Consider the following 84,213-nt stretch of genomic DNA (forward strand, 5'->3'; position numbering starts at 1 on the left):
CGCGCGATCTTCCGGCTCCCCGCACCGGGGGCCCGCCCGCGGGGTGCGCGCACCCCGGTCGTGAAGGAGGCGGCGGCATGAGTACCGCGATCACCGAGCAGGCCCGGCCGCAGCAGCGCGGGGACGTCGTCCTCAAGCCCATCAGCTGGCGCTGGCCCGTGCTGTACGGCGTCCTGACGATCGCCGCCCTGCTGCTCTTCACCCTCCTGCCCGGCCTCGAGGGCGAGACCATCTACCAGCTCTCGCGCGGCAGCGACTTCTTCCAGATCCCGAACTTCGCGGTGCCCGCGGCACTGACGAACTGGCTGCTGGTGGCCGTGATGGCCGTGCTGACGGTCCTCGCGCTCTGGCTGACCAGGAACCGGCGCGACGTGCCCAGGTGGATCCCCGTCGTCTTCGGGATCGCCTTCGTCCTGACGTTCCTCACCTACGTGGGCGCCGGCCGCTCGACCGTCATCCCGGTGACCACGCTTCTCTCCGGCGCCCTGGCGCTGTCCGTCCCGCTCGTCTTCGGCGCCCTGTGCGGCGTGGTCTGCGAGCGCTCCGGCATCGTCAACATCGCCATCGAGGGCCAGCTGCTCGGCGGGGCCTTCCTGGCCGCCGTGGTCGGCTCGCTGACCTCCAGCGCCTACCTCGGCATGATCGCCGCGCCGATCGCCGGTGCCCTCGTCGGCGTGCTGCTGGTCTTCTTCGCGGTGCGGTACTGGGTGGACCAGATCATCGTCGGCGTCGTGCTCAACGTGCTGGTGGTCGGCGTGACCAGCTTCCTGTTCTCCACGGTGCTCACCGAGGACAAGGCCACCTGGAACGCCAACCAGCGCCTGCCCGAGCTGCCGATCCCGCTGCTGTCCGAGATCCCCGTGATCGGGCCCGTGCTGTTCCGGCAGACGCTGCTCGTCTACATCATGTACGCGGCCGTGATCCTGCTGCAGATCTTCGTCTTCCGCAGCCGCTGGGGCCTGCGCATGCGCGCCGTCGGCGAGCACCCGAAGGCCGCGGACACCGTGGGCATCAAGGTCAACCGCACCCGCGTGGTCAACACCATCTTCGGCGGCGCCATCGCCGGCCTGGGCGGCGCGTTCTTCACGGTGGGCTCCGGGCTGGCGTTCGGCAAGGAGATGTCCGCCGGCCAGGGCTACATCGCCCTCGCGGCGATGATCCTGGGCAAGTGGAACCCCACCGGCGCGGTGGCGGCGGCGCTGCTGTTCGGCTTTTCCAAGAACCTCGGGAACGTGCTGTCGACCATCGGCTCGACCGTGCCGTCCGAGTTCCTGCTGATGCTGCCCTACGCCGTGACGATCTTCGCCGTCGCGGGCCTCGTCGGCCGGGTGCGGGCACCTGCCGCGGAGAACATCCCCTACATCAAGTGAGCGGAGAACCGTCCATGGGCACCGACGACGCCACCTGGGCCCTGCTGCGCGACCTCGCCACCGAGGCCATGACGCGGGCGTACGCGCCGTACTCGGGCTACCCGGTGGGTGCGGCCGCGCTCGTGGAGGACGGGCGCACCGTGTCCGGGTGCAACGTGGAGAACGCGGCGCTCGGCGTCACCCTGTGCGCGGAGTGCGGGCTCGTCTCCGAGCTCGTGCGCTCGGGAGGCGGTCGTCTCGTCGCGTTCACGTGCGTCGACGGCGACGGCCGCATCCTCGTCCCGTGCGGGCGGTGCCGCCAGCTCCTCTGGGAGCACGGCGGTCCCGAGCTCGAGATGCTGATGCCGGCCGGGGTGCGCACGCTGGCCCAGGTCCTGCCGGACGCGTTCGGCCCCGACTACCTCGAGAACCGGTCCCGAACACCTGGAGAACAGGCATGAGCGAGCCTTTCGACGCCGTCGACGTCATCCGCGCCAAGCGCGACCGCGAGGAGCTGAGCGGCGAGCAGATCGACTGGGTCATCGACGCGTACACGCGGGGCGTCGTCGCCGAGGAGCAGATGAGCGCCCTCGCCATGGCGATCTTCCTCAACGGCATGGGGCGGGCCGAGATCGCCCGGTGGACCGACGCGATGATCCGGTCCGGGGAGCGGATGGACTTCTCGGCGCTCTCGCGGCCGACGTCGGACAAGCACTCCACCGGCGGCGTGGGCGACAAGATCACCCTGCCGCTGGCTCCGCTCGTCGCGGTCTTCGGGGTCGCGGTGCCCCAGCTGTCGGGGCGCGGTCTGGGCCACACCGGCGGCACCCTCGACAAGCTCGAGGCCATCCCGGGCTGGCGGGCCGCGCTGTCGAACGAGGAGGTGCTCGCCCAGCTCGAGGACGTCGGTGCAGTCATCTGCGCCGCCGGCTCCGGGCTCGCACCGGCCGACAAGAAGCTCTACGCGCTGCGCGACACGACCTCGACGGTGGAGTCCATCCCGCTCATCGCCTCCTCGATCATGAGCAAGAAGATCGCCGAGGGCACCGGCTCGCTGGTCCTCGACGTGAAGGTCGGCTCGGGCGCGTTCATGAAGGACCTCGACCGGGCCCGGCAGCTCGCGGAGACGATGGTGGCGCTCGGCACCGACGCCGGCGTGCGCACGGTCGCGCTGCTCACCGACATGTCGACCCCGCTGGGCCTGACCGTCGGCAACGCCCTGGAGGTGCGGGAGTCGGTGGAGGTCCTCGCCGGCGGCGGGCCCTCCGACGTCGTCGAGCTGACGGTCGCCCTGGCGCGGGAGATGCTCGCGGGAGCCGGCCGGGACGACGTCGATCCCGAGGCAGCGCTGAAGGACGGGCGGGCCATGGACGTCTGGCGCAGGATGATCGCCGCCCAGGACGGCGACCCCGACGCCCCGCTGCCCGTGGCCGAGCACACCGAGGACGTCGTGGCCCAGACCGACGGGGTGCTGACGAGCCTCGACGCGTACGACGTCGGAGTCGCCTCCTGGCGGCTCGGCGCCGGGCGGGCCCGCAAGGAGGACCCGGTCCAGGCCGTCGCCGGGATCGAGATCCACGCGAAGCCGGGGGAGCGGGTCCGGGCGGGGCAGAAGCTGCTCACCCTCCACACCGCGACCCCCGAGCGTTTCGCGCGGGCCAAGGAGGCGCTCGCCGGGGCCGTCACCGTCGAGCCCGACGGTGGCGTCCGGGACCGCTCCATCGTGCTCGGCCGGGTGACCGCCTGACGGCAGGGAACCGGCGGCCGGAGCGCCGGCTGCCGGCAGGTCCGGCACGCGTCGTCCACCCTGCCAGGTCGCTCGCCGTCGGTACGTCCGGCGCCCCGCCGGGTCGCTCGCCGTCGGCACGTCCGGCACCCTGTCGTCCATGACCCACCCCGGCTGGCGGCACGTGCACCTCGGAACGGTCCTGGGCCGTCTGGTCCGTCCTGCGGCTGACTCTCCGCCAGCTGACTCTCCGCCAGCTGACTCTCCGCCAGCTGACTCTCCGCCAGCTGACTCTCCGCCAGCTGCTCGTACGTCAACAGCTCGCCCGCCAACCGCGCGTCCGTCTCCCGTCCGTCCGCGCGCGACCCGCGACCCGCGGCCCGTGCGGCCCCAGCTCGTCACGCTCGGCGGCGCACCTGCCAGGCAGAGCGACCCGACCACCTGCGGCTCGACCGCCCTGCTCATGCTCGCCGCCACCGGCGACCCGCTGCTCGCCACCTGGCTCGAGGACGGCAGCATCCCCGCCGCGCTGCCGCCGCACCGGCTCCCGCCTGAGATCCCGCCCGGCCCTCAGGCACCCGACGCCGCCGGCCGGATCGCCGCGGCGCAACGGCACATCAAGGCGCGCACCGGCGCGCACGCCCTCGGTCCGCTGCGCTGGCCAGGGGCGCTCGGCACCCCGCCCTGGACCGCCGCCCGCGAGGCGCGGTTCCCCGGTGTGCGCTATCGGGCCGTCCCCGTCGACGACGCCTCCCCGGTCGGCGCCGCGATGCTCTCCCAGGCTCACGCGGCCACCCTGGACGGCATCCCCGTCCCGCTCTACACCGGCGGAGACCTCGGCGACGGCCTCGCGGCCGCCGTCCCGCGCCACGTGGTGCTCGCGGTCCCTCCGCCGCAGGGGGCGCCCCACCGCGGCCACGACCGCGACGGCCACCCCGTCCTGCACGTGTACGACCCCTCCGACGGTCGGGTGCACCAGGTGCGCGTCGCCGAGCTGCTCGGCCGGACCACGCCGCACCCTGCTCTGGGTGGCTGGACGCACGTGTGCTGGGTGCTGCTGCCCCGCCCGGCACCGGCCTCCGATTCCCTTGCGCCGCCCAGCCCCGCGGGGCAGGCTGGGCAGACGAATCCGTGACCGTTCGAGGAGGAGCAATGAGCGAGCAGCCCGACAGCACCGCCATCGAGCTGGACCCGGAGACGCTGGCGGAGGACCACCTCGTCACCGAGGACCCGGCCGACCTGCCTGAGGAGTACGAGCCCGATCCCGACCTCGTCTCGGCCACCCGCGAGGCGGACCACGCCGACGTCGCCGAGCAGCTCACCGAGGTGCCCGGCATGGACGAGGAGGGCGACGAGGGCGAGGCCGAGGAGGAGTTCTAGCTAGCAGGTGTCCCCCCGCCCTCCCACGGGCGGCGGGGCACCGAGCGTCCGGCGTCCCGCCCGCGCTCGTCCCGCCCGTACGGAGACTCCCGCCCGTACGCGGCTCAAGCAGGTGGAGGAACGATGACGTTGCAGACGGCCGCCCTGGCGCCGGCCGCCCGGGCCGTGCAGGTGCTCGGCACCGACCTGACCGAGAAGAGCCTGCGCCTGCATCTCGAGGGGCTGCCGGGCGTGGACGCGGTGGGTCTCGACCAGCGCGCCGCCGGGCTGGGGACGCGGTCGATCAAGACGACGTCGAAGGCGTGGGCCCTCGACAAGATCATCTCCCTGATCGACCTGACCACCCTCGAGGGTGCCGACACTCCCGGCAAGGTGCGCTCCCTCGTCGCCAAGGCGGTGAGCCCGGACCCCTCCGACCCGACCACTCCCCATCCCGCCGCGGTGTGCGTCTACGGGGACATGGTGCCGGCCGCCGTCGAGGCCCTCGGCCCCCTCAAGGGACTGGACGCCGGCGGGATCAACGTGGCCGCCGTCGCCACCGCCTTCCCCAGCGGGCGCGCCTCGCGCGAGGTCAAGCTGACCGACACCGCCGACGCCGTGGCCGCGGGCGCCGACGAGATCGACATGGTCATCGACCGCGGGGCGTTCCTCTCCGGGCGCTACGGGAAGGTCTTCGACGAGATCGTCGCAGTCAAGGAGGCCTGCAGGCGGCCGGACGGCACGTTCGCGCACCTGAAGGTCATCCTCGAGACCGGGGAGCTGGCGACGTACGACAACGTCCGCCGCGCCTCCTGGCTCGCGATCCTCGCGGGCGGCGACTTCATCAAGACCTCCACCGGCAAGGTTTCGCCCGCGGCGACGCTGCCGGTCACGCTCCTGATGCTGCAGGTGGTCCGCGACTGGCACCGCCTCACCGGGGAGAAGATCGGCGTCAAGCCCGCCGGCGGGATCCGCACCTCCAAGGACGCCATCAAGTACGTGGTCACCGTCGCCGAGACGGTGGGGGAGCAGTGGCTCGACCCGCACCTGTTCCGCTTCGGCGCGTCGAGCCTGCTCAACGACGTCCTGCTCCAGCGCCAGCGCGTCTCCACCGGCCACTACTCCGGCCCCGACTACGTCACGATCGACTGAGGTCCCATGAGCTTCCTCGACTACGCACCCGCGCCGGAGTCCACGGCGATCCTCAACCTGCGCGAGACCTACGGGCTCTTCATCGACGGCGAGTTCGTCGACGCGGAGGGATCCTCGTTCGCGACGATCTCGCCCGCGACGGAGCAGCACATCGCCACGGTCTCCGCGGCCAACGCCGCCGACGTGGACCGCGCCGTCGCCGCCGCCCGCCGCGCCTACGACCAGACCTGGTCCCGGATGAGCGGCACCGACCGGGGCAAGTACCTGTTCCGCATCGCCCGCCTCGTCCAGGAGCGCTCGCGGGAGCTCGCCGTCGCCGAGAGTCTGGACAACGGCAAGCCGATCAAGGAGAGCCGCGACGTCGACGTCCCGCTCGTGGCGGCGTGGTTCTTCTACTACGCGGGGTGGGCCGACAAGCTCGACCACGCCGGGCTCGGGCCCGCGCCGCGGTCCCTGGGGGTCGCCGCACAGGTGATCCCGTGGAACTTCCCGCTGCTGATGCTCGCGTGGAAGATCGCGCCGGCGCTCGCGGCCGGGAACACGGTGGTGCTCAAGCCGGCGGAGACCACGCCGCTGACGGCGCTGCTGTTCGCCGAGATCCTCCAGCAGGCGGATCTGCCGCCCGGGGTCGTCAACATCGTCACCGGCGCCGGCGACACCGGGGAGGCGCTCGTCAACCACCCGGACGTGAACAAGGTCGCGTTCACCGGCTCGACCGCCGTGGGGCGAGGGATCGCACGGTCCGTGGCCGGGACGGGCAAGAAGGTCACGCTCGAGCTGGGTGGCAAGGCGGCCAACATCATCTTCGACGACGCACCCCTCGACCAGGCGATCGAGGGGATCGTCAACGGCATCTTCTTCAACCAGGGCCACGTCTGCTGCGCCGGGTCGCGCCTGCTGGTCCAGGAGAACATTCACGACGACGTCGTCGAGCGGCTCAAGGACCGCCTGTCCACCCTGCGTCTGGGTGACCCGCTCGACAAGAACACCGACATCGGCGCGGTCAACTCCGCCGAGCAGCTCGACCGCATCCGCACCCTCTCGCGCATCGGCGAGGAGGAGGGGGCCGAGCGGTGGACGGCGCCGTGCACGATCCCCGAGACCGGATTCTGGTACGCGCCGACGATCTTCACGAACGTCTCCACCTCGCACCGCATCGCCCGGGACGAGATCTTCGGGCCGGTGCTGTCGGTGCTGACGTTCCGTACGCCCGCGGAGGCGGTGAAGAAGGCGAACAACACCCCGTACGGTCTCTCGGCCGGGGTCTGGAGCGAGAAGGGCAGCCGGATCCTCGCCGTCGCCGACCAGCTCCGCGCCGGCGTGGTGTGGGCGAACACCTTCAACCGGTTCGACCCAGCGTCCCCGTTCGGCGGCTACAAGGAGTCCGGCTACGGCCGTGAGGGTGGGCGGCACGGTCTCGCGGCCTACCTTGAGCCGTCGGCGGGCACGGTCGGGCTGACGTCGAGCGGAGCGACCACGAAGGAGTCGGTGCGATGACCCGCCTGGCGGTGCCGAAGACGTACAAGCTGTTCGTCGGCGGGAAGTTCCCCCGCTCCGAGAGCGGGCGGACCTACGAGGTGACGACGGCGGACGGACGGTTCCTCGCCAACGCGTCCCGGGCGAGCCGCAAGGACGCCCGCGACGCCGTGCGGGCGGCGCGGTCCGCCCAGCCGGGATGGGCCGGGGCGACGGCGTACAACCGGGGGCAGGTGCTGTACCGGATCGCCGAGCTGCTCGAGGGCCGCAGGGCTCAGTTCGTCGAGGAGGTCCGCGAGACCGAGGGGGTCGCCGCGGCGGCCGCGGCGGCCCAGGTGGACGCAGCCATCGACGTGTGGGTCTGGTACGCCGGCTGGGCCGACAAGTACGCCCAGGTGGCGGGGAACGCCAACGCCGTGGCGGGACCGTACTTCAACCTCTCGGCACCCGAGCCGACCGGCGTGGTGGCGATCGTGGCCCCGCAGGACTCGGCCCTGCTGGGGCTCGTGTCCGTGCTGGCGCCGGCGCTGGTGCCGGGCAACACGGTGGTGGTCGTGGCGTCCGAGGCCGCGCCGCTCTCGGCCATCAGCCTCTCGGAGGTGCTCGCCACCTCCGACGTGCCCGGTGGTGTGGTCAACGTCCTCACCGGCTCGCCGGCGGAGATCACGCCGTGGCTCGCCGCGCACGCCGACGTCAACGCACTCGACCTCGCCGGTGCCGGGGCGCTGGACTGGGTCGACCTGGAGATCGCCGCGGCCGACACGCTCAAGCGTGTGCTGGCGCCCGTCGAGGGCGTGCCCGCGCCCTCGCTCGGCAGGATCACCGCGCTGACCGAGACGAAGACCGTGTGGCACCCCAAGGGCATGCTCTGACAGTCACGGGGGTTGATGCCGCTGCCGCCTGACACGGCGAGAAGCCGGCGCACAGGCGTGCGTCGGCTCCTCGCCGTGGTGGGCGGGTTCGCCGGTGTGAGGGTTCGCCGCCGCGACGGTGCGGCGTCAACGAGGGCGCGCGAGGGGTGGGGCAGCCCGGCCGGGGGCCCGACGGAGAATCCCTGAGGGGCGATCAGAACGGAGGGTCGCTGCCGACGCCGGTGATCGTGGCCCACGGGTCGACGGCTTGCGGGGTGCCGGCGAGCGGGTCGGGGGTGTGGCGGTAGCGGTGACGCGTGCGGGCAGGGATCCAGAGCACGGTGCCGTCCTGCTCGCGAATGACGTCCCAGCGCTTGGTGGTCTTGAGGTTGTGGTGCCGGCGGCACAGCGGATGCAGGTTGCAGGCGCTGGTCTGCTTGACGAGGTGGGCGATGGCGGGGTTGTACGCAATGCGGTGATCGAGGTCGCAGACGATCGAGGGGCGGGTGCACCCGGGGAAGGTGCAGGTGACATCCCGAGCCCGGATGGTTCGGCTCAACTCGGCCCCGGGCCGGTAGGCGCGGGTGGAGAGGTCCTTGAAGTGGCCGTCCCGGTCGGTGAACAAGGCCCGCCAGGTGGCGTCCTGCGCGATCTCGCGAGCGAGCTCGGCCGGGATGGGCCCGTACCCGGCCAGGTAGCCGGCCTGCTCGTCCAGCCCAAGCAGCGTGCCGGCCCCGACGGTGATCTGGGCCCCGGCACGGGCGGGGGTCCCGGTGGGCAGGGGGTGGCCGGCGAGGTCGACGCCGCGGTCCAGGACGGCGGTGAAGAGGTCGACGAAGGCGTCGGCGCGGACCTGGTCCCGGGTGCGCGGGTCCTGGCCGGGGTCGGAGTCGGCGACGGCGGCCTCGGCCAGGGAGTCGAGGGCGACCTTGACCGTACGGGCGGCGTCCGCACGCAGGAAGGCGGTGATCCAGGCCATCCCGTCAGCGGCCGGGGTCAGGGTGACCTGCCGGGCCGCGTGCTCCTTCTTGCGCCGCTCACGGCCCGCGTCCGGGTTGACCGACAGGGCCGCGGCCCGTATCCGCTGGCGAAGCTTAGGGCCGGAGACGCGGTCGGCGTCCTTGAGCAGGCCGGTGACCACGCGGCGGTGCTCACGCACGCTGAGGCCCGGCTCGGTCGTGGCGAGGATGTTGGCCTTGCGGGTATCGATGCGTCCGGTGGACAGGGCGTCGGCGACCTCCGGGTAGCTGTCCAGGCTGGCGGCGAGGTTGACCTTGGCCGACCCCACCGCGGAGGTGGAGCCCAGGCGGGCGCCGATCTCCGCCGCGGCCTGCTCTGCAGCCTTCGACGAGGTGCCCTGCCTGTCGGTCAGCTCCAGCACGAGCCGGGCCTGCCGGGCGATGGCCCACGACGCGATCCGCTCGTACCCGGCGATCGCCTCCACCAGGGTCGCCGCTCCGAGTTCCCCGGCCACCAGTGGGGCCAGCAGGGCGGCGAGCTCGGCCCCGCCGGGCAGGGTCTCGAGGACCGTGGCCCCGACCGCGTCGGCCTCCCGGTCAACCAGTCCCCGCTCAAGCGCCTCCCTCAGTGCAGGGTCGTCCGCGGCAGGCGGCGCAGTGCTCGGCGCAGGGGCCGCACCGGTCGGAACCGCCGCCCACCACGGCACCGCCCCGCCATGAGCGGCGGAGCTGGCCGTGCCAGCTCGTGCGTGCGGGTCGGCGGGTGCGCCGGGGTCGCTGGCGGCGTCAGTGGGGGCGGGTGCTCCCGGGTCGGCCAAGGCGTCCGCGCCAGCGGGTGCGTCCGTGGGGGCGGGTGCTCCCGGGTCGGCCAAGGCGTCCGCGCCAGCGGGTGCGTCCGTGGCGGCGGGTGTTCCTGGGTCGGCCAACGCATCCGCGCCAGCACCCGCGCCACGTACGGGTCGGCCGGTCTCGCGCGCCGCGGTCAGTACGTCCGGACGTCGGGACGACAGGTACAGCTCGAACCGGGAGGAACCGTTCTCGACCACGACCGGGACAACCTCCGCGGCCGCCGCCCAGTCGGCCAGCACATGGGCGTAGAGCCGCTCGATCTCGGACACGAGGCCGGGCGAGGCGCTGGAAACCGCCTCGCCGCCCGCCGCACCGACCTCGTCCTCGAACATGTGTCCAACACTAGGGCGGACCGCTGACATCGGCCGGCAGCCGAGTCAGACCTGTGGAGAAAGAGGCACAGAAGGCAAGAAAAGTCGGGGGCGCGCGACGAAGCCGGCACGGTGCGCGGAGCGTGTGCTGCCAGTCCTGGCGTCACGCACCCACCGCAGCGAAGCCGTGCCGGCCAGTGCCTACATCGCGACGACGCCCGCCACGTCCGATCGCAGGAGTTCCATGCGCACGGCGGCGGTGTGCCGGGCGGTGCTCACGTCGGTGGTCGACGGTACGACGACCTCGAGGTAGCACTTGAGCTTCGGCTCGGTCCCGGAGGGCCGGATGATCACGCGGTCGCCCGCGGCGGTGAGGTAGAGCAGACCGTCCGTCGGCGGCAGGTCCGCGGAGCCGGCCGCCAGGTCCGTCGTCGTCACCACGGGCGACCCGGCCAGCGTGGCGGGCCCGTCGGCGCGGAGCCGCGCCATGGTGCCCGCGATGAGCGACAGGTCGGAGACACGGACCGAGATCTGGCTTGTCTCGTGGACACCGTGACGCCGCGCGAGGTGGTCGAGGGCGTCCAGGAACGACTCGCCGCGGTCACGGAGCTGGGCGGCGAGGTAGGCGATCCGGACGGCGGCCGAGATGCCGTCCTTGTCGCGCACGGCTGCCGGGTCGACGCAGTACCCGATCGCCTCCTCGTAGCCGAAGGCGAGCCCCTCGGTCCGTGCGATCCACTTGAAGCCGGTCAGCGTGGTGCGGTGCTCCAGCCCGTGGGAGTCGGCGATCCGCTCGAGCAGACGCGAGGAGACGACGGAGCTGGCGAGCACGCCGCGCCCGGCGAACGCGGCGGCGACGGCGGTCTGCTCGCCGAGCAGGGCCCCGATCTCGTCGCCGGTGAGCTGACGCCATCCACCGACCTGGTTGCGGTCGGGCACCGCCATGGTGCACCGGTCCGCGTCCGGGTCGTTCGCGATCACGAGGTCGGCGTCGACGGCGCGCGCCCGGTCGAGGGCGAGGTCCAGGGCGCCGGGCTCCTCGGGGTTCGGGAAGGCGACCGTGGGGAAGTCCGGGTCCGGCTGCGCCTGCTCGGACACCACGTGGACGTCGCTGAAGCCCGCCCGGCGCAGCGCCTCGACCGCCGTCGCCCCGCCCACGCCGTGCATCGGCGTGTACACGATGCGCACCTCACGGGTGTGCCGCGGGGGGAGGAGCGAGGCCACCCGCTGCAGGTACGCCTCGTGGACGTCGTCGCCGAGCACCTCCCACCCGTCGGCGAGCGGCACGTCGGTCGCCGCGGGCGCGGCGGCGATGCGCTCGGCGATCCGCGCGTCGTAGGGCGGCACGATCTGGGCACCCTGGCCGGCGCCGGTCACGGCCCGGCCTCCCAGGTAGACCTTGTACCCGTTGTCCTGCGGCGGGTTGTGGGACGCGGTCACCATCACGCCGGCGTCGGTACCCAGGTGCCGGACGGCGAAGGCGAGCACCGGCGTCGGCAGGGGTGCGGGAAGAAGCAAGGCGCGGCCGCCCGCGGCGGTGACGACGGCGGCCGTGTCCTTGGCGAACCGGGCCGAGCCGTAGCGGGCGTCGTAGCCGATGACGACCGTGAAGTCCCGGCCCACCTCGCGCGCCAGGAAGTCACTGAGGCCCGCAGCGGCCCGGATGACGACCGCCCGGTTCATCCGGTGCGGCCCGCCGCCCAGCTCGCCGCGGAGCCCGGCGGTGCCGAACTCCAGCGGGCCGGAGAACCGCGAGTCGAGGTCGGCCTGCGCGGCGGCGGCCTCCTCGCCCGTGCCGGAGGCCTGCTCGAGCAGCTCGGCCAGCTCGGCGCGGGTGCGCTCGTCCGGATCGGCGGCGATCCAGGCGCGGACCTCGTCTGCGGTGACAGTCATGGTGTCGGTTCTCCTCAGGGCGTCGTGCTTCACAGGCTGCGGACGATGTCCGCGAGCAGGCGGGAGATCCGCGGGCCGGCGGCGCGGCCGGCCTCGAGGACCTCCTCGTGCGAGAGCGGCTCGGGCGAGATGCCGGCCGCAGGGTTCGTGACCAGGGAGATCCCGAGGATCTCCAGCCCCGCCTGGCGGGCCGCGATGGCCTCGAGGGCCGTCGACATGCCCACGAGGTGGCCGCCGATGCGGCTCGCCATCTGCACCTCGGCCGGGGTCTCGTAGTGGGGGCCGCGGAACTGCACGTACACCCCTTCGGCGAGGGAGGGGTCGACGTCGTGGGCGATCCTGCGCAGCCGCGAGGAGTACAGGTCGGTGAGGTCAACGAAGGTGGCACCCTCGAGCGGGGACGCCCCGGTCAGGTTGATGTGGTCGCTGATGAGCACCGGCGTCCCGGGCGCCCACTGCGGGTCCAGCCCGCCGCAGCCGTTCGTGAGGACGACGGTCGAGGCACCGGCAGCGGCCGCGACGCGCACGCCGTGGGCCACGCGGCGCACACCGAGCCCCTCGTAGAAGTGGGTGCGGGCGCCGAGCACGAGCGCGTACCGGTCCGTGCCCTCGATGCGCACCGAGCTCAGGGTCCCGCCGTGCCCCACGACGACCGGGGCGCTGAAGCCGGGCAGCTCGACCGCGGGGATCTCGGCGACCTTCTCCCCGAGCAGGTCGGCGGCCCCGCCCCACCCGGAGCCCAGCACGAGGGCGACGTCGTGCCGCTCGACGCCGGTCCTCTGTGCCAGCAGGTCGGCGGCCTCGCGGGCGACGGCGAAGGGATCGGTCGCGGGGGCGTCCAGGTCGGCACCGGCGGTGGCGTCGTACGCGGCGTGGTCCATGGTCCGACGTTATCGCGAGTCCCGTCCCGTTACCGGCGGCGACGGCGGAGCGGCGCTGCAGACAGTCCGGGCGCTCTCGACGGCGGGGCGGCCTTCTCGACGGCGGAGCGGCTCGCGCGGCGGCGGGGCGGTTCTCTCGACGGCGGAGCGGCGCGTTCGACGCGCCCCCGCGCCCCCGCGGTCGCCCGGCCGGCGTTCCCGGGCCCGAAAGGGGCGTCCGGCGAGCGGGACGGGCAGAATGCGTCGGGTGAGCACGCCTTCCGGACCCGTCCCGCCCCCCGCCGTCGAGCACACCGGTGCCGCCACCGCCGAGCCCGACCACCGCCGCGACCACGGCGCCGGCGCCTCACCGGTGCGTGAGGGGTCGCGCGTGGTAATCATCGGCGGCGGTCCCGGCGGCTACGAGGCCGCCCTCGTCGCCAGCCAGCTCGGCGCCCGCGTCCAGGTGGTCGAGCGGCAGGGCATGGGCGGCTCAGCAGTCCTCACCGACGTCGTCCCGTCCAAGACCCTCATCGCCACGGCCGAGTGGCTCACCGTCACCGAGCAGGCGGGGGAGCTCGGCATCGGCGCCGACGGAGGGCCCGACGGCGATCCCGGCGCCCTGCGCGCGGACATGGACATCGTCGACCAGCGCGTGATGCGCCTGGCGCAGAAGCAGTCCAAGGACATCCGGGCCCGCCTCGAGAAGGAGGGCATCGAGATCGTCGCCGGCACCGGCAGGGTGGGGCCGACGATCAGCGCGGAGGGCACGCGCCTGGTCCACGTCGAGCTGGCCGACGGCGGCGAGCGGGAGCTGGTGGCCGAGATCATCCTCGTGGCCACCGGCGCCACCCCGCGGGTGCTGCCGACCGCCCGGCCCGACGGCGAGCGGATCCTCACCTGGGCGCAGATGTACAACCTCACCCAGATCCCCGAGCACCTCGTGGTGGTCGGCTCCGGCGTCACCGGCGCCGAGTTCGCGGGCGCCTACAACGCGCTCGGCGCGCGGGTCACCCTCGTCTCCTCCCGGGACCGGGTGCTGCCGGGCGAGGACGAGAACGCGGCCGAGCTCATCGAGGGTGTGTTCCGCCGCCGTGGCATGACGGTGCTCTCCCGCTCGCGCGCCGCGGCGGTGCGCCGCACCGGTGACGGGGTCGAGGTCGAGCTCGCCGACGGCCGGGTCGTCGAGGCCTCGCACTGCCTGGTGGCGGTCGGCGGCGTGCCGGCGACGGCGAGCCTCGGGCTGGAGGAGGCGGGCGTGGAGCTCTCCGAGTCCGGGCACATCAAGGTCGACCGGGTCTCGCGCACCCGCGCCTTCCGCATCTACGCCGCCGGTGACTGCACCGGCGTGCTGCCGCTCGCCTCCGTGGCGGCCATGCAGGGCCGCATCGCCATGTGGCACGCCCTCGGTGACGCCGTCGCGCCGCTGGACCTGAGCACCGTCGCCGCGAACATCTTCACCGCGCCGGAGATCGCGACCATCGGCGTGACGCAGAAGCAGATCGAGTCGGGCGAGGTCGACGGCGCGATCACCCGCCTGCCCGTGGCCCGCAACCCGCGGGCCAAGATGCTCGGCATCAAGGAGGGCTTCATCAAGCTCTTCTCCGAGCGGTCGTCGGGCGTGGTGATCGGAGGCGTGATCGTGGCCCCGCGCGCGAGCGAGCTGATCTACCCGATCACCATCGCCGTCGCCCACCGGCTCACCGTGGACCAGCTCGCCAACGTCTTCACCATCTACCCCTCCCTCACCGGGTCCATCTCGGAGGCGGCCCGCACGCTGCACCTGGCGTGAGGGGGCCGGCCGGGACGTGGCCGTAGGGTCTTCCTCATGGCCGCCCCGACCTCTGCACCCGCCCTGCCGGACCTCGCCGGCGACGTCGTCGCCCTCACGGCGGCGGTCTGCGACATCCCGTCGGTCTCGGGGGACGAGCGGGCCCTCGCCGACGCCATCGAGGCGGCGCTGCGCGGCCACCCGCACCTGGAGGTCCTGCGCGACGGCGACGCCGTCGTCGCACGGACCCGCCTGGGGCGCGAACGGCGGGTCGTGGTCGCCGGCCACATCGACACCGTCCCGATCGCGTCCAACCTGCCGACGCGGCGCGTCCGCGCCGAGGACGGCGCCGAGGAGCTGTGGGGCCGCGGCACGGTCGACATGAAGGGCGGCGTGGCCGTCGCGCTCCACCTCGCGGCGGTGCTGCGCGAACCGCGGTGGGACGTGACGTGGGTGTTCTACGACCACGAGGAGGTGGCCTCCGCCCTCAACGGGCTCGGCCGGCTCGTGCGCAACCACCCGGACTGGCTCGCCGGCGACCTCGCCGTGCTCGGCGAGCCGACGGCCGGCGGCATCGAGGGCGGCTGCAACGGCACGCTGCGCGCCGAGATCCGCACCACCGGGCGCACCGCCCACTCGGCGCGCGGCTGGCGCGGGGTCAACGCGATCCACGCGGCCGGCGAGGTCCTGGACCGGCTCAACGCCTACGAGGCCAGCGACGTCGACGTCGACGGGCTCGTGTTCCGCGAGGGCCTCAACGCCGTGGGCATCACCGGCGGCATCGCCGCGAACATGATCCCCGACTCGTGCGTCGTCACGGTCAACTACCGCTTCGCGCCCTCGCTGGACCCGGCCGGGGCGGAGGCGCACGTGCGGCAGGTCTTCGAGGGCTTCGACGTCACCGTCACCGACCTTGCCGGCGGCGCCCGCCCCGGCCTGGACGACCCGCTCGTCCAGGGCTTCGTCGAGGCGGTCACCGCCGTGACGGGCGGCGCGCCCGGCCCGAAGTACGGCTGGACCGACGTCGCCCGGTTCGCCGAGCTCGGCATCCCGGCCGTCAACTTCGGCCCCGGAGACCCCATGCTCGCCCACGCCGACGACGAGCGGTGCGACGTCGAGCAGATCCGCACGTGCGCCAGGGCCCTGCAGGCCTGGCTGGCCTAGAGGAGAATCACCGTCATGACACGCGAGGTCCGCAACAACCACGCCCACGACAGCTCCCGGAGCTACCGCCGGGGCCCCGTCCTGCTGCGCAGGGACCTGATCCCCCAGGAGACGACCGACGCCCGGCTGCTGGCGCCCGAGCAGGACACCAGCTGGCTCCACCAGGACCCGTGGCGGGTGATGCGGATCCAGTCGGAGTTCGTCGAGGGCTTCGGGGCGCTCGCCGAGCTCGGGCCCGCGATCTCGGTCTTCGGCTCCGCGCGCGTGCGCCCCGGCGAGCCGGAGTACGAGCTGGCCGAGGAGATCGGCCGGCGCCTGGTCGAGGCGGGCTTCGCCGTCGTCACCGGCGGCGGTCCCGGCGTGATGGAGGCGGCGAACAAGGGGGCGTGCGAGGCCGACGGCGTCTCGGTGGGGCTGGGCATCGAGCTCCCGTTCGAGCAGGGCATGAACCAGTGGGTCGACCTGGGCGTGAACTTCCGCTACTTCTTCGCCCGCAAGACGATGTTCGTGAAGTACTCGCAGGGCTTCGTGGTGCTGCCCGGCGGTTTTGGCACCATGGACGAGCTCTTCGAGGCCCTCACCCTGGTCCAGACGCAGAAGGTCTCCTCGTTCCCGATCGTGCTGGTCGGTTCCTCCTACTGGGGCGGACTGGTCGACTGGCTGCGTGACTCGATGCTCGCCCGCGGCACGATCAGCGCCGCCGACCTCGAGCTCGTGCCCGTCGTGGACACCGCCGAGGAGGCGGTCGACGGGGTCCTGACCGGCATGGAGCAGCTCGCCAAGGAGGCAGAAGCGCAGGCCGCAGCCGCGGAAGAGGCTGGCGGAGCGGCCGAGTGATCTAAACTGGACGCAGTGATCACCCTGCCGGTTCGGCGGGGTCCGCCCTGCGCGGGGTGGTCGAGGATCCAGGGAGAAGAGGGGACACCACATGGCCGCGATGAAGCCGAGGACCGGAGACGGACCGCTCGAGGTGACCAAGGAGGGCCGTGGCATCGTCATGCGCGTCCCGCTCGAGGGAGGCGGCCGGCTCGTCGTCGAGCTCACCCCGGCCGAGGCGGGCGAGCTGAGCGAGGCGCTCGGCGCCGTCGCCGTCTGACGACCCGCACCGACGTACCGACATCCGGCCGGCCAGCCTCGCTGGCCGGCCGGAGGCGTTCCACCCCCTTCTCAGGAGCCTGATCGTGCCCTCGCTGCCGGAGTCTGCCGTCCCGGAGGTCTACCTGCCGGAGATCGTCCTGCCCGAGATCGTCGTCGTCGACGAACGGCCGACGCATCCGCGCGACGGCGGCCGGTGGGCGGACCCGCTGCCGGACGCGCTCGCGGTCCCCGTGGCGCCCGCCGCCGCGGGCGAGGAGGACCTCCAGCCCCGTGGCGGGGCCGCCGACGTCGCCGCGCTCTACGGCATCGACCTGCTCGCGGAGGCCGAGCGGGCCGACCTGAACGGGCGCCCGGGCACCACCGCCGTCGTCCGGCTCCCGCGCGTCCTCCCGGGCGTGGTCGACCTGCCCTGGAAGGGACTGCCGGACACGATCGTGCTGGTCGGCGTCGGGAACGGCTCCGCCGACGACGTGCGCCGCGCCGGCCTCGCCCTGGGCCGCGCCACGGCCGGCCTGGGCACGGTGGCCCTCAGCGTGGGGGAGGACCTGACGACGGCGACGCTGCGCGCCCTCGCCGAGGGCTTCCTCCTCTCGGCCTACCGCATGCCCCGCACCGGTCGCACGCCCGCCCCGGGCCGCCCCGCCGCCGAGCGCCTCGTCCTCCTCGGCCGCACCGGGATCCCGGGGGACGCCGCGTCGGCGCTCGCGAGGGCCCGGGCGAGCGCGGGCGCCACCTGGCTGACCCGCCTGCTGGCGGCGACGCCGTCGAGCACGAAGAACCCCGTCTGGCTGGCGGAGGTGATCAGCCGGCTCGTCCGCGACGCCCCCGCGGACGGCGGGACGCTCACCGCCGAGATCCACGACGAGACGTGGCTGCGCCGCCAGGGGATGGAGGCCCTGCTCGCCGTCGGCGGCGGGTCGCGCACACCCCCGCGGCTGGCGGTCGTGACCTGGGCCCCGCACCGTGCGGGCGGGCACGTGGCGCTCGTGGGCAAGGGCATCACGTTCGACACCGGCGGCATCTCCCTCAAGCCGCGCGAGGCCATGGTGCCGATGAAGACGGACATGGCCGGGGCGGCCGCCGTCCTGGCCGCGACGCTGGGGGCCGCCGACCTCGGGCTCCCGGTCAGGGTGACGGCGGTGCTCCCGCTCGCCGAGAACGCCATGGGCGGCGGTTCGTACCGGCCCGGGGACGTGGTGCGCACGTTCGACGGCACCACGGTCGAGGTCTCCAACACCGACGCCGAGGGCCGGATGGTCCTGGCGGACGCCCTCGGGTGGTCGGTCGCCACGCTCGGGGCCGACGCCGTCGTCGACGTCGCCACGCTCACCGGCGCCGCCGCGCGCGGGCTCGGCCGGGGCCACGCCGCGCTCTTCTCCACCGCCGACGACCTCGCCGCCGAGCTCCTCGCCGCCGGGGAGGCGGGCGGGGAGCGGGCCTGGCGGATGCCGCTGGTGGAGGACTACCGGGCGGCGCTGGACTCCGACGTCGCCGACGTCGCCCACGTCGCGACGGACCCTCACGTCGGCGGCGGGTCCGTCGTCGCCGCGCTGTTCCTGCAGCGCTTCGCCGGCGACGCGCGGTGGGCCCACCTCGACATCGCCGGCCCGGCCCGGGCCGGCAAGGGGGAGGGTGAGCTGCCGAAGGACGCGCCCACCGGGCACGGGGCCCGGCTGCTGCTGCGCTGGCTCGAGAGCCTGACGGCCTGACGGCCTGACAGCCGGCCCGACCGCGCCGAGGCCCGCCCGCCTCAGCGCCGGACGGCGACCAGCAGCCCGTCCCCGCTCGGCAGCAGCGCGCTGACCAGGCGGTCGTCGTCGCGCACCTGCTTGCCGAGCTCGCGGACCGCGACGGTGACCTCGTCGCGTCGCGCGGGGTCGGCCACGCGGTCGTGCCACAGGGCGGCGTTGACGGCGAGCACCCCGCCGGGACGCAGGAGACGAATGGCCTGCGCGACGTCGTCGGCCGCCTCCGAGGGGTCGCCGTCGACGACGGCCATGTCGTAGACCCCGTCCGCCAGGCGCGGCAGGACGTCCAGGGCCCGGCCGCCGATGAGCCGGGTGCGCGCGGGGCGCAGGCCGGCGCCCGCGAAGCTCTCCCGGGCGGCGCGCTGGTGCTCGGGCTCGACGTCGATGGTCGTGAGCACGCCGTCGGGGGCCATGCCGCCGAGGAGCCAGAGCCCCGAGACACCGGTGCCGGTCCCCACCTCGGCGACGGCGCGTGCCCGGCAGGCAGCGGCGAGGAACCGCAGGGCGGCGCCCGTGCCGGGGGTGACCGGCTGGACGCCGAGCTCCTCGGCGCGCATCCGTGCCTCGACGACGGCGTCGTCCTCGGTGACGAACTCTTCGGTGTAGGCCCAGGACAGGGCCTTGTCGGCGGTGATGATGGGCCTCCCGGGCTGGTCGGCGGCGGCTGCCGCAGCCGCCATGCTACCGGTGGGTCCCCAGCTCCCAGGTACTCCCCAGGTTCGCTCTCTACCATGGCGGGACCGATGACGGAACGAGGACGCCCGATGCTTCACGCCACCCGCACGACCGACGACGACGGCGGCGCCCTGGGTGGCGACGGCGGCGCGTCCGCCGGTGCAGACGACGCTCCGCAGGTCGGCACGGCCGACGGCGGTACGCAGGCGGGCCTGGCGGAGGAGCCGCCCGTCTGGTCCCCGCCGTCGTGGGAGCAGATCGTGGTGGAGCACTCGCCGCGCGTGTACCGCCTCGCCTACCGCCTGACCGGCAACAAGGCCGACGCCGAGGACCTCACGCAGGAGACCTTCGTGCGCGTGTTCCGCTCGCTCCACAAGTACGAGCCCGGGAACTTCGAGGGCTGGCTCCACCGCATCACCACCAACCTGTTCCTCGACCAGGCGCGGCGCCGCACCCGCGTGCGGATGGACCCGATCGGCGAGGCGACCGAGCGGCTGCCCGCGGCGCACGACTCCGGCGAGCCCGAGCGCGGGTTCGAGCACGCCCATCTGGACCTGGACGTCCAGGCCGCCCTGGACGCCCTGCCGCCGAAGTATCGTGCTGCCGTGGTGCTGTGCGACATCGAGGGCCTCTCCTACGAGGAGATCGCGGCGACCCTCGGCATCAAGATGGGCACCGTGCGCTCGCGGATCCACCGCGCACGGGCGATGCTGCGCGACCAGCTCGCCCACCGCCGCCCGGCCTCCGTCGTGAACCCGGCGCACGCCGCGCAGGCGGTGGGATGAGCCACCTCCGCGACGACGTCAGCGCGCTGGTCGACGGCCAGCTCTCCCCGGAGCGCGCCGAGGCCGCGATGGTCCATCTGGTCACCTGCGACTACTGCGCCGGCCTGGTGGCGGTGGAGCGGGCGTCGCGCCGCCACCTGGCGCAGGCCGGGGACGTGCGTCCGAGCGAGGACCTCACCGCTCGCCTGATCCAGCTGGCCCAGTCCCCGGTGCCCCCGGCGCCGCAGGGAGCGCGTGCGCTGGTGGGGCGCGCCTGGGAGCCCCTCACCTACGGTCGTGGGCGCCGGCGCGCGGTCGTCCGCGGCTCCGCCGTCCTGGTCGGGGCCGCCGGGATGCTGGGCGCCCTGGTCGTCATCGGGTCGCTCAACCAGCGCACGGGGGACCCGGCGGCGATGCTCGCCGAGGTCGCCGGCCCCGCCCATGAACCGGTCCAGCTCATGGTCACCGCGGACACGATGCGCCTGGCGGAGGCGCCGAGCGCGACGGAGGAGGCGCTGGCCTGGCTGCGGGAGAACGGCTGGGCGGCGCCCGGCGCGCTGCCGGCGGACGCGGACGTCCAGCACGTGGGGACCACCGGCGGGGCGGGGGAACAGGTTCTCACCGTCGAGATCGTCCGGGACGGCCACCACGCCACCGTGGTGGAGAAGCGCGGGGTGCTCGACCCGGCCGCGCTCGCGGACCTGCCCATGGTCGACGTCGGGGACCACAGCGTGCACGAGCTGCCCGGTCCGGGCACGACGGTCGTTCTCCAGTGCGACGGCACCACGGTGCTCGTCACCAGCAGTGACGCTCCCGGCCTCGTCCACGAGGTGGCTGGCGCCTTCCCGGCGACGGCGCCCGGCTCCGGGGTGGCAGACCGGATCGACCACGGCTGGCAGACTTTGGTCGACTGGACCGACCTGCTCGTGCAGACGCGGTGACGGCCGGCCCGCGAGGCCCGGAAGGAGCGCCCATGACCCCCGACGAGCAGTCGGCCACGCCCGTCGGGCCCGGGCGCGACGAGGGACCGGCCGACGCGCCGGAGCCCGGCCCGGGTCAGGCACCGTCCGCCGGCCCCGCCCGGGCGCGCTACGACTACGCCCCGACGCCGGCCCCCCAGCCCGAGGCCTACCACGCTCTCGGTCGCTCTCCCGGTCCGGCCTCGCCGGCGCCCCCGGCCGGCGTTCCCTGGCGCTCGCGGCGGTCCTTCCGCAGCGCCCGCCGCGGCGACAGGAACAGCGAGGGGCCGGGCCGCGCCGCCCCGACCGCCGTGACCCCGACCGCCGTGAACCCGGGTGCGGCTACCGGTACGTACGGCGTCGCGGGCGGTCAGCCCGCCCCGGGTGCCGGCCCCTCCGTGGGCGGCGACCCAGTCACCGGTGGGCCCCCGCCGTACTGGGCGCCCGTGCAGGCCGACGGCGGCGCCACGCGCGTGCTGCCGGCGCAGCCGGGGCCGCCCGCCGAGGCGACCGCCGGACCGTTCCCCGCCACCACCGGACCGTTCGCCGCCACCGCCACCGCCGGACCGTTCCCGGCCACCGCCACCGCGGTCGGCACGACGGACCCGGGCACGCGGATCGGCGACCTGTTCGGTCACGACCGCACCGAGGATCCGCCGCGCCGGCAGCGACAGGTGGCGCTCGGGATCGTCGTGCTGCTCGTGCTCCTCTCCCTCCTGGCAGGGATCCTCATCGGCGGGCTCGGCGCACGGTCGTTCTTCGCGGCCGGCGGGGGCGGTGCGCCGACGCTCCCGACGGCCTCCGCCGTCGACCGGGCGCCCGACTCGGTCGCGGGCATCGCCGAGGCGGTGCTGCCCTCGACCGTGTACATCCAGGCCCGCGGGAACGGGCAGGGCAGCTCCGGCACCGGCCTGGTGCTGCGCGAGGACGGCTACATCGTCACGAACAACCACGTGATCGAGACGGCGGCGGACGGCGGCCGCGTCGTCGTCGGTTTTCCGGACGGCAGCGAGGACGAGGCGGAGATCGTCGGCCGGACCGCGGACTACGACCTCGCCGTCCTGCGCGTGGACCGGGACGGCCTCGAGCCGCTCGTGCTCGCCGACTCGGACACCCTCGCGGTGGGCGACACCGTGGTCGCCGTCGGCGCGCCGCTGGGCCTGGAGGGCACCGTGACCTCGGGCATCGTCAGCGCCCTGAACCGGCCCGTCACCGCGGGCGCCGGCGGCACGACGACGTTCATCAACGCCATCCAGACGGACGCCGCCATCAACCCGGGCAACTCGGGCGGGCCGCTGGTGGACGCGAGCGGCCAGGTGGTCGGCATCAACACCGCCATCGCGCAGGCGTCTGGCGCCTCCTCGGCCACCGGGAGCATCGGCCTGGGGTTCGCCATCCCGGCGAACCAGGTGCGCCGCACCACCGAGCAGATCATCGCCACGGGCAGCGCCACCTACCCGGTCATCGGCGTCTCCCTCGACACCCGGTACACGGGTGAGGGCGTCCAGGTGCTCCAGGACGACGTCGACGACAACCCGGCCGTGGTGCCCGGCGGCCCGGGCGACCTGGCGGGCATCCGCCCCGGCGACGTGATCGTCAGCATCGACGGGCGACCGGTGACCGACCCCGACGAGCTCATCGTCGTCGTGCGGTCCAAGGCGCCGGGCGACACCGTGGTCCTCGGCGTGCGCCGCGGCGGGGGCGTCGAGGAGATCAGCGTTGTGCTCGGGGAGAGCTCCGGCTGAGCCGCCGGGCGCCCGGAGGCCGACGCGGCGAACGACGGCACGGCCGCCGCCCCCGGCGCCGTATCCTGAGCCCGTGTTCGGGATCAACGGGGGTGAGCTGGTCGTCCTGCTCGTGCTCGCCTTCCTCCTCATCGGGCCGGAGCGGCTGCCGGAGCTCGCCCAGCAGCTCGGCCGGCTCACGCGCGAGGTGAAGAAGATCGCGACGGGCGCCAAGGAGAAGGTGCGCGAGGAGCTCGGACCGGAGTTCGACGACCTCGCCGCCCTCGACCCGCGCCAGTACGACCCCCGCCGGATCGTGCGCGAGGCCCTGATGGAGGACGACGAGCCCGCCCGGCCCGCGCGCCCCCGGGCCGCGCGGCGGCCCTCCCCGGCGGCCACGGCCCGCACCGGCTCGACCGCGGCGGGTGCCGTCGCGGGCGCGAGCGCTGGTCTCGCCGCCGGTGCGGTGGCGGCTGGTGCGGCGGCGGGTGAGCGGGCGGGGACGGCTGCTGCGCCGTCAGCGCCCAAGGCTGCGCCGGCGACCGGGTCCACGGCAGCGCGCGTCGCCGTCACCCCGCCCGCACAGGTGCTCGCCGAGGCCCGGACCGCTGCGCCGACCGCGACGGCGCTCGCGGAGGAGCCGGTGCCGCCGGGCGCCGAGGAGGAGCCCTACGTCGTCCCGTTCGACGACGAGGCCACGTGACAAGGCCGGCTGACGCGGGGCCGGGCGCCGGGCCGGATCGGGCCCAGGCGGCCGGTCCGGCCCCTGCGTAGGTCCTACCGGGCGACCGGGCTGATGCCCAGCGAGCGGCCCGCCAGGCCGCGGGCCCGGTGGGACAGCGAACGGGACAGGGACAGCAGCGCCTCGGCTGCGGGGCTGCCGCTCTCGCGCAGCACCAGGGGCACGCCGGCGTCGCCGCCCTCGCGCAGCTCGAGCTCGATCGGCACCTGCGCGAGCAGGGGCACGTCGTAGCCCAGGGTCTTCCCCAGCTCGGTGGACACGCGCTCGCCGCCGCCGGAGCCGAAGAGCTCCACGCGCGTGCCGTCGGGCTGCTCCAGCCAGGACATGTTCTCGACGACGCCGACCACGTGCTGGTGCGTCTGCTCCGCGATCACTCCGGCGCGCTGCGCCACCTCGGCCGCGGCCACCTGCGGGGTGGTCACGACGAGGATCTCCGAGTTCGGGAGCATCTGCGCCACCGAGATGGCGATGTCGCCGGTCCCGGGCGGCAGGTCGAGCAGGAGGACGTCGAGGTCGCCCCAGAAGACGTCGGCGAGGAACTGCTGCAGGGCCCGGTGGAGCATGGGCCCGCGCCAGACCACCGGGCGGCCGTTCTGGGTGAACATGCCGATCGAGATGACCTTCACGTCGTGCGCCACCGGCGGCAGGATCATGTCGTCGACCTTGGTCGGCGGGTGGGCGACCCCGAGCATGCGGGGGATCGAGAAGCCGTAGATGTCGGCGTCGACCACGCCCACCTTGAGCCCGTCCGCGGCCATGGCGGCCGCGAGGTTCGCGGTGACCGACGACTTCCCGACGCCGCCCTTGCCGGAGGTGACCGCGTAGACGCGGGTGAGCGAGCCCGGCTTGGCGAAGGGGATCTCGGGCTCGGCGACGCCGCCGCGGAGCATGGTGCGCAGGTCCTTGCGCTGCTCGTCGGTCATGACACCCATGTCGACGCGGACGCCGGAGACGCCCTCGATGGCGCCGACGACGTTCGTCACGTCGCGCGTGATGGTGTCCTTGAGCGGGCATCCGGCCGTCGTCAGGTCGACGCCGACCACCACGAGGCCGCCCGGTTCGACGTCCACGGACCGGACCATGTTGAGCTCGGTGATGGGACGGCGGATCTCCGGGTCGATGACGTTGACCAGTTCGGCCCGGACAGCCTCGACGCTGGGTGCACTCATGCCCCCATCGTAGGTGGCGCCGCGACGTGCCCTGTCGCGGGGTACGTCACACCGGGGTCAGGCGCGCAGGCCTCCGCCGTCGCGGTCCTCGTCCCGGCGTGCCCCGCGGACGTCGTCGCGACGCGTCTCGCGGTCCTCGTCCCGACGTTCCTCGCGGTCGCCGTCGCCCTCCCGGAGCTCCCGCTCCATCTGGGCCAGCTCGGCCTCGAGCTCGCGGATGCGGGCGTCGCGCTCCTCGACGATGTCCTCCAGCAGCCCGCGCAGCTCCGAACGCACGAAGTCGCGGGTCGCCACCTCGCCCAGCGCTAGCCGCAGGGCCGCCATCTCGCGGGCCAGGTACTCGGTGTCGGCGAGGTTCCGCTCCGCCCGCTGGCGGTCCTGCTCGGCGCTGACCCGGTCGCGGTCCGTCTGCCGGTTCTGCGCCAGCAGGATCAGCGGCGAGGAGTACGAGGCCTGGAGCGAGAGCATGAGCGTCAGGGCGGTGAACCCCAGCGCGGCGGAGTCGAACTGCAGGTGCTTGGGGCCGAAGGTGTTCCACAGCAGCCAGACGGCGCAGAAGATCGTCAGGTACAGCAGGAAGCGCGGGGTGCCCATGAACCGCGCGATGCCCTCCGAGAAGCGCCCGAAGAACTCCGGGTCGATCTGGGGGCGCCAGCGGCGCCTGGCCTCCAGCGGGGTGTCGAGCCGCTCAGCCATGGGCGGTCCTCGTCATGGCCCGGTCGGTGACGTCGTCGTCCGCCTCGCGCCAGTCGTCCGGCAGGAGGTGGTCGAGCACGTCGTCGACGGAGACGGCGCCCAGCAGGCGGCGGTCCTCGTCCACGACGGGCAGCGCGGTGAGGTTGTACGTCGCGAGGAGGCGCGTGACCTTGCCGATGTCGTCGGTGGGCAGCAGGGCGTCGATGTCCTTGTCGAGCATGGCGCCGAGGAGCTCGTGCGGCGGCTCGCGCAGCGCGCGCTGGAGGTGGACGACGCCGATCAGCCGGCCCGTGGGCGTCTCGAGCGGGGGGCGGACGACGAAGAACATCGCGGCGAGCGCCGGCGTGACGTCCTGGCGCCGGGCGTGCGCGAGCGCCGTGGCGACCGTGGCCTCGGGCCCGAGGATGAGCGGCTCCGTGGTCATGAGGCCACCGGCGGTGTGCTCCTCGTAGGCGAGCAGCCGGCGGACGTCCTTGGCCTCCTCGGGCTCCATCCGCTCGAGCAGCTCCCGGGCGCGCTCGACCGGCAGCTCGGAGACCAGGTCGGCGGCGTCGTCGGGCTGCATGACGTCCAGGACGTCCGCGGCCCGGTCGAGGTCCAGACCGGAGACGATCGCGACCCGGTCCTCCTCGCCGAGCTCCTCGAGGACGTCGGCGAGACGCTCGTCGTTGAGCTCGGCGGCCACCTCGAGGCGGCGGCTGTCCGGCAGGTCGTGCAGCACGTCGGCGAGGTCGGCGGGCTTGAGGTCCTCCAGGGTGGCGAGCAGCGCCGTCGCTCCCTGCTGGACGGCGGTGCCCGCGAGGCCGGTGACGTCGTCGACGTCGACCACGAGCGCCTCGCCGCGCCGGCCGACGATCCCGCGCCCGGGATGGGTGCGTCGCACGAACAGCTTGGTGACGTACCAGTCGCGGTTGCGGTGCTGCTCCATCGCGACGTCCTCGACCGTGCCCGTCCCGGAGCCGTCCTTGAACGTCACCTGGCGGTCGAGGAGCTGACCGACGACGAGGGTCTCCGTGGCGCGCTGGGCGAAGCGGCGGATGTTGAGCAGCCCGGTGGTGATCACCGCGCCGGCGTCGATGCTGGTGACCCGGGTCAGCGGGACGAACACGCGGCGCTTGGAGCTGACCTCGACCACCAGGCCGACGGCCCGCGGGGCGCCTCTGAGGCGCATGACGACGACGACGTCGTGGACGCGGCCGACCTGGTCACCCAGCGGGTCGAAGACGGCCGTGCCCTTCAGCCGCGCGACGTACACACGGCTGGTGCTGCTCGGGCGCGCGGTCGGCTGGTTCACGTCGTCAGCCTAGGACAGGTCCGCCCCTGGCCACCGCGCCGGGCCGCGAGCGTGGTGACGACCGGGCTGGTCAGGCGCGCCGCTCTCCGGAGGAGCAGGTGCCGCACCGCCGGGGCGGCTTGGCGCCATCGGCCGCCAGAGAGGAAGATCGAGGCATGTCACTGACCGGCAAGCCCCCGGGCGGAACCGTGCCCACCATGCCCACCGGCGTGGAGGTCGCGTCCTACGCCACCTACCTCGAGGCCCAGAAGGCGGTCGACCACCTCTCCGACAAGGCCTTCCCGGTCCAGCTCGTCACGATCGTCGGGACGGACCTGCGGCTGGTCGAGCGCATCACCGGACGGCTGACGTACGCGCGCGTCGCCGGTGCCGGGGCGATGAGCGGGGCCTGGTTCGGGCTCATGATCTCGCTGCTGTACTGGATCTTCACGCCGTCCGGGGAGTTCCCGCTGCTCGCCGGCGTCCTCATCGGCGCCGCGTTCGGGATCCTCTTCGCGATCGTCTCCTACGCCTTCACCGGCGGGAAGCGCGACTTCACCTCGGCCAGCCAGGTGGTCGCGTCCCGTTACGCGGTGCTGTGCGAGCCGGGCCACGCCGGCCAGGCCGGCCAGCTGCTCGCCGAGGGCGGGTTCCACGGCCGGACGCGCCCCACACCGCCGGGCGCCCCGACCACGCCGGGCGGGCCGACGGGCGGGCCGACGGGCCCGTACGGCCAGCGGGCCGGGTCGGGCCAGCCGGGTCCCTACGGTCAGCAGGTGCCGCCGGGCGGGTCGGGCCAGCCGGGTCCCTACGGTCAGCAGGTGCCGCCGGCGCCGCCGGGGCGTCACGCGGACCGGCCGGCGTCGGCGTCGGCGTCGCCCGAGGACGCGCCGTCGCCCACCCCGGGGGACACTCCCGCCAGGCCGACCGAGTTCGGCTCCCGGCCCGACGAGCGTCCCCGCTACGGTCTCCGCCTGGAGGACCTCGACCGAGGCACGGACGGCGATGCGCCCGGTCAGGCGGGCCCCCAGGGATGACCCCCGCCATCCCGGTCGGCCTCTCGACGTCCTCGGTGTACCCGGGCGGGGTCGGGGAGACCTTCGCCCTCGCGAAGCAGCTCGGGTACGACGGCGTCGAGGTCATGGTCCTGCGCGACCCCGACAGCCAGGACGAGCGGCGGCTGCGCGAGCTCAGCGACGCGCACGAGCTGCCGGTGCTGAGCATCCACGCCCCCACCCTGCTGCTCACGCAGGGCGTGTGGGGGAACGACCCGTGGGACAAGGTGGACCGGGCGACGGAGCTCGCGCACGACGTCGGGGCGGGCGTCGTCGTCCTGCACCCCCCGTTCCGGTGGCAGCGGTCCTACGCCGAGCACTTCGTCGGTGCGGTGGCGGAGCGTGAGCGGCTCGACGGCATGCGTCTCGCCGTCGAGAACATGTTCCCGTGGCGCGCGCGCTCGAAGAAGCGTGAGCGCACCATGCAGGCCTACCTCCCCGGGTGGGACCCGCTCGAGCACGACTACCGTTCTGTCACCCTCGACCTCTCGCACACGGCCACCGCCGGCATGGACGCCGACGCCGCGCTGGCGATGGCCGACGAGCTGGGCGACCGCCTCGCCCACCTGCACCTGGCGGACGGCACGGCCAGCTTCATGGACGAGCACCTCGTGCCGGGCCAGGGCGAGCAGCCCTGCGCGGACGTGCTGCACATGCTCGGCGCCCGGGGGTTCGACGGCGCCGTCGTCGTGGAGGTCAACACCCGCAAGATGTCCGCCGTCGGCCGGCGGGCCGCGCTCGCGGACTCCCTCACCTTCGCCCGCGAGCACCTCGCAGCGGGGGAGGCCTCTCGGACCGGGGCACCTGCGGAGGACTGGCCGGAGGAGGGATGAGCAGGGCCCCGGTGCCGCGTGAGCGGTGCCGGGGCCCTCGCCCCTCACGGGCTGTCCCGGGTCGGCCTCAGCCGCGCAGGCGTGCCATCCAGGCCTCGATCTCCTCGGGCGTGCGGGGCAGCGCCGCGGAGAGGTTCTCGACCGAGCCGTCCTCGCGCACCAGGATGTCGTCCTCGATCCGCACCGCGATGCCGCGCAGCTCCGCGGGCACCTTGAGGTCGTCCTCGCGGAAGTACAGGCCCGGCTCGATCGTGAAGATCATGCCCGGCTCGAGGTCCGCGTCGAGGTACATCTCCCGGCGGGCCTGCGCGCAGTCGTGCACGTCGAGGCCGAGGTGGTGGCTCGTGCCGTGAACCATCCAGCGCCGGTGGTACTGCCCCTCCGGCGCGAGCGACTCCTCGGCGGTGCCGGGCAGCATCCCCCACCCGGCGAGCCGCGTGGCGAGGACCTCCATGGCGGCGGCGTGCAGGTCCCGGAACTTCGCCCCGGGCTGACCGGCGCGCGCGAAGGACGCGTCCGCGGCCTCCAGGACCGCCTCGTAGACCTTCCGCTGGGCGTCGGTGAAGACCCCGTCGACCGGGATGGTGCGCGTGACGTCGGCCGTGTACAGGGAGTCGACCTCCACACCCGCGTCGATGAGGACGAGCTCGCCGGGGCGCACGGCCCCGTCGTTGCCGATCCAGTGCAGCGTGTTCCCGTGGTTCCCGGCCGCGGCGATCGTGTCGTAGCCCAGGCCGTTGCCCTCCTCGCGCGCCCGGGCCCCGAAGACGCCCTCGATGACGCGCTCGCCCCGCGGGTGCTCGACGGCGCGGGGCAGGTTGCGCACGATGTCCTCGAAGCCCTTGGCCGTGGCGGCGACGGCGGCACGCACCTCGCCGATCTCGTAGGGGTCCTTGCGCAGGCGCAGCTCCGACAGCGCCTCGGCGAGGGCGGCGTCCGCCTCGGCGGCGCCCTGCGTCAGCCCGGACTGCTCGCGCACCGTGGCCACCCGCGCCTCGACCGCGGCGTCCGACTGCGGGACCACCCGCACCTGGACCTGCCCGGCGCCGACGTCCTTGGCGAGGGCGTCGCCGAAGGAGTCGATGTGCTCGGCACGCAGGCCGGTCTGCGCGGAGATCTCCTCCAGCGACGGGCGCACGCCGACCCACAGCTCGCCGTAGCGGGAGTCGGCGTAGAACTCCTCGGTGTCCCGGCCCGCGCGCGGGCGGAAGTACAGGACGGCCTCGTGGGTGGCGGCGTCGTCGGCCTCCTCGCCGGCGGCGCCCTGCTCGCCGGAGCCGAGCGGGTGCAGCACGAGCACGGCGTCCGGCTCCTGGTCGGTGCCCAGACCCGTGAGGTGCGCGAACGCCGAGTGCGGGCGGAAGCGGTAGTCGTTGTCGTTGTTGCGGGTGACGAGCTGCCCGGCGGGGATCACGAGCCGCTCGCCCGGGAACCGCCGGCCGAGCGCGGCACGACGGGCGGCGGCGTGGTCCGCGGCCGGCGAGCGCTCCGGCAGCGCGTCGGGGCGCGGGCCCCAGCCGTCGGCGATGAAAGCGCGGAACGCCTGGCTGGACGGACGTTGCGAGCGGTTGGAGCCGCGCTCGCTGAGCGGCTGCTCCTCGGGGATGGGGGTCTGCGTCTCGGTCATGCCACCCATCCTCGCACCGCAGCCGTCGGCGGAACTTCGTCCGGTCATTCCTGCCGGAGGTACGCCGACGCCGGCTGGCGTCCACGGCAGCCGGGAGCAGCGAGACCGCGGGCCACGACTCGTTGCCAGGCGGGGCCGCGGCAGCGGTCCGGAACCCCGTCGGCAAGCCCGTACCCTGACCTCTGTGTCAGCAGATGAGACGCGTATCGACCCGCACACCCACTCCGTGGAGTCCGACGGGACCGACAGTCCGGCGGACGTCCTGCGGGCGGCCGCCCGGGCGGGGCTCGACGTCGTCGGCCTGACCGACCACGACTCGGTCCGCGGGTGGGACGCGGCGGTCTCCGCCGTCGCCGGCACCGGGGTGGCGCTGCTGCGCGGCGCCGAGATCTCCACCCAGTCCCGCGGCATCTCCGTCCACCTGCTCAGCTACCTGCACGACCCCGCCGAACCGACGCTCGCGGGGGAGATGGAGCGCTCCCGCCGCTCGCGCCTGGACCGCGCGAGGACCATGGTCGCCCACATCGCCGAGGACTACCCGATCACCTGGGAGCTGGTGCAGGCGCAGGCCGCCGACGGCGCCACCATCGGCCGCCCGCACATCGCCGACGCCCTCGTGGCGGTGGGGGCCATGCCGGACCGGTCGACCTGCTTCGACACGGTGCTGTCCGTCCGGGGCCCCTACTACGTGCCCTACCACGCGCCCGACGCCGTCGAGGCCGTCGCGATGGTGCGCGCCGCGGGCGGTGTGCCCGTCATGGCTCACCCGCGAGCCGGCGTGCGCGGCCGCGTGGTCTCCGACGCCGTCATCGAGGCCATGGCCGACGCCGGCCTGTTCGCGCTCGAGATCGACCACCGCGACCACACCCCGGGCGCGGTCGCGGAGCTGGAGGCCCTCGCCGCCCGGCTCGGCCTCGAGCGGACCGGGTCGAGCGACTACCACGGCGACGGCAAGCCCAACGTGCTGGGCGAGCGCACCACCAGCCCCGCGGTGCTCGCGAAGATCGAGGAGGAGGGGCACCTGCCGGTGGTCCGGCCGTGAACGAGATCATCGACCTGACCCTGATGTCGACGACGTTCTTCACGCTGTTCGTCATCATGGACCCGCCCGGCACGGTGCCCGTCTTCCTCGCGCTGACCTCGACCATGACGGCGAGGCAGCGCCGCACCGCGGCGCGTCAGGCGACCGCCGTCGCGTTCGGCGTCATCCTCGTCTTCACGCTGTTCGGCCAGTACATCCTCAGCTTCCTGCACATCTCCGTGCCGGCGCTGCAGCTCTCCGGCGGCCTGCTGCTGCTGCTCGTGGCGATGGAGCTCCTCACCGGCAAGTCCGAGGAGCCGCGGCCCTCGGGCAGCGGGGTCAACGTCGCGCTCGTGCCGCTGGGCACGCCGCTGCTGGCCGGTCCCGGTGCGATCGTGGCCGCGATGCTCGCCGTGCAGGAGTCGGACCGTTCGCTCCCCGCGTGGACGGCGATCGCCGTCGCGCTCGTCGCCATCCACGTGGTGCTCTGGCTCTCCATGCGTTTCGCCGGCGTCATCCACCGCGTGCTCGGCGACGGCGGCACCACCCTGGTCACCCGGCTCGCCGGCCTGCTGCTCGCCGCGATCGCGGTGCAGCTGATGGCCGACGCCGTCTTCGCGTTCATCGAGCAGCGGTTCTGACCCGGCCGGGGCCGGGTGCCGGGCGGTGCCGGTATGGTGCGCGGCATCCAGCACCCGACGAAAGGGACCGACATGGGCGCGCTGTGGCACCCGTTCTCCGACATGGCCGCCGTCGAGCGCGACGGCGAGCTCGTCCTCGCCCGCGGGGAGGGCGCGTACGTCTTCGACGAGTCGGGGAGGCGATACCTCGACGCCACGGCGGGGCTCTGGTACGCGAACGTCGGCCACGGCCGGACGGAGCTCGCCGAGGCGGCCGCACGGCAGATGTCCACGCTCGCGGCCTACTCGAACTTCGGGGACAACGCGACCCGCCCGACGAACGACCTGGCCGAGCGGCTCGCCGGGATCGCGCCCGTGGCCGGCAGCCGGGTGTTCTTCACCTCCGGCGGTTCGGACTCGGTGGAGACCGCCGCCAAGCTCGCCCGGCGCTACTGGGTCGAGGTCGGCAGGCCGGAGAAGACAGTCATGGTGGGGCGGCAGAAGGCCTACCACGGCATGCACTACGCGGGCACGGCGCTCGCGGGCATCCCGGGCAACCGGGAGGGCTACGGCGAGCTCGGGCCGCGGACCGAGACGGTCGAGTGGGACTCCGCGGACGCGCTGCGGGCGGCCTTCGAGGAGGTCGGGCCGGACCGCGTCGCCGCGTTCTTCTGCGAGCCGGTCATCGGCGCCGGCGGCGTGTACGCCCCGCCGGAGGGCTACCTCACCGAGGTGCGCAAGGCTTGCACGGAGTACGACGTGCTGTTCGTCGCCGACGAGGTGGTCACCGGGTACGGGCGCATCGGCGGGTCGTGGTTCGCCTCCACCCGGTACGGGCTCGAGCCCGACATGGTCACCACCGCGAAGGGCCTCACCTCGGGATACCTGCCGATGGGGGCGGTCCTGGTCGCCCCGCGCGTCGCGGAGCCGTTCTTCCGCGAGCCCGGCACCTGGCTGCGCCACGGGTACACCTACTCGGGCCACGCCACGGCGGCCGCCGTCGCGCTGGCGAACCTCGACATCGTCGAGCGGGAGGGACTGCTCGACGAGGCCGCCCGGCTCGAGGCGACGCTGGCGGCGGAGCTGGCCGCGCTCGCGGACCACGAGCTGGTCGCCGAGGTGCGCGCGGGCACCGGCGCGGTCGCCGCGGTGCAGCTCGCGGACGCGACCCTGGCCCCGCGGGCCGTGCTTGCGCTGCGTGGGCTCGGCGTCGCCACGCGCGCCGTCGGGGCCGGGGCGCTGCAGGTCTCGCCCGCGTTCGTCATGACGGACGAGCAGGTCGCCGACCTCGCCGCGGCCTTCGGTGAGGCGCTCGACTCGCTGCAGTGACCTGAGCGCCCAACCGCGGCGGCGTGACTCCTCGAGCGCCCACCCGAGCACCGCGCCGGGGGAACGGCGACGGCCGGGCGGGGACCGTGTCCCTCGCCCGGCCGTGCCGGTCCCGCCGACCGGTCGTAGCCGGTCCTCGGATCAGTTCTGCGTACCCTCGGCGGGCTTCCCGCCGCGCGTGCGGCGCCGCGGGCGACGACGGGGACGCTCGGCCTCGCCGTCGTGCGCGCGTGCGCCCTCGGAGCGCGGCCGGCTCCCGTCGTGCGCGCGACCGCCGCGTCCGCCGTCGCGGCCGCTCGCGTGACCGGAGCCGCCGTGGCGCTTGCCGGTCTCGCCGAGGTCCTCGACCTCCTCGGCCTCGAGGCCGGCCCGGGTGCGGGCGCCGCGGGGCAGGCGCCCCGTGGTGCCCTCGGGGATGCTGAGGTCGGCGTAGAGGTGCGGGGAGGTGTGGTACGTCTCCACCGGCTCGGGCGCGCCGAGGTTCAGCTGCCGGTTGATGAGCGACCAGCGCGGCATGTCGTCCCAGTCGACGAACGTCACGGCGGTACCGGTGTTGCCCGCGCGGCCCGTGCGGCCGATGCGGTGCAGGTAGATCTTCTCGTCCTCGGGGCACTGGTAGTTGACCACGTGCGTGACGTCGTCGACGTCGATGCCGCGGGCCGCGACGTCGGTGGCGACGAGCACGTCGATCTTGCCGGAGCGGAACGCGCGGAGCGCCTGCTCGCGGGCGCCCTGGCCGAGGTCGCCGTGGATCGCGCCGGACGCGAAGCCTCGCTCGGCGAGGTCCTCGGCCACGCGGGCCGCCGTGCGCTTGGTGCGGGTAAAGACGATGGTCAGGCCGCGGCCCTCCGCCTGGAGGATGCGAGAGAGCATCTCGACCTTGTTCAGTGCGTGCGCGCGGTAGACCACCTGGCGGGTGTTCTTGACCGTGGCGCCCTGGTCGTCGGGGTCCTGGGCGCGGATGTGGGTCGGGCGCGTCATGTAGCGGCGGGCCATGGCGACGACGGCGCCGGGCATGGTGGCCGAGAAGAGCATGGTGCGGCGCGTGGCGGGCGTGCGGGAGAGCAGCGTCTCGACGTCGGGCAGGAAGCCCAGGTCGAGCATCTCGTCGGCCTCGTCCAGGACGACGCTGCGCACGTGGGACAGGTCGAGGATGTGCTGCTTGAGCAGGTCGATCATGCGGCCCGGGGTGCCGACCACGACCTCGACGCCCTTCTGCAGGGCGTCGATCTGCGGCTCGTAGGCGCGGCCGCCGTAGACCTGGACGATGCGCACGTTCCGGCGGCGCGCGGCCGTGGTGAGGTCCTCGGCGACCTGCTTGGCGAGCTCACGGGTCGGCACGATGACGAGCGCCTGCGGCTTGCCGGGGGCGTCGAGGGTCTCCCAGCCCTCCTCGCCGGGGCCGACGAGGTTCTGCAGGAGCGGGATGCCGAAGCCGAGGGTCTTGCCCGTGCCGGTCTTGGCCTGGCCGATGATGTCGTGCCCGCCGAGGGCCACCGGGAGGGTGAGCGCCTGGATCGGGAAGGGGTGGGTGATGCCGACGTCGCGGAGGGCCTCGACGATGGCCGTCTGGACGCCGAAGTCCGCGAAGGACTTCTCCTTCAGGTCGGCGACGGAGACGTCGTCGGTCACGTCGGCGGTGCCCTCGTCGACGACGACGGCGGTGGGCAGCTCGGCGTCGAGGACGCCCGAGGTGGTGTGCTGGTCGGTCATGGTTGTGCCTTGTCGGTCGTGGCACGCGGGTGCCGCACCGCACCGGCTTCTCTCGGCCGGGGCGCGGAGGCCCGTCGTACCGTGCTCGTGGTAGCCGATCGTGATCATGTCGCGCCGCGCGTAGCGGCTCAGATTTGGGCTTCTACGAGACGACCGGGCAACCGTGTACCTCTCCAGGGTAGCGGGTGGGCCGCTGGAGCGGCAGGGCGAGCGCCGTGGCAGCGCTCACGTGCGCCGCCGTGCGGGTCCGAGGCCCGGACCGGGACCGGGAGCGCCGGGCCGGTCACTAAGGTGGGGCCATGCCCGGCACCCATGACGACCTGGACGAGACGACCCGCGGCGGGTCCGGCGTCGTCGAGATGGTGGGGCTCCACGGGTTCGTCCAGCTCGCCGCGTTCACCCGGCTGGCCACCGACGCCGAGCACGCGCCGGACCTGCGGGTGCAGGTGACCCTCGCGCGCATGGCGGCGGGCGAGCTCGCGGCGCTCGACCACCTCGAGCGGGTGGCCCGGGAGCACGGCGCCGACCTGTACGAGGCGATGTCCGGGTACGTGGACGTGCTCAGGGACTTCGACCGGCGCACGCCGCCCGGGGACTGGTGGGAGAGGCTGGTACGGACGTACGTGGCGCACGGCGTCCTGGGCGACCTCCAGCGCGAGCTCTCGCGCGCCGTCGACACGGACGGGCGCCCGCTTCTCGGCGACGTCCTCGCGGACAACGGCTACGAGGACTTCGTCGTCGCCATGCTCGGGCCGCTGGTCGCCGCCGAGCCCCAGCTCTCCGCACGGCTGGCGCTGTGGGGCCGGCGCGTGGTCGGCGAGGCGCTGGGGATCGCGCAGCGGGTCCTCGCCGAGCACCCCGGACTGTGGGCCTTCGCGGCGCAGCGGGACGAGGACGGGGCCGGAACCGACGACGGCGGGCTGCTGCGCCGGCAGCTCTCCGCCGGGCACGCCCGGCGGCTCGACCGGCTGGGCCTGACGGCCTGACGGCGGCCGGCCCAGCCCGGCTCGGTCAGCCCAGGCCGAAGCCCACGCGACGCTGCTCGGTGGGGCCGAGCTCGACGTAGCCGAGCGCCCCGGCGGGCACGACGACGTGCCGGCCCTTGTCGTCCTCCAGGACCAGCGACGTGCTGCCCGCGAGGGCCTTGTCCACCGCGGCGAGGACCTCCTCCGGGCTCTGCGTCGACTCGAGGCTGATCTCTCGCGCGACGTTCCGCACGCCGATGGTGATCTCCACTGTTACCTCCTGTAGGGCGGTGACGGACCGTCGCGCCGCCTCGGGCGGACGCGGCGGGTCCGGTGTGCTCCGTCCATCGTAGGTCGTCCGCGTGGGTCAGGCCGCGCCCGGGCGGCCGGGTGCGCTGACGGCGAATTCTCGTCGACGGGACCCGGCGGACCCGGCCCCGGGTGGGCGGGCCTCGGGGGCCGAAGCGGGGCCCGGGTGAGAAGATGGGTGCGTGCGCGCCCGATCTCGTCTGCTCCCGTCCGCCCTCGTGGCGTTCGGTGCCCTCGTACTCCCGCTCGGGCTCGTGACGGCGCCGGCCGGTGCCATGACGCCCGCCGGGCCAGCCACCTCCTCCCACGACGGCACCCGAGACCGTGAGGAGACGCGCGAGGTGCTCGAGGACGAGGCCGGGACGCCGGCCGTAGTCGGCACCGTGGGGCTGCCGTGGCTGTCCCGTACCGTCGAGCAGCTCGGCCTGGCGCTCCGTGCCCGGGCCGGCCTCACCTCAACCGAGGAGATGCCGCAGCGTGCGTCCGGCGAGCTGGTGACCGTGCCGGGCACGCAGGACGCTCCCCGCGAGGCCGCGACCGTGCGGCCCGTGCGCGTCCAGGTCGAGCAGGGCCTGCCGGTCGACGGCGAGGCGTTCGCCGAGTTCGTCATGCGGGTCCTCAACGACGAGCGCGGCTGGGGGCACGACGGGTCCGTCGTCTTCGCCCGCACCGACGGGCCGTCCGACATCTCCGTCGTCCTCGCCTCGCCAGACCTGACCGACGAGCTGTGCCAGCCGCTGCGCACGGTGGGGGAGTACTCCTGCGGGCGCAACGCGCGCGCGGTGCTCAACGTCGAGCGCTGGTCCGACGGCGCCGCCCCCTTCCTCGACGGCGGAGGGAACATCACCGAGTACCGCCAGTACCTCGTGAACCATGAGGTCGGCCACCTGCTCGGCCACCCGCACACGGGCTGCGCGGTCCCGGGCGAGCCCGCCCCGATCATGCTGCAGCAGACCATGCGGCTCGAGGGCTGCCGGCCGAACGCCTGGCCCGCGGGCTGACCGCGACGAAGGGCGTCGAGGCGGCCTGACGGCTGTCCCCGCCGCCCGGCGTGAGCGTCGTCCCCGCGGGGCCGACGGCCGTCAGTGCCGTCCCGGCCGCCCGGCGTGAGCGTCGCCCCGGCGGGCGGGGGTGATCGCCGTCCCGCGAGCCGTTCCGGCCCGATGTCGGTGGGGTGTGATGGCATCGGGGCATGGACGACAGGACCTGGGGGACCGCGCTGGCGCTGAGGCTGCCTGCCCCGACCCCCGGGCCGCCCACCCTCGACGAGCAGCAGGCCGAGGCGGTGGCCTGGCCGCGCGGGGCCGGCCACCTTCTCGTGGTCGGTGCACCGGGCACGGGCAAGACCACGACGGCGATCGAGTCCTTCCTCGCCCGCGCCTCGGCCGCGGCGGACGGCGGCGGGGACGTGCTGCCCGGCGACCAGGGCGTCCTGCTGCTCGTGCCCACGCGCCGCGGCGCGGCCCGGGTGCGGGACGCCGTCGCCGCCCGCCTCGGGCGGACCACCACCCAGGTCCTCGTGCGCACGCCGGCGTCCTTCGCCTACTCGGTGCTGCGGATGCGAGCGACCCTCCTGGACGAGCCGCCGCCCACCCTGATCACCGGCCCGGAGCAGGACCAGATCCTCGCCGACCTCCTCGACGGCCACCGGGCCGGGCTCGGCGCGCCCGTGCGCTGGCCGGCCAGCGTCGGACCCGAGACCCTCGCGCTCGGCGCCTTCCGCGACGAGCTGCGGGACCTGTTCATGCGGGCCGCCGAGCTCGGCCTCGGGCCGGAGGAGCTCGCCGAGCGGGGCCGGCGCCACGACCGACCGGAGTGGGTGGCCGCCGCGGTCCTGCTGCAGGAGTACCAGGAGGTGACCGCCCTGGGGGAACTCACGCCCGACCGCGGTGCCCGGCTCGACGCCGCCCGCATCGTCGACGAGGCGACGGCCGCGCTGCGCGCCTGGGAGGCGGAGGTGCCGGCGCACCCCCGACCGCGCTGGTCCGCCGTGGTCGTGGACGACCACCAGGACTCCACGCTCGCCACCGCCCGGCTCTTGCGGGTCCTGGCCGACGACGGCTCCCAGCTGTTCCTGCACGGCGACCCGGACGCCGGGGTGCAGGGGTTCCGCGGCGGCACCCCGGCTCTGGTGGGCCGCGCCGAGACCCGCGAGCCGCTCGGTGGCTTCGACGCCCACCGCATCGAGCTGCGCACCGCGCACCGTCAGGACGGCGCCCTGCGGGCGGCCACCGTCGCGGTCACCTCGTCGATCTCCACCCTGGGAGCGGCCGGCCACCGCCGGGCGCGCGCCGGTGCCGAGCCCGAGGGGCCACGGCCGGGGGGTGCGCCGCCCCGGGGGGTCGAGCCCGCGGTGCTGCGCTCGCGGGCGCAGGAGGGGGCGTGGATCGCGCGCCAGCTGCGTGAGGAGCACCTCCACCACGGCACGCCGTGGTCCCAGATGGCCGTGGTCGTGCGCTCCGCGGGTCATCTGCGCGAGCTCCAGCGCTCCCTGCGCAGCTGGCGCGTGCCGGTCGGCGGGCAGGCGGCGCCCGGCGTGCTGCGCGAGGAGCCGGCTGTGCGCCCGCTGCTGGTGGCGCTGGCCGCGGTCCTCGCCGGCACGCCGAGCCCGGAGCAGGCCGTCGAGCTGCTCACCTCGCCCCTGGGTGGCACCGACGCCGTCGGCCTGCGCGTCCTGCGCCGCACGCTGCGCGGGCTGGAGCGGGCCGCGGGCGGCGCGCGCCCCGTGGACGAGCTGCTGGCCGCGCGGCTGGCCGACCCCGAGCTGGCCGCCGGCCTGCCCCGCACGGCGGGTCGGGGCGCGGCCCGCGTCGCTGCGGTGCTGGCGGCGGGCCGGGCCGCGCTCGAGCGGCCCGGCGCCACGGCGGAGACGGTGCTGTGGGCGCTCTGGGACACCGCCGGCCTGGCCGAGCCCTGGCGCGAACGGGCCCTCTCCGGCGGGCCGGGGTCAGAGCGGGCGGACGCCGACCTCGACGCCGTCATGGCCCTGTTCCGGGCCGCCGAGCAGTTCACCGACCGCACGGTCGGTGGCGGGCCCGCCGGCTTCCTCGAGCACCTGCGCGCCCAGGACCTGCCCGCCGACACCCTCGCCGCGCAGGGCGTGCGCGCCGAGGTCGTCCACGTCCTCACCCCGGCCGCCGCGGCGGGCGAGGAGTGGCAGGTGGTGGCGGTGGCCGGGCTGCAGGAGGACGCGTGGCCCGACCTGCGGCTGCGGGACTCCCTCCTCGGCTCGGGCGCCCTCTCCGACCTGGAGGCGGGCCGTTCCGCCGACGGTCGCCGTGCTTTCGGGCCGGCCCGGCGTGCCGTCCTCGACGACGAGCTGCGCATGCTCGCCGTGGCTGTCTCCCGCGCGAGCCGCCGCCTGCTCGTCACCGCCGTCCTCGACGAGGAGGAGCGTCCCTCGACGTTCCTCGACCTGCTCGCGCCCGACCTCGACCCCACCCAGGTCCGCAGCGTGCCGCCGGCGCTCGACCTGCGGGGCCTGGTCGCCGAGCTGCGCTGCGCCCTGGAGGAGCCGGTCACCTCCGAGGAGGACGCCCGGCGCCGTGACGCGGCCGCCACCCTGCTGGCGCACCTGGCCGAGGAGGAGGTGCCCGGCGCCGACCCGGTCAGCTGGAGCGGCCTCGCGCCCGTGAGCACGGACCAGCCCCTCCGGCCGCCCGAGTCACTCGTCCCCGTCAGCCCGTCCGGCGTCGAGCAGGCCACGACGTGCGGCCTGCGCTGGGCGCTGGAGCAGGCGGGCGGGCGCGGGGACGCGAGCACCGACCAGTCCGTCGGGTCGCTGATCCACGAGATCGCCGCCGAGCACCCGCACGGGACGCTGGAGGTGCTCACCGCCGCCCTCGACGAGCGGTGGGCCGAGCTCGGCATGGGCGAGGGATGGGTGGGCCGCCGCCGGCGGGCCCTTGCCGAGCAGATGATCGAACGGCTCGCCGGCTACCTCGCCTCGGTCCCGGGTGAGGTCGACGTCGAGCGTGACTTCGCCGTCGAGGTCGGGCGCGCCCGCCTCGCCGGACGGATGGACCGGGTCGAGCACCTCGACGACGGCCGTGTCCGGGTGGTCGACCTGAAGACCTCCGCCAGCCCGGTGAGCAAGGACAAGGCGGAGGAGCACCCGCAGCTCGGCACGTACCAGCTCGCCGTCGAGGCCGGCGCCTGGGACGGCCTCGGCGCCGACGGCGCCCGGCTGGTCTACCTCGGCACCGGCAGGACCGCGACCCTGCGCGAGCAGCGTGCCCTGGGGAACGCCGACGACCCGCGCTGGGCCGCCGACCTCGTCGAGCTCGCCGCCGAGACCATGGCCGGTGCGTCCTTCGACGCCATCGCCAACGACCAGTGCGACCACTGCCCGGTGCGCACCTCCTGCCCGCTGCAGGACGACGGAGGACGGGTGACCCAGTGACGATCCAGGACCACACCGTTCCGGCGCCCGCCCCGCCGGGCGCCGCCGTCGCCACCGCCGCACGTCCACGCTGGTCGGCCGCGGAGATCGCCGACCGGCTCGAGCTGCCCACGCCCACCGAGGAGCAGGCCGCCGTCATCGAGGCGCCGCTCGCCCCGTTGCTCGTCGTCGCCGGCGCAGGGTCGGGCAAGACCGAGACGATGTCCTCGCGCGTCGTCTATCTCGTCGCCAACGGCCTCGTCCGCGGCGAGGAGGTGCTCGGCCTGACCTTCACCCGGAAGGCCGCCGCCGAGCTCGCCCACCGGATCCGCGCGCGCCTGCGGGCCCTGCGGGCGGCGGGCCTGACGCCGCCCGGCGCGGAGGACGCCGCGGAGGGGCCGGGCCTGGACGTCGACCGGCCCCAGGTGGCCACGTACAACTCCTTCGCCGGGAACATCGCCCGCGACCACGCCCTGCGGGTGGGCGCCGACCCCGACGCGCGGCTGGTGACCGAGGCCGGCGCCTGGCAGCTCGCCGACGACCTCGTGCAGGGTTGGGAGCAGGACCTCGCCACGGACCGGTCGCCCGGCTCCGTCACCCAGGCCGTGCTCGGCCTGGCGGGCGCGCTCCGGGAGAACCTGCTGGAGCCGGACGAGGCCCGCGAGCTCCTGGTGGACCTGCGCGCCGACCTGCTCGACAAGGTTCCGGGCAGACGGAAGAAGCCGTTGGCGGAGGTGCTCAAGGTCGCCGCCTCGCTCGACGAGCGGGTCGCCCTGCTCGATCTCGTCGAGGCCTACGAGCGGCGCAAGCGCGAGCGCGGCCTCATCGGGTTCGCCGACCAGGTCGCCCTCGCCGCGCAGATCGCCGACGCGGTCCCCGAGGTGGGTGCCCAGCTGCGGGAGCAGCACCGCGTCGTGCTGCTCGACGAGTTCCAGGACACCTCCGTCGCCCAGCTCGAGCTGCTCGCCAACCTCTTCGGCGGCGGTCACCCCGTCACCGCCGTCGGCGACCCGAACCAGGCCATCTACGGCTGGCGGGGCGCCTCGGCCGCCTCCCTGGCGGAGTTCCCCGCCCGCTTCCCGCACGTGGAGCCCGGCGGCGCGCCCCGCCAGGCGGCCACCCTCGCGCTGAGCACCTCCTGGCGCAACGACCGCCAGATCCTCGCCGCCGCGAACACCGTCTCCCAGCCGTTGCGCGCCCCCGGCGCCAGCCTCGGCCCGTCGGTGCCGGTGCCCGAGCTGCGCGCCAAGCCCGGGGCCGAGGCCGGCGAGGTGCTCGGCCTGTACGCGGCGACCCAGGCCGAGGAGGAGGCGCGCGTCGCGGACTTCCTCGCCGAACGGTGGGAGCCTGCGGGACCGCGGACCGCGGCGGTGCTGTGCCGCAAGCGCAGCCAGTTCCCGGGGATCGTCCGGGCGTTGCAGGCCCGGGGTCTGCCCTACCGGGTCGTCGGCATGGGCGGGCTGCTGGCCACCCCGGAGGTCGTCGACGTCCGGGCCGCCCTGCAGGTGGCGAACGACGCCGCCCGCGGCGACGCGCTCATGCGCCTGCTGACCAACCTGCGCCTGGGAGTGGCGGACCTGCACGCGCTGCAGGACTGGGCCCGCCACCTCGCCCGCAGCGCCGCGGTCTCACTGACCGAGGTCGAGGAGCGACGCCTCGACCCGCGTGAGGAGTCCAGCCTGGTCGAGGCCGTGGAGCACCCGCCCCGTGCCGGCTGGACCGGCCCGCGCGGGCACACGATGAGCGAGGAGGGCGCCGCGCGGGTGCGCCGCCTGGGCGACGTGCTGCGGCAGATCCGCGCCCTGACGCACCTGTCCCTGCCCGAGCTCGTCGTCGCCACCGAGCAGCTCCTCGAGGTGGACATCGAGGTGGCGGCGCGCGCAGGCACCTCGGCGACCGGCGCGGCGCGAGCCGCCCTGGACGCCTTCGCCGACGTCGCCGCGTCCTTCGCCGCCGACGCCGATCGGCCCACCCCGGGCGCCTTCCTCGCCTGGCTCGACGCCGCGGAGGAGCGGGAGCGAGGGCTGGACGCGGTCGAGACCACCGAGACCGAGCCCGACTCCGCCGTCGTCCAGGTCCTCACCGTCCACGCCGCCAAGGGGCTCGAGTGGGACGTCGTGGCGGTTCCCGGGATGGTGGAGAAGCAGTTCCCCGGGTACGACGGCAACGTCCGGCCGGACGGCTCCGTCACCGCGGCGGCCTGGCTGACCAGCGTCGGGGAGCTGCCCTACCCGCTGCGCAAGGACGCGGACGCCCTCCCGCGCCTAGACGTCGCCGGCGCGGCCACCCACGACGACGTCGAGGAGGCCCGCCTCGCCTTCCGTGAGGCGGCGGGCTCGCACCGGGTGGCCGAGGAGCGCCGCCTCGCCTACGTGGCCCTCACCCGGGCCCGGCACACCCTGCTGCTGTCCGGTTCCTGGTTCCGTTCCGGGAAGACCGCCCTGCCGCCGTCGAGGTTCCTCGCCGAGCCGCGCCGCGCGGGCCAGGTGGCGGACCTCGCCGGCGACGCCTGGGCGGAGCAGCCGCCCCCCGACGCCGAGAACCCGGGCACGGACGCCGCACCCGTGCGCTGGCCGGTCGACCCGTTGGGCCCCCGCCGCCCTGCCCGGGAGGCCGCCGCCGCGGCCGTGCGCGAGGCCCGTGCCTCCGCGGTGCGCCCCGAGCTGCGTGCCCGGACGGGTGACGACACCGTGGACCGCTGGCTCGCGGACGCCGAGCTGCTGCTGCGCGAGCGCGCCGAGGCAACGGCCCGCGAACGGGAGATCACCCTCGCCGGGCACCTGTCCGCCTCGGCGGTCGTCAGCCTCGTCACCGACCCACGCCGCTTCGCGCGCGACCGCCGCCGCCCCGTGCCCGCCGAGCCGACGCTGGTCTCGCGGCGGGGAACCCGGTTCCACCAGTGGGTCGAGCACTTCTACGGGCAGGCGGCGCTCCTCGACGTCGAGGACGTGGGCGGCAGCGGGGAGGACGCCGGGGACGCCGTGCTCTCCGACGAGGAGCTCCAGCGCTTCCAGCGCACGTTCGCCGCCTCGGAGTGGGCACGTCGCGAGCCGGTCGCCGTCGAGGTGGACCTGGAGACGCCGGTCGCCGGCACGATCGTGCGGTGCCGGATCGACGCCGTGTTCGACGGTCCGGCCGGCGTCGAGGTCGTGGACTGGAAGACCGGCCGGCCGCCGCGCGGGGACGAGGAGCTCGCGGAGCGCGAGATGCAGCTCGCCCTGTACCGGCTGGCCTGGTCCCGGTCGACGAGCACGCCGCTCGAGCAGGTGGGGGCGGCGTTCTACTACGTGGGCCACGACCAGACCGTGCGCGCGGGAGCACTGACGGAGGAGGAGATCGTCGCTCGCATCACCGCCGCCATCGAGGCCGGCAGGGCGCACTGACGGCGGCGGTTCGCGGCGAACTCAGGGAGCGATGGGCCGGTTGTGGAGCCGCGGGCCGCCGTTCTCAGCGGTCGCGGTGCCGGTCGTCCTCGCGCAGGAAGTCGGGCAGGTCGGTCCCCAGGTGCAGCTCCTCGGTGACCGCCGCGCGGTCGGGGCCGCCTTCGGCGCCACCGTGCTGCCCGCCCGCCGCCACCTCGGTGTCGGGGAGCTGCCTTTCCTCGGCAGGTGCCTCGGCCTCGGTGGGCCGCACGCCGTCGGCGGGTGCCTCGGCCTCGGTGGGCCGCACGCCGTCGGCTGGTGCCTCGGACTCGGACGCCGCGGTCCGAGCCGCCTCGGACCGGGCCGCCTCGGTCTGTGCCGGCTGAGCCTCGGCGGCCTGGGACTCCTCCGCCTCCTCGTCCGCGTCGTGCGGGGCGTCGGCCTCGTCATCCGGTGCCCACGCCGCGTCGTACTCGCGCACCACCAGAGGCTCGTGCGCGCCGATGCCGGGCGCGTCGGCAACGTCCTCGGCGAGCGCACGGAGCATGGCCGTGGCGTCCTCCACCACCGGCTGCTCGTCGTGGCGCACGCCGTGGAGCAGCCACCGGGCCAGGGCGAGCTCCGAGACGAGCAGCGCGCGATCCATGAGCGTGGCGTCGGCGCCCTCGGTGCGGGCGAGCGAGTACGCCTCCTCGATCGCATCGAGAGAGTCCTCCGGGGCCGCGGCGAGCAGCCAGGCGAGATCCTCGGCGGGGTCGCCCACGTGCACCTCGGACAGGCTGAGCAGCGCCGAGATCCGCCCGTCCGTGACCAGGACGTGCTCGGGGGCGAGGTCGCCGTGGACCGGGGTGGGCCGGAACCGCCACAGCGCCACGTCCTCCAGCGCGTGCTCCCAGCGGTTGAGCAGCGACGAGGGAACACGGCCGGTCCGCGCGGCCTCGTCCACCTCGGCCAGGCACCGGCGACGGTAGGAGTCGGCGTCGTAGACCGGGAGTCCGGCGTCGGCGACGACGGCGGGGTCGAGCTCGTGGAACGCGGCGATCGCCCGGCCGAGCTCGGCGGACAGGCCCGGCCCGGGGGTCAGCCGGTCCAGGACCAGCGGGCGGCCGACGAGGGCACGGAAGGCCATGGCGCGCCCGCCCTCCGGGAGAGCGGCGAAGCCGACCGGCCGGGGCACGTCGAACGGCAGGCGGCCCTCGTCGACCTCCTTGACGAGGTTCGCCAGCAGCGCCACCTCACCCTCGAGGGCGGCGCCGGCGGCGGGGTGCAGCGGCGCCCGGATGACCCAGTGGCGACCGCCGGCGTCGAGGAGGCCGGTCGTCTGGTAGTCGCTGTTGGCCGTCTGCGGTGGGCGCGTCGCGACCACGTCCAGGCCGGGCACGGCCGTGGTGGCGAGGGCGGCGAGGGCGAGCGCTGAACGGACCACACGGCAAACCTATGCGGGCGAGGCGGGCGGTGCGAGGCGCACGCGCCGGTGACGGGCGATGTGCGTCAGCGCGCGAAAATACGGGAATCCCGGCCCGAAAATGCAGGCAGCCCACCCGGTGGCGAAACCGGGTGGGCCTAGCGGACAACCTGTGGAAGAGGTTGGCCGCCACGCAGAAGCCTACGCGGGGCACGCTCGCGTTGTCGTCCCGGACCCGACGGCGACAGCGGGGCGTGCGTCACACACGTCTGCCCGTGTCATACGCGTCGGCGGCGTCACTCACCTCGGCCCACGCCGGGTGGGCCAGAGCCCCGGCGTGCGCTCCGACGGCCCGGCAGGCCGGCCGCTCCCCGCCTGAGCGCGTCCTGCTCCCGCAGGAGCCGAGCCGCCACGAGCGACACCCACGACATCAGCACCACGGTGACGAGCGCCAGGCGGACCGCGGTGCCGCCGAAGGGCCACCACGCGAGGGCGGCGCCGGCCACCGCCGTGACCACGCTGTACCGCGCCCAGCCGCGCTCGCCGGACCGGGCGAAGCGGCGGGCCAGCGCCAGGCACGCGAGCAGCCCGGCGTTGATGGCCAGGACGGTGCCGACGTCGTGCAGGAGACCGTCCCGGGCGGCGGTCGAGGGGCCGGCCGGAGCAGCGCCCGCAGGGAAGCCGCCGTAGGACCTGACCCGGAACGACCCGGCCAGGACCAGCCCGAGGCCTGCGACGCCGAGCAGCGGGGCGGCCAGCGCGCCTCGCCCTCCGGGGTGCGGCATCCGCGAGACGCCGACGGCGAAGCCGGCCACGAGCAGCCCGCTCACGACGAAGTTGGTCGTCTGCACCCACCCCAGGTCGCCGTGGCTGAGCAGGCTGATGCCGTGCCGGCGCAGGTCGAAGCCCTCGCGAGTGACGGCCTGGACCGCCGTCGTCGCCACGAAGAGGGCGCCCGCGACGACGCCGCAGCTCAGCATCGTCCGTGTCACCGCGCCTCCTCCCGCGGGTGTGCGCGCTGGTGCCCGGCGTGCGCGTGCCGGTCACCGGCCGTGCAGCTCATGATGACAGAACGGCGGGGCGGAACCCGTCTGGAGAACCGCACCGTTCCGCGCCTGAGAGGGCACGTCGGCCGTTACCGTTCCGGACGTGGGTGGGATCGTCCGGCGGGTCGTGAGCGTGGTCTTCGCGGACCTCGTGGGCTTCACCGCGCTGTCCGAGCGGCTCGACCCCGAGGACGTCGCCCGCATCCAGGAGGAGTTCTTCTCGCGCGCCGCCGCGACGCTCGCCGAGCACGGCGGGATCGTCGAGAAGTACATCGGCGACGCGGTCATGGCGACCTTCGGGGTGGAGGTCGCCTCGGACGACGACGCCGTACGGGCCGTCCGTGCCGCGACCGGTCTGCAGCACGCCGCCCGGAGGACCGAGGCGCCCCTGGGACTGGTGCCCGGCACCCTCGACCTGCGGGTGGGCGTGAACACCGGCGAGGTCGTGGTCTCACGCGTCGCTGCCGGATGGCGGGTCACCGGCGACGTCGTCAACACCGCCGCCCGCCTCCAGGCGGCCGCAGCCCCCGGGGAGGTGCTCCTCGGCCCCGAGACCGCGTTCGGCGTCGCGCACGCCTTCGCGCTCGAGCCGGCGGGCGAGCTGACCCTGCGGGGCAAGGCGGAGCCGGTGCCGGTCTGGCGGCCGGGCGGCACGCGCGCCGTCGTCCGCCGGGGGCTGGCGGCGCTCGGGCTGCACGCCCCGATGCTCGGGCGCCAGCATCTTCTCGACGAGCTCTTCGCCGCGCTCTCGTCGGCCGGCGCGGGCGGCGACGGCGGATCTCGCGACGGCGGATCTCGCGACGGCGGGTCTCGCGACGGCGGAGGTCGCGACGGCGGACATCCCGCCGGCGGACATCCCGCCGGCGGCGGTCGCGACGGCGGGGGACGACGCGCGGTGCTCGTCGTGGCGCCGCCCGGGGTCGGCAAGTCGCGCGTGGCCGAGGAGCTCTGCCTGCGCGCCGCCTCGGCTGGCCACCCCGCGCTGGTCGCACGGCCGGACGGGCGGGCGAGCGGCTACGGGGCCGTCGCCCAGCTCATGAGCGAGGCGCTCGCCGTCGCCGGGGTCGGGGCGGCGGCCCCCGACGACGACGCGCTGCTGGCGTGGCTCGTGGGCGAGGGGTTCGTGGACGGGCACGCGCGGACGGTCGCCCGCCACGTGCGCGACCTCATGCGCGGAGCGCTCACGGCGGAGCCGGGGGACCTGTTCGCCTCGTGGGCGGCCGCGCTGGACGCGGTCCCCGGCCCGGCCCCGCTGTGGGTGGTCGAGGACGTCCACCTCGCCGGGCCCGACCTGCGCGCCTTCCTCGCCCACGTCCTGGCGAGCCCCGGGCGTGGCCTCATGCTGCTCACGGCGCGGCCCGACGCCTCGCTGACCGACTCCGGCCCGCTGTCCGAGGTCCCGCTGCTGCACCTGCCGCCCCTCGCGGCCTCCGACACCGAGTCGATGGTGCGGGAGCTCGTGGGGGCGGACGCGGTGCCCGAGGAGTACGTCGACGGGATCGTGCGCGTCTCCGGCGGGAACCCGCTCTTCGTGGAGGAGCTGCTCCGCTCGTGGATCCTCGGCGGGGTGCTGACGTCGCGCGACGGGGGCTGGGCCTTCGGCGGCACGCTGGCGCCCGCGCTGCCGACGACCGTCCACGCCATCTACCAGGCGCAGCTGGACCGCCTGCCGCCGACCTCGCGCGAGGTGGTGGAGCGCGGCTCCGTCCCCGGCACCACGTTCCCCTCGGCGGCGCTGCCCGCGCTCGGCGTGGACGAGCCGTCCCCGGCCCTGGACTCCCTCACCCGCACCGGTCTGCTCAGCGGCCCTCACGACGGGCTCGTCCACGACCGGTCGTACACGTACCGGCACGCGCTGCTGCGCGACACGGCCTACGCCTCCCTGGGCCGCGGCCGGCGCGCCGAGCTCCACGCCCGCTTCGCCGGCTGGATCCGCGGGCGGGGACCGGCGGAGCTCGTCGGCCTGCACCTGGCGCTCGCCCTCGAGGCGCTGCCCGGCACCGCCGCCGAGCTCGACGGCCGAGAGCCCCGTGAGGTCGCCGACGAGGCCGCCGGCTGGCTCGAGCGCGGCGCGGCGGAGCACCTCGTCCCCTCGCCCCAGCGGGCGGCCGAGCTGCTGGGGCGGGCGCTCGACGTCGCATCCGGGGCGGTCGCGCCGGTGCGGCTGCGGCGCACGCTCGCCCGGGCGGAGGCTCTGCGCCGGGCCGGCCGGCTGGAGGAGGCGCTGGTGGCGTTCCGCGACGGCGGCTCCCTTGCCCGGGAGGTGGCCGACCCCGCCGGGCTGCGCGAGGCGGCGCTGGGTTACGAGAACGCACTCTTCGCGAGCCGGCTGCCGCGGGAGGTGTGGGGCGCGGCCGGCCTCGAGCTGCTCGACGCCGCCCTGCTGGTCCATCCCGCCCCCGGGACCCGTCACGCGAGCACCGACGGCAGGGCGCAGGGGCCGCCCCCTGCTGAGAAGAAGGACGGGGCGATCGACCAGGTGCACGGACGCGTCCGGCTGCTCGCCGCCCGCGGCCGCGCGCTGGTCTACTCGGGCCTGCGGGCCGAGGGCGTCGAGTCCGGGACGGCCGCCGTGCGGCTCGCGGAGTCCACGGGGGACGCGGTCGCCGTCGCCGAGTCCTCCCTCGCGCTGCGCGCGGGGCTCGCTGGCCCCGAGCACCTCACCGAGCGCCTGGACGGCCTCACCCGCGCCGTCGCGGCGGCGGAGCTGACCGGCGACGACGAGCTCCAGCTCGAGGCCGCGCGACTGCAGCTGGTCGACGCGCTGGAGGCCGGGGACCTCGCCCTCGCCGACGCCGCGCAGGAACGGGCCGCCGCGCTGGCTCGGCGGATGGGCCGGCCGCTCTACCTCTGGTACCCGCCGATGTGGGAGGCGATGCGCGCGCTCCTCGCCGGCAGCTACGCCTCCGCCCCCGGCCTCGTCGAGGCCTTCGCCGAGCAGGCGCGCCGCTCGCACTACGCGGACGCCCCCATGGTCCGGACCATCCAGCTCCTCGAGCTCCATCTCATGACGGGCGGCGCGCCCGAGGTGACGCCAGAGGTCGCCGCGTACGCCGAGGCGCTCCCGGACCGGTGGGGCTTCGCCGCGGCCGTCCTGCATGCCCGGGCGGGTGACGCGGCAGCGGCGCGCCGGACGCTCGACCGCTACGCCACGGCGCACTTCGGCAACGTCGTGCAGGACCTCGGCCGCAGCACGTCGCTCGCCTACCTCGCCGAGGCGGCGGCCGCCGTCGGGACGCCGTCGGAGTGCGCGCGCCTGGCCGAGCTGCTCGCGCCGTGGGCCGGGCACCTCGTCGTGCTGGGGTCCGGCGCGCTGTGCCTCGGCTCGGCCGACCACTTCCTCGGGCTCGCGCTGCGCGGGGCAGGCGAGCTGGACCGCGCCGAGCGGCACCTCGCCTCCGCCGTCGAGCTCAACGACGCCCTCGGGGCGGCCGGGCGGGCCGTGTGGTCGCGCGCGGAGCTGGGCCGGACGCTGCGCCTGGCCGGCCGGCCGGGCTCGGAGGCGCTGCTCGGCCGGGCCCGGGCCGACGCGCACGCGCTCGGGATGGTCCCGCTGGCACGAGAGCTGGAGCACGCATGAACGACGACGCCGCATCGCTGATCGGCAGGGACTGGGCCTCCTTCCTGGACCTCCTCGACGGCGCCGGGTGGGAGACGCCGACCCGCCTGCAGGGCTGGACGGTGGAGGACCTGGCCCGGCACGTGCACTGGGGGATGACCCTCGAGGCGGACGCGCTGGAGCTGCTCGCTGCGCGTTCGGCGGGGGAGGCGGTCGGACCGGCCGGAGAGGCGGTGCGAACGGCGCGCGGCGATCCGCTCGAGGCACCGCGGGAGCAGATCGTCGCGGCGCTCCGGGGGGCGCGCGGTCGGCTCCTCCGAGCGCTCGCCGCGGCGCCGTCGGACCCTGCCGCGCTCGTCCCGATGCCGTACGGGGACCTCCCGCTCGCCTTCGCGGTGCAGATCTTCGTCATGGAGGCCGCGGTGCACCGCAGCGACCTGGCCCACGCCGTCGGCGCCGACGACCGGCTCGGGCCCGGCACGCACGCGCCGGCGGCCGCGGTGCTGCAGGCGTTCTGGCCGGTGCTCGCGGCCGACGCCACCGCGGTCCCGCCCACCGGCACCGGCTTCCTGCTGCGCGGCACGAGCGTCGTCGTCGAGGCCGAGTACGACGGCGTCGCCTGGGCGGCGCCGACCGGACCGCACGCCGTGGTCATCAGCGGCGAGGACGACGAGGTTCTCCTCGCCGGGTACGGACGGGTGCCGGTGGAGGCGGCGAGGGTGCGCATCGACGGCGACGTCGCGCTGGCCCGGCGGCTGAAGGAGTACGTCCCGGGCCCCTGATCGGTCCCTCGGACGCTGTGCCCTCGCTGGCCGGCCGCCGGGGCGCTCAGCGTCCCGCTCGCCGAGGCCGGCAGTTCGTGACGAGACCGTGACGGAGCGAGCGCGCGATGGCGGCGGTGGCACGGTCGGAAACCTGCCAGCATGTCGCCATGACGAAGACGTCGTGGATCGGTGGGTGCCGCACGAAGGCGATGGCGGTCGGGGCGACGGTGCTGGTGGTCACAGGCGCCGTGACCGCGTGCGCGGCGGCGGACTCGGCGGGGGAGTCGTCGGCTGCCTGCGCCGCGCCGAGCGTGACGGTCGAGCCGGTCACCGTCGCGCCCGGCGACGAGGTGACGGTGCGGGGCGAGGCGATGATGGAGGGGTGTGCCGACGCGATCGGCATGGACGAGGACGGCAACGTCATCAGCAAGGAGACCGTGACCCCGTTCGCCGGGCTCGAGGTCAGGTTGCTCGCCGCCGGCACGGAGCGGGTGCTCGCGACGGTGGACGCGGACGAGCACGGTGCGTTCGAGATCACCGTACGTATCCCGCAGGACTCACCGGCCGGCGGCGCCGAGGTCGCCGTGGACGTGACGGGGGCGGAGAGCGCCAAGGTCGAGGTCGTCGGGTAGGCGCTTCCGTCGCGCCTGTCCACCGGTTCGGACGGCGGGCTACTGCTGGTGCGGCTTCGGAAAGAGGTGCGGCGGGTGGCCGTGCCACCCGCCGCACCGTCAGCAGCCTTCGAGCTCAGCGCTGCGCGAGATCGACCTCCGCCCAACCAGCCAGGACCTTGATGAGGGCCGAGGCGTTGAGGTCCCCGAGCCCGGCCGTCATCGCGGCATCGAGCGTCTCGGCCGCGACCATCGCCCCCGGCACCGGCGCACCCACCTGCTCGGCGAGCTCGCTGATCAGCCGTACGTCCTTGCGCATGAGACGCAGCGCGAAGTTCGGGGAGTAGTCGTCCGCGAGGACGGCTGCGCCGACGCCGTCGTAGATCGGTGTGCGGAAGTCCGTCACGGCGACGACCTCGAGCACCTTGGCCAGGTCCAGCCCGGCCGCGCGAGCCAGGGTGAGGCCCTCGCCGAGGGAGTGCAGCTGGGCCGCGACGAGCAGGTTGCCGACGAGCTTCATGCGCGCGCCCGAGCCGGCCGGGCCCAGGTGGTGCACCGACTCGCTCACGGCCTCGAGCACCGGCCGCACGCGGGCGAACGTGTCGGCGTCGCCGCCGACGACGACCCAAAGCCCGCCGGCCTCCGCCTCGCCCTTCGACCCGAACACCGGCGCGTCGAGCATGGAGATGCCCCGCTCGGCGTACGCCGCGTGCTCCTCGTCGCTGAGCGCCGCGGAGATCGTCGACATGTCCACGACGACGGTCGGGGCGGCGACGTGGGCGAGCACCCCGTCCGCGCCCAGGGCGACGGCGCGCACGGCGGCGTCGTCGGACAGGCAGTACAGGACCACGTCCTGCCCGCGCACGGCCTCGGCGATCGACGTCGCAGTGCGGGCGCCGGCGACGTCCGGGCGCGACCCGGCGGTCCGGTTCCACACCGTGACATCGTGCCCGGCGGCCACCAGGTTGGTGGCCATGCCGCGGCCCATGGTGCCAAGGCCGAGGACGGCGACGGCGCTCATCGGGCTACCACCGCGGCGGCCTTCTGCCAGGACTGAAGGAACCGCAGCATCGCCGTGGCGCCCGGGTCCTGCAGGCCGATGCTGCGCTCCTGCAGCCAGGACGCGCGGCCCCGGCGGGACTGCAGATCGCGGGTCTCGACGACGGCCTTCTCGGCCGCGGCGATGGCGTCCTCCAGGCCGGCCGCGCCGTCCGCCCCGGTGACGAGCGCGTCGGCGGCGGGCATGATGGCGTCGAGGATGGTCTTGTCTCCCAGCTGTGTCTTGCCGCGCTGGGCGATGTTGTCGCCGGCCGCGCGCACGAAGGCCGCGGCCGCCGCGACGTCGACGTCCTCGACGTCGGCCCACGCCTTGGACCCGGCGAGCAGGCCGCCGGCGACCAGCGCCGCCATCGTGGAGGGGTTGGCGTTGGCGAAGGCCTTGGCGGCGGCGCGGGCGATCTCGGAGGGCCGGGCGTCCTCGGGGACGGCGCCGAGCGCCTCGATGACGGCGTTGGCGCCGAGCGAGATGGTGATGCCCAGGTCACCGTCGCCCAGCGCCTGGTCGAGGTCGCGCAGCTCGTCGGCGTACGTGACCAGCTCGGCCAGGCTGCGCTGGATGGCGCCGACCAGCTCTGTGGACTTCATGATGATCAGACCTCCTGGAAGAACGGGGACGCGGCGGGCGCGTCGAGCAGGGCGAGGCGGGCGTCGTCGAGCTTGAGCAGCGAGACGGACGCGCCGGCCATCTCCAGGCTCGTGGCGTACTCGCCGACGTACTGACGCTCGATGGTGACGCCGCGGTCGGCGAGGAGCTGGTGGACGCGGCGGTACATGACGTACAGCTCCTCCAGCGGGGTGGCGCCCAGCCCGTTGAGGAGCACGGCCACCCGATCCCCGGCGGTGATCTCGAGGTCCTCGACGATCGCGGTGAGGAGACGCTCGGTGATCTCGTCGGCGGTCTCCAGCGGCCCGCGGTGGATACCGGGCTCTCCGTGGATGCCGATGCCGACCTCCATCTCGCCGTCGGGCACGTCGAAGCTCGGCTCGCCCGTGGTCGGCAGGATCGTCGGGGACAGGCCGATGCCCATCGTCGCGGTGTGCTCGACGACGTCCTCGGCGACGGCGGCGACCTCCTCGAGGCTGTCGCCGCGCTCGGCGGCGGCGCCGGCGGCCTTGTAGGCGAAGAAGATGCCCGCGACGCCGCGGCGGTCGTGCTTGCGCTCCTTCGGCTGGCTGGCGACGTCGTCGCGGCCGAGGACGGTGCGGGTCTCGATGTCCTCGAGCTCGGCGAGGTCCGCGGCGAGGTCGAAGTTGAAGACGTCGCCGCCGTAGTTGCCGTACAGGTAGAGCACCCCCCGGCCTCCGTCGACGGCCTTGGTGGCCTCGAAGACCTGCTGGGAGCTCGGCGAGCTGAAGACGTTGCCGATCGCCACCCCGGAGGCGAGGCCCTTGCCGACGTAGCCCTTGAAGAGCGGCAGGTGGCCGGAGCCGCCGCCGGTGACGATGCCCACCTGGCCGGGAACGGGGGCGTCCGCCCGGACGAGGATCCGCGGGTCCTCGCCCGGTGTCTTCACCTGGTCGGGGTGGGCGAGGAGGATGCCCTCGATCATCTCGTCGACGAAGTTCTCGGGCTTGTTGATGATCTTTCTCATGACGTTCCTTTCGTCGAAGCTGTTGGGGATGACGCTTACGCGGTGGTCGTCGCGCTGACGGCGCCGACGGGTGGTGCGGGCCGGCGTCGCCGTCGCCACTTGACCTGGTCGAGGACCATCACCGCCACGAGGATCACGCCCTGAGCCATGGCGTACTCGAAGGCCGAGAGGCGCACCGCCGTGAAGCCGCTCTGCACGATCTGCAGGGTCAGGGTCGCCAGGACGACGCCGAGCACGGTCGCGAAGCCGCCGTTGGGGTTGGTGCCGGCCAGGACAGCGATCACCACGACGAGCAGCACGTACGAGGCGCCGTAGTCGGCGGAGGCGGTGGGGTTGCGGGCCAGGAACAGCACGCCGGCGATGCCGCCGAGCAGACCGGTGGTCAGGTAGGTGCTCATGAGCACCCGCGAGCTGTTGATGCCTGAGAAGCGCGCGGCAGTCGGGTTGGCACCCTGCAGCGTCACCTTCAGGCCCAGCGGTGTGCGGTTCACCAGCAGGCCGATCGCCAGAGCCACGAGGACAAAGACGACGAAGAGGGTGGGGACCCCGCCGACCGTGGACTGCCCGAACGTGGTGAGTCCGGCCGGGGCGCCGTAGAGGGTCTTGCCGCCGGTCCAGGCGACGGCGATGCCGTTGTAGATCTGCATCGTGCCCAGCGTCGCGAGGATCGGGGTGATGCCGACCCAGGCGACGAGGACGCCGTTGACGAACCCGCCGAGGATGCCCACGGCGATGCCCACGAGGAGGATGACCGGAAACAGCTGCTCGGCCCGGGCCGGGTCGTCGGCCGCGATGGCCGTGTACAGGGTCGACATGGTGATCGCCGTGAGGTTCGCGATGGACACGAGCGAGAGGTCGATCCCGCCGGTGAGCATCGCGAGCATCATCGCGAGCGCGAGCACGCCGACCTCGGGCGAGGCGAGCGCGATGTTCTGCAGGTTGATCGGGCCGAGGAAGACCGCCGGGTTGAGCACGGTGAACAGCGCGAACGCCGCGATGACGAGCAGCAGCATCCGCCGCGCGCTGCGGTCCACGTGCACCGTGCCGAGCAGGTCCTTCCACCGGGAGTCGACAGACCGGTTGAGCCGTCGCATCGGCTGCTGGGTGTCGTTCATGCCGTCACCTTCTCGTGCTGGACGGGGGCGGTCGCCGGGCCGGTCGCGCCGTCGTCGGGCTCGTCGACGGTCCGGATCCGGCGGGCGGAGCGGCGGGCGGCGATCGCCTGGATGCCCACGCCGATGACGAGCAGCAGGCCGACGGCGGTGCGCTGCCAGGCGCTGGGCACCCCGGCGAGGATGAGACTGTTGTTGATGACCTGGATGAGGAGGACGCCGAGCACGGTGCCGGTCACGGAGCCGCGGCCGCCGAAGATCGACGCCCCGCCCAGGACGACGGCGGCGATGATGTCCAGCTCGTCGCCGACCAGCTCCTGGGGGGTGCCGCTGCGGCCCATGATCATGTAGATCATGCCGCCGACGGCGGCCATCATCCCGACCAGCACGTACATCCAGACCTGCGTGCGGACCACTCGGATCCCGGCGCGGCGGGCGGCCTCGGCGTCGCCGCCGATGGCGTAGATGCTTCGCCCGAACATCGTCCTGCGCAGCACCCAGGCGATGAGGACCGCCAGGAGGATCGCCGGGACGACCATGACGTGCAGGTAGGCGTTGCCCGTCGGGGACGTCACCGCGACGAGGTTGGTCGTCGAGACCGACGCCATGCCGGCGGGCAGGTCGGCGATGTAGCGGGAGCCGACGTAGGTGAGCAGCGCCCCCGTGAAGATGCCGCGAGTACCGAGCGTGACGATCATCGTCGGCAGGCGGAACTTGGCGATGATGAAGCCGTTGATCGCGCCAAGGGCGGCCCCGAGGACCAGGGCCACGACGAAGGCGCCGACGAGGCCGAGGTCGAACCCGCCGGCCAGCTGCAGCTTGATCGTGGTGTAGGCGGCGAAGACGGCGATCGCCGCGAACGACATGTCGATGCCGCCCGAGATGATGACCAGCAGCACCCCGAGGGCGAAGATCATCGGCACGATCGCGCTGCGCAGGATGCCGAACGCGGTCGGGAGCGAGAAGAACACCGGGTTGGCGATCGACATCCCGATGACGAGCACGAGCAGGACGAGGACAAGGACGCCCTCGTTGTTCCGCCCGCGCAGGCGGCGCAGCAACGCCGCCCTGGACCTGTCCGCACTCATGCGGCCACCTTCTTCCGGATGCTGTCGACGTCGACGTCCTCTTCGGCGAGCTCCTCGACGATGCGGCCGTGGCGCACGACCAGCACGCGGTGGCAGCAGGCCACGAGCTCGGGGACGTCGTCGGAGATGACGATCACGCCCATGCCCTCGGCGGCCTGGGCACGCAGGATGTCGAGGATCTCGGACTTCGAGCCGACGTCCACGCCGACGGTCGGCCCGTTGAGCATGAGCACCTTCGGCCGCCGCGCGAGCCACTTGGCGAGCACCACGCGTTGGGCGTTGCCGCCGGACAGGGATCGCACCGGGGCCTGGACGTTCGGTGCCTTGACCCGCAGGCGGCGGAACAGCGTGTCGATGGTGGTGTGGATCGCGCGCTTGTCGAGCGTGCGCCAGCGGGTGCGGTGCCCCTCGGCGGAGCTGGCGATGATGTTCTCGGCGATGGACTTCTCGAGGAACAGGCCCTGCGTGAGGCGGTCCTCGGGGACGTACCCGATGCCGGCCGCGATGGCGTCGTCGATGCCTCGCACCGCCATCGGGACGCCGTCGACCTTCACCGACCCGGACTCGTACGGGTGGACGCCGAAGAGGGACTCTGCGATCTCCGTGCGGCCGGAGCCGAGGAGGCCGGTCAGGCCGAGGATCTCGCCGCGGCGCAGCGTGAACGAGACGTCACGGAACGCGCCCGAGAGGGTGAGCCCCTCCACCTCGAGCACCGGTGCGGCGTCCTGGTCCAGCTGGGTGAGCCGGCGCGAGTCGTCGACCTCCTGGCCGGTCATGTGCTGGGCGATCGTGCGGGGGTCCAGGTCCGAAGCCGGGGCGGTGACGACGTGCTTGCCGGAGCGCAGCACCGTCACGCGGTCCGAGATCGCCAGCACCTCGTCGAGCTTGTGGGAGACGAAGATGAACGCCACGCCCCGTGCGCGCAGCCGCTCGACGATCGCGAACAGGTGCGCGACCTCGGTGTGGGTCAGAGCCGTGGTGGGCTCGTCCATGATGATGACTCGTGCCTCGTTGACGAGGGAGCGGCAGATCGCTGTCAGCTGCCTGTCCGCGACCGACAGCGTGCCGACCTCGGCGTCCAGGTCGAGGGCGAGGCCGAGGTCGTCGATGATCCGCTGGGCGGCCGGCCGCGCGGCGCGGGGGTTGAAGAACCGCCGGCGGGCGCCGATCGCCGAGGTGAAGACGATGTTCTCGGCGACGGTGAGGTTGGGGAACAGCGAGAAGTCCTGGTATATGACCTGGATCCCGCTCTTGATGGCGTCGGTGGTGTCCATCGACGCGAACGTCTCGCCGTCCACGACGATCGCGCCGGCGTCGGGCTTCTCCGCGCCGGAGATGATCTTGATCAGGGTGGACTTGCCGCAGCCGTTCTCGCCGGCGAGGCACAGGACCTCACCGGGACGCAGGTCGAGCGAGACGCCACCCAGGGCGGTCACGCCGCCGAACGTCTTGACGATGTCGCGCACCTCGAGGACGGGTGCAGGGGTGCCCGGACGGGCCGTGGTTGTCATGCCGTTGCGCCTCTCAGCACCGGCGCGGGGCGGACCACTGCCCGCCCCGCGCCTGTGGGATCAGAAGTTGTACTGCTTGGCGGCCTCGGCGTCGGCCGCGATGCCGGCGTCACCGACGAACACGTTGTCGTACCCGTCGAGCTTCCTGAGGCTGTTGTAGCCCTCGATGCCCAGGTCGGTGCCCTCCTCGATCGTGCCGCCCTCGGCGAGGATGCGGGCGATCTCCAGCTGGGCCTCACCGGCGAGCGCCGGGTCCCAGAAGAAAATCTTGTCGATAGAGCCGGTCGCCAGGTACTTCGCGGCGGCCGAGGGGATCGAGGTGCCCATGTTGCAGACCTTGTCCTCGAGGCCGGCCTCCTCGATCGCACGGGCGATGCCCGGGACGTCGTTGCCGGCGGAGCCCTGGAAGCCCTTGATGTCCGGGTACTTCGCGAGGATCTCCTTGGCCCTCTCGTACGCGGCCGTCTCGTTGTCGGTGCTCTCGATCGGGGTCTCGACCCGCGTCATGTTCGGGTAGTTCTCGGTCTGGTGGTCGTAGGCGGCGCCGACCCACTCCATGTGGGTCTTGGCGGTGAGGCCGCCGACGAACTGGACGTACTTGCCCTCCTCGTCCATGCACTGGGCGAGGTTCTCCATGATGTCGATGCCGTAGTCGGCGTTGTCGAAGGCCTCGATGTCGATGTCGACGTTCTCGATGCCGGTCGCCTCGTGCGCGACGACGACGATCCCCTGGGCCTTGGCCTGCGCGAGGACGGCGGAGAGCGCCTCGGGCGAGTTGGGCACGACGGTGATGGCGGTCGGCTTCTGGGCGATGAGGTCCTGGATGATCTGGATCTGCTTCTCCGGGGAGACGTCGTCACCGCCCTCGGTGCGCGTGTCGATGCCGGTCCTCTCGCCGTAGGCGACGACGCCCTCGTCCATCCGGTCGAACCAGGCGATGCCCTTGACCTTGACGACGGTCACCATCGTCTGGTCCGAGCCGCTGCCGCCGCTCGAGGCCTTGTCGCCGCTCGCGGCGGCGCCGTCATTGACGGACCCGCAGGCGGCCAGTAGCAGGGTGGCGAGACCCGCGGCGACAACGCCAGCGGCGCGCTTCTTCCTCATCCGTTCACTCCCTCGTGACAGTGCGCGGGACCCCCGTGTCCGCGCATCAAATTCCTGTTTCCGTGCGTCAGAGTGCCTGACTAGCGGCACACATTAGGGGGATGCTGTCTGAAAGTCCAACAAGTCGTGCAAGACTGTGCACGAATTAAGGCATCCGTGCGCGCGTAACCGTGCGGTTGCTACTGTTTGCCCAGGTCAAGCGGAAGGTCAACGATGTCGCGCCGCCAGCAGATCGCCGAGCTCGTCGAGGGGCATGGCTTCCAGAGCGTCACTGCCCTCGCGCAGCGGTTCGGCGTGGACAGTTCCACGATCCGGCGCGACCTCGACCGTCTCGCCGCCGATGGGGTAGTGGTGCGCACCCACGGTGGTGCCGCCGCGCCGGCGGGGGGCGGGGGCGAGGCGGAGGCGCCCCCGGATCGCGACCCGCAGCTGCCCGAGAAGCGCGCCATCGGGGCGGCGATGGCCGAACGCATCCACGAGGGGCAGACAGTGCTGCTCGACAGCGGTACCACGTGCCTCGAGGTGGCCCGCCACCTCGACCACGGCCGCCTGACCGTCGTCACCAACGACCTGCACGTCGGCCTGGAGATCTCGACGAAGCCGCAGATCAACCTCGTCTTCATCGGTGGCGAGCTGCTCCCGACAAGCACCTCGATGTGGGGGCCCACCTCGATCCAACAGCTGGAGACCATGCGAGTGCACGTCGCCGTCTTTGGCGCCGGCACCGTCATGGACGACGGCATCTACGCGAGCAGCAGCTACGCCATCGAGCTCAAGCGCAAGATGCGCTCCATCGCCTCGCAGGCCTTCTTCATCGCGGACTCCACCAAGTTCGGGCGCGAGGCGCTCTTCAAGGTGTTCGGGTTCGAGAGCTTCACGGCCGGCATCACCGACAACATGCTCGACCCGATCCGCGCGGCCCGGTTCCCGGTGCCGCTGATCCGGGTGACGCCGAGCAACGAATGAGCACCGCGGCTCCAGGCTGAGCGCCGCGACGGCGCACTGTCTTCGCACTCCATGGCAGGAGATCTCCGTACCGCCAGGTGAGGCGCATCCCGCGCGCCCGGACGGGATCATGACTGCGCCCCCTCGGGCCATCTGCCCGGCGAGTTCACACCCGCTCTCGCCGCGGGCCTCCGGGCGCCGGATCACTCGACTTCCGGTTCCCTCCCGCTCGCCCGCCCGCCCGGACGGTTGCGCTGACGGTCCTCGTCGCAGAAAGCCTGGTGAGCTCGCGGGGTCGCCTATCCGTGGCCGCACCGCTGTCGACATCGACGAGCTGCCGTCTCATGGCGACGTCTTCGTCGCCTCACAGGGTCTGGGGCTCCTGCCGTTGTCCACAGATTCGGACGCCTGTCTACCGCCAAGGCGGTTCCTCCGCTAGTTTCCGGGAAGACCGGTTTGGGCCGGTCTGCTCGACCGACCATGGGGGTGGCGGGTGGACGAAGGGGTGGCGCTCCTCGAGAGCGAGGTGCGCGAGCTCGTCCGGCGGCGCGGCGTGGACCCGGCTCGGGATGCCGACGGCGTGCGGGCGCTGGTGTCGGCCGCCCTGGCCGACTACGACGACCGCTCGGTGGCCGGGCTCGTTCCCCCGATCGGCGACCCCGAGGCGGCCGCGAAGGAGGTCGTCGACGCCGTCGCCGGCCTCGGGCCGCTGCAGCGCTACCTCGATGACCCGGAGATAGAGGAGATCTGGATCAACGAGCCGGGCAAGGTCTTCGTGGCCCGGTCCGGACGCTCCGAGCTGACCACGACCATCCTCGACGACGCGCAGGTGCGGGACCTGGTCGAGCGCATGCTCCGGGTCTCGGGCAGGCGCCTCGACCTGTCGACCCCGTTCGTGGACGCCTCGCTCGCCACGGGCGAGCGGGTCCATGTGGTGATCCCGGACATCACCCGGTCCGCGTGGGCGGTCAACATCCGCAAGTACGTCACCCGGGCCCGGCGCCTGAGCGACCTGGTCACGCTCGGCTCGCTCACGAGCCAGGCGGCGGCCTTTCTCGACGCCGCCGTGGTGGCGGGCATGAACATCCTCGTCTCGGGAGCAACACAGGCAGGAAAGACCACCATGGTCGGCGCGCTCGCGGGCGCCATCCCGGCCGGGCAACGGGTCATCACGGCGGAGGAGGTCTTCGAGCTCCGGCTGACGAACCGGGACACCGTGGCGATGCAGACCCGGCAGGCCAACCTCGAGGGGACGGGCGAGGTCCCACTGCGCCGACTGGTCAAGGAGGCGCTGCGGATGCGCCCCGACCGCATCATCATCGGCGAGGTTCGGGAGGCTGAGGCCTTCGACATGCTCGTCGCCCTCAACGCCGGAATTCCCGGGATGTGCACCCTTCACGCCAACTCCGCCCGGGAGGCCGTCACCAAGCTGTGCACGCTCCCGCTGCTGGCGGGCGAGAACGTCACCGCGGCGTTCGTGGTGCCGACGGTGGCCGCGGCCGTCGACCTGGTCGTGCACCTCGAGCTCGACCGTGAGGGCAGGCGCAGCGTGCGGGAGGTCATCGCGGTGACCGGCAGGGTCGAGGACGGGGTCGTCGAGACGGCCGAGATCTTCGTCCAGCAGGACGGGCGCCTGCGGCGGTCCTCGGGCTTTCCCGACGGCGAGGAACGGTTCCGACGGGCCGGCTACGACCTGGCGGCGCTGCTCGCCGACACGGGGAGCTGACGGTGGGCGTCGTCGTGGGGCTGCTCCTCGGAGCAGGGCTGCTCAGCATCTGGCTGTCCTTCTTCGAGCCCCGCGCGTCACGACGGCGGTCGGCACCGGGATGGGCGGCCCGGACCCAGGACCTCCTGGTCCAGGCGGGCGCCCCGTCGGTCACCCCGACGTCCCTGCTGATCACGTCCGGCCTGCTGGGCCTGGTCACCTTCGTCACGGCGGCGGCCCTGACCGGCTCCCCGCCGATCGCCGCGAGCTTCGCCGTCATCCTCGCCGGCGCCCCCTCGGTCGTCGTGCGCGCACGGGCCCGCAAGCGCCGCACTGAGCTGCGCACGGTGTGGCCCGAGGTTCTCGACGACCTCGCCTCCGCCATCCGGGCCGGCCTCTCCCTGCCGGAGGCGCTCATCGCGCTGGGCGAGCGCGGCCCGGAGGAGGTCCGCACCGAGTTCCGGCAGTTCGCCGAGGACTACCGGGCCACAGGCCGGTTCGTCGACGCGCTGGAGGAGGTGAAGGCGCGCCTCGCTGACCCTGTGGCGGACCGCATCGTCGAGGCGCTGCGGCTCACCAGGGAGGTCGGCGGCACGGACCTCGGCCGCCTCCTGCGCACGCTGGCGAAGATGATCCGCGACGACCTTCGCACCCGTGGCGAGCTCGAGGCGCGTCAGTCGTGGACCGTGGCAGGGGCTCGAATGGCCGTGGCGGCCCCGTGGGTGGTTCTCCTCCTGCTGTCCACGCGGGCCGAGACCGCCGAGGCCTACAACTCCGCGCTCGGTGTGATCGTGCTGGCGTCGGGGGCCGGGTGCAGCCTGCTCGCCTACGTGCTCATGGTCCGCATCGGGCGGCTGCCCGAGGAAGCGCGGGTGCTGCGGTGAGCCCGACGGCGCTCGGCGCGGTCGTCGGGCTGATGGGCGGCGTCGGCGTATGCCTCGTGCTGTGGCGCGTGGCGGCGCGCCGCATCACCCTGGACGACCGCATCGCGCCGTACCTGCGGGAGCGGCCCCGCACGTCCCGACTGCTCGCCGACCGGCCGGTGCATACGCCCTTCCCGACCCTCGAGCGACTCCTCGCGCCGATGGTCCACGACGCCGGGCGGGTGCTCGAGCGGCTCGGATCGTCCTCGGTCAGCATCCGCCGTCGCCTGCAGCTGCTGGGCGGGACGATGACCCACGACCAGTTCCGTACCGAGCAGCTGATGTGGGCCGCGGTCGGTCTGGCGGTCGGCCTGCTCGGTGCGCTGACCCTCGGGGTGGTGCGCGGTGCGCCGCTCGTCCCGCTCCTGATCGGCGTCCTGCTGTGCGCGGTGGGCGGTGCGGTCGCGCGTGACCAGTCGTTGACCAGCCAGGTCCGGCGGCGTCAGCAGCGGATGGCCATGGAGCTTCCCGACGTCGCGGAGCTCCTCGCGCTCGCCGTCGCCGCGGGGGAGGGACCGGTCGGGGCGCTCGAGCGGATCGCCCGCACCACCAACGGCGAGCTCGCCCTCGACGTGCGGCGGACCCTGGCCGAGGCGCGGTCGGGGGTGCCGCTCGCCGTCGCCCTCGAGCGCATGGCGGCCCGGACGGACGAGCCCGCCGTCGCGCGATTCGCCGAGGGCGTGGCCGTCGCCCTCGAACGAGGCACGCCGCTCGCGGAGGTCCTGCGCGCTCAGGCCCAGGACGCGCGGGAGACCGCCCGGCGCGAACTGATGGAGACCGGGGGAAAGAAGGAGCTCGGCATGATGGTGCCGGTCGTCTTTCTGGTGCTGCCGGTCACCGTTCTTTTTGCGATTTTTCCCGGACTCGCGGTGCTGCAGGTGGGTCTGTGAGCACCGACAGCCGCCCGGCGCCGCCGGGCCGGGACCATCCGCACTCAACCGGAGGTAGACGACATGTGGACCCTGCTCAACCTGATCGCGGCCCGGCTCGGCTGGTCGCTGGAGGACGATCCCGAGCGCGGCGACGTGCCGGGCTGGGTGCTGGTCACCCTGATGACGGCCGGTCTGGTCGTGGCGATCTGGGCGCTGGCCGGCCCGGCGCTGTCCACCGTGTTCGAGACGGCGATGAATCGCGTCCTGGCGTTCTGAGGGCGGTGGTTCGTGGCCGGTGGCGTGGGCTGTCGACGTGGTCCCGAGCGCGGTGGCGGGGGCTGGTGGTCGAGGGTGACCGCGGCTCGGCCGTGGTGGAGTTCGTCCTGGTCTCGGTGCTGGTGCTGGCGATCGTCGTGGCGCTGCTGCAGCTGGTGCTGGGGCTTCATGTGCGGAACACGCTGGTCGACTCGGCCTCCGAGGGGGCTCGGCATGCGGCGCTGGTGGGCTCGACGCCCGCCGAGGGGGTCGCGCGCACGCGTGAGCTCATCGGCCTGAGTCTTTCGCCCCGGTACGCCCGCGAGGTCTCCGCCTCCCTGGTGGACCGGGGCGGGACGACCCTGGTGCGGGTCCGGGTCAGTGCACCGCTGCCGGTGCTGGGGCTGCTCGGCCCGTCCGGTGTGCTCGACGTCAGTGGGCACGCGGTGCTCGAGGAGCCGCTCGGATGAGTGGGGTGCGGACGGGCGCGGTGCGGGTCCCGGGGAACTGCCTTGCCGGGTTCGTGGGTGTGGTGCGGGCGCGGCTGCGGGTGATGGGCGGGCCCGAGCGGGGCAGCGCCGTCGTGGAGTTCCTGGGCGTGAGCCTGCTGCTGCTCGTCCCCATCGTGTATCTGGTCCTGACGCTGGCGCAGATCCAGGCCGCGGCGTTCGCCGCCGAGGGGGCGGCGCGTGAGGCGGGACGCCTTCTGGCGCGGGCCGAGTCCCTTCAGGAGGGTGCGGCCGCCGCACGTCTCGCCGTCGAGCTGGCCTTCGAGGACCAGGGGCTCGACGTCGACGGGGCCGGAGCCCTTCAGGTCAGCTGCACCGAGGAGCCGTGCCTGGCGCCGGGCACCCGGGTGGTGGTCACCGTCGCCACGAGCGTGGACCTGCCTCTCGTCCCGGACGTGGTCGTGAACGCGGTGCCGGCGACCGTGCCGGTCAGCGCGACCCACGTCGCCGCCGTTCCCGAGTTCCGGGCGGCGCGGTGACGGCGCTGCGGCGCCGGATGGCGGCGGCCGGGGCGGGGGAGGAGGGTCAGATCATGCTGCTGAGTCTCGCGTTCGGGGTGCTGGTGCTGGCCCTGGTGCTCGTGGTGGCGAGCGCCTCGGCGGTGCACATCGAGCGCAAACGCCTTCTCGCCCTGGCGGACGGTGCCGCGGCCGACGCCGCGGACGCCATCGACGTCGCCACGTACTACGGCGCGCCCGCCGGGCCGGTGGACGGGGCCACCCGCGTCCCGCTGTCGGACGCCTCGGTCGACGCCGCGGTGCGTGAGTACCTGGGCGCCGCCCCGGCGGCGGTGGTCGGCGAGTTCGACGGCCTGCGGGTGGCCGAGCCGACCGGGACGCCGGACGGGACGACCGCGCAGGTCACGCTCGCCGCCACGGCACGCCCGCCGCTGGTCCCGTGGGTGCTGGTCCCGTGGAGCGATGGCATCGCGCTGCGGGTCACCTCCACGGCCCGGGCGGGCTGACGGCAGTGGGGAGCGAGGAGCTGATCGCGGTCGCGGGGGAGCTCTACGCGCTCGTGCCCGGCGAGTTCGTCGCGGCACGCAACGAGCGGGCGGCGCGGATCAAGACCGACGGCGACGCCGAGCTCGCGCGCGCGGTCAAGGCGCTGCCCAAGCCCGCCGCCGCGGCCTGGCTGGCGAACACCATGGTGCGGCACCTGAGCGAGCAGCTCGACCAGGTCCTCGAGCTGGGGGAGGCGATGCGCGAGGCCCAGGAGGACCTCGACGCCGCCCAGCTCCGGGACCTCAACCGGCAGCGGCGCCAGCTCGTCGCGGCCGTCGTCCGGGAGGGCCGCAAGGTCGCGGCCCGTCTGGGGCAGAAGGTGAGCGAGGCGGCGGCGGAGCAGACGGCGGCGACCCTGCAGGCCGCGATGGCGGATGCGGGGGCCGCGAACGCCCTGCGCACCGGGCTTCTGGTGGAGCCGATGGCCGCCGTCGGCATGGACCCCGTCGAGCTCGCCGGGGTCCTCGCCGTGCCGGAGGCCCTGGGCGAGCAGGCGCCGCGGGCGCCGCGCGGGACAGCGCCGAGGGCCGCCAGGCGCGCCGGCAAGGAGGACGCCGCCGCGGCGCTGCGCGCCGAGATCGCCCGGGCGCAGGAGGAGACGCAGGCGGCGGAACGGTCGGCGGCAACCGCCGAGCGGGAGCTGCGCTCGGCCGAGGACCAGGCCCACCGCCTCGAGGCGCGCGCTCTGCAGCTGCGCTCCGAGGTCGAGGAGCTCCGGCGCCGGCTCGACGAGCGCGAGCACACCCTCGCAGGCGTGGAGGACCGGCTCGACGAGGCCGCCGAGGCTCGCCAGGACGCGGCCGTCGCCCACGTCGAGGCGCAGGCCGCGGTGGAGGAGGCACGCGGGAAGCTGGAACGCCTCCGACGGAAATGACGGGGCGTCTCAGCGCGACAGCTCGGGTCAGACGGAGTCCGTCGAGCGTCGGGCGGCGACCGCTCAGGTCAGACAGAGTCCGTCGAGCGCCGGGCGGCGACCGCTCGAGTCAGACGGAGACGTCGTGCTTCAGGGGGTGACCGTTCAGATCGACGGGGTCCGTCGCGCCTCAGGCGGCGACCTTCTCGCGGGTGCGGCGACGGCGGCGGCCGGTGTGCTCCGGCCGTCCCGCCGGCCGGGTGGAGCCCGGGTGAAGCGGCCGGTCGGCGAGGGCGGCGGTGACGGGACCGGGCTCGGCGGTGAGCGGCCCGGTCTCCGCCGTCGTCCCGGGCTGGGCGGGGGAGACCACGGAGCGTCGGGCGGCGCGGCGGGCGCGGGCCACGTGCTGGCCGCGGAGCTGCTGGGCCGTGCGGGCGGCGGCCCGGAGACGGCGGGTGACGAGGTGGCGCTTCAGGGCGACGATCGCCACGACCCCGATCGCGATCCAGATGCCGTTGGCGACGGCGGAGGGCCACGCGCCGCTGGAGGCCGAGCTGGCGCCCACCGCGATCGCGCCGAAGACGTTGAGGCCCTGGTAGCTGACGGACCCGGCCGGAAGACGACCGGTGGAGAGCAGGGCGTAGGCCACCAGCTGGACGATGACACCGACCCAGCCGGCGGTGACAATCACGGAGGCGACGATCTCGGGCACAGGTCAATCGTGAGCCTCTCGGCTATAAAGATCAATCGAATGAAGTTGCACCCGGTATACAGTTTTGCTTCATGGACATCGACCCACGCAGGCTTGGCGTTCTCTTGGCCGTGAGCAGGTCCGGAGGCGTTCTCGCCGCGGCCGACTCTTTGCGTCTGAGCCCCTCTGCCGTCTCTCAGCAAATAGCGCGTCTCGAGGCCGAGACCGGCGTGCGGGTGCTCGACCGGCAGCCGTCGGGCGCCACGCTGACGCCGGCCGGCCGGGTGCTGGCGGAGGCGGCCGAGCGCATCGAGTCCGAGCTCGGCGAGACCCGCCGCTCGCTGGCGGCGCTGGAGGGCGACATCTCCGGCGTCGTCGTGGTCGGCGCCTTCCAGACCGCGATCCGCGCGGTGCTCGTCCCGCTGCTGGCCGAGCTCGAGCAGACCCTGCCCGGCGTGGATCTTGTGGTGCACGAGGTGGCCGAGGAGCACGGCCGGCGCGCCCTGCGCCGCGGGGAGCTCGACCTGCTCGTCATCGAGCACGACGTGTCCAGCCCGGCCCCGGCGCCGCAGGGCTCGCGCGACGTCCCCTTCCTCGACGAGCCGTGGGTGGTGGCGCTGCCGGCCACGGAGCCGGAGCCCGCGGGCCTGCTCGACCTGGTGGGCCGCACGTGGCTCGCGCCCGAGCCGCGTGGTGCCGCCGATCGCGCGCTCGCGCGGCTGGCGTCCGAGCTGTCCTTCACCCCGCGCACCGCCCACCGCTACCTCGACTTCGACGTCGCGCTCGCCATGGTCGCCGCCGGGCTCGGCGTGGCCCTGCTCCCGGAGCTCGCCATGCGCCGACAGCTGCCGGAGAACGTGCGGTGGGCGGCGCTGCCCGGCCTCGGCACCCGTCGCCTGTTCGTGCGTCACCGCGTCACCCGCAGCGAGCCGCGCGCCGCGACTCTCGCCGTGCTCGAGCAGATGGTGGCCGTCGCGGCGGCCCTTGAGCCGCTCTGACCGTTCCGCGTGAGTCCCTGAGCGCTAAGCCCTGAGCCCTGAGCCCTGAGCCCTGAGCCCTGAGCCGTGAGCCCTGAGCCGTGAGCCGTGAGTTGTAAGCGGGTAGCCGGGAGCCGCCGGCTTCGGGCGAGACGCTGACCGCTAGTTGCCAGGCGCCACGGGCTCAGTGGCCGGCGACGCGGGCTCGCATGCCACGATGGTCGCGTGACGTTCCCGGCCGGCGCCCGGCCTCCCGCCTCGTTCGTCCTCCTGCTCGGCGCCATGGCCGCGCTCCCGGCGGTCACGACGGACCTGTACCTGCCCTCCCTGCCCGTCGTCGCCGACGACCTCGGCTCCGGCGCGGCCCTCGTCCAGGCCACCATCACCGGCGTGCTCATCGGCGGCGCGATCGGTCAGCTGCTCGCCGGCCCGCTCTCCGACCGCTACGGCCGGCGTGGCCCGGCGATGATCGGGGTCGCGCTGCACGTCGTCGCGTCCGTGCTCTGCGCGCTGACCCCGGGCATCTGGCCCCTGATCGTGCTGCGCGTGATCCAGGGCGTCGGCAACGCCGCCGCCACGGTCACGGCGATGGCCGTCATCCGGGACCGGTACAGCGGCGCCGGGGCGTCCGTGCTGATGTCGCGCCTCATGCTCGTCATCGGTGTCGCGCCCCTGCTCGCCCCCACGGCGGGCGGCCTCATCGCAGGCTGGTGGGGCTGGCGAGCCACGTTCTTCGTCCTGGCGCTCGTGGGGCTCGCCCTGATACCCGTGATCGCGCGGGCCCTGCCCGAGACCCTGCCGCCGGAGGCCCGCCGGCGCGAGCCCCTCCGGGCGACGTTCGCCGGGTACGGGTACCTCCTGGGGGACCGGCAGTTCATGGCTCTCGCGCTCATTCCCGGGCTGGGCCTCGCGGCGCTGATGAGCTACGTGGCCGGCTCGCCCTTCGTCCTCCAGGAGGGCTACGGCCTGAGCGAGACGCAGTTCGCGCTGCTCTTCGCCCTCAACGGCGCCGGGCTCGTGCTCGGCTCGCAGCTCAACGCCTCGCTCGTGAAGCGGTTCCAGCCGATCGCGCTGCTCCGGGTGGCGATCCCGCTGGCCACCGCACTCGGTGCGGTGCTCCTCGTTCTCGTGGCCACCGGCACCGGGGGCCTGTGGGGGCTGGTGGCGCCGCTCTGGCTCCTGCTGAGCGTGAACTCCCTCGTGCTGCCGAACGCCACCGCGCTGGCCCTGACCCTTCACGGTGAGCGGGCCGGCACGGCCGCCGCGCTCATCGGCGCCCTGCAGGCCGGAGTCGCCGGGACCGTCTCGCCCGTGGTCGGCCTGCTCGGCGGCGACGATGTCGCGATGGCCGGTGTGATCCTCGCCGCCGTCGTCGCCAGCCTCGTCGTCTTCCTCGCCGCCGGACGCAACTACCGGCGGCCCGAGGTCGGGGGCGCTGGCGCGCCGTCGTGAGGTGGCGGTCCGACGGCGGACCAGTACGCGCCGTCGTCAGGTTGTGGTCCGAGGTCGCCCCGGTCGCGCGTCGTGAGGTGACGGTCCGACGCTGACCCGCACGCCCCGCCGGGCGATCGCGTAACCTTGCCGTTCGTGGCCACCGACTTCTCCAGCGAGATCCAGCACCTGCGCGCGACGTTCGAGTCCATCCGTGCGGTGACGGACCCGGACGCCCTGCGCGGCCGGATCGCCGAGCTGTCGGAGAAGGCGTCCGCCCCCGACCTGTGGGACGACCCCGACGCCGCGCAGGTGGTCACCTCTCAGCTATCCCACGCGCAGGCCGAGCTGAGCCGCGTGGAGAAGATGGGCGAGCGCATTGAGGACCTCGCCGCCCTGGTCGAGCTGGGTCAGGAGGAGGAGGGGGCCGACGCCGACGCCTTCCTCGTCGACGCCGAGGCCGAGCTCAACGCGATCCGCAAGGACCTCGGCGAGCTCGAGGTCCGCACGCTGCTCGCGGGTGAGTACGACTCCCGCGAGGCCGTGGTCACCATCCGCGCCGGCGCGGGCGGCGTCGATGCCGCGGACTTCGCCGAGATGCTGCTGCGGATGTACCTGCGCTGGGCCGAGCGCCACGGCTACCCGACCCAGGTGCTCGACACCTCCTACGCGGAGGAGGCCGGCCTGAAGTCGGTCACCTTCGAGGTCAAGGCCCCGTACGCCTTCGGCACACTGTCGGTCGAGGCCGGCACGCACCGCCTGGTGCGGATCTCCCCGTTCGACAACCAGGGCCGCCGCCAGACGTCCTTCGCGGCCGTCGAGGTCATCCCGCTCATCGAGCAGACCGACAGCATCGAGATCCCCGAGAACGAGATCAAGGTCGACGTCTTCCGCTCGTCCGGGCCCGGCGGCCAGTCCGTCAACACCACCGACTCGGCGGTGCGCATGACGCACATCCCCACCGGGATCGTCGTCTCCATGCAGAACGAGAAGTCCCAGATCCAGAACCGGGCCGCCGCCCTGCGCGTGCTCCAGTCCCGCCTGCTTCTGGTCCGGCAGGAGGAGGAGAACGCCGCGAAGAAGGCGCTCGCCGGGGACGTCAAGGCCTCGTGGGGCGACCAGATGCGCTCCTACGTGCTCCAGCCGTACCAGATGGTCAAGGACCTGCGGACCGAGCACGAGTCCGGGAACCCGTCCGCGGTCTTCGACGGCGAGATCGACGAGTTCATCGACGCCGGGATCCGCTGGCGCAAGTCGCAGGAGAGCGTCCCCGCCTGACCGCGGGTCCGGGGTTCGCCGGAATCCCCGACGGCGGGGCGCGCGGTTCGCAGGAATCCCCGACGGCCGCCGGAGTACCGCCGTCGGAATATGCGACGGCCACCGCAGGTAGTTGCGGGGCCGTGCGGCGTGTCTGCGCAGGCTCACGGCGCGCGCGTGCCTACCCTGCCAGGTGGCCAGTGGTTGTTCTGCCCCCACTGTCGAGACTGGCCGCTACACACCTGTGATCAGATTCGAGAACGTCTCCAAGGTCTACGCCCGGGGTGCACGCCCCGCGCTGGACCAGGTCAGCCTGGAGATCGAGCGCGGCGAGTTCGTCTTCCTCGTCGGCGCCTCCGGCTCCGGCAAGTCCACCTTCCTCAACCTCGTCCTGCGCCAGGAGCGGCCGACGTCCGGGCAGATCTACGCCCTGGGCAAGGAGCTCTCGCAGGTCTCGCGGTGGAAGGTGCCGCACCTGCGCCGTCAGATCGGCACGGTGTTCCAGGACTTCCAGCTGCTGAGCAACAAGACCGTCTTCGAGAACGTCGCGATCGCCCCGCAGGTCATCGGCAAGCCGCGCCACCACATCCTCAGCGCCGTCCCCGAGGTCCTCGAGCTCGTGGGACTGGACGGCAAGGAGAAGCGCCTTCCGCACGAGCTCTCCGGCGGTGAGCAGCAGCGCGTGGCGATCGCCCGCGCGATGGTCAACCGTCCCGCCGTCCTCCTGGCCGACGAGCCCACCGGGAACCTCGACCCCACGACCTCGATCGGAATCATGCGCCTGCTCGACCGCATCAACCGCACCGGCACCACGATCGTCATGGCCACCCACGACGACGAGATCGTCGACCAGATGCGCAAGCGCGTCGTCGAGCTCTCGGGCGGCGTGATGGTGCGCGACCAGTCCCGCGGCGTCTACGGCGCGAGCCGGTAGGGGCGGACCCGTGCGACTTCGGTTCGTCCTGTCCCAGACCTTCCAGGGCCTCTCGCGGAACCTGGCGATGACCGTCTCGGTCATCCTTGTCACCTTCGTCTCGCTCACGTTCGTCGGGGCGGCCGCCCTGCTCCAGATCCAGGTCGGCAACCTCAAGAACGACTGGTACGACAAGGTCGAGGTCTCCGCCTTCATGTGCCCGGCCAACTCCGCGACCCCCGCGTGCGCGGGCGGCGAGGCCACCCAGGAGCAGGTCGACGCCATCGGCGAGCTGCTCGCGTCCGAGAGCATGGCGCCCTACGTCGACGAGGTGTACCTCGAGTCCAAGGAGGACGCCTTCGAGGCGTTCCAGGAGCAGATGGCGGACACGGTCTGGGCGCAGTCCCTCACCGTGGAGCAGATGCAGGTCTCCTACCGGGTCAAGCTCGTCGACCCCGAGCAGTACCAGATCGTCGCCGACGAGCTCGAGGGCCGTCCCGGCGTCGAGGTGGTGGTGGACCAGCGCGAGCAGCTCGAGCCGCTGTTCCTGATCCTCAACCGCACCACCCTGCTCTCGGTCGGGCTCGCCGGCGTCATGATCGTCACCGCGGTCCTGCTCATCACGACGACGATCCGCCTCTCCGCGATGTCCCGCCGCCGCGAGACCGGCATCATGCGGCTCGTCGGCGCGTCGAACCTCTTCATCCAGCTGCCGTTCATGCTCGAGGGGGCGATCGCCGCGCTGATCGGCGCCGTCCTCGCGGTCGGCGGGCTGTTCCTCGGCGTGCGCTACCTCGTGGAGGACTGGCTCGCCGGCTCCACGCCGTGGGTGCAGTTCGTCGACACCGGCGACGTGCTCACCGTCGCCCCGTTCCTCGTCCTCGCCGCGATCCTGCTCGCCGGCATCAGCTCGATCGTGACCCTCGGTCGCTACACGAAGGTGTGAGGTGAACCCCGTGCGCCGTCCTTCTCCCGCCCCCCGCGCCGCCCGACGTCCGATCCGCGCGCTCGGCAGCGCTGTCGCCGCCGCGCTCGTGGCGCTGAGCCTCGGTGCCGTCGGAGCGGTGGCGCACGCGGACTCCCGGGACGACCTGGTGCGCGAGCAGGAGCGCAACGAGGCGGAGCGCGAGAAGGTCGAGTCCTCGCTCGAGGGCGTCGACGCCGACCTCGCCGCCACCTACCTCAAGCTCGAGGACGCCAAGGCCAAGCTGCCCGTCGCCCAGGAGAAGCTGGCCGCCGCCGAGAAGGCGCTGGCCGCGGCCGAGCGGAAGCAGGAGCAGGTGGCCGGCCGCCTCGACCTCGCCGAGGCCGAGTCCGCGGCCCTGGAGGCCGACCTCGCCGCCGGGGCGAAGGAGATCGACTCGACCCGCGCCGCCATGGGTGAGCTCGCCCGCAGCACCTACCGCGGCGACAACGCCGTCACCACCCTCGAGGTGGTGCTCGACTCCTCCTCCACCGACGACTTCCTCCAGAGCTACGCCGTCATGGGCTCGGCCGTGCGCTCCCAGACTCAGGTGCTCGACGACCTGGAGACCGCCTCCGCCGTCGCCCGCAACCAGCAGGAGCGGCAGACCGCGGTGACCGCGCGCATCGGCGAGCTCAAGGCTGAGGCGGACGCCGCCGTCGTCGCGGCCGACGAGGCCCGCGCCGCGGCCGCCGACCACAAGGCCGAGATCGAGAAGATCCAGGCCGACATGACGGCCCTGTCCAAGCAGCTCGAGGACCAGAAGAAGCAGTACGCCGGTCAGCTCGCCGAGCTCGAGGCCGACAGCGCGGAGCTCGCCCGCGAGATCGCCCGCATCGACGAGGAGAACCGCCGCAAGGAGGAGGAGCGCAAGAAGCGAGAGGCGGCCGCCCGGGCCGAGGCCGAGCGCCGGGCCGCGGCCTCGCGCAACCAGTCCCGCCCCGCGCCGGCGCCCGCCCCGGCACCCGCGTCGAGCAACTTCCTCGCCCCGCCGGTCCCCAACCTCTACGTGACCTCCCCGTACGGCTACCGGGTCTACCCGATCACCGGCGGCTGGTTCATGCACAACGGCGTCGACCTGCGCTCGGCCTGCGGCAACCCCCAGTACGCCTCGGCCGGCGGCACCGTGGTGGGTGTGCGCGGCGCGTACGGCAACGGCACCCACGGCAACCAGGTCCTCATCAACCACGGCGTCGTGGGCGGGAACTCCTACATCACCGTCTACAACCACCTCTCCGGCTTCGCCGTGAGCCAGGGCCAGCGGGTCTCGCAGGGCCAGACCATCGGCTACACGGGCGCCACCGGCAACGTGACCGGCTGCCACGTGCACTTCGAGGTGTGGAAGAACGGCTCCACGATCGACCCGATGACGCTCCCCGGCTTCTGAGCGGCCCGACGCTCAGAAGTACCGGTCGAGGCTGACGAAGCGGTAGCCCCGCGCCCGCAGCCCCTCGATCACGGAGGGCAGCGCATCCGCGTCCAGGGTGGAGCCGTCCGTGGGGTTCGCCCCCACGTGCATCAGGACGATCTGCCCCGAGCGCGCCGTGGAGAGGACGCGGTCGCGCACCGAGGCCGCCGAGCGCCCGCCGGAGGTGCCCTGCCACCCGAGCGTGTCCACCGTCCACCGGAAGGGCACGTAGCCGGCGTCGTTGACCACCCGGACGTCCAGCGGTGTGCGCGAGCCGTAGGGGAAGCGGAACAACGGCTTCGCCGGGCGGCCGGTCAGCGCCGTGATCGTCTCCTCGGCGCGCGCGAGCTGGGCGCGGATCGCCTCGTTCGTCAGGTCGGGGAACGCGGGGTGGTTGTCGGAGTGGTTGCCCACCGGGTGGCCGGCGGCGGCGATCTGCCGCACCGCCGACGGGTAGCTGCGCGCGAACTCGCCGGTCACGAAGAACGTGGCCGGCACGTCGTGCTGCGCGAGGACCGCGAGGATCCTCGCGACCGCCGTGCCGGAGGCTCCGCCGTCGAAGGTCAGCGCCACGACCGGTTCGGAGGTGGGGAGCACCTCGACGTCCTGCCCGCGCCAGGACGCGGGCACGGCCGGCGCCGAGGGCGGAGCGGTCGTGGGCGGCGGCGTGGCCGGCGGCGAGGTCGGGTCGGGGTCCGGGGCGGGCGGGGGAGCCGGGCTGGTCGTCGGCGCGGCAGTCGGCCCGGGCGGCGGGGTCGCCGTCGGGCTGGACGACGGCGGAGCCGGGCTGTCGCCCGGCGTCCCCGACCCGCCGGGGTCGGCGGGGGAGGGGGGCCCCGCGGAGCCGTCCTGGCCGGGGCCGTCCTCGGAGGGGCCGGAGCCGGTGGTGGGGGCGCTCGGCGCCGGCGTCGCACCGCTCGATCGGGTGTCCGTCGCGGCGGTGCCGGCCGCCTCCGGGCCGCCGCCGGGCCACCCCGCGCAGGAGGCGAGCGCGCACGCCGCGGCGACGGCGGCGAGCACGCGCCTCGCCCGCCCGTGCGCCGGTCGCCGGCGCCCCGCTGCGCCCTCCATGACCCGATTCTCCGCGCGGGGTGCGCGCGCAGTCCCGGAATGTTGGTACCGGTTCGGTCACGCCCGGGCAGAGGGTCCGGCACGGGCCGCGGCCCGGCAGCCGCGGTCGGGCAGGTGCTGGGCCCGCGGTCCGGGCAGGTGCTGGGCCCGCGGTCCGGGGCGGCGTCTCGCGGACGGGCAGCCGCTCGCTCAGTACCCGCGCAGTCGCTCGATCTCGCGACGCTCGCGCTTGGTGGGGCGGCCGGAGCCGCGCTCGCGGCGTGGGACCGCGTACACCTCCCGCGGCAGCGGTTCGGGACTGCGGTCGATCATCGCGGCGGCCGCGACGGGCGCGCCGACGCGCTTGACCAGGACCCGGCGCACCTCCACCACCCGCTCGCGCTCGCCGCCGCGGACGACGATCTCGTCGCCGATCCCGACCGCGGTGGCAGGCTTGGCCCGCTCGCCGTTCACGCGCACGTGCCCCGCCCGGCAGGCCGCGGTGGCCAGCGAGCGGCTCTTGAACAGCCGCACGGCCCACAGCCAGGCGTCCACCCGGGCCGAGGTGGGGGCGTCCGTGGTCATCCCCCGAGCGTACGTCGCCGCGCTCAGGGTTCCCCGGGCCCCTCTCCGGCGAGCCACTCGTTGACCGCGGCCGGCGCGAACACCCGGTCGACGACGCTCCGGGTGATCCCCACGAGCGCGGCGTCCCCGCCGATCGCGGCCAGCTCCACCTGGAGGTGGCGCGTGGCCCGCGGCAGGGTCCGGCGGTACAGCCGCTCCCGCACGCCGCTGAGCAGCGCCGTCGAGGCGAGGTCGCCGCCGAGGAGCAGCGTGCCGGGACTGAGCAGGCTCACGACCGTCGCGGCGACGTCACCGATCAGCCGGCCGGCCTCGCGGGTCAGCCGGGCGGCGTGCGGGTCGCCCGCGGCGAGCAGCAGCTGCACGTCGTGCCCGGAGGCGGCGGGGACCCCCAGCGCGGTGAGGTCCTCGGCCACCGCCCACCCGCTCGCCGTCGCCGCGAGGCATCCCCGGGCCCCGCACCGGCACATCCTGCCCTCGTGGTGCGTGCGCACGTGGCCGATGTCCCCGGCGCCGCCGTCGACCCCCTGGTAGACCTCCCCGTCGATGACGATCCCGGCGCCGATGCCGGTGGAGACCTTGATCAGCACCAGCGGGGGACCGTCCGGCCCGCGGCGCACATACTCGCCCAGGGCCATGGCGTTGGCGTCGTTGTCCACGACGACGACGGGGACGCCCGTGCGGGAGCTCACGTGCTCGATGACGGCGAACCCGTCCCACCCGGGCATGATCGGCGGCTCGCTCGGCCGGCCGGTGACGGGATCGACGGGGCCGGGCAGGGACACCCCCACGCCGCGGACGGCCGAGAGGTCGGTGCCGTGGTCCCGAAGGAGCCGGAGCAGGGAGGAGCAGACGGCGTCGAGGGTCTCCCGCGGCCCGGCCTGCACGCTGACCTGCGGCTCGCCGGTGCGCAGGATGCGGCCGGCGAGGTCGGTCACGGCCGTGCGGCAGCGCGTGGTCTCGAGCGCAGCCGCCAGGACCACCCCCTGGCCCGGGTTGAACTCCAGCCCCTGCGGCGGCCGCCCGCCGGTGCGCCCCTGGGGGCCGGCGTCGCGCAGGAGGCCCTGCTCGGCCAGGGGAGCGAGGCGCTGCCCCACGGTCATCCGGGACAGGCCGGTGATCTGCTGGATCTCTGCGCGGGTGCAGACGCCGGAGCGCCGGATCAGCGCCAGGATGTCCCCGGGGCCCGTCCCGGGGACGGACGGCTTCACCCCTTCTCCGCGCCGCTCGTCAGACCCTCGGTGAGCCCTCGTTCCGCGACGGCGTACAGGACCACGACGGGCACCGTGAGGAGCACCGACCCGGCCATGAGGGTCGTCTTGGCCACCTCGATGCCGTCGGCCAGCTGCGAGAGCCCGAGGGAGACGGTCCACAGGTCCCGCTCCGCCACCAGGAATAGCAGGGCGAAGAGGAACTCGTTCCACGCGATCATCCAGATGTACAGCGCGGTCGAGAGGATGGTCGGGCGCGCGAGCGGGATGGTGATGTGCCACATCGTCTGCACGCGGCTGGCGCCGTCGATGCGGGCGGACTCCTCGATGGACATGGGGATGGTGTCGAAGTACGACCGCAGCAGGTAGATCGACACGGGCACGGTCAGCGCGATGTAGACGAGCACCAGGCCGATGAGCGACTGGCGGATGCCCAGCGCGGAGAACCCGACGAACAGCGGGATGGCGATGATGATCGCCGGGAACAGGTACACGACGAGGAACAGCGCGTTGACCTGGCGGCGCCCGCGGAAGCGCAGGCGCGAGACGGCGTACGCCCCGGGGATGACGAGCAGGAGCGTGAGGATCGTCGTCGCCGTGGCCGCGATGAAGGAGTTGCGCATGAACCGGGCGAAGCCCTGCCCGCCCTCGTCGAGCGGGCGCAGCACGTCCTGGTAGGTGCCCAGCGTCAGGTTCGCCGCCGCGGGGAACAGCATGCCCGGGTCGCGCAGCAGCTCCTGGATGGGCACGAAGCTCATCATCAGCATGTAGTAGAAGGGGAAGAGCGTGACGACGACGAGCGCGGCGATCGTCAGCCACCGCAGCACGGCGAACGTGCGTTGCTCCAGCTGAAGGCGTCTCACGACCGATCCTCCGCCCGTGCCGAGAGCCGCAGGTAGGCGGCCAGGAAGATCGCCAGCACGATCGCGAGCACCAGCGCGGTCGCGGCGGCGCTCGAGATGTCGAAGCTGCCCATGAGCTGGTTGTAGACGCGCACCGCGGCCACCTCGGTCCCCGCGGCCCCGCCGGTGAGGAGGTAGACGTCGTCGAACTTGTTGAACGTCATGATCAGCCGCAGCACGGACAGCAGGGCGATGGTCGACATCAGCTGCGGCAGCACGATGTGCCGGAAGTTCTGCGACGGCGTCACGCCGTCGACGAGAGCGGCCTCCTCGATGTCGCGCGGCAGGGCGACGAGCCGGGCGGTGAGGAAGAGGAAGGCGAACGGGAAGTAGCGCCAGATCTCGAAGACGATGACCGTCAGGAGCGCGAACGGGGCACGACCGAGGAAGTCGATGCCCTGGTCCCACCCCAGGAACCGCTGGCCGTAGTGGTTGAGCACGCCGTACTGCGGGTTGAGCATGACCTGCCAGACGAAGGTCACGGCGACGACCGGGGCGACGTAGGGCAGCAGCATCATCGAGCGCAGCGCGCCCCGGCCCCGGAACGGGGACCGGAACGCCAGCGCGGCGACGAGCCCGACGACGATGGAGCCGAGGGTGGACAGGACCGAGTAGATCACCGTGGTCCACAGCGAGCGCCAGAACCCGGCGCCGGTGACCACGGCGAGGAAGTTGTCCATGGTGAGCTCGCCGCCGAAGATGCCCTCGGCCGCGATCGACGTGAACGACTTGTCCTGGAACGCCAGGATCACGTTCCACAGGATCGGGACCACGATCACGGCCACGACGATGATCGCCGTCGGGCTCACGAGGATCCAGGCGTCCCGGTTCTCGCGCTGCTGGCCGCGGAACCGGTTCCGGCTCCTGGGGGTGGTGGTGACGGCGTCGCTCACTGCTCCGGCAGCATCTGCTGCGCCGCCTCGGCGACCTGGCCGGCGGCCTCCTCGGCGCTGAGCCCGCCGCCCGTCATGTCGGCGACGGCGGTGGCGAGGGGCAGCTCGGCGGTGAAGGAGCCGAGCAGCTCGCCCTGGCCCTCCTTGAGCGCCCAGCGGTCGATGGTCTCGCCCACCGAGGTGAGCACGCCCAGGACCTCCTCGTCGTAGAACTCGCTCAGCGGCGCGCGCCGGTCCACCCCGGCCTCCAGGCCGGCCCAGGCGTCGGCGAAGGCGGTGTCGTTCTCGCCGTCACCGGTGCGCATGGGGGTCTTGCCCTCCGGCGCCATGGCCAGCCAGTCCACGTACGCGTCCGACATCATGTACTCGATGAACGCCTGCGCCCCCGCGGGGTTGTCGCCGTTGATGGCCACGAAGGAGGCGATCTCGCCGTAGCTGCCGGCCGACTCGCCGTCGGGCCCGGTGATCGTGGTGACCACGCCGCTGTTCTCGGCCAGCCAGGCGTCGTCGCCCGCGCACTCGTCACAGGTCGGCAGGGCGTCGTCACGCAGGCCGGCGAGCTCGTCGAGGATGTAGGTCGACCACATCACCATCGCCGACTGCCCGGCGAAGTACGAGGCCCGGGTGGAGTCCACGGACTGGGTGCCGGACGGGGAGTACTCCGAGCCGAGCGCCTGGTAGAGGCGGAACGTCTCCTGGCACGCCGGGGAGTCGATCGTGATCTCGTCGCCCTCGACGAGCTGGCAGCCGTTGCCCAGCGCCAAGGCCTCGAAGGACTGCTGGGTGAAGACGTCCGAGGCGTCGGTGGCGATCGTGATGCCGAACTGGTCGCCGGTCGTGAGCGTCCTGGCCGCCGTCTCCAGCGCCTCGTAGGTGGTGGGCGGCTCGAGGCCCGCCTCCTCGAACAGGTCGGTGCGGTAGACCAGGATCTGGCTCCAGCCGTCCGAGGGCACGGACAGCTGGTTCTCGCCGTCGCTGGTCAGCTCGAGGGCTGCCGGGTCGAAGGTGTCCTCGCCGAGGGTCTCGATCACCGCCTGGGTCGTCTCCGTGTCGACCATGTCCAGGCCGCCCATCTGGTGCACGAGCGCCAGGGGGAAGGACGCCATGACGTCAGGGAGGTCCCCGGACAGGGCGTTGGACTGGATGAGCTGCGGCGCCTGAGCCTCCTCGATCCCGACGAGCTCGACCTCCACGCCGGTGGCCTCGGTGAAGTTGGCCGCCATCTGCTGCTGCGCCGCGAAGCGGTCGGGCAGGCTCTCCATCGTCCAGACCGTGATGGCGCCGCCGGCCGTCTCGCCGTCGCCACCGCCGCCGCCATCGTCGCCGTCCGACCCGCACGCGGCGAGGACGAGGGCGGCGGCGAGGGTTCCGGCGAGCAGGACGGGTCGTGTGCGCAAGGACATGACGGCTCCTCTCCGAGCATCAGCCAGGTGAGCGGAGCGTATCGGACCTTCTGTCGATCTGGTATACGTATCGTGCCGACCACGCGATCGGATCTGGTGCTCGACGAGGAGATGCCATGGCCAGGGTCCTGCGGTTCGCCGCACCCCGGAAGGTCGAGACGGTGCGTGAGGAGCCGCCGCCGCTCGGCCCGGGCACGGTGCGCGTCCGCACCATCGCCTCCGGCGTCTCGGCGGGCACGGAGCTCACCGCGTTCCGCGGCACCAACCCATACCTGACCTTCGACTGGGACCCGGACCTCCGGCTCTTCCGGGAGCGTCCCCGCGGACCGACGGCGCGCTACCCGGTGGACGGGTGGGGCTACTCCGAGGTGGGGCGGGTGGTGGAGGCGGGGCCGGTGGCCGGCCTCCCGCACCCCGACGACGTGCATGTCGGCGACGTGGTCTGGGGGATGTGGGGGCACCGCACCGAGGCGGTCGTCGAGGCGTCCGCGCTGCGGGGGCACCGTCTGCCCGACGGTGTCGACCCGGCGGTCGGGTGCTTCGTGCGGGTGGGTGCCATCGCGCTCAACGCCGTGCTCGCCGCCCACGCCTCCCTCGGCTCCGTCGTCGCGATCCTCGGCCAGGGCGTCATCGGGCTGCTGGCCACCCGCTACGCGGTGCTGTCGGGGGCCACGGTCATCGCCGTCGAGGGGATCCCCCGCCGGCAGGAGGCGGCCCGCCGGATGGGCGCCCACCACGTGCTCACGCCCGGCGTCGAGCTGCCCGTGGAGCTACGGAGGATCACCCGCTCCGCCGGCATCGACGCGGCCGTCGAGATGTCCGGGACCTACGCCGGCCTGCAGTCCGCGACGCGGCTCGTCGGGCCCGACGGCGTCGTGGTGGCTGCCGGGTTCTACCAGGGTGAGGGGGCGCTGCGCCTGGGGGAGGAGTTCCACCACAACCGCGTGCAGATCATCGCCTCGCAGATCGGTTCGGTGCCCTCGATGCTCCGGGCCCGGTGGGACGTCGCCCGCCTGCAGCGCACCGTCGTCGACCACCTCCTGGCGGGGGAGCCGGAGGTCCTCTCGCTCATCTCGCACCGCTACCCGCTGGAGCGGGCGGCGGAGGCCTACGCGATGCTGGACGCCGCCGGGGGCGAGGCGCTCCAGGTGCTGCTGGAGATGCCGTGAGAGCTGCCCGGGAGGCGGCGCCGGCCGCGGCCCGGCACGCGGCCCTGGAGCTCCTCGGCCGGAACTGGACCGGCACCCACACGGTGCCCGCGGCGGGGCTGTACCCGCACCAGTGGAGCTGGGACTCGGCGTTCGTCGCCGTCGGGCTGCGCCACCACGACCCGGTGCGCGCCCAGACGGAGCTCGAGACGCTCCTGGCCGCCCAGTGGTCCGACGGGCGCGTGCCGCAAATCGTCTACGACCCCACGGTCGCGGACGAGTACTCCCCGAACGCGGCGTTCTGGGGCAGCACGCGCCTGGCGGCCGCCCGGGGCCGGGCGACGTCGCTGCTCGTCCAGCCACCGGTGCACGCGTGGGCGGCGTGGCTGGTGCACACCGCCGACCCGGAGGTCTCGCGGCGGCGCCGGTTCCTCGAGCGCGTCCACCCCCGGTTGCGTGCGTGGCACGAGTACCTGCGACGGGAGCGGGACCGGGGCAGCGGACTCGCGGCGGTCGTGCACCCGTGGGAGTCCGGGACGGACAACTCGCCCCTGTGGGACGACGCGCTGGCGCGGCTGCCGGAGCGGCCCGGGGCGTCCCCGCCCCGCCCGGACCTCGCGCACGCCGACGCGGCGGAGCGGCCCTCCGACCGCGAGTACGGCCGGTACTTCTGGCTGGCCGAGCACTACCGCGACCGCGCCGGGGACGACGGCGACCCGGAGCCCCCCTTCGCCATGGAGGACCCGGCGTTCAACGCCCTGTGGGCGCTGTCGGAGCAGGCGCTCGCGGCGACCGCCCGCGAGCTCGGCCTGCCGGCGGAGGAGCACGAGCGGCGGGCGGCGGAGATCCTCGCCGCCCTCGAGCCGCTCTTCGACCCGGTGCTCGGCGTGTACGTGGCCCGGGACGCCCTCACCGGCGAGCTGGTGCGCCGGGCGACGGTCTCCGGGCTCGTCCCCGCCGCCGTGCCGGGGGCGCACCACGCGGGGGCGGTGGTGGCGGCAGCCCTGGGCCCCCGCTTCCTGGGCAGCGGTGCGGCCCTCGTGCCGAGCTACGACGCCACGGCGCCCGACCTGGACCGCGCCCTGTACTGGCGGGGGCCGGCGTGGTTCAACACCACCTGGCTCGTGGCCGGGGCGCTGCGCCGGCACGGCCACCACGACACCGCCGCCCGGCTCGGCGAGACCATGGTCCGCCTGGCCGTGGGGCAGGACTTCCCCGAGTACGTCGACGCCTGGGACGGCAGCCCGCACGGCACGCGCGGGTTCAGCTGGACGGCCGCCGTCGTCCTGGACGTCCTCGCCACACCTACAGGCGACCGGCGGCCTTGAGCGCGAGGTAGGTGTCCGCCAGCGCGGGCGCGAGATCGTCGGGTGCGGCCTCGACCACCTCGACCCCGCGGCGCCGCAGCCGCAGGGCGACGGCGTCGCGCTCGAGCTCGCCGCGCTCGGCGGCCGCCGCGTCGTAGACGGCGTCCGCGCTGGAGCGGTCGGCGCGCAGGGCGGCGACCTCGGGGTCGGAGGCGGAGGCCAGGACCACCATGTGGTCGGCGGTGAGCGCCTGTGCCACGGGCAGCAGCCCGGACGTCACCGCGGAGGGCTCCAGGGCGCTGAGCAGCACCACGAGGCCGCGCTGCGAGAGGGAGTCGCGCACCACCTGCGTCACCGTCGTCCAGCTGATCTCGACCAGGGACGGCTCGAGGGGCGCCATCGCCTGGGCCAGCGCGTTCATCAGCCGCGGCCCGTGCTCCCCGCTGACCCGCGCCCGCACCTGCGTGTCCACCGCCACGAGGTCCACCCGGTCCCCGGCGCGGGAGGCGAGCGCCGCCAGCAGCAGCGCCGCCTCGATCTGGGCGTCCAGGCGGGGCGCGTCCCCCAGGCGGGCGGCGGAGAGACGGGCGGTGTCGAGCACGATGAGGACCCGCCGGTCGCGCTCGGGGCGCCACGTGCGCACGACGACGTCGCCGCGGCGAGCGGTGGCCCGCCAGTCGATGGCGCGCACGTCGTCGCCGATGACGTACTCACGCAGGGAGTCGAACTCCGTGCCCTGCCCCCGCACGAGCACGGCGGCGCGCCCGTCCATCTCCCGCAGGCGTGCCAGGCGGGAGGGCAGGTGACGGCGCGAGGAGAACGCGGGGAGGACCCGCAGGGTGGCCGGGGCCGCCAGGGACGCCTGGCGGGCGGCCAGCCCGAGGGGCCCGAAGGAGCGCACGGTGACGAGGTCCGCCGGCCGGTCGCCGCGGCGGACGGGCAGCAGCGCGGTGCGCACCCGGCGCCGCTCCCCGGCCGGCACCGTCACACGGTGCCGGTTGCGCGCCGCACCGGCCGAGGGCGGCCAGGCGTCGCGCACGAGCGCGCGCAGGGTCCGCGGGCCGGGGTGGGCCAGGGTGAGGGTCGAGGACGACGGCTCGCCCAGCCGGACCGACGCCGGCACGGCGCGGGTCAGCTCGACACGCCTGGGGGAGGCCGCCAGGACGGTGTCGACCACGCACGCCAGCACGACCAGGCCCACCCACAGCCACAGCGTGAGCGCGCGCGGCCACAGCAGCACGGGCACGACGCCGGCCGCGGTGAGCAGCGCCGCACGGGTGGTGGGGATCATCAGCGCGGGACCGGCACCGAGCCGAGCACGCCGTCCAGCACGGTCTCGGCCGTCACGCCCTCCAGCTCGGCCTCGGCCCGCAGCTGCACCCGGTGGCGCAGGGTCGGGTGGGCGAGCGCCTTGACGTCGTCGGGCGTGACGTAGCCCCGGCCCGAGAGCCAGGCCCACGCCCGGGAGGTGGCGAGCAGCGCCGTCGCCCCGCGCGGGGAGACGCCGAGGGAGAGCGACGGGGAGGTCCGGGTGGCGCGCACCAGGTCCACGATGTAGCCCAGCACCTCGGGCGCCACCTCGACCGTGGCGACCTCGGCGCGCGCGGCGGCCACGTCCTGGGGCCCGGCCACGGCCGTGACCCCGGCCGACGCGAGGTCGCGGGGGTTGAAGTCGTGCGCGTGGCGGTGCAGCACCTCGATCTCGTCTCTGCGCTCGGGCAGCGGCAGGATCAGCTTGAGCAGGAACCGGTCGAGCTGCGCCTCGGGGAGGGGGTAGGTGCCCTCGTACTCCACGGGGTTCTGGGTCGCGATGACCATGAACGGGTCCGGCAGCGGGCGCGGCACGCCGTCGACGGAGACCTGCCGCTCCTCCATCGCCTCCAGCAGGGAGGCCTGGGTCTTGGGCGGGGTGCGGTTGATCTCGTCGGCGAGGAGCAGGTTGGTGAAGACCGGTCCCTCACGGAAGGAGAACTCGGCCGAGCGGGCGTCGTAGATGAGCGAGCCGGTGACGTCGCCGGGCATGAGGTCCGGGGTGAACTGCACGCGCTTGGTCCCCATGGCGAGCGACGCCGCCAGCGTGCGCACCAGGAGGGTCTTCGCCACGCCGGGCACGCCCTCGAGCAGCACGTGGCCGCCGCACAGCAGCGCGATGACCAGCCCCGTCACGGCCGCGTCCTGCCCCACGACGGCCTTGCCCACCTCCGCGCGGAGCGCGCCGAGACGACGCCGCGCGGCCGAGTCGGCCACCGCCGGGACGTGCCGCTGACCCGGGCCGGCGGCGTGCGCGCCCGCCGGGATGCCCTGGGCGGGCGCGCCGGGACCGGACGCGCCCGGCGGCTGCGCGCCGCGGTCGGGGGCGGCGTAGCCGTCCTGCGG

General features: G+C 74.2%; 75 protein-coding genes (1 of these 75 cut by a window edge). 47 read left to right on the plus strand and 28 right to left on the minus strand.

Annotation, left to right across the window (positions count from 1 at the left end):
• The 9 genes from ABD774_RS10795 to ABD774_RS10835 all read left to right on the plus strand — a co-directional run.
• Positions 1-81: the final stretch of an ABC transporter permease gene (locus ABD774_RS10795; RefSeq protein ID WP_425554525.1), read on the plus strand. It extends 1,251 nt beyond the left edge of the window; 81 of the gene's 1,332 nt are visible here — the last part of the coding sequence; the start codon falls outside the window, past its left edge; its stop codon occupies positions 79-81.
• Positions 78-1,370, plus strand: coding sequence for an ABC transporter permease (locus ABD774_RS10800; protein WP_345040850.1), 1,293 nt, complete (start codon positions 78-80; stop codon positions 1,368-1,370). The genes ABD774_RS10795 and ABD774_RS10800 overlap by 4 nt, the downstream gene beginning before the upstream one ends.
• A gap of 14 nt (positions 1,371-1,384) precedes the next feature.
• The gene (locus tag ABD774_RS10805) at positions 1,385-1,810 is read left to right on the plus strand and encodes a cytidine deaminase (RefSeq protein ID WP_345041023.1); all 426 of its coding nucleotides are present in this window, start codon (positions 1,385-1,387) and stop codon (positions 1,808-1,810) included.
• Positions 1,807-3,096 carry a thymidine phosphorylase gene (locus ABD774_RS10810; RefSeq protein WP_345040853.1) on the plus strand — a complete coding sequence of 430 codons (1,290 nt, stop codon included), beginning with the start codon at positions 1,807-1,809 and terminating at the stop codon, positions 3,094-3,096. Before ABD774_RS10805 ends, ABD774_RS10810 begins: the two co-directional genes overlap by 4 nt.
• A gap of 361 nt (positions 3,097-3,457) precedes the next feature.
• Positions 3,458-4,210, plus strand: coding sequence for a hypothetical protein (locus tag ABD774_RS10815; RefSeq protein WP_345040855.1), 753 nt, complete (start codon positions 3,458-3,460; stop codon positions 4,208-4,210).
• 17 nt (positions 4,211-4,227) lie between these two features.
• A complete protein-coding gene (locus tag ABD774_RS10820; protein ID WP_345040857.1) occupies positions 4,228-4,455 on the plus strand; it encodes a hypothetical protein in 228 nt (75 codons plus the stop codon).
• A 123-nt stretch (positions 4,456-4,578) separates the two neighbouring features.
• The gene (gene deoC / locus ABD774_RS10825; protein ID WP_345040860.1) at positions 4,579-5,586 is read left to right on the plus strand and encodes a deoxyribose-phosphate aldolase; all 1,008 of its coding nucleotides are present in this window, start codon (positions 4,579-4,581) and stop codon (positions 5,584-5,586) included.
• Between the two features lie 6 nt (positions 5,587-5,592).
• Positions 5,593-7,083, plus strand: coding sequence for an aldehyde dehydrogenase family protein (locus tag ABD774_RS10830; protein ID WP_345040862.1), 1,491 nt, complete (start codon positions 5,593-5,595; stop codon positions 7,081-7,083).
• Positions 7,080-7,934, plus strand: a complete 855-nt coding sequence (locus ABD774_RS10835) for an aldehyde dehydrogenase family protein (protein WP_345040864.1) — start codon at positions 7,080-7,082, stop codon at positions 7,932-7,934. Before ABD774_RS10830 ends, ABD774_RS10835 begins: the two co-directional genes overlap by 4 nt.
• Before the next feature lie 193 nt (positions 7,935-8,127).
• On the opposite strand, the gene ABD774_RS10840 is transcribed toward ABD774_RS10835, so the two are convergent.
• The 3 genes from ABD774_RS10840 to ABD774_RS10850 all read right to left on the minus strand — a co-directional run bounded on the left by ABD774_RS10840 (position 8,128) and on the right by ABD774_RS10850 (position 12,806).
• On the minus strand, positions 8,128-10,053 hold the full coding sequence (locus ABD774_RS10840; protein WP_345040867.1) for an HNH endonuclease signature motif containing protein: 1,926 nt from the start codon (positions 10,051-10,053) through the stop codon (positions 8,128-8,130).
• Between the two features lie 180 nt (positions 10,054-10,233).
• Positions 10,234-11,925 carry a phospho-sugar mutase gene (locus ABD774_RS10845; RefSeq protein WP_345040869.1) on the minus strand — a complete coding sequence of 564 codons (1,692 nt, stop codon included), beginning with the start codon at positions 11,923-11,925 and terminating at the stop codon, positions 10,234-10,236.
• 29 nt (positions 11,926-11,954) lie between these two features.
• Positions 11,955-12,806 carry a purine-nucleoside phosphorylase gene (locus ABD774_RS10850; protein ID WP_345040871.1) on the minus strand — a complete coding sequence of 284 codons (852 nt, stop codon included), beginning with the start codon at positions 12,804-12,806 and terminating at the stop codon, positions 11,955-11,957.
• A 352-nt stretch (positions 12,807-13,158) separates the two neighbouring features.
• On the opposite strand from ABD774_RS10850, the gene ABD774_RS10855 reads away from it, so the two are divergent.
• From ABD774_RS10855 to ABD774_RS10875, 5 genes are all read left to right on the plus strand, one after another.
• Complete coding sequence (locus ABD774_RS10855; protein ID WP_345041025.1) at positions 13,159-14,577, plus strand: NAD(P)H-quinone dehydrogenase; 1,419 nt, start codon at positions 13,159-13,161, stop codon at positions 14,575-14,577.
• Positions 14,578-14,613: 36 nt separating this feature from the next.
• A complete protein-coding gene (dapE, locus tag ABD774_RS10860; RefSeq protein WP_345040873.1) occupies positions 14,614-15,720 on the plus strand; it encodes a succinyl-diaminopimelate desuccinylase in 1,107 nt (368 codons plus the stop codon).
• 15 nt (positions 15,721-15,735) lie between these two features.
• Positions 15,736-16,557: an LOG family protein gene (locus tag ABD774_RS10865; protein WP_345040875.1), complete on the plus strand. Its 822-nt coding sequence runs from the start codon at positions 15,736-15,738 to the stop codon at positions 16,555-16,557.
• A gap of 91 nt (positions 16,558-16,648) precedes the next feature.
• Complete coding sequence (locus ABD774_RS10870; protein ID WP_248256707.1) at positions 16,649-16,816, plus strand: DUF3117 domain-containing protein; 168 nt, start codon at positions 16,649-16,651, stop codon at positions 16,814-16,816.
• 85 nt (positions 16,817-16,901) lie between these two features.
• Positions 16,902-18,527, plus strand: a complete 1,626-nt coding sequence (locus ABD774_RS10875; RefSeq protein ID WP_345040879.1) for a leucyl aminopeptidase family protein — start codon at positions 16,902-16,904, stop codon at positions 18,525-18,527.
• Positions 18,528-18,568: 41 nt separating this feature from the next.
• Here ABD774_RS10875 and ABD774_RS10880 read toward each other — a convergent pair whose 3' ends face one another.
• Complete coding sequence (locus ABD774_RS10880; protein WP_486327301.1) at positions 18,569-19,201, minus strand: O-methyltransferase; 633 nt, start codon at positions 19,199-19,201, stop codon at positions 18,569-18,571.
• A 129-nt stretch (positions 19,202-19,330) separates the two neighbouring features.
• Between ABD774_RS10880 and sigE the strand changes: the two genes are divergently transcribed.
• The 4 genes from sigE to ABD774_RS10900 all read left to right on the plus strand — a co-directional run bounded on the left by sigE (position 19,331) and on the right by ABD774_RS10900 (position 23,391).
• A complete protein-coding gene (sigE, locus tag ABD774_RS10885; protein WP_345040883.1) occupies positions 19,331-20,026 on the plus strand; it encodes an RNA polymerase sigma factor SigE in 696 nt (231 codons plus the stop codon).
• Positions 20,023-20,946, plus strand: a complete 924-nt coding sequence (locus ABD774_RS10890; RefSeq protein ID WP_345040885.1) for an anti-sigma factor family protein — start codon at positions 20,023-20,025, stop codon at positions 20,944-20,946. Before sigE ends, ABD774_RS10890 begins: the two co-directional genes overlap by 4 nt.
• 32 nt (positions 20,947-20,978) lie before the next feature.
• Entirely contained in the window at positions 20,979-22,709 is a 1,731-nt protein-coding gene (locus tag ABD774_RS10895) for a S1C family serine protease (protein WP_345040887.1), read from the plus strand.
• A gap of 73 nt (positions 22,710-22,782) precedes the next feature.
• Positions 22,783-23,391, plus strand: coding sequence for a twin-arginine translocase TatA/TatE family subunit (locus ABD774_RS10900; RefSeq protein ID WP_345040890.1), 609 nt, complete (start codon positions 22,783-22,785; stop codon positions 23,389-23,391).
• A gap of 74 nt (positions 23,392-23,465) precedes the next feature.
• Here ABD774_RS10900 and ABD774_RS10905 read toward each other — a convergent pair whose 3' ends face one another.
• From ABD774_RS10905 to ABD774_RS10915, 3 genes are read right to left on the minus strand one after another with little or no spacing between them, the layout of a single operon-like run.
• Entirely contained in the window at positions 23,466-24,599 is a 1,134-nt protein-coding gene (locus ABD774_RS10905) for a P-loop NTPase (protein ID WP_345040892.1), read from the minus strand.
• 57 nt (positions 24,600-24,656) lie between these two features.
• Positions 24,657-25,295, minus strand: coding sequence for a DUF1003 domain-containing protein (locus tag ABD774_RS10910; protein WP_345040894.1), 639 nt, complete (start codon positions 25,293-25,295; stop codon positions 24,657-24,659).
• Entirely contained in the window at positions 25,288-26,589 is a 1,302-nt protein-coding gene (locus tag ABD774_RS10915; RefSeq protein WP_345040897.1) for a magnesium transporter MgtE N-terminal domain-containing protein, read from the minus strand. Before ABD774_RS10915 ends, ABD774_RS10910 begins: the two co-directional genes overlap by 8 nt.
• A 155-nt stretch (positions 26,590-26,744) precedes the next feature.
• Here ABD774_RS10915 and ABD774_RS10920 point away from each other — a divergent pair, with 155 nt between their 5' ends.
• Positions 26,745-27,605, plus strand: a complete 861-nt coding sequence (locus ABD774_RS10920) for a YflT domain-containing protein (protein WP_345040899.1) — start codon at positions 26,745-26,747, stop codon at positions 27,603-27,605.
• Positions 27,602-28,456: a sugar phosphate isomerase/epimerase family protein gene (locus ABD774_RS10925; RefSeq protein WP_345040901.1), complete on the plus strand. Its 855-nt coding sequence runs from the start codon at positions 27,602-27,604 to the stop codon at positions 28,454-28,456. The genes ABD774_RS10920 and ABD774_RS10925 overlap by 4 nt, the downstream gene beginning before the upstream one ends.
• A 67-nt stretch (positions 28,457-28,523) precedes the next feature.
• Here ABD774_RS10925 and ABD774_RS10930 read toward each other — a convergent pair whose 3' ends face one another.
• Complete coding sequence (locus ABD774_RS10930) at positions 28,524-30,092, minus strand: aminopeptidase P family protein (protein WP_486327298.1); 1,569 nt, start codon at positions 30,090-30,092, stop codon at positions 28,524-28,526.
• A 175-nt stretch (positions 30,093-30,267) separates the two neighbouring features.
• Between ABD774_RS10930 and ABD774_RS10935 the strand changes: the two genes are divergently transcribed.
• The 3 genes from ABD774_RS10935 to ABD774_RS10945 all read left to right on the plus strand — a co-directional run bounded on the left by ABD774_RS10935 (position 30,268) and on the right by ABD774_RS10945 (position 33,053).
• A complete protein-coding gene (locus ABD774_RS10935; RefSeq protein ID WP_345040907.1) occupies positions 30,268-31,125 on the plus strand; it encodes a PHP domain-containing protein in 858 nt (285 codons plus the stop codon).
• Positions 31,122-31,745 (plus strand): MarC family protein, encoded by a 624-nt coding sequence (locus ABD774_RS10940; protein WP_345040909.1) that lies wholly within the window; start codon positions 31,122-31,124, stop codon positions 31,743-31,745. The genes ABD774_RS10935 and ABD774_RS10940 overlap by 4 nt, the downstream gene beginning before the upstream one ends.
• 72 nt (positions 31,746-31,817) lie before the next feature.
• Positions 31,818-33,053 (plus strand): aminotransferase family protein, encoded by a 1,236-nt coding sequence (locus ABD774_RS10945; protein ID WP_345040912.1) that lies wholly within the window; start codon positions 31,818-31,820, stop codon positions 33,051-33,053.
• A 141-nt stretch (positions 33,054-33,194) separates the two neighbouring features.
• On the opposite strand, the gene ABD774_RS10950 is transcribed toward ABD774_RS10945, so the two are convergent.
• A complete protein-coding gene (locus ABD774_RS10950; RefSeq protein ID WP_345040914.1) occupies positions 33,195-34,766 on the minus strand; it encodes a DEAD/DEAH box helicase in 1,572 nt (523 codons plus the stop codon).
• A gap of 299 nt (positions 34,767-35,065) precedes the next feature.
• Here ABD774_RS10950 and ABD774_RS10955 point away from each other — a divergent pair, with 299 nt between their 5' ends.
• Positions 35,066-35,752: a ferritin-like fold-containing protein gene (locus tag ABD774_RS10955; protein ID WP_345040916.1), complete on the plus strand. Its 687-nt coding sequence runs from the start codon at positions 35,066-35,068 to the stop codon at positions 35,750-35,752.
• Positions 35,753-35,777: 25 nt separating this feature from the next.
• Here ABD774_RS10955 and ABD774_RS10960 read toward each other — a convergent pair whose 3' ends face one another.
• Positions 35,778-36,002, minus strand: a complete 225-nt coding sequence (locus ABD774_RS10960) for a DUF3107 domain-containing protein (protein ID WP_345040918.1) — start codon at positions 36,000-36,002, stop codon at positions 35,778-35,780.
• 220 nt (positions 36,003-36,222) lie between these two features.
• On the opposite strand from ABD774_RS10960, the gene ABD774_RS10965 reads away from it, so the two are divergent.
• From ABD774_RS10965 to ABD774_RS10975, 3 genes are all read left to right on the plus strand, one after another.
• Positions 36,223-37,041, plus strand: a complete 819-nt coding sequence (locus ABD774_RS10965) for a DUF3152 domain-containing protein (RefSeq protein WP_345040921.1) — start codon at positions 36,223-36,225, stop codon at positions 37,039-37,041.
• A 191-nt stretch (positions 37,042-37,232) separates the two neighbouring features.
• A complete protein-coding gene (locus ABD774_RS10970) occupies positions 37,233-40,442 on the plus strand; it encodes an ATP-dependent helicase (protein ID WP_345040923.1) in 3,210 nt (1,069 codons plus the stop codon).
• Positions 40,439-43,804 carry an ATP-dependent helicase gene (locus tag ABD774_RS10975; protein WP_345040925.1) on the plus strand — a complete coding sequence of 1,122 codons (3,366 nt, stop codon included), beginning with the start codon at positions 40,439-40,441 and terminating at the stop codon, positions 43,802-43,804. The genes ABD774_RS10970 and ABD774_RS10975 overlap by 4 nt, the downstream gene beginning before the upstream one ends.
• A gap of 64 nt (positions 43,805-43,868) precedes the next feature.
• Here the strand turns inward: ABD774_RS10975 and ABD774_RS10980 are convergent, their stop codons facing one another.
• Together ABD774_RS10980 and ABD774_RS10985 are read right to left on the minus strand one after the other, a co-directional pair.
• The gene (locus tag ABD774_RS10980; protein WP_345040927.1) at positions 43,869-45,209 is read right to left on the minus strand and encodes a phosphotransferase; all 1,341 of its coding nucleotides are present in this window, start codon (positions 45,207-45,209) and stop codon (positions 43,869-43,871) included.
• Between the two features lie 275 nt (positions 45,210-45,484).
• Entirely contained in the window at positions 45,485-46,180 is a 696-nt protein-coding gene (locus ABD774_RS10985) for a DUF998 domain-containing protein (protein WP_345040929.1), read from the minus strand.
• Positions 46,181-46,337: 157 nt separating this feature from the next.
• On the opposite strand from ABD774_RS10985, the gene ABD774_RS10990 reads away from it, so the two are divergent.
• From ABD774_RS10990 to ABD774_RS11000, 3 genes are all read left to right on the plus strand, one after another.
• Positions 46,338-49,814, plus strand: a complete 3,477-nt coding sequence (locus tag ABD774_RS10990) for an adenylate/guanylate cyclase domain-containing protein (protein ID WP_345040932.1) — start codon at positions 46,338-46,340, stop codon at positions 49,812-49,814.
• Positions 49,811-50,575, plus strand: a complete 765-nt coding sequence (locus ABD774_RS10995; protein ID WP_345040934.1) for a maleylpyruvate isomerase family mycothiol-dependent enzyme — start codon at positions 49,811-49,813, stop codon at positions 50,573-50,575. The genes ABD774_RS10990 and ABD774_RS10995 overlap by 4 nt, the downstream gene beginning before the upstream one ends.
• A 149-nt stretch (positions 50,576-50,724) precedes the next feature.
• On the plus strand, positions 50,725-51,189 hold the full coding sequence (locus tag ABD774_RS11000; RefSeq protein WP_345040937.1) for a hypothetical protein: 465 nt from the start codon (positions 50,725-50,727) through the stop codon (positions 51,187-51,189).
• Between the two features lie 115 nt (positions 51,190-51,304).
• On the opposite strand, the gene ABD774_RS11005 is transcribed toward ABD774_RS11000, so the two are convergent.
• Genes ABD774_RS11005 through ABD774_RS11035 form a run of 7 tightly spaced genes read right to left on the minus strand, consistent with a single transcriptional unit; the run spans position 51,305 to position 58,634 of the window.
• Positions 51,305-52,189 carry an NAD(P)-dependent oxidoreductase gene (locus ABD774_RS11005; protein ID WP_345040940.1) on the minus strand — a complete coding sequence of 295 codons (885 nt, stop codon included), beginning with the start codon at positions 52,187-52,189 and terminating at the stop codon, positions 51,305-51,307.
• Complete coding sequence (locus ABD774_RS11010) at positions 52,186-52,812, minus strand: DAK2 domain-containing protein (protein WP_345040942.1); 627 nt, start codon at positions 52,810-52,812, stop codon at positions 52,186-52,188. The genes ABD774_RS11005 and ABD774_RS11010 overlap by 4 nt, the downstream gene beginning before the upstream one ends.
• 5 nt (positions 52,813-52,817) lie before the next feature.
• A complete protein-coding gene (locus ABD774_RS11015; RefSeq protein WP_345040944.1) occupies positions 52,818-53,819 on the minus strand; it encodes a dihydroxyacetone kinase subunit DhaK in 1,002 nt (333 codons plus the stop codon).
• Positions 53,820-53,854: 35 nt separating this feature from the next.
• The gene (locus tag ABD774_RS11020; RefSeq protein ID WP_345040947.1) at positions 53,855-54,934 is read right to left on the minus strand and encodes an ABC transporter permease; all 1,080 of its coding nucleotides are present in this window, start codon (positions 54,932-54,934) and stop codon (positions 53,855-53,857) included.
• Positions 54,931-56,019, minus strand: coding sequence for an ABC transporter permease (locus ABD774_RS11025; protein WP_345040949.1), 1,089 nt, complete (start codon positions 56,017-56,019; stop codon positions 54,931-54,933). Before ABD774_RS11025 ends, ABD774_RS11020 begins: the two co-directional genes overlap by 4 nt.
• Complete coding sequence (locus ABD774_RS11030; RefSeq protein WP_345040952.1) at positions 56,016-57,530, minus strand: sugar ABC transporter ATP-binding protein; 1,515 nt, start codon at positions 57,528-57,530, stop codon at positions 56,016-56,018. The genes ABD774_RS11025 and ABD774_RS11030 overlap by 4 nt, the downstream gene beginning before the upstream one ends.
• Positions 57,531-57,590: 60 nt before the next feature.
• Positions 57,591-58,634, minus strand: coding sequence for a substrate-binding domain-containing protein (locus tag ABD774_RS11035; protein WP_345040954.1), 1,044 nt, complete (start codon positions 58,632-58,634; stop codon positions 57,591-57,593).
• 213 nt (positions 58,635-58,847) lie between these two features.
• On the opposite strand from ABD774_RS11035, the gene ABD774_RS11040 reads away from it, so the two are divergent.
• The 9 genes from ABD774_RS11040 to ABD774_RS11080 all read left to right on the plus strand — a co-directional run bounded on the left by ABD774_RS11040 (position 58,848) and on the right by ABD774_RS11080 (position 65,721).
• Positions 58,848-59,600: a DeoR/GlpR family DNA-binding transcription regulator gene (locus ABD774_RS11040; protein WP_345040956.1), complete on the plus strand. Its 753-nt coding sequence runs from the start codon at positions 58,848-58,850 to the stop codon at positions 59,598-59,600.
• Between the two features lie 484 nt (positions 59,601-60,084).
• Positions 60,085-61,305, plus strand: a complete 1,221-nt coding sequence (locus ABD774_RS11045; protein ID WP_345040959.1) for a TadA family conjugal transfer-associated ATPase — start codon at positions 60,085-60,087, stop codon at positions 61,303-61,305.
• A 2-nt stretch (positions 61,306-61,307) separates the two neighbouring features.
• Positions 61,308-62,168, plus strand: coding sequence for a type II secretion system F family protein (locus ABD774_RS11050; protein ID WP_345040961.1), 861 nt, complete (start codon positions 61,308-61,310; stop codon positions 62,166-62,168).
• Entirely contained in the window at positions 62,165-63,097 is a 933-nt protein-coding gene (locus ABD774_RS11055) for a type II secretion system F family protein (protein WP_345040964.1), read from the plus strand. Before ABD774_RS11050 ends, ABD774_RS11055 begins: the two co-directional genes overlap by 4 nt.
• A 63-nt stretch (positions 63,098-63,160) precedes the next feature.
• On the plus strand, positions 63,161-63,355 hold the full coding sequence (locus ABD774_RS11060) for a hypothetical protein (protein WP_345040966.1): 195 nt from the start codon (positions 63,161-63,163) through the stop codon (positions 63,353-63,355).
• 65 nt (positions 63,356-63,420) lie between these two features.
• Positions 63,421-63,804, plus strand: a complete 384-nt coding sequence (locus ABD774_RS11065) for a TadE/TadG family type IV pilus assembly protein (RefSeq protein ID WP_345040968.1) — start codon at positions 63,421-63,423, stop codon at positions 63,802-63,804.
• A complete protein-coding gene (locus tag ABD774_RS11070; RefSeq protein WP_345040971.1) occupies positions 63,801-64,322 on the plus strand; it encodes a pilus assembly protein in 522 nt (173 codons plus the stop codon). Before ABD774_RS11065 ends, ABD774_RS11070 begins: the two co-directional genes overlap by 4 nt.
• Positions 64,323-64,375: 53 nt before the next feature.
• Positions 64,376-64,807 (plus strand): hypothetical protein, encoded by a 432-nt coding sequence (locus ABD774_RS11075; protein ID WP_345040973.1) that lies wholly within the window; start codon positions 64,376-64,378, stop codon positions 64,805-64,807.
• A gap of 5 nt (positions 64,808-64,812) precedes the next feature.
• Positions 64,813-65,721 carry a coiled-coil domain-containing protein gene (locus ABD774_RS11080; RefSeq protein WP_345040975.1) on the plus strand — a complete coding sequence of 303 codons (909 nt, stop codon included), beginning with the start codon at positions 64,813-64,815 and terminating at the stop codon, positions 65,719-65,721.
• Positions 65,722-65,890: 169 nt separating this feature from the next.
• Here ABD774_RS11080 and ABD774_RS11085 read toward each other — a convergent pair whose 3' ends face one another.
• On the minus strand, positions 65,891-66,412 hold the full coding sequence (locus tag ABD774_RS11085) for a CBU_0592 family membrane protein (protein ID WP_345040978.1): 522 nt from the start codon (positions 66,410-66,412) through the stop codon (positions 65,891-65,893).
• 71 nt (positions 66,413-66,483) lie between these two features.
• Between ABD774_RS11085 and ABD774_RS11090 the strand changes: the two genes are divergently transcribed.
• The 6 genes from ABD774_RS11090 to ABD774_RS11115 all read left to right on the plus strand — a co-directional run bounded on the left by ABD774_RS11090 (position 66,484) and on the right by ABD774_RS11115 (position 73,320).
• The gene (locus ABD774_RS11090; RefSeq protein ID WP_345040980.1) at positions 66,484-67,389 is read left to right on the plus strand and encodes a LysR family transcriptional regulator; all 906 of its coding nucleotides are present in this window, start codon (positions 66,484-66,486) and stop codon (positions 67,387-67,389) included.
• 204 nt (positions 67,390-67,593) lie between these two features.
• Positions 67,594-68,820 (plus strand): multidrug effflux MFS transporter, encoded by a 1,227-nt coding sequence (locus tag ABD774_RS11095; protein ID WP_345040982.1) that lies wholly within the window; start codon positions 67,594-67,596, stop codon positions 68,818-68,820.
• Positions 68,821-68,955: 135 nt separating this feature from the next.
• Positions 68,956-70,077, plus strand: coding sequence for a peptide chain release factor 2 (gene prfB, locus ABD774_RS11100; RefSeq protein ID WP_345040984.1), 1,122 nt, complete (start codon positions 68,956-68,958; stop codon positions 70,075-70,077).
• A 223-nt stretch (positions 70,078-70,300) separates the two neighbouring features.
• A complete protein-coding gene (gene ftsE / locus ABD774_RS11105; RefSeq protein ID WP_345040985.1) occupies positions 70,301-70,990 on the plus strand; it encodes a cell division ATP-binding protein FtsE in 690 nt (229 codons plus the stop codon).
• 10 nt (positions 70,991-71,000) lie between these two features.
• Positions 71,001-71,915 carry a permease-like cell division protein FtsX gene (gene ftsX / locus ABD774_RS11110; protein ID WP_345040989.1) on the plus strand — a complete coding sequence of 305 codons (915 nt, stop codon included), beginning with the start codon at positions 71,001-71,003 and terminating at the stop codon, positions 71,913-71,915.
• Positions 71,916-71,925: 10 nt separating this feature from the next.
• Positions 71,926-73,320, plus strand: a complete 1,395-nt coding sequence (locus tag ABD774_RS11115) for a peptidoglycan DD-metalloendopeptidase family protein (RefSeq protein ID WP_345040991.1) — start codon at positions 71,926-71,928, stop codon at positions 73,318-73,320.
• 12 nt (positions 73,321-73,332) lie between these two features.
• Here the strand turns inward: ABD774_RS11115 and ABD774_RS11120 are convergent, their stop codons facing one another.
• The 6 genes from ABD774_RS11120 to ABD774_RS11145 all read right to left on the minus strand — a co-directional run bounded on the left by ABD774_RS11120 (position 73,333) and on the right by ABD774_RS11145 (position 79,382).
• Positions 73,333-74,412 carry a polysaccharide deacetylase family protein gene (locus ABD774_RS11120; RefSeq protein WP_345040993.1) on the minus strand — a complete coding sequence of 360 codons (1,080 nt, stop codon included), beginning with the start codon at positions 74,410-74,412 and terminating at the stop codon, positions 73,333-73,335.
• 189 nt (positions 74,413-74,601) lie between these two features.
• Positions 74,602-74,976 (minus strand): RNA-binding S4 domain-containing protein, encoded by a 375-nt coding sequence (locus ABD774_RS11125; RefSeq protein ID WP_345040996.1) that lies wholly within the window; start codon positions 74,974-74,976, stop codon positions 74,602-74,604.
• A gap of 23 nt (positions 74,977-74,999) precedes the next feature.
• Positions 75,000-76,184, minus strand: a complete 1,185-nt coding sequence (locus ABD774_RS11130; protein WP_345040998.1) for an ROK family transcriptional regulator — start codon at positions 76,182-76,184, stop codon at positions 75,000-75,002.
• The gene (locus tag ABD774_RS11135; RefSeq protein WP_345041000.1) at positions 76,181-77,047 is read right to left on the minus strand and encodes a carbohydrate ABC transporter permease; all 867 of its coding nucleotides are present in this window, start codon (positions 77,045-77,047) and stop codon (positions 76,181-76,183) included. Before ABD774_RS11135 ends, ABD774_RS11130 begins: the two co-directional genes overlap by 4 nt.
• Positions 77,044-77,979 (minus strand): carbohydrate ABC transporter permease, encoded by a 936-nt coding sequence (locus ABD774_RS11140; protein ID WP_345041002.1) that lies wholly within the window; start codon positions 77,977-77,979, stop codon positions 77,044-77,046. The genes ABD774_RS11135 and ABD774_RS11140 overlap by 4 nt, the downstream gene beginning before the upstream one ends.
• Positions 77,976-79,382: an ABC transporter substrate-binding protein gene (locus tag ABD774_RS11145; protein ID WP_345041004.1), complete on the minus strand. Its 1,407-nt coding sequence runs from the start codon at positions 79,380-79,382 to the stop codon at positions 77,976-77,978. Before ABD774_RS11145 ends, ABD774_RS11140 begins: the two co-directional genes overlap by 4 nt.
• A gap of 116 nt (positions 79,383-79,498) precedes the next feature.
• Here ABD774_RS11145 and ABD774_RS11150 point away from each other — a divergent pair, with 116 nt between their 5' ends.
• Together ABD774_RS11150 and ABD774_RS11155 are read left to right on the plus strand one after the other, a co-directional pair.
• Positions 79,499-80,551, plus strand: a complete 1,053-nt coding sequence (locus ABD774_RS11150; protein WP_345041006.1) for a zinc-dependent alcohol dehydrogenase — start codon at positions 79,499-79,501, stop codon at positions 80,549-80,551.
• The gene (locus tag ABD774_RS11155; RefSeq protein ID WP_345041009.1) at positions 80,548-81,858 is read left to right on the plus strand and encodes an MGH1-like glycoside hydrolase domain-containing protein; all 1,311 of its coding nucleotides are present in this window, start codon (positions 80,548-80,550) and stop codon (positions 81,856-81,858) included. Before ABD774_RS11150 ends, ABD774_RS11155 begins: the two co-directional genes overlap by 4 nt.
• Here the strand turns inward: ABD774_RS11155 and ABD774_RS11160 are convergent.
• A complete protein-coding gene (locus tag ABD774_RS11160) occupies positions 81,836-83,128 on the minus strand; it encodes a DUF58 domain-containing protein (RefSeq protein ID WP_345041011.1) in 1,293 nt (430 codons plus the stop codon). The two genes, ABD774_RS11155 and ABD774_RS11160, sit on opposite strands and share 23 nt — an antisense overlap.
• Positions 83,128-84,084, minus strand: coding sequence for an AAA family ATPase (locus ABD774_RS11165; RefSeq protein WP_345041027.1), 957 nt, complete (start codon positions 84,082-84,084; stop codon positions 83,128-83,130). The genes ABD774_RS11160 and ABD774_RS11165 overlap by 1 nt, the downstream gene beginning before the upstream one ends.
• Positions 84,085-84,213 lie beyond the last annotated feature (129 nt).

Origin of the sequence: Georgenia daeguensis (assembly GCF_039537705.1) — a bacterium.
GTDB classification, from domain to species: domain Bacteria; phylum Actinomycetota; class Actinomycetes; order Actinomycetales; family Actinomycetaceae; genus Georgenia; species Georgenia daeguensis.

Coding starts and splice junctions, on each gene's coding strand:
- ABD774_RS10910 (WP_345040894.1), bottom strand. CDS start 25,295: ATGGCTGAGCGGCTCGACACCCCGCTGGAGGCCAGGCGCCGCTGGCGC.
- sigE (WP_345040883.1), top strand. CDS start 19,331: ATGCTTCACGCCACCCGCACGACCGACGACGACGGCGGCGCCCTGGGT.
- ABD774_RS11090 (WP_345040980.1), top strand. CDS start 66,484: ATGGACATCGACCCACGCAGGCTTGGCGTTCTCTTGGCCGTGAGCAGG.
- ABD774_RS10895 (WP_345040887.1), top strand. CDS start 20,979: ATGACCCCCGACGAGCAGTCGGCCACGCCCGTCGGGCCCGGGCGCGAC.
- ABD774_RS10810 (WP_345040853.1), top strand. CDS start 1,807: ATGAGCGAGCCTTTCGACGCCGTCGACGTCATCCGCGCCAAGCGCGAC.
- ABD774_RS10955 (WP_345040916.1), top strand. CDS start 35,066: ATGCCCGGCACCCATGACGACCTGGACGAGACGACCCGCGGCGGGTCC.
- ABD774_RS11145 (WP_345041004.1), bottom strand. CDS start 79,382: ATGTCCTTGCGCACACGACCCGTCCTGCTCGCCGGAACCCTCGCCGCC.
- ABD774_RS11030 (WP_345040952.1), bottom strand. CDS start 57,530: ATGACAACCACGGCCCGTCCGGGCACCCCTGCACCCGTCCTCGAGGTG.
- ABD774_RS10805 (WP_345041023.1), top strand. CDS start 1,385: ATGGGCACCGACGACGCCACCTGGGCCCTGCTGCGCGACCTCGCCACC.
- ABD774_RS10945 (WP_345040912.1), top strand. CDS start 31,818: ATGGGCGCGCTGTGGCACCCGTTCTCCGACATGGCCGCCGTCGAGCGC.
- ABD774_RS11000 (WP_345040937.1), top strand. CDS start 50,725: ATGACGAAGACGTCGTGGATCGGTGGGTGCCGCACGAAGGCGATGGCG.
- ABD774_RS10950 (WP_345040914.1), bottom strand. CDS start 34,766: ATGACCGACCAGCACACCACCTCGGGCGTCCTCGACGCCGAGCTGCCC.
- ABD774_RS11035 (WP_345040954.1), bottom strand. CDS start 58,634: ATGAGGAAGAAGCGCGCCGCTGGCGTTGTCGCCGCGGGTCTCGCCACC.
- ABD774_RS11120 (WP_345040993.1), bottom strand. CDS start 74,412: ATGGAGGGCGCAGCGGGGCGCCGGCGACCGGCGCACGGGCGGGCGAGG.
- ABD774_RS10800 (WP_345040850.1), top strand. CDS start 78: ATGAGTACCGCGATCACCGAGCAGGCCCGGCCGCAGCAGCGCGGGGAC.
- ABD774_RS10995 (WP_345040934.1), top strand. CDS start 49,811: ATGAACGACGACGCCGCATCGCTGATCGGCAGGGACTGGGCCTCCTTC.
- ABD774_RS11125 (WP_345040996.1), bottom strand. CDS start 74,976: ATGACCACGGACGCCCCCACCTCGGCCCGGGTGGACGCCTGGCTGTGG.
- ABD774_RS10890 (WP_345040885.1), top strand. CDS start 20,023: ATGAGCCACCTCCGCGACGACGTCAGCGCGCTGGTCGACGGCCAGCTC.
- ABD774_RS11025 (WP_345040949.1), bottom strand. CDS start 56,019: ATGAGTGCGGACAGGTCCAGGGCGGCGTTGCTGCGCCGCCTGCGCGGG.
- ABD774_RS11005 (WP_345040940.1), bottom strand. CDS start 52,189: ATGAGCGCCGTCGCCGTCCTCGGCCTTGGCACCATGGGCCGCGGCATG.
- ABD774_RS11160 (WP_345041011.1), bottom strand. CDS start 83,128: ATGATCCCCACCACCCGTGCGGCGCTGCTCACCGCGGCCGGCGTCGTG.
- dapE (WP_345040873.1), top strand. CDS start 14,614: ATGGCCGCCCCGACCTCTGCACCCGCCCTGCCGGACCTCGCCGGCGAC.
- ABD774_RS11020 (WP_345040947.1), bottom strand. CDS start 54,934: ATGAACGACACCCAGCAGCCGATGCGACGGCTCAACCGGTCTGTCGAC.
- ABD774_RS10830 (WP_345040862.1), top strand. CDS start 5,593: ATGAGCTTCCTCGACTACGCACCCGCGCCGGAGTCCACGGCGATCCTC.
- ABD774_RS10820 (WP_345040857.1), top strand. CDS start 4,228: ATGAGCGAGCAGCCCGACAGCACCGCCATCGAGCTGGACCCGGAGACG.
- ABD774_RS10920 (WP_345040899.1), top strand. CDS start 26,745: ATGTCACTGACCGGCAAGCCCCCGGGCGGAACCGTGCCCACCATGCCC.
- ABD774_RS11070 (WP_345040971.1), top strand. CDS start 63,801: ATGAGTGGGGTGCGGACGGGCGCGGTGCGGGTCCCGGGGAACTGCCTT.
- ABD774_RS10840 (WP_345040867.1), bottom strand. CDS start 10,053: ATGTTCGAGGACGAGGTCGGTGCGGCGGGCGGCGAGGCGGTTTCCAGC.
- ABD774_RS10905 (WP_345040892.1), bottom strand. CDS start 24,599: ATGAGTGCACCCAGCGTCGAGGCTGTCCGGGCCGAACTGGTCAACGTC.
- ABD774_RS10845 (WP_345040869.1), bottom strand. CDS start 11,925: ATGACTGTCACCGCAGACGAGGTCCGCGCCTGGATCGCCGCCGATCCG.
- ABD774_RS11150 (WP_345041006.1), top strand. CDS start 79,499: ATGGCCAGGGTCCTGCGGTTCGCCGCACCCCGGAAGGTCGAGACGGTG.
- ABD774_RS10925 (WP_345040901.1), top strand. CDS start 27,602: ATGACCCCCGCCATCCCGGTCGGCCTCTCGACGTCCTCGGTGTACCCG.
- ABD774_RS10865 (WP_345040875.1), top strand. CDS start 15,736: ATGACACGCGAGGTCCGCAACAACCACGCCCACGACAGCTCCCGGAGC.
- deoC (WP_345040860.1), top strand. CDS start 4,579: ATGACGTTGCAGACGGCCGCCCTGGCGCCGGCCGCCCGGGCCGTGCAG.
- ABD774_RS11015 (WP_345040944.1), bottom strand. CDS start 53,819: ATGAGAAAGATCATCAACAAGCCCGAGAACTTCGTCGACGAGATGATC.
- ABD774_RS10870 (WP_248256707.1), top strand. CDS start 16,649: ATGGCCGCGATGAAGCCGAGGACCGGAGACGGACCGCTCGAGGTGACC.
- ABD774_RS11075 (WP_345040973.1), top strand. CDS start 64,376: ATGCTGCTGAGTCTCGCGTTCGGGGTGCTGGTGCTGGCCCTGGTGCTC.
- ABD774_RS10970 (WP_345040923.1), top strand. CDS start 37,233: ATGGACGACAGGACCTGGGGGACCGCGCTGGCGCTGAGGCTGCCTGCC.
- ABD774_RS10850 (WP_345040871.1), bottom strand. CDS start 12,806: ATGGACCACGCCGCGTACGACGCCACCGCCGGTGCCGACCTGGACGCC.
- ABD774_RS11010 (WP_345040942.1), bottom strand. CDS start 52,812: ATGAAGTCCACAGAGCTGGTCGGCGCCATCCAGCGCAGCCTGGCCGAG.
- ABD774_RS10930 (WP_486327298.1), bottom strand. CDS start 30,092: ATGGGTGGCATGACCGAGACGCAGACCCCCATCCCCGAGGAGCAGCCG.
- ABD774_RS11040 (WP_345040956.1), top strand. CDS start 58,848: ATGTCGCGCCGCCAGCAGATCGCCGAGCTCGTCGAGGGGCATGGCTTC.
- ABD774_RS10835 (WP_345040864.1), top strand. CDS start 7,080: ATGACCCGCCTGGCGGTGCCGAAGACGTACAAGCTGTTCGTCGGCGGG.
- ABD774_RS11060 (WP_345040966.1), top strand. CDS start 63,161: ATGTGGACCCTGCTCAACCTGATCGCGGCCCGGCTCGGCTGGTCGCTG.